Origin of the sequence: Stenotrophomonas sp. STM01 (assembly GCF_014852135.1) — a bacterium.
GTDB classification, from domain to species: Bacteria; Pseudomonadota; Gammaproteobacteria; order Xanthomonadales; family Xanthomonadaceae; genus Stenotrophomonas; species Stenotrophomonas capsici.
The window spans coordinates 1-115,343 of record NZ_JACVBA010000001.1; the positions used below are offsets into that span (position 1 = coordinate 1).

The window sequence follows — 115,343 nt, forward strand, 5'->3', positions numbered from 1 at the left end:
GTGCGCAGGGCGTGGTGGAGCTGGCGGCCGGCAAGACGATCCACATCGCCACCGCCGGTGGTGCGAGCGTGACGATCGAGGGCGGCAACATCAGCTTCAACTGCCCGGGAAAGATCACCGTGCATGCGAGCAGGAAGCGGTTCGTGGGGCCGACGCACCTGTCCACCGAAATGAACAGCTGGCCCAACGCGCAGTTTGACGATCTCTATGTCGTGCGCCATCGCGCGACCGGGGAGCCCATGGCCAATACGCGCGTGGAGATCACCCGCAGTGACGGTGGGCGCAGCGAGCTGGTCACCGATGCGCAGGGACGCCTGCCGCGGCAACGTGGGCAGGGCATCGATGAAGTGGTCATCAAGATCCTGGGGAAGGCGTGACGCATGGATGAGAAAGGCGAAGTACTGCTGCCGACCGGCGACTGGGATGCCGACGGACGCCCGGTCGCGCGCGCACGCCTGACCGCGTTGAAGGACCAGCGCGAAAAAGTGGTCGAGGCCGACACCGATGCGGTGATCCCGGTGATCTTCGTGCCCGGCATCATGGGGACCAACCTGAAGTCCACGATCACCGGTGACCCGGTGTGGCGGCCGCCCAATACCGACGGCGTGGGCGCGATCCTGGGGGCGCTGGGGCAGATGGTCGTGTTCCTGTTCCGGGGCGCGGCTACCCGGCAACGCTTGTTGAACCCGTTGACGTCCGAGGTGGACGAGCGCGGTTCCCTGGACGCGGAGGGCACCATCCCCGAAGCGCTGGCGCGTGAACGCGGATGGGGCTCGCTGATGCGCTCGGCCTACAACCCGGTGATGGCCGAGATGCACCGCAAGCTCAACGACCTGATGTCCGCCGGCAAGCTGCAGCCGTGGTGGAGCGGCGATGGCGTACGCGCGCCGGCCGAGTACGGCGAGCAGAACGGGATGAGCGCGGCATTGACGCCGGAGCAGTGCAAGAAGGCCGCGCACTATCGCTTCGAGGTCTGGTCTGGCGGCTACAACTGGCTGCAGAGCAATCGCCTGTCTGCCCGCGACATGATTGCCCGCATCGACCAGGTGATCCTGCCGTACTACGCCAAGCGCGGCGTCCGTGCCAAGAAGGTGGTGCTGGTGACGCACTCGATGGGCGGGTTGGTATCGCGTGCGATTTCGCGGCTGGAGAACTACGGCAACCTGCTGGGGATCTCGCATGGCGTGATGCCGGCGACCGGCGCCGCCGCGACCTATCACCATTGCCGCGCGGGCTATACCGGCGTCTCCAGCATCATCCTGGGCCGCAATGCAGGGGAAGTGATCGCGATCCTGGCGCAGGCGCCGGGTGGCCTGGAACTGCTGCCGGCCGCCGACTACAACCAGGGCAAGCCATGGTTGCAGCTGGGCGACAACGGGGCGCGGATCCCGTTCAACGGTGACCCGTACAAGGAGATCTACCTCAACACGAAATGGTACGGGCTGGTCCCGGAGGGCAATACCGAGCTGCTCGACCCTTCCGCGCCGACCGCGGAAGCGGCGTCGGCACGCGAGGAGGAGGATGGCCCGACGTTGTCGGCGCGCACCTCGTTCCAGATCAACATCGAAGGCGTGCAGTTCTTCCACAAGGACATCAGCCGCAAGTACCACGCGCCCAGTTACGTGCACTACGGCGACGATGCAAAGCAGCTGAGCTGGGGGGAGTTGCATTGGAGCGGGGGCAGCATGATGAGTGCCGACGGCATGGAGACGGTGTCGGACAACCGCAACGGGAAGGTCAAGCTCAAGGGTCCAGGCGGCCAGATCAAACTGGAGATCGCCGACCCGGCGGACCCCGGTGACGGCACGGTGCCGGCCTGTTCAGGTGCCGCCCCGAAAATCGATGTGCTGGCGTGTTTCCGGCAAGGCAGTCTCGGTACCGGCGAGTACGCGAAAAAGGGAAAGAAGGGCTATGACCACCAAGGCAGCTACAACGATGAACGCACGCGATGGGCAACCCTGTACGCCGCGGTGCGATTGGCGCAGGGCGCGGACTGGGCCTGAGCGGGTGACGATGGCCTCGGGATGGCCGGCACTGCGCGCCCTGCTGGCGTTGACGGTATTGGCCCTTGGCGCCGCGGGTGTTGCCTGTGCGGCGCCGCTACAACGGGAAAGCGATATGAAGACATTGTGCATTGGACGATTCCTGCTGGATGTCCCGGCCGGTACCACGGTCAACCCTGGCTACGTGTATGCGAAGAAGAAGGTGGAGACCGCCACCGGCGTTTCGACCGAACGGTTCCGGCAGCAGGTTGCCGCGCGCGAGGCCGCGTTGGCGGCCGCGTCGCATCGGCTGGGCGGCAGCATGTCGGTGAGCCAGACCCGCATCGACGAGGATGCGGTGCTGCTGACCTCCTGGGTGAGCGACACCAGCAAGGCCGGCCATCGGCAGGAACTGTATGTGCTGGACCGTGCGCATGGCGTGCGCTACCTGGTCAGCGGCGAGACCGATGCGGCCAAACTGCCGGCCGCCATCGAGAACTATCGCGCCCTGCGCCCGCGCATCAGTTACCGCGATCCCGCCACCATCCCGACCGCCGCCGGGTTCTGCATCGACTCGGGCTTCATCGCGGGCAACCGCATCAACAGCGAGGAGATGACCATCGGCCTGCGTCCACGCGCTTATCCGGGCGCCCGGATGACGCTGATGTCGTACGTGACCGGGCGGCCGGACCGCCCGCTGTTGCAGCGTAGTAGCGACCTGCCACCCGAGTACGCCGCCGCCCAGGCGAAGATGCGCAACCTGCGCCGCGGTGAGCGCGACGTGGGGCCGATCCAAGGGCAGGAGATCCTTGCCCATGCCGAGGAGGGCGGCAAACGCATGTACGCGTTCCTGTGGGAATCGCAGGGGCGCGCGGAGTCGTTGCAGTTCCCGTTCCTCTCGCTGCAGTTGTTGACCGAGGAGCAGGCTGCGCCGGCCGCCGCCTTTGGCAACGATGCCGAGGCACTGGCGGCCTGGGACCAGGTGCTGGGCAGCCTGCGGTTGCGCCCGGGCGCGATCTGACGTGCCTGCCGCGACCGGGCTGCATCGCCGCCATCTGTCCTATCGATTGATGGCGTCGATCATGCAGGCGCTACAGGCTTCTCCCTTGCAATGGCGGCGGGTGTTCGTGGGGGAGCACGCCCCCTGATTTGTGATCTGCGTGGACAGTTCTCTTCACATTCCGTTTGCTAGATTTGCCTCGGGGAAACCAGCAAGATCACGGGATGTTCAAGTACGCGGTACGAGTGGATGCCAGCCAGGGAAAAGTGAAGGTGGCGCTGGTTGACTGGCCGGAAGTTTCCGTTGCCGCCCGCCGTGATCCGCTCATCGAGCTCAAGGGTGCGCTGTTGGCGGAGATCGCCCGCTGCGTGCGCTCCAAGCTGCCCATCCGTGTTCCCAAGGCCCGGCCTTCGCCTTCCTTCTTCGTGCGGCTCTCGCCCGGCGAGGCCCTCAAGGTGATGGTCATCAACGAGATGTTTGCCAGCGGGCGCGATTTCAGGGCGGCGGCCGCCAGCCTGGACCTGCCCGAACGCGTCATCAAGCAGGCATTGGACTTGGGCCAGCCCACGGATGTCGAACTGCTCAACCGCATCCTGGCCGTGGTGGGCAAGCGCCTGCTGGCCTATACCGTCGCCTGCTGAGGTATTGCCATCGCCGTTGCGTGTGATCGAAATAGAGCATGCGCGACGGTTTGCGATCATCCGTGAGTGAAGCCCGTTCCCCTGCGCTCCTAGACTCCGCCCCAATCGCTTGCGCGGCCGGCCTGCCGGCGTGCGAGCGGGTCACCATGGAGTCGAAAAGGATCAAGCGATGGCTGGAAACGTGAAGCTGGACAAGTTGAGCGAGTTGGAGGGTTTTGTGGGTGCTGCGCTGGTGGACAGCGGCAGCGGCATGGCCCTGGGCCTGCTCGGGGGCGGTTCGTTGAACATGGAGATCGCCGCTGCCGGCAACGCCGAAGTGGTGCGCGCCAAGCGTCGTGCCGCTGCTTCGCTGGGGCTGACCGACACCATTGACGATGTCCTGATCACCCTGGCCAAGCAGTACCACCTGCTGCGCCCGCTGGAGAGCAACCAGGACCTGTTCCTGTACGTGGTACTGGACCGCTCCCGCGCCAACCTGGCGCTGGCACGCCACGCACTGAAGTCGTTCGAACAGACGCTCGACTTCAAGTAAGCAAAGCGTGTCACCGACCGCTTTGGGCGGTCACCACTGCAGCGCTCGTCCTGGGGACTGCTGCAGACCACGCCAGGCAGCGGCTTGCTGCCTGGCGACCGCCACGGCCCGGTTCCCCGGGCCGTTTTCGTCAGGGCAGGCGCCGGGACGGAGTAAGCCACCCGGGGGCTGTTCGCAGGATCCGCTCACACTGCTCGATGGCCCCGACATGGCTTTGGACCCGGTGGAGCAGGGCATCAACCGATGCGGCCACCGCCCCCGCATCGGGCAACCCGTCGGCGGCCGACAGCACCCGGCCGGCCAGCAGGCCGACCCGCTGAAGGTGGAAAGACCGCTCGGCGTGTGACATGCCATAGGCATGGGCGATCAGCTCGGAGGCCGAGTCCTCAAGCGCTGCGCGCAGCTCTGCAAATCCCATCACAGCCCCCTGAATCTGCAACGGATGTCACGGTTTTGGCCAGTATGCGCCTGACGGCAGGCCGAGCGTCAAGGGGCTTTTGCGGCCAGTTGCCGGAGGCCTGGCGGACGTGGCGTCGATGGGGCGCCGGCCAGGCCCGGGGCTGAAACGGCCCTTCCCCCATGGAGGTGAATGGCGGGTGTATCGTAATGACGGTTTGCCCAAGGGAGAGGGCATGCCGACATTGCGAGGGTGCATGAGAAAACGATCGGTAATGTTCAGCGCAGTGCTTCTGGCAATCACCGCAGGCATGCTCCCCCTGCTTGGCGTGTCGAAGCTGCTGCAGGCGCAGTCACTGAGGGCGCAGGAACAATACGTTGGCAATGCAGCTGCCTGGACCGCATCACGCGTGGAACGCACGCTGGATGATGCCAGGCAGGCGTTGTCGCGTGCGCAGCGCATCGACCGGACCGACTGTTCGCTCGCGCACCGCAAGATGATGGGGCAGGTGGCCGCGGACTCGCGCAGCATCGAGGACGTGGGCTTCTTCAGGAACTCGGAACTGGTCTGCTCGCGGCTGGGCAGCATTGATCCGCCGGTGCCGGCGCATCCGTCCGACCTTGATATCGGCGGTGGCAACTGGCTGTCCTACGCCGAGCGTCCGGTCCTGTTCAAGGGCAGCCCGCGCGTCGAGATCCGGCGCGGGGACTATGGCGTGCTCATCACGCCGGGGCGGCTCACCGACCTGGTCGCGGACAAGGGCACGGTGTACGGGGTGGCCAGCCGCCAGGGGCGCGTGCTGGAATCCTCCACGCAGGTTGACCCGCAGCTCGTGCAGGCGCTGCTGGTCGGAGGCCATTCGCCGCGCGCCGACCAGTTCGTCTTTGCCGCGCGCCCGGTTTCGGGCCTGGTCGCGTTCGCGCTTGTCGAGAAGGGTGCGCACGAAGCATCGCTGCTGCTGGACTGGCGCTACACCGTGCTCATCGGTGGCGTCATCTCAGCCATGCTGCTGGGCCTGATCCTGTGCGTGTGGCGGCAGCAGCCCTCGCCGGAAAAAGCCCTGAAGCGGGCGATCAGGAACCGCGAACTGGTGGTGCATTACCAGCCGATCATGGATCTTACGACCGGCCGTTGCCGGGGGGCCGAGGCGCTCGTGCGCTGGCCGCAGCCGGATGGCCGGATCGCCTTGCCCGGCGAGTTCCTGCCCCTGGCCGAAGCCAAGGGCCTGACTTCGGCGCTGACGGAACTGGTGATCGAAACCGCGCTGGAGGAAATGGGGGCCTTCTTCCGTGCACATGGCGAGCTGCATGTCAGCCTCAACATCCCCGCCGATGACATGGAGACGGCGTGCTTCCTGCCCCGGCTTTCCCAGGCGGTGAGCCGGGCAGGCGTGGACCCATCGCAGGTCTGGCTGGAGATCACCGAGCACGGTTTCATGAATGCCTCCGCTGCCGCGGTGGCGATCCGGAAGGTGCGCGCCGCGGGCCACCGCGTGGTGATCGACGATTTCGGTACCGGCTATTCAAGCCTGTCGCTGCTTGAGGGGCTGTCGCTGGATGCGCTGAAGATCGACAAGTCCTTCGTCAAGGCTATCGACCAGGAGGCCGCCCAGAGCATCGTGGTCAACCACATCATCAGCATGGCACACCAGTTGAATCTGGCGATGGTGGCCGAAGGCGTGGAGACCGAGGCGCAGGCGCGTTACCTCATGGAAGCCGGCGTCCAATACGCGCAGGGCTGGTTGTATGCCAAGGCGTTGCCTGCCGATGCCTTCAAGGCCTTCGTCCAGGGCCGGCAGGGTGGAACGGTGGATGGGTAACGCAGCGGCGGCGCAACGATGCGGTGATCAATCGCGGCAGGTGTGCCGGTTGCCGAGGTAATGGCGCGCGGTGCGCTCGCGGATGTTCTCGCACTGCTCCACGGCGTTGACCATGCTGTTGGCGCGGTGGATGGTGCCGTCCAGCGCGCACAGGATCTTGACCTCATCGGCCCGTCCCTGCACCAGCTGGGCAATCTGGCCGGCGATCAGGCAGAGCTCGCGCATCATATGCTTGCGTTCGCCATCGCGCAGGGCGAAGGCGTAGACGACGATTTCCTGGGCCAGGCTGTCAAAACTGGCCTGTAGGTTTTCGTAACTCATAAAGCATCCAACGCCGTGGCTGCCTGTCAGAAGTTAGGAATGTTCCCGTCGGGATGGCCCTTACACAATGCGGGTTAGGCCCGACGCCCTGTAAGTTTATTCCTACAGATGCTGCAGTCTGGTTTCCGGCAGATGGCGTTGATGGGGCCATGGACAGTGGCGCGCGTGAGGTGAATGGGCGCGGGGAGACCGCTTGCCGGCGACGTGCCTGTCAGGTTTTGTAATCCGTTATTGGCAGTTGAATGCCTTTGGTGTACATATGTACACCATGTCAGAATTGTCCTCCCAACGTGCAGCGGTACTGGCCTTCCTGCGCGAGCGGGTGGGCCAGGGCGCGCCGCCCAGCCTGGCCGAGATCGCGGCCCATTGCGGGTTTGCCTCGCGCACTGCCGCGCAGAAGCATGTGCAGGCGCTGGCCGAGGCCGGGCTGATCGAGCTGCGCAGCGGGCAGAAGCGGGGCATCCGCATCCCCGGGGCCGAGCCGCAGGCCGTGCTGAACCTGCCGGTGCTGGGCCGGGTGGCGGCCGGCCAGCCGATCGGGCCGGACATCGGTCTGGAGCGGCAACTGCGGCTGGACCGTGGCCTGTTCGCGCGGCGCCCGGACTACCTGCTGCAGGTGCAGGGCGATTCGATGATCGACGACGGCATCCTGGACGGTGACCTGGTGGGGGTGCAGCGCAGCGGCGAGGCACGCAACGGCCAGATCGTGGTGGCGCGCCTGGACGATGAAATCACCATCAAGCGGCTGGAGCGGGGGGGCGATGGGATCCGCCTGTTGCCGCGCAACCCGGCACATGCGCCGATCGTGGTGGCGGCCGATGCCGACTTCGCCATCGAAGGCATCTACTGCGGCCTGATCAGGCAGGGTTGAACAATGGGCGAAGTACTGGCCCTGGACGAACTGATGGCGGCACGCACGGTATGGCGGGCCAGCCGTGGCAGTGCGCTCAACCATGAGGGCGAGGCCACCGGCCACGCCCCGCTGGACGCGGTGTTGCCCACCGGTGGCTGGCCGCGCAAGGCACTGACGGAACTGCTGCTGCCAGCCGATGGCATGGGCGAGATCGCGTTGCTGCTGCCGACGCTGGCGCGGATGACGCAGGCCGGCAACCGGGTGGTGCTGGTGGCGCCTCCATACATTCCCTATGCGCCGGCGTGGCAGTCCGGTGGCGTGGCGCTGGCCGGGCTGGAGGTGGTGGACGCCGAGCCGCGCGATGCGCTGTGGGCGTTCGAGCAATGCCTGCGCAGCGGTGCCTGTGCGGCGGTGCTGGGGTGGCCGAAGACCGCCGATGCGCGGGCGATGCGACGCCTGCAGGTGGCGGCCGACAGTGGCGATTGCTGTGGTTTTGCATTGCGTGATCGACGCCATGCGGTGAATGCCTCGCCGGCCGCGCTGCGGCTGGAATACCTGCCGGCGCAGGATGCCTGGCAGGTGCGCAAATGCCGCGGCGGACAGGTGCCGTCGCAGCCCCTGCGACTGGTGCAGTGAGCGCACGCCATGCTCTGGGCCTGCATTCTGCTGCCGCAACTGGCGCTGGACGCTGTCCTGCGCCGCCTGCCGGATCCGGAACTGCCGCTGGCGCTGGTGGATGGCCCGGCGCAGCTGCGTCGCCTGTACGCGGTCAACGACAGCGCCGCCCAGCATGGGCTGGCGCCGGGCATGCGGCTGTCGGCGGCGCATGCGTTGCTGGCCCAGGTACGCACGCTGGACTTCGATCCCAAGGCCGAGGCGCATTGGCATCGCTTCCTGGCGGCGTGGGCATACCGGCACAGTTCGCTGGTGAGCCAGCAGTGGTCGCACGCGATCGTGCTGGAGGTGAAGGCCAGCTTCCAGTTGTTCGGGCCGTGGCCGCGCTTCGAGCGGCGCCTGCGCAAGGAGCTGGATACCTTGGGCTTCCGTCACCGCATTGCGTTGGCACCCACCCCGCGTGCGGCGCGGGTATTGGTGGGCCTGCGCGATGGCATGGCGGTTACCCAGTTGGCTGCGTTGCAGGGCCTGCTGGACAAAGTGCCGGTGCGGCGTGCGGCCTTGCCCGGTGATGCCGGTGAGCGCCTGCATCGCATGGGCGTGCGTACCCTGGCCGCATTGCGCGGGCTGCCCAGCGAAGGCGTGCGTCGCCGCTTCGGTGGCGAGGTGCTGGAGCACCTGCGCCGCTTGTATGGCGAAGCCGATGACCCATTGAGCTGCTACGCGCCGCCGGACCATTTCGATTCACGCCTGGAACTGGGCTATGAGGTGGAAACGCATACAGCTCTGCTGTTCCCGCTGCGGCGGTTGATCGGCGACCTGTGTACCTATCTGTCCATCCGCGACGGCGGCGTGCAGCGCTTCCTGTTGCGGCTGGAGCACGAGGAAGGTCATACCGACGTGGAGGTCGGCCTGCTGGCCGCCGAGCGTTCGCCGTCGATGCTGTTCGAGCTGTCGCGCAACCGCCTGGAGCGGGTGGAGATCCCGCGCCCGGTGGTGGGCATGCGCTTGTTGGCGCGACAGCTGCCGCCGTTCATCCCGGCCGCGCGTGACCTGTTCGATACCCGCCCGCAGCAGGCGATGGATTGGCCGCACCTGCGCGAGCGGTTGCGGGCGCGCCTGGGGGACGAGGCGGTGTATCGGCTGGCGGCCGGCGACGACCCGCGCCCGGAACGGGCGTGGAAAAAGGTCAGCGGTGATGCAGCGGTGGAGACGACCGCACCGCAGCGCCCACCGCGCCCGACCTGGTTGTTGCCCGAACCGGTGCCGCTGCGGGACGGGCGGGTGCGCATCCTGTCCGGGCCGGAGCGTCTGGAAAGTGGCTGGTGGGACGGTGACGATGCGCGCCGCGATTACTACGTGGTCGAGACCGTGCAGGGGCAGCGCGCCTGGGTCTTCGCCGCGCCGGGCGAACAGCAGGGCTGGATGCTGCAGGGCTGGTTCGCATGAGCCGGGATGACCTGCCGCCGGGTGTGCAGCCGGACACACCGGGCGCACGCGCGCCGCGCAACTGGCGTGTCAGCCAGCGTCTGGCCGCTGCCGCCAACGACGATGTGGCACATCACGCGGCCGATGGCAGCCCGGCCTATGCCGAGCTGCATTGCCTGTCCGACTTCTCGTTCCTGCGCGGCGCCTCCAGTGCCGAAAAGCTGTTCGAGCGGGCGCGGGAATGTGGCTACAGCGCGCTGGCCATCACCGACGAGTGTTCGTTGGCCGGCATCGTGCGGGGCTGGGAAGCGGCAAAAGCGACCGGCGTTCGCCTGATCGTCGGCAGTGAGTTCACGCTGGCCGATGGCCTGAAGCTGGTGCTGCTGGTGGAGAACGGGGCCGGTTACCGGCAGCTGTGCAGCCTGATCACGGATGGACGGCGTTCGGCAGGCAAGGGGGAGTACCGGCTCGGGCGGGCCGACGTGGAGCGCGTGCTGCAGGACCAGCCGCCCGGCTTGTTCGCGCTGTGGTTGCCGGCCGTCGAGCCCGAAGCGGACGAGGGCAGGTGGTTGAAAGCGGTGTTCGGTGCGCGTGCCTTCCTGGCGGTGGAGCTGCACCGCGAATGGAATGACGCCGAGCGGTTGGCCGCGTTGCTGGCGTTGGCCCGCTCGACCGGGTTGGTGCCGCTGGCCAGTGGCGATGTGCATATGGCGCGCCGTCGCGACCGCATCGTGCAGGACACGCTGACCGCCATCCGTCACAACGTTGTATTGGCCGAGGCCGGCGCGCACCTGTTCCGAAATGGCGAGCGCCACCTGCGCGCCCGGCGCACCTTGGGCAACATCTATCCGGCGGCGTTATTGCAGGCCACGGTGGCGCTGGTCGAGCGTTGCCAGTTTGAACTCAAGCGCGACACGCACTACCAGTACCCGGCCGAGCTGGTGCCGGCGGGGCATACGCCGGCCAGTTACCTGCGTGCGCTGACCGAAGAGGGCATCGCCGAGCGTTGGAACGAGACCAAGCCGCTGCCGCCGAAAGTGCGCGATGACATCGAGAAAGAACTGGAACTGATCGCCGAGCTCAAGTACGAGCCGTTCTTCCTGACCGTGCACGACATCGTTCGCTTCGCGCGCGACCGCAACATCCTGTGCCAGGGACGGGGTTCGTCGGCCAATTCGGCGGTCTGCTATGCGCTGGGCATCACCGCCGTGGATCCCAGCGAGAACCGGTTGTTGATCTCGCGCTTCCTGTCCAAGGCGCGCGACGAGCCGCCGGACATCGACGTGGACTTCGAGCACGAGCGGCGCGAGGAGGTGCTGCAGTATGTCTACCGCAAATATGGACGTGCCCGCGCCGCGTTGGCGGCCACGGTCATCAGCTACCGCGGCAAGAGCGCGGTGCGCGACGTGGCGCGCGTGTTCGGCCTGCCGCCGGACCAGATCAGCCTGCTCTCCAACTGCTATGGCTGGGGCAACGGCGAGACCCCGATGGAGCAGCGCATCACCGAGGCCGGCTTTGACCTGGAGAATCCGCTGATCGCCAAGGTGCTGCACGTGACCGAGATGCTGCGCGACCACCCGCGGCATCTGTCACAGCACGTGGGCGGCTTCGTGATCTCCGACAGTGCACTGTCCAGCGTGGTGCCGGTGGAGAACGCGGCCATGGCCGACCGCACCATCATCCAGTGGGACAAGGACGACCTGGAGAGCATGGCCCTGCTCAAGGTCGACTGCCTGGCGCTGGGCATGCTGACTTGCCTGCGCAAGACGCTGGACCTGGTGCGCGAACACCGGGGGCGCGACTTCGACCTGGCCAGCATTCCCGCCGAAGACCCGGCCACCTACGCGATGATCCAGCGCGCCGACACCATCGGTGTGTTCCAGATCGAATCGCGCGCGCAGATGGCGATGCTGCCGCGGCTGAAGCCCAGGACCTTCTACGACCTGGTGATCGAAGTGGCGATCGTGCGCCCGGGGCCGATCCAAGGCGACATGGTCCACCCCTACCTGCGCCGGCGGCAGGGCCTGGAGCCGGTGACGTATCCATCCGAAGGGGTGAAGGACATCCTCGGCAAGACGCTGGGCATCCCGTTGTTCCAGGAGCAGGTGATGGAACTGGTGATGCATGCCGGCTACTCCGCCGACGAAGCCGATGGGCTGCGCCGTTCGATGGCGGCCTGGCGACGCGGCGGTGACATGGAGCCGCATCGCAAACGCATCCGTGAGCTGATGGAGGACAAGGGTTACTCATCAGCGTTCATCGACCAGATCTTCGAGCAGATCAAGGGCTTTGGTTCCTACGGCTTCCCGCAGAGCCACGCTGCGTCGTTCGCCAAGCTGGTGTACGCCAGTTGCTGGCTCAAGCGGCACGAGCCGGCCGCGTTCGCCTGCGGGCTGCTGAATTCGCAGCCGATGGGGTTCTATTCGGCCAGCCAGATCGTGCAGGACGCCCGTCGTGGCAACGCCGCGCGCGAAGGCATTCAGGTGCTGCCGGTGGACGTGATGTGCAGCGACTGGGACAACCTGCTGCAGGGCGGACGAGCGTGGCGCAGCGATGCCGATCCGGGCGCCCAGCCGGCGTTGCGGCTGGGCCTGCGCCAGGTGGCCGGGTTGTCCGAGGCCGCCGCGCGGGCGCTGATGGAGGCACGGCGGCAACGGCCGTTCAACAGCGTGGCTGATCTGTGCCAGCGTGCCGGGTTGGATGGAAAGGCGCGCGAGGCGCTGGCCGAGGCCGGTGCGCTGCAGTCGCTGGTGGGCAACCGCAATGCGGCGCGCTGGGCGGTGGCCGGCATCGAGCGCAGCCGGCCGCTGCTGCCGGGCAGTCCGGAGGAGCGGCCGGTGGAACTGCATGCACCGGAAACCGGCGAGGAGATCCTGTCCGACTACAACAGCACCGGCCTGACCCTGCGCCAACACCCGATGGCGTTGTTGCGTGCGGAGATGACGCGGCGGCGCATCGCCGGGCTGGATGCGCTGCGCCAGCGCTCGCATGGCAGCGGTGTGCATGTGGCGGGGCTGGTGACGCAGCGGCAGCGCCCGGGCACGGCCAAGGGCACCATCTTCGTCACGCTGGAAGATGAGTGCGGGATGATCAATGTGATCGTCTGGCCGCATGTAGCGTTGCGCCGGCGCCGCGCGTTGCTGGAGTCACGCCTGATGGCGGTGCGTGGGCGCTGGGAAAAGGTGGATGGCGTGGAACACCTGATTGCCGGTGACCTGTACGACCTGAGCGAACTGCTCGGGGAGCTGCAGGTGGAATCGCGGGACTTCCATTGAGCAGGCGCGGCCTTGGTCGCTCCTGTTGGGCTGGTTATTTGTGATGCGTGACTTTAAGGTGCGCGGGTCGCTGGAGAAATGAAGCAATGCAGGACGAGAACACCCCACAAGCCGATGCCCCGCGCAAGCGTGGCCGTCCCAAGATCTACAGCGAACCGCTGACCCAGGCCGAACGTGCCCGTCGTTATCGGGCCAAGCGCGCCAACGATTTCAGCCCGCCGGCGGAGATGCGTGATGCCACGTTGATCGATGCGGTGCGCTGGGGCATTAACCAGAAGCATGCGTCGCTGGACCTGTACCTGGAGGAGTTGGTGCGCCGCTTCCACAGCAAGGGTGCCGACGCCCTGAAGTAGGTGCCGCCGCACCATGGGCGCGCCGGGTCAGTCCGGCGGGGATCCCTGCGATGCCTGCTGGATGCGCGCCAGGTTCACCTCGAACCAGTCGGCCAGGGCCGCCACATGCGTGGCCACTTCCTCGCCCAATCCGGTAAGGCTGTACTCCACCCGCGGCGGGACCACGGCATGGGCGGTCCTGCGCACGAAACCATCTGCTTCCAGGCGCTTGAGCGTCTGCACCAGCATCTTCTCGCTGATGCCATTGGTCATGCGGCGCAGCTCTGCGTAGCGCTGCGTGCCCTCGCGCAGGGCAATAAGGCACAGTACGCCCCACAGGCTGGTGACATGCGCGAAAGCTTCGCGTGATTGGCAATTGTCCTGGCCCGTGAACAGGTCACCGCGACGCACGCGGTCGGACAGTGTCGGTGCCGGATCGGGTTGAGGTTGCTGACTGCTCATTGCACTTACCGAACGGTGCGTACTTCCAACCGGGACAGGCACTCAATATTCTCCCGGGCCTTCCGATCGTCAAGTCATCCAACCGGATGCACGACGGCGCACTTCCTGGAGAACATGCAATGACCATCCTTGTCACCGGCAGCACCGGTCACACCGGGCGTGAAGTGGTACGGCTGCTGGCCGGGCGCGGCGCCGACGTGCGGGCGCTGACCCGCTCTCCCGCCGCAGCGGGGTTCCCGCCGGGCGTTGCCGCGGTGCAGGGGGAGCTGGCCGATGTGGCGGGCATGCGCACCGCGCTGGCCGGCATCTCCACGCTGTTCCTGCTGGCGCCCAATGTTGGTGATGAGCTGCAGCAGACGCTGACGGTGCTGAACCTCGCACGGGAGGCAGGCGTGCGCGGCGTGGTCTACCTGTCGGTCTACCAGTGCGAGCTGCATCCGCAGGTGCCTCACTTCGCCTGCAAGGTGGCGGCGGAACGGATGATCGAGGCCACCGGCATGGCGGCGAGCATTCTGCGTCCGGCCTTCTTCATGCAGAACGACCTGTCGTTGAAGGATGCACTGGAGGCGGGGTGCTATCCGCATCCGGTCGGGCACCGAGGCATGGCATACGTGGACACCCGTGACATCGCCCAGGTCGCCGCCGATGAACTGCTGCGCCGCGAGCATGCAGCGGGTGCACTGCCGTTGGTCCGTCATGACCTGGTCGGGCCGGACAACCTCACCGCCAGCGACCTCTGCGCCGGATGGGGCAGGGCACTGGGCCACGACATCGCCTATGCGGGTGATGACCTGGTGGGCTTCGAGCGGGAGCTGGCAGGCCACGTGCCGGCCGGCTTTGCGCATGACCTGCGGATGATGTTCCAGGGGTTCCAGCAGCAGGGTTCGCCGGCCACCCCGCAGACCGTCGCCCGGATGACGGCGCTGTTGGGCAGGCCGCCGCGCAGCCATGCCGCTTTCGCCGCCGAGGCGGCGGCGCGCTGGCGCCCGGCCAATTGAATCCGTCGCCGGCGGCGGGCAGCGACAGGGCAGGAAGGAGGCGTGGAAGCCGATGCTTCCGGGCATCCCCAGCCCACAGGCGGTGAACAGGGCTATGCCAAGGTGACGTGCACTGGCACCGATTTGTAGGAAGGTGTTCCACTCGTCGGGTCAATGTAGTTCAGCGGGATCAGGCAGTTCCCTTCAGGGTAGTAGGTCGCCACGGAGCCCCTGGAGATCCTGTAACTGATGGCGATCACGTTCTCCAGGACCCGGTCCCCCTCGTTGTCCAGTGCCGTCCGCACCCGGACCTGGTCGCCCTGCTGGATGCCGCGGTCATGCATGTCTTCTTCGTTCATGAAGACCACGTCACGCCGGCCAAAGACACCACGGTAGCGATCATCCAGGCCGTAGATCGTGGTGTTGTACTGGTCGTGGCTACGCAGGGTGGCCAGCTTCAGGACTGCCTCGTCCGACGCCACGGGGTCCTCGGCCACGCCGGAGAACCGGAGAAACTCCGCCTTGCCGGAGGCCGTGGGCCAGATGCGCTCAGTGGGGGGCAGCGGTAGGCGGAAGCCGCCGGGAATCCGGATCCTGGCGTTGTAGTCCGAGAAATCCGGGAACACCGCTTCGATGGCGTCACGTATCAGGTCGTAATCGGCCACCAGGTCCATCCACTGCACACGGCTTGACGGCAAGGTTGCAGCGGCCATGCACGCAACAATCGCAGGCTCGGAGCGGAGCTCTTCGGAGGCCGGTTTCAGCTTTCCACGTGACGCATGCACCATCGACATGGAGTCTTCCACCGTGACGGCCTGGGGCCCCGTGTCCTGAATGTCCTGCTCGGTTCGACCCAGGCAGGGCAGGATGAAGGCATGCTTGCCCACCAGCAGGTGACTGCGGTTGAGCTTCGTGGCGATGTGGACGGACAGCTCCAGCTTGCGCATGCCCGCGAAGCAGGCCTCCGCGTCGGGCAGTGCCACCCCCAGATTGCCGCCGAGGCAGATGAGCACGCGCGAGCGGCCATCAATGATGGCCTGCATGGCGGCAACGGCATCATGGCCATGCGCGCCGGGAGCACGGAACCCGAACCGTCGTTCGATCCGGTCGATCATCTCGGCGCTGGGTTTCTCGGTGATGCCGACGCTGCGATCTCCCTGGACATTCGAGTGGCCGCGCAACGGGCAGATGCCCGCGCCGGGCTTTCCGATATTGCCCCGGAGGAGTAGAAGGTTGGCAATCTGCTGGACGTTGCCGGTGCCGGTGCTGTGCTGGGTGACGCCCATGCCATAGGTGACGATGGTCGCGTTGGACTTGGCGTAGGCTTGCGCGACCTTGCGCAGGTCCTCCTCGGACAAGCCGGATTCAGACACGATGCCCTGCCAGGAGGTCGCACGCAGATCCTCGGAAAAAGCATCGAAGCCATTGGTATGGCGTTGGATGAATTCACGGTCCAGGATGCCGGCCGCTTTCCCTTGTTCGGCCTCCATCTCGAGCAGCGCCTTCATGATGCCCTTCAGGGCGGCGGCGTCCCCGCCAATCCGTGGCTGCAGGTAGGACGAAGCAATTTCCGTCGCACCAAAGGTCGCCATCTCCAGCGCGTCCTGTGGATCGGCGAAACGCTCGAGCGCACGTTCGCGCAGGGGGTTGAGGACGATGATGGGGGCGCCGCGCCGTGCGACTTCGTGAAGCGTTCCCATCATGCGGGGATGATTGGTTCCGGGGTTGTGGCCGATCGCGATGATGAGCTCGCACGTGTCGAAGTCATCCAGCGAGACGGTTCCCTTGCCAATCCCGATCGACTTCGGCAGGCCGACGCTCGTTGCCTCGTGGCACATGTTGGAGCAATCGGGGAAATTGTTCGTCCCGTACTCCCGGGCGAAGATCTGGTAGAGGAACGCGGCCTCGTTGGAGGCCCGACCGGAGGTATAGAACTCGACCATGTTGGGGTCGGGCTGCTCACGCAGGATCTGCCCGATGCGGTTGAACGCCTCGTCCCAGCCGATGGCTTCGTAGATGTCTTTCTCGGCGTTGTAGGCCATCGGGCTGGTCAGGCGGCCCTGGTCTTCCAGCTGGTAATCCGACCATTCCAGCAACGCCGAAACAGTGTTGGATGCGAAGAAGTCCGGCGTGACCCGTTTCCGGGTCGCTTCCCAGGTGACGGCCTTTGCGCCGTTCTCGCAGAACTGGAAGGTTGAGGTGTGCTTGCGGTCCGGCCACGCGCATCCCGGGCAATCGAATCCCTCGGGCTTGTTGGTCCGGTACAGCGTGGCTGCAGCCTCCGGGGCTGCCATCTGCTCACTGATCGCTTTGGCAGTTGCCCTGAGTGCTCCCCAGCCACCTGCCGGCGCATCGTACTTGCGGATGCCGGGGATGTCCTTCTCGGTCATGACGATGCCTCACTTGTCCAGGTACATCGAAGGAGGGTTGGCCGGGTGGAACGGCTGGTGGTGGCGCCTTCAGCTGGCATGATCCGCCCGGCGCAACTGCAGCGGCGACCGGATTGCGTTGCTGCCCAGACGCCTGCCGAGACCAGCGCCCGGGGCCATCAAAAAGGAACGACCCCATCCAGTGGCGTGCGGCCCCCTCGGCATGGCGGCAACATTGAACGCCGGATTGTTGATTCCATGTGAGTTTCCGCACGGGGGCATCCGGTCCTTTCCCCCCGGGGCTCGGCGCCCACAATGCCGACGTCAGGCCCGATGGCGCGTTCGCCAATGTTCAGCAAAGGGGAGTGTCCGTCTCGAAGCCGAGCAGTCTTTCGGGGTGTGCGTACACATTGAATCCGTCCTGACGGGCAAAGCCGACCAGGCAGATGCCTGCTGCCTTGGCCAGATCGATGGCAAGGGCTGTCGGCGCAGAAACGGCAGCGACAATGGCCATCCCTGCGTGCGCCGCCTTGCTCACCATTTCATAGCTGGCCCGGCTGGAGATCAGAACAAGGCCCGCCTCTGTCGAGAGGGACTGGCGGTGCATCGCGCCGGCGAGCTTGTCCAGCGCGTTGTGTCGTCCGACATCCTCGCGAACAAGGACGATTCGACCGTTGCGATCCACCCATGCCGCGGCATGGGTCGAGCCGGCCAGCGTGTTCAGGGGTTGCATCCTGCCAAGCGAAGCCAAGGCGAATCGCAGGGAGGCGACCGGGTATGTCGCGGGACTTTCCAGCGGCGGGGGCATGCGCATCACATCCTCCAGCTGTCGGGCCCCGCATAGCCCGCAGCCACTGCGCCCCGGCAATCCCCGTGCCGCGGCAGGCGGCAGCGAGGTGACCGGTGCAGTGTGCGATACTCGCATGTACAGCTCGATGCCCTCGATGCAGGGCCTGACTTCCACGCCGAGTAATTCCGAGGCGTGTTGAATCAGGCCTTCGCTCATCGAAAAGCCCAGCGCAAAGTCTTCCAGGTCCGCGGGCGTGGCCATCATGACCGAGAACGCAACGCCGTTGTAGCGCATTGCAACCGGGACTTCCTCGGCAATACGGTCAATCACCGTGCTTCGTTCGCCAGCACGCCAGCGGAGCGTCGGCCGACCCACGATTCCCGGGAGCAGGTCATCAGCAGGAGCGGGGTCGGATTCGGACATCGGGGCAGCGACCTGGCGGATTGGCTAAACGCTGTGGAGACCGGGCAGTGGCTCGTTGGCCGGAGGATAGCTCAGAAATCTGGCCGGTCCGTATGGTGGGGCTGTCAATTCCGGAGGCGGTGGGGCAGGCCGATGTCGCTGCGGGTGGACAGCCGATGGACAGGCATCTCTGTCGGCGGCGGTCTCGAGCCGGGGCTCCATGGCATTGCCATATCCGGCGACTGTGCCAGCATCGGTGGCCAGGCCATGTTCACGCCGTTCTGCCTGGCGACGACGGAATCGTGGCTGCATGCCATTGAAGTTGACGCTGCCGGTGTTCAGGCGCAAGCTCGCCGCACATGCATTGGTTCCATCCAGCAGGAGGACTCATGACTGTCGCAAGCCCGCTGCCGGCGTCGGGCGGCCATCCATCCCCTTCGCCACTGGGCCGTGTGTTCTGGCTGTTGGGCGTGATTCCAAGCAACCTGCTGTGGGCAGTGGCCCTGTGGGCCCTGGCCCAGGGAATGACCCCGTTGATGCTGGGCATCTTTGGGGTGCTGCTGGTGTACACCGGCTGGATCATCCCGACCGTTTGGCGTGCCGCTCCTTCCGCGCACAACCCCAGCTATGGCGTGGCCGCACGCGGCCTGACCGTGGCCTGGGGGCTGAACACCGTGCTGGTGATCTTCTTCCTGACCCTGCAGCAGGTTGCTCAGTAGAACTGGACCGGGTTGCCGTCGCGGTCGAAGGCCGCGAACCGGCTGATCTGGCCGTCATTGATGGCATTGACCATCAGCTGTAACGGTTGACTGGCTTCATCACTGGAAGGAGGGATGCCTGCGCGCCCGTCCAGTGCGGCGACGAAGACCAGGTCCCATGCGATGCCGGTCGTATTGGATTCGGTTGCCAGGGCCGCGAAGGACGTCAGTTCATGCGGGGCCTTGTCCACGCACAGTACCGGGGACAGGGTTCCGCCTTCACCGTTGCCGTGCCGCTGGTGCTGGTCCGAGGTGGGTGATTCGGGCAAGTCCGCGCGCACGAAGACGAACAACAGACGCTGGGGTTGCTGCTGCTGGGCCGCCGCGTGCAGCAGGCCATCAAAGTCGTTGAGCATCATGGTTGTGCCAGGTGGCATGGGGCAGTGCCGGCATGCTGCCACAGCGCAGGACAGTCCGGCAGGGCAGGGATTGATTTAAGTCATGTCACCGGCGGGTTGTCCCCCGTAGGCTGGCAGCCAGTTGATGCGATGAGGGCGCACCGGGTTGCCGGGTGAACAAGCGTGGAGTCACGAGGTGGAACAGCCATGAGCCAACTCACCGATGGCTTCGGTCGCAGTTTTCCCTATCTGCGCCTGTCGCTTACCGAGGCCTGCAACTTTCGTTGCAGCTATTGCCTGCCTGACGGGTACCAGGCTGATGGCCGGCCGCAGTTCCTGGCGGTGGAGGAGATCGGGCGGCTGGTCCGGGCGTTTGCCGCGCTGGGCATGTACAAGATCCGACTGACCGGTGGCGAACCCAGCCTGCGCAAGGACCTGGAGCAGGTGATCCAGACCGTCGCGCGCGTGCCGGGCATCGACAAGGTGGCCATCACCACCAATGGTTGCCTGCTGCCGCGCCGCCTGCCCGGCTGGCATCGCGCCGGCCTGACGGCCCTGAATGTCAGCATGGACAGCCTGCGCCGCGAGCGGTTCCATGCCATCACCGGCCATGACCGCCTCCCGGAGGTACTGGAGGGCATCGCGTTGGCCCAGCAGCTGGGGCTGCAGTCGATCAAGCTCAACGCCGTGCTGTTGCGGGGACGCAACGACGACGAACTGCCGCAATGGATGGAATTCCTGCGTGAGCGGCCGGTGAGCGTGCGATTCATCGAACTGATGCGTACCGGCGACAACCGGGCGTACTTCGAACGCCACCATCTGGATGCCGATGTGGTCATCGAACAGCTGCACGCGGCCGGCTGGCAGCAGCGTCCACGCGCGGCCGATGCCGGCCCGGCGCGCGAGTTCACCCATCCTGATTACCGCGGCAGCTTCGGCATCATCGCCCCGTACTCGCGCGACTTCTGCAAGGGTTGCAACCGCCTGCGGGTCACCGCGCGCGGTGACCTTCGCTTGTGCTTGTTTGGTGATTTCGGCATTGCGTTGCGACCTTTGCTGCAGTCCGACGATGACCACGACGCACTGCTTGCACGCATTACCACCCAGCTCGGCCTGAAGGCCGCCGGGCATGGGTTGCACCAGGGCCTGACCGGGCTCACCCCGCACCTGGCTTCCATTGGAGGATGAACAACACGATGAGTGGCGCGATGAATGCAGCCTTCCATATGGCCGATGTCCGCGACAAGCGCATCACCCGGCGCCGGGCCGTGGCGGTGGGGGAGTTGTTTGCCGGCCCGGTGGCGTACCCCTTGATCGTCGAACGCCGCTTGCCCAAGGGGGACGCGCTGATGATGGCGGAAATCGCCGGCCTGCAGGGCGCAAAGATGGCATCGGCGTTGATGCCGTTGTGCCATCCGCTGCCGCTTGAGCTGGTGCACGTGTACTGCGCGGCGGTGCCGGAGCGGCAGGCGATCCGCGTGTGGTGCGAATGCGCCAGCGAGGCCCGTACCGGTGTGGAAATGGAAGCGCTGGCGGGCGTGAATGCCGCGCTGCTCACCCTGTATGACCTGAGCAAGCCGGTGGAGCCGGCGTTGGAGATCGGCAGCATCCGCCTCCTGTTCAAGGAGGGCGGGAAGCGCGGGTTGTGGTTGCATCCGCAGGGCATGGATGACGAGGAGCGTGAACGCTTCAAGCCGCGCCCGCCGCGCGGCTTGCAGGGGGCACGCTGCGCGGTGCTCACCTTGAGCGACCGCGCCAGCCAGGGCACGTACGCCGACCAGTCTGGCCCCTTGCTGGTCGAAGGGTTGAAGGCGATGGGCGGCGTGGTCGACGCGGCGCAGGTGCTTGCTGATGGCATCGAGCCGCTTGCAGGCACCTTGCAGGCCCTGGCCGATTCGGGCGTGCGGGTTTGCCTGTGCACCGGCGGCACCGGATTGGGGCCGCGCGATCTCACACCGGAGGCCTTGCAGGCGGTGGGTGGGCGGCGCGTGGAAGGCCTGGCGGAAATGGTGCGCAGCCTGAGCGCGCAGCACACGCCGTTGGCCTGGCTCAGCCGGGCCGATGTGGTGCAGGTCGGCGGCATGCTGGTGTTCGCACTGCCCGGCAGCCCGCGTGCGGTCGGCCAGTGCCTGGAGATCATCCGCCCGGTGCTGGGGCATGCGCTGGCGATGATGGACGGCCTCGGCCACGGCCAGCATCGCGAGGCGGACGCATGATCAGTTACGCCGACGCCTTGCAGCACTTGATGGACGCCGCCTGGCCGATGCCGGTCGAACGTGTCGACGTGGCGCATGCCGAAGGACGGGTGCTGGCCGAGGCGGTGGGCAGCGTGCAGGATCTCCCCCCCTTCGACAACTCCGCCATGGACGGCTTTGCGTTGCATGCCGATGGCGTGGAGATCGCCGCCGGCAGCAGCTTCACGGTTCAGGGATGGCAGGCCGCCGGTGATGCTGCGGTACAGGGAGGCAAGGGCGCCTGGGAGATCATGACCGGCGCGCACATGCCGGCCGGGTTGGACAGCGTGGTGCCGGTGGAGCAGGTGGAGGTGCTGGAAGCGCATCTGGACGGGCCGTTGCGCATCCGCTTGCGCGAGGCGGTCAGGCCGGGCCAGCACGTTCGCCTGAGAGGCCAGGACGTTGCACAGGGCGAGGTGGTGCTGCCGCAAGGCACGACGCTGGACGTCAATGCGGTCACCTTGCTGCATGCGCTTGGCATCACCACCGTGCAGGTCCACCGCCGCCCGCCGGTGGCGGTGATCACCACCGGCAAGGAACTGGTCAGTGATGGGGCACAGGCCCTGGAGCCAGGGCAGATCCGCGACAGCAATCGCCCTTATCTGGTCAGGCGCCTGCAGCAGGCCGGCGCGGATGTCGTGTGGCAGGGCGCGGTGGGGGACGAACCCGCTACGTTCCTGCAGGCCCTGGACCAGGCGACGGCCGCCGGTGCCCGCGTGCTGATCAGCACCGGCGCGGTGTCGCAGGGCAGGTATGACTTCATTCCCGATGCACTGCGTGGCCGTGGCGCGCGCATCGTCTTCCACAAGGTCGCCATACGGCCGGGCAAACCGTTGCTGTTCGCGCGGCTTGCCGATGGCGCGTTGTACTTCGGCCTGCCAGGCAACCCGATTTCCGCTGCGGTGGGGCAGCGCTTCTTCGTGGAGCCGGTGCTGCGGCGCATGCTCGCGATGGTGGACGAGCAGGCGTTGCAGCTGCCCCTGCAGGCGGACCTGCGCAAGCCGCCGGGGTTGCGGGTGCATCTGCGCGCCCAGATCGTGGCTGATGCCACGGGGAGCCTGTCGGTCAGGGTGCTTGCCGGGCAGGAATCCTTTCGTTTGAAAACCCAGCTCCACGCCAACGCCTGGGCGATCGTCGATGGCGCGGACGACGTTGTCCGCGCTGGGACACGCGTGAAGGTGCGGGGCCTGGGGCACCGCGATCCGGTGTGGTTGTCGATGCAGGAGATGTCATGAAGCAGATACAGGTGCAGTTGTTCGGCGCGTTCTCGGAACTGGACCCGAGCCGCGAGATCGTCGTACAGACTGAAGGCGAGCGGGTGGGCGACCTGCGCCGGGCGCTGCGTGCGTTGCTGGCCCGGCAATGGCCGCAGTTCAAGGCCGGGTTGCTCGACTATTCGGCGTTCGCCGATGAGCGCCAGGTGCTGCGGGACGGCGATCGCCTGCCCGAGGACGGGCGCGTGGCGATCCTGCCGCCAGTGAGCGGAGGCTGACATGGGCGGTCAACACGCGTGGAAGGTGGTGGACCGCACGGTCGCGGCCATCGACCCGGCCGAGGCCATCGCCGCGGTATCCGACGTGGGTTTCGGGGGCATCGACGTGTTCATCGGCAAGGTGCGCGACCTCAACCAGGGGCGTGCAGTGCAGGGCATTACCTACGACCTGTTCGAGCCCTTGGTGATGCAGGAGATCGGGCGGTTGGTCGCCGAAGTGGAGGCGCAGTTCGGCCCTCGCGTCACGCTGTATGTCGCCCACGCCAAGGGGCGGTTGGCGGTGGGCGAGGTTGCGGTGGTGGTCGCGGCGGGAACGCCGCACCGGGATGCGGCGTTCCGCGCGTGCCGCCAACTGATCGAGTCGGTCAAGCACCGCCTGCCGATCTGGAAGCAGGAGCACTACGAAGATGGCGACAGCGCCTGGAGCGAAGGCTGCAGCCTGTGCCAGGACACAGCCGAAGTGGATGGCCATGCACACGCCCACGGCCAGCCAACCCACTGCTGAAGCCGGGGCGATCGCCGGTATCGTGCTGGCCGGTGGCCTGTCCTCGCGGATGGGCCGCGACAAGGCCCTGCTGCCATGGCAGGGCGTGCCGTTGCTGGTGCACATGCAGGCGTTGCTGCAACAGGCCGGTGCAGATCCGGTCCGGGTCAGCGGGGACTATCCGGCGTGGAACGGCATCGTTGATTGCGTGCCGCGCTGCGGCCCGCTGGGTGGGCTATACAGCGCGGTACGTACGCTGGTCGATGGACCCGTCTGGGTGGTGCCGGTGGACATGCCACGACTGGATGCCCGCCTGTTGATGCAATTGCGTGACGCGCCCCACAGCCGCTGTGCGCGGTTCGTCGGGCAACCGCTGCCAATGCGGTTGAACATTGATGCCGCTTGTCGCAATCTTCTGGCGTCCATGCTCCAGGACCCGGACGGGCCCCGTTCGCTGCAGGCGCTGCAGCGGGAACTGGGCGTATTGGAGCTGCCGCTCGACGCGACTGATGCGGCACACCTGGTCAACTGCAATACCCCCGCGCAATGGGAGGACGTTGCATCATGAAGATCCAGCTGCAGCAGCAATCGGTCCGCCTGCGAATCGACGAGGCGGAGCTTGCGCATCTGCTCGACGCTGATGTGCTTCGCAGCGTTACGTCCTTCGGTCCTGCCGGCGGTTTCTCGCTGGCGCTGAAACTGCAGGACGACAGCCATCCCGCACTGATGGCCGAGGGCGAAGGGTATCTGCTGAAGCTGCCACGCGAAGGGGTCCTCGCACTGGCTGCGCGCCTGCCCAGCCGTGATGGCGTCGCGTGGGACGTGCCTGCTGGCATGCAGGTGCTGCACGTGGAGTTCGACGTGGATGTACGTGACAGCATTCGCCAGCGAGGCGTCGCGCGCCGCGCCTGAGCATCGCATCGGCACTGCGTTTGACATTTGTCAGAGATACCCACCGAAAGCGCATTCGATTGATCTAGATCAACCCCGCCATCCGGCGCGCTCGGCCTAATGACGCCACGACGACGGGGAACACGCAGACACAGCAGCTCGTCGTCATTCCATAGCCCGGAGCCATGTATGACCGTCGATAGCGAACGTGCAACACGCAAGGACACCGCCGGACGCGTCATCACCGACTGGCGCCCGGAGGACCCTGCCTACTGGGAGCGGAAAGGGCAGCGGGTGGCAACGCGCAACCTGGTCATCTCGATCCCCGCGCTGCTGCTGGCGTTCTCGGTCTGGGTGATGTTCTCCGCCGTCTCGATCAGCCTGCCGCGCATCGGCTTCGATTTCACCACCGACCAGTTGTTCTGGCTGGTGGCCTTGCCCAGCCTGTCCGGTGCGACGCTGCGCATCTTCTATTCGTTCGTCATCCCGATCTTCGGCGGCCGGCGCTGGACCGCGCTCTCCACTGCATCGTTGTTGCTGCCCACGCTGTGGCTGGGCTTCGCGGTGCAGAACCCGGCCACGCCGTTCTGGGTGTTCGTCTGCATCGCCATCCTGTGCGGCTTCGGCGGGGCCAACTTCTCCTCGTCGATGTCCAACATCTCCTTCTTTTACCCGAAGCAGCGACAGGGCATGGCGCTGGGCCTGAACGCCGGGCTGGGCAACGTCGGGGTGTCGGTCTCGCAGCTGGTCATCCCGCTGGTGATCACGGTCGGCGTGTTTGGTGCGCTCGGAGGAAAGCCGCAGCCGCTGGTTGATGGCAGCGGGCAGATGTTCCTGCAGAACGCCGGCTTCATCTGGGTGCCGGCGATCGCGATTGCCGCGGTGGCGGCCTGGTTCGGCATGAACGATCTGACCAGTGCGCGCTCGTCCTTCTCCGAGCAGGCGGTGATCTTCCGCCGCAAGCACAACTGGTTGATGTGTTGGCTGTACATCGGCACGTTCGGTTCCTACATCGGCTTCTCGGCCGGGTTCCCGATGCTGGTCAAGAGCCAGTTCCCGGACGTCAACCCGATGACCTACGCCTTCATCGGACCGTTGCTCGGGGCGCTGATGCGCTCGGTCGGCGGCAGCATGGCTGACCGCTGGGGCGGCGCGCGCCTGACGTTCTGGGTGTTCGCGCTGATGATCGCGGCAGTGTTCGGTGTGCTGCAGTTCCTGCCAAACCACGGTGTGGGCGGCAGCTTCCCGGGATTCCTGGTGTCGTTCATGGCCCTGTTCGTGCTCAGCGGCATCGGCAACGGCACCACGTTCCGGATGATCCCGGTGATCTTCCGCACGCTGCACGAACGCCTGTCGGCCGGCGCCGATGCCGATGGAAAGAAGGCTGCCGCGCACCAGGCCAGCATCGAGTCCGCCGCGGTGGTGGGGTTCTCCGGGGCCATTGGCGCCTACGGTGGGTTCTTCATCCCGAAGAGTTACGGCTCGTCGATCACCCTGACCGGTGGTCCCGACATGGCGCTGTACGGATTCATTGCGTTCTACATCACCTGCCTGGCCGTTACCTGGTGGTGGTACTACCGGCGCGGGGCCGAGACCCCCTGCTGACAACGCAGTGCACCGCAGCCAGATCACACACATAGCCACGATGCAGAAGTCCGCGAAGGGAGATTCACCATGAGCTATTTCCTGGATCGCTTGCAGTTTTTCAAGCGTGACCCACAACCCTTTGCCGATGGCCACGGGTTCAGCAAGAGCGAGAGCCGTGACTGGGAGAACAGTTACCGCGCCCGCTGGCAGTACGACAAGATCGTGCGTTCCACCCACGGCGTGAACTGCACCGGCTCGTGCAGCTGGAAGATCTACGTCAAGAACGGGCTGGTCACCTGGGAAACCCAGCAGACCGATTACCCGCGCACGCGCCCGGACCTGCCCAACCACGAGCCGCGCGGGTGCCCGCGTGGCGCCAGCTACTCCTGGTACCTGTACAGTGCCAACCGCCTGAAGTACCCGCTGATCCGCGGCACGCTGCTGCGCATGTGGCGCCAGGCGCGCAAGACGATGTCGCCGGTGGAGGCATGGGCCAGCATCGTCGCCAGCCCGGAGAAGTCGCGCGAGTACAAGCGCCGGCGTGGCATGGGCGGCTTCGTGCGGCTGTCGTGGGACGAGGCCAACGAGATCATCGCCGCCTCCAACCTGCACACGGTGAAGGAGTACGGCCCGGATCGCGTGGTTGGCTTCTCGCCGATCCCGGCGATGTCGATGGTGTCCTATGCCGCCGGTGCCCGTTACCTGTCGTTGCTGGGTGGCGCCTGCCTGTCGTTCTACGACTGGTACTGCGACCTGCCGCCGGCGTCGCCGCAGATCTGGGGCGAGCAGACCGACGTGCCTGAATCGGCCGACTGGTACAACAGCCGCTACATCATCGCCTGGGGCTCGAACGTGCCGCAGACGCGCACGCCCGACGCGCACTTCTTCACCGAGGCACGCTACAACGGCACCAAGACCGTGGCGGTGTGCCCGGACTACTCCGAGCTGGCCAAGCTCACCGATCATTGGCTGCATCCCAAGCAGGGCACCGACGCGGCATTGGCGTTCGCCTTCGGCCACGTGATCCTGCGCGAGTTCCATGTCGACCGGCCTTCGCAGTACTTCCAGGACTACTGCCGGCAGTACTCGGACATGCCGATGCTGGTGCACATCGAGCAGCGCGCCGACGGCCGTCAGGTGCCAGGGCGCTTCCTGCGCGCCAGTGAACTGGGCGGGCTGGGGGAGACCAACAATCCGGAATGGAAGACGCTCGCCTTCGACGAGAACAGCGGTGACCTCACTGTTCCGAACGGCTCGATCGGGTTCCGCTGGGGCGAGAAGGGCAAGTGGAACATCGAGGAGAAGGCCAGTGATGGCCACCCGACACGCCTGCGCCTGAGCCTTGCAGACGCACATGAAGGCATCGAAGCAGTGAGCTTCCCGTACTTCGGTGGCGTGGAGAGTGACGGCTGGACCGCAGCGCCGTTCGAGGACGTGCTGGAACGGAACATCCCCGTGCGTCGCCTGCAGTTGGCCGATGGCAGCAGCGCCCTGGTGGCGACCGTCTACGACCTGCTGCTGGCCCAATACGGCGTGGATCGTGGCTTCGGCGGTGGCAATGTCGCGCGCAGTTTCGACGAGAACGTGCCGGGCACGCCGGCGTGGCAGGAGCGCATCACCGGTGTGCCCCGCGCCGAGGTAATCGAGATCGCCCGCGAGTTCGCACGCACCGCGGACAAGACGCATGGCCGCAGCATGATCATCGTCGGCGCCGGCATGAACCACTGGTTCCACAACGACATGAACTATCGCGGCCTGATCAACATGCTGGTCATGTGCGGCTGCGTGGGGCAGACCGGTGGCGGCTGGGCGCACTATGTGGGCCAGGAGAAGCTGCGTCCCCAGACCGGTTGGCAACCGCTGGCCTTCGGCCTGGACTGGAGCCGCCCGCCGCGGCAGATGAACGGTACCTCGTTCTTCTACTTCAATACCGGGCAATGGCGCTACGAGAAGCTGCAGGTGGACGAGCTGCTGTCGCCGCTGGCCGATGCCAGCAAGTACAGCGGCAGCCTGGCCGATCTCAACCTGCGCGCGGTGCGCATGGGCTGGCTGCCGTGCGCGCCGCAGCTTGATCGCAACCCGCTGGCGCTGGTGCGCGAGGCCGAGCAGGCCGGCGTCGCCCCGGCCGACTACGCGCTGGGCAAGTTCAAGGACGGTTCGCTGGACTTCGCCTTCGCCGACCCGGATGCCGCACAGAACCACCCGCGCATGATGTTCATCTGGCGCTCCAACCTGCTGGGCTCCTCGGGCAAGGGCCACGAGTACATGCTGCGCCACCTGCTCGGCACCCGCCATGGCCTGCAGGGCAAGGACCTGGGCGAGATGGGGGCGATCAAGCCGGAGGAAGTGAAATGGCGTGACGAGGCACCGGAGGGCAAGCTCGACCTGCTGGTCACGCTCGACTTCCGCATGTGCACCACCGCGCTTTACTCGGACATCGTGTTGCCCACCGCCACCTGGTACGAGAAGGACGACCTCAACACCTCGGACATGCACCCATTCATCCATCCGCTGTCCAAGGCGGTGGACCCGGCCTGGGAATCGCGTAGCGACTGGGAGATCTTCAAGGGCGTGGCCCGATCGGTGAGCGAGATGGCGCCGGGCGTGCTCGGCGTGGAGAAGGACCTGGTGCTGGTCCCGACCCTGCATGACAGCCCGAACGAGCTGGGCATGCCATTTGGCGTCACCGACTGGAAGAAGGGCCAATGCGAGGCTGTCCCGGGCAAGACCATGCCGAACATGGCGGTGGTCGAGCGCGACTATCCCAACCTGTACCGCAAGTTCACCTCGCTGGGCCCGCTGCTGGACAAACTCGGCAACGGTGGCAAGGGCATGAGCTGGGATACAAGGCACGAGGTGGAATTCCTCGGCAAGCTCAACCACACCGTGCGCGACGCCGGCGTCAGCCAGGGCCGCCCGGCCATCGACACGGCCATCGACGCGGCCGAGGTGATCCTGCACCTGGCCCCGGAAACCAACGGCCATGTCGCGGTCAAGGCGTGGGAATCGCTGGGCACATTCACCGGCCGTGAGCACACGCATCTTGCCGTGGGCAAGGAGCATGAGGCGATCCGCTTCCGTGACATCCAGGCGCAACCGCGCAAGATCATCTCCTCGCCGATCTGGTCCGGACTGGAAGACGACAACGTTAGCTACAACGCCGGCTACACCAACGTGCACGAACTGATTCCGTGGCGCACGCTCACCGGGCGCCAGCAGTTCTACCAGGACCACGAATGGATGATCGACTTCGGTGAAGCGTTGATGGGCTACCGTCCGCCGGTCAATACGCGCACGGTGGAACCGCTGCTCAACCAGCGTCCGAACGGCAACAAGGAGATCGTGCTGAACTGGATCACGCCGCACCAGAAGTGGGGCATCCACAGCACCTACAGCGACAACCTGATCATGCAGACGCTGTCACGCGGTGGCCCGATCGTATGGCTCAGCGAGGATGATGCGCGCAGCGCCGGCATCGAGGACAACGACTGGATCGAGTTGTTCAACGTCAATGGCGCCATCGCCGCCCGTGCGGTGGTCAGCCAGCGCGTGATGCCCGGCATGGCGATGATGTACCACGCGCAGGAACGCATCATCAACGTTCCCGGCTCGGAGATCACCGGCACCCGCGGCGGCATCCACAACTCGGTGACCCGCATCGTGCTCAAGCCCACCCACATGATCGGCGGCTACGCCCAGCTGGCGTGGGGGTTCAATTACTACGGCACGTGCGGCACCAACCGCGATGAGTTCGTGATCGTGCGCAAGATGGAAAAGGTCGATTGGCTGGACGGCGAAGACGCCGTGGTGGCAGCACGGGAGGTGGTGTGATGAAAGTACGTGCACAGATCGCGATGGTGCTGAACCTGGACAAGTGCATCGGCTGCCATACCTGCTCGATCACCTGCAAGAACGTATGGACCTCGCGCGAGGGCGTGGAGTACGCCTGGTTCAACAACGTGGAGACCAAGCCGGGCATCGGCTACCCGAAGGAATGGGAGAACCAGGACAAGTGGAACGGGGGGTGGGTACGCACGCGTGCCGGCAAACTGGTACCGCGCGCCGGTGGCCGCTGGCGGATGCTGGCCAAGATCTTCTCCAACCCGGACCTGCCGCAGATCGACGACTACTACGAGCCGTTCGATTTCGACTACCAGCACCTGCATGACGCGCCGGAGGTCAAGCATCAGCCTACCGCGCGGCCGCGCTCGCTGATCAGCGGGCAGCGCATGGAGAAGATCGAATGGGGCCCCAACTGGGAGGAAATCCTGGGGACGGAGTTCTCCAAGCGCGCCCGCGACTACAACTTCGACAAGGTGCAGAAGGAGATCTACGGCGCCTTCGAGAAGACCTTCATGATGTACCTGCCGCGCCTGTGCGAGCACTGCCTGAATCCGGCCTGCGTCTCGGCCTGTCCGTCCGGTGCGATCTACAAGCGCGAGGAGGATGGCATCGTGCTGATCGACCAGGACAAGTGCCGTGGTTGGCGCATGTGCGTGTCGGCCTGCCCGTACAAGAAGATCTACTACAACTGGAAGAGCGGCAAGTCCGAGAAGTGCATCTTCTGCTACCCGCGCATCGAGATGGGCGAGCCCACCGTGTGCTCGGAGACCTGCGTGGGTCGCATCCGCTACCTGGGTGTGATGCTGTACGACGCCGACCGCATTGCCGAGGCCGCATCGGTGGCCGCCGAGAAGGACCTGTACCAGGCGCACCTGGATATCTTCCTGGACCCGAACGATCCGGCCGTCATCGCGGCCGCGCGCAACGAGGGAATCCCCGACAACTGGCTGGAGGCAGCCCGGCAATCGCCGGTATACAAGCTGGCCATCGACTGGAAGCTGGCATTGCCGCTGCATCCGGAATACCGCACCTTGCCGATGGTGTGGTACGTGCCGCCGCTGTCCCCCATCCAGTCGGCCGCCGAGCGGGGTCATGTGGGCATGAATGGTGAGTTGCCGGACGTTGCCTCGCTGCGGATCCCGGTCCGCTACCTGGCCAACATGCTTTCGGCCGGTGACGAAGCGCCGGTGGTGCGTGCGCTGGAGCGCCTGATGGCCATGCGCGCCTGGCGCAGGGCGATGAACGTGGATGGGGTGGAGGACCTGCGTGCGCTGGAGCAGACCGGCCTGACGGTCGCCCAGGCCGAGGACATGTACCGCTACCTGGCCATCGCCAACTACGAGGATCGCTTCGTGATTCCCAGTGGGCACCGCGAGTACGCCAACGACGCCTTCGGCGAGCGGGGCGGCTGTGGCTTCACGTTTGGAAACGGCTGCAACGGCGACAGCCCTGCCGACCTGTTCAGCCAACGCAAGAGCACCACCTATGAGGTGCACCCCAACCGCCAGCACCGCCATGAGGTGATCAAATGAGCCTGCTCAAGCTGATCGGGGTGTTGCTGGACTATCCGCGCGATGAACTGTGGCAGCACGGGGAGGAACTGCGCCAGGCCTGCGACGAACCCGCGCTGTCGCCGGCCCGCCGCGCGCAGTTGCGGGCGTTCGTGGACCAGCTGCTGGGCAGCGACACACTGGATGCGCAGTCGGCGTGGCTGGCCACCTTCGACCGGGGCAGGGCAATGAGCCTGCTGCTGTTCGAACACATCCACGGCGAATCCCGCGACCGCGGGCAGGCGATGGTGGACCTGGTGGATGCCTACCGCCGCAACGGCTTCGCGCTCAGCGCCAAGGAGCTGCCGGACTACCTGCCACTGCTGCTGGAATACCTCTCGCATCGCCCACAGGCCGAAGCTAAGGATTGGCTGCACCACATCGGCCACATCGCCGGCATGCTCGCCGCCCGCGCGGCCGAGCGCGAACTGCCGCATGCGGTGCTGCTGGAAATCCTGGTCGAGGCCGGCGAGGGCAGGGTGGACCTGGCCCTGCTGCGCCAGCGCGCCAGCGAGGAAGTGCGCGACGACACCGCCGAAGCCATGGATGCGCTCTGGGAGGAGGAAGCCGTGCGCTTCGGCAGTGAGGCCCCGTCCGAAGACTGCAAACCGCCACATCGTTCACCGGCACGCGCCGTGCACCGGGAGATCCAGCCATGATGAGCTACTACCTGCACCAGTTCGCCTTCCAGTACTACCCCTACATCGCCGTCGCGGTGCTGCTGATCGGCAGCTGGGCACGCTATGACAGGGCCATGTACACCTGGCGCACCGGTTCGAGCCAGTTGTTGTCCGACCGTGGCATGCGCATCGGCAGCAATTGTTTCCACATTGGCATCCTGGCCATCCTCGGCGGTCACCTGGTCGGCCTGCTGACCCCGCATGCGCTGTACGAGCACTTCATCACCTCCTCGCAGAAGCAGCTGTTGGCGATGGTGGTAGGCGGCTTCTTCGGTGCGCTGTGCTTCGTCGGCATCAGCATCCTGCTGGTGCGGCGCCTGACCAACGCGCGCGTGCGTGCCACCGGCAACATCGGTGACACCCTGGTGCTGGTGCTGCTGTTCGCGCAGCTGTGCCTGGGGCTGTACAGCATCAAGGCCTCGGCCGGGCACATGGACGGCGGCGTGATGGTGATGCTGGCCGAGTGGGCGCAGCACATCGTGACCTTCCGTGCCGGCGCCGCGGACTTCATCACCGACGTCAACTGGGTCTACAAGGCCCACATCTTCCTGGGACTGACCCTGTTCCTGATTGCCCCGTTCACCCGGCTGGTGCATGTGTGGAGCATTCCTGTCAGCTATCTGTGGCGCCCGTACCAGGTGGTACGCCGCCGCCAGACCACGCTGCGTTACGGGCCGAGGGAGTAAGCCATGGGCACGCTGCCGAAGATCCTGCCGATCACGATCATCGATTCGGCCCAGCCGGTGCCCGCCGAAGCGGGCCACCACCACGACGACACGGGACAAGGCCCACGCTCGCTGGGGCAGCCGGCGCCTTGCCACCTGTTCGTTGATGGCCTGGCCATCAGTGAAGCCGACATCGCCCGCGAGATGCAGTTCCACCGGGCCATGCGCCCGGAGCAGGCACGCGCCGACGCCGCCCGTGCGTTGGTGGTGCGCGAGCTGCTGCGGCGCGAGGCTCAGCGCCTCGGGCTGGAAGAGGGGCAGGGCGATGGCCACCCGACCGACGAGGAAACACGCATCCAGCGCCTGATCGAACAGGTATTGGAGGATCGTGTTCCCAGCGAGGAAGATTGCCGACGCTATTTCAGCCAGAACCTGGAGCGCTTCCGCTCGCCGGACCGCATCCGGGTTCGGCACATCCTGCTGGCGGCGCCGGCCGATGATGTCGCCGGGCGCTTCAAGGCGCGTACCGAAGCCGAGAAAATGATCGCCGAGTTGCAGGCACAACCGCATCTGTTCGCCGATCTGGCGGCCCGTCATTCGCAGTGCCCATCAAGCACCGAGGGCGGGGAGCTGGGCTGGCTGCAGCGTGGCCAGACTACCCCCGAGTTCGACCGCCAGGTATTCCGGCTGCGCCAGGGCCTTGCAGGGTTTCCGGTGGAGTCGCGATGGGGATACCACGTGGTGAACGTGGACGCGCACGAAGCCGGGGTGGCATTGGGCTTCGAGCAGGTGTTGCCGCAGATCCGCGATTACCTGGAGCTGCAGGTGCGCCAGCGTGATGTGCAGCAGTTCCTGCTGGAACTGCGCGAGCGCTACCCGGTCAGCGGGCTGGACGAAATCGAGGCCCAGGCCGAGTAAGTTGTTTTCCTGAAGGAGTGGCGATGAGCCAGAATCTGCAATCGGTCCCCCACGGCCAGCAGCAGCGTGCCCTGTGGTTGAGTACCTTCGCGTTCACCGTGTGTTTCGCGGTATGGATGATCTTCTCGATCATCGGCATCCAGATCAGCCAGCAGCTGGGGCTGAACGACACCCAATTCGGCTTGTTGATCGCCACGCCGGTGCTGACCGGCTCGCTGAGCCGGGTGTTCCTCGGCATCTGGGCCGACCAGTTCGGTGGGCGCAAGGTGCTGGTGCTGGTGATGCTGTGTGGCGCGGTAGCGACCTGGATGCTCACCTATGCGCACACCTACCCGCAGTTCCTGTTCGCGGCGCTGTGCGTCGGCATCGCCGGCGGCAGCTTTTCGGTGGGCGTGGCCTATGTTTCCAAGTGGTTCCCGGCCAGCAAGCAGGGCACCGCGCTGGGCATCTTCGGTGCCGGCAACATCGGCTCGGCGGTCACCAAGCTGCTGGCGCCGATGGTGATGGTGGCCGCCGGCTGGACCATGGTGGCCAAGGTCTGGGCGGTCGGTCTGGCGGTGGCGGCGGTACTGTTCTTTCTTTTCAGCAAGGAAGACCCGCAACTGGAGCAGCGCCGGCGCGATGGCGTCAAGCCGATGCCGTTCGCCGAGCAGATGGCACCGCTGAGGAACCTGCAGGTCTGGCGTTTCTCGCTGTACTACTTCTTCGTGTTTGGGGGCTTCGTGGCGTTGGCGTTGTGGCTGCCGCACTACCTGGTAGGGGCCTATGGCATGGAGGTGGGAACTGCCGGCATGCTCGCGGCGTGCTATTCGATCCCGGCAAGCCTGTTCCGCGTGGTGGGGGGCTGGCTGTCCGACCGCATCGGCGCACGGCGGGTGATGTACTGGACGTTTGGGGTCTCGGCGTTGTGCACCTTCCTGCTGGCCTATCCGGACACGGTCTACGTGGTGAAGGGCATCCACGGCGAGCTGCGCTTCCACCTGGCCATCGGCGTGACCCTGTTCACCGTGCTGGTGTTCGTGCTGGGCTTCTTCATGTCGCTGGGCAAGGCGGCGGTCTACAAGCACATCCCGGTGTATTACCCGCAGCACGTGGGTGCGGTGGGTGGCGTGGTGGGCATGATCGGCGGGCTGGGGGGCTTCATCCTGCCCATCGTGTTCGGCGCCCTGAACGATGCCATCGGCATCTGGAGCAGCTGCTTCATGCTGTTGTTCGTGGTGGTCGCCGCCGCGCTTGCGTGGATGCACCATGCGATCCGCCGCATGGAACGCAGGAACTTCCCGCAGCTGGACACGCAGACCGATCTGCCCGAGGCGATCGAGGCCGCGCGGGTGGCTTCATCCTCGCGCGCTTGATCCAGATCAGGGAAATCCCCGGACAGGCACGCAAGGATGTACGCCACGTCATTCGAGGCTCCCATGGTGGAACGCACCCTGTCACTCAGCAGCGTGTTGCATCAGCCGGTCCATGTGCTGTATCCGTCGCCTGACCAGTTCAGCACCGGTTTTGGCGACGCCGGCTGGCGGACGGCGATCAGGGCCAGCAACGAACACCTGATCCCACGGGGGCTGACCCTGGCATTCCAGGCGCCCCGGCGGCAACCGGCCGGGGATGCGCAGGCATACATGCAGGCCATGCTGGCCAGCCTGAAGCTGCACCGCGCAGCGCTGGCCGAGGACCGGGAGGTGGTGGCGGTCGTCCTGCGACGCGGACTGGCGGAGTTGCTGACGTCGGCCTTGCTGGGCCACCTGCTGGACGCGGTGCCGCAGCACCTGCGGACCGTGGCGAGGCCGCAGGTCGAGGTACGGTTGGATGCCGGCAGCGGCATCGCGCCGGATGCGCTGCGCCAGGTTGGCTGCACCCGCCTGAACATCCTTGATAGCGCCGATGCGGACGGGCCGGCGTTGCTGCGTCGAGCCCAGCAGGCCCGCTTCACCGCCTGCTACTACCAGTTGTCGGTACCGTCGCAGGACGACCGGGCATTCCTGCCGCGCCTGCACGCAGTGCTGGCGTTGGCCCCCGAACGTATCCTGCTGCCATCCCCGCGTCATCTTCCGCCAGCCCCCGCGGTGGACGGCTGGTGGCGCGCCTGGCAGGACGTGTTGGCGGCCGGCTACCTGCCAATGGGCGCAGACCACTACCAGCGCGCGGACTGCGCGCATCCGGAGCGTCGCGGTGACGGGATCCGGCACTGCGACATGGCCGGGGTGCCGCGCCGCGATCGCAGTGATTTCATCGGCATCGGACTGGGCGCCTGCAGCCAGATCGGCGACGTGCTGTGCCGCCAGGAGCGGGACCTGGGGCGCTGGCTGGCCAGGCTGGATTCCGGGCACCCGGGCATTGTGTCGGGGTTGATCCTCTCCGAGGACGAGCGACTGGCCGACGAGGCAGTACAGAGCATCGCCTGTGACCACGCGCTGGACGTGGCCGCCTTCGAGTGGCGCAACGGCCTGCGCGTGGGAGAGTGTTTCGGGGAGGCGCTCGCCAGCCTGTCACCTTTCGTCGAGCAGGGGTGGCTGCGGCATGACGGACGCATGCTGCGCCTTCAACATGAAGGCCAACTGCTGTGGCGTATGATCGCCGCGTGCTTTCGCCCATCCGCCGAAACCACCTGAATGCAAAAGATGTCACCGATCCAGCCACCGCGCGGTGCAAGCGCCGCAAAGACGCCAAACCCGGCCGCCGCCAGTGACGGCGATGCCCTGCATTTCTGCAGCACCTGTGCGTTCTCCGATGCCTGCATGTCGCAAGGCTACGACAAGGCCGCGTTGTCCGAACTGCATGTCCTGGTCGATCACGTCGGCCCTTACCAGGCCGGTGATTACATCTTCCGCGCCGGCGAGCCCTTCGATTCGATCGCGGCCGTGCGTGCCGGCATGGTCAAGACCTTCGTCGATGACAGCCTGGGCAACGAGCAGGTGCTCGGCTTCAGCCTTCCCGGCGAGGTGATCGGGCTCAACGCCATCCATGGCTCGCGCTACCCATGCAACGCCGTGGCGCTGGATACCGTGCACCTGTGCCGCATCTCGTTTCCCAAGATCAGCTCGCTGGCCGCGCGCATGCCGGGGCTGCAGGCCAAGCTGTTCAGCCTGCTAAGCGCGGAAATCGGCAAGGCCGCGCTGTTGGCGGCCAATTACCGGACCGAGGAGCGCATGGCCGCGTTCCTGCTGGACACCTCGGCGCGCTATGCCCGGCGAGGCTTTTCCGCAACCCGGTTCAATCTCACGATGAGTCGCACCGAGATCGCCAACTACCTGCGCATGGCACCGGAGACCGCCAGCCGCGTGCTGCGGCGGCTCAGCGACGACGGCGTCATCGCGGTCAAACAACGCGAAATCATTTTGCTGCAGCCCGAACGTCTGGCACAAATGGCGGCAAGCGACGACCCCCACACCTGATCCCTGACGGAACCGCACATGATCCGCACCTGGCTTGCCTGCCTGCTGTTGTTCACCAGCGCCACCGCGTCGGCCGAGGACCTGACCGTATCGGCGGCATCCAGCCTGACCGAGAGCTTCCGCGAGATCGCGGTGGCCTACGAGAAGGCCCACCCCGGCACCAGGGTGGACCTGAACTTCGCTGCCTCCGGCGTGTTGTTGCAGCAGATCGCACGTGGCGCGCCGGTGGATGTGTTCGCCTCGGCGGACCAGGCCACGATGGACCAGGCGGCGACCCAGGGGCTGCTGGAGCCGGGTACCCGCCAGGTGTTCGCGCACAACAGCCTGTGGGTGGTGGTGCCGCCGCAGGCCCGGCAGCGGCCCGCCAACCTGGCGGCGTTGGCGGGCGCCGGCTTCGAGCGCATCGCCATCGGCAATCCGGACAGCGTCCCGGTGGGACGCTACGCACGCGGCGCGCTGCAACAGGCCGGGCTGTGGTCGGCACTGCAGGCCAAGGTGATCACCACCCAGAATGTGCGCCAGTCGCTGGACTACGTGGCGCGTGGGGAGGTTGACGCCGGGTTTGTGTACGCCACCGACGCGCAGGCGATGCCCGACCGGGTGCAACGCGCTTTCCAGGTGCCTGTCGATGGCGACATCAGCTATCCCCTGGCGCAGGTGAAGGGAAGCAGCAAGGCCGCGCAGGCCCAGCGCTTCATTGCCTACGTGCGTTCGGCGGCAGGGCAGGCGATCCTGCAGCGCCATGGCTTCGGCAGCCCTTGATCGATGGACCTGGACTGGAGCGCGCTGTGGCTGTCATTGAAGGTGGCCGGATGGGCCACGGCGATCAACCTGGTCGTCGGCGTCGCATTGGGGGCCTTGCTGGCACGCCGGCGATTTCCCGGGCGTGAACTGCTGGACACGCTGCTGACGCTGCCGATGGTACTGCCGCCCACGGTGCTCGGGTACTACCTGCTGGTGCTGGTGGGCCGGAACGGTCCCCTCGGCGCCTGGCTGCAGGAGGTATTCGGCATCAACCTGGTGTTCACCTGGCAGGGCGCGGTGATCGCCGCGGCCATCGCTTCGCTGCCACTGGTATTCAAACCTGCGCGGGCGGCGTTTGAGGGCGTCGACCCGCAACTGGAGCAGGCTGGTCGCACGCTGGGTGTTTCCGGGATTGCGTTGTTCCTGCGGGTGACGTTGCCATTGGCGTGGCGCGGCATCCTGGCCGGGCTGCTGCTGGCGTTCGCGCGTGCGATGGGCGAGTTCGGCGCGACCATCATGGTGGCCGGCAGCATCCCCGGCCGTACCCAGACGTTGTCCATCGCCATCTACGAAGCCGTACAGGCGGGCAATGACGGACGGGCCAATGCCTTGGTGCTGCTGACCTCGGTGGTCTGCATCGTGGTCCTGCTGCTTGCCGCACGCCTGGCGCGCGGCCGTCAGGGAGGGCTGCGTGATGTGGCTTGACCTGGATATCGGGCAGCGGTTTGGTTCGGGCACATCCGCGTTCGCATTGCAGGTGGCGCTGCGTTGCTCCCAGCAGCGGGTGGTGCTGTTTGGCCCGTCCGGCGCTGGCAAGAGCCTCACGCTCAAGGCCGTGGCCGGCCTGTTGCGGCCGGAGCGGGGGCATGTGCGGGTGCACGGGAAGACATTGTTCGACGCCGCCGGTCACACGCATGTGCCGCCGCAACGGCGGGGGCTGGGCTATGTCTTTCAGGACTACGCGTTGTTCCCGCACCTGAGCGTGCGCCAGAACGTGGCCTTCGGCCTGCACGCGGGCTGGCTCAATCCACGCCGTGGCGCGCGCGATCCGAGGGTTGAACAGTGGCTGCAGGCGTTTCGCATCGACCATCTGGGCGACCAGTACCCGGACCAGATCTCGGGTGGGCAACGCCAGCGCACCGCGCTGGCGCGGGCCTTGGTCACGGGCCCGGGTGCACTGCTGCTCGACGAGCCGTTCGCCGCGTTGGATCACACCCTGCGCAGCCATCTGCGCCGGGAGCTGGAAGCGGTGCTGGACCGCACCGGCATTCCCATGCTCCTGATCAGCCATGACCCGGAGGACATGGAGGTGTTCGGCCAGCAGGTCGTGCAGTTGTCCGAAGGCCGGGTGCTGGACTGAGCCGGGCAGGGTCAGCATTGCGTCCAGGCGCCGGCGCAGTCAGGTAACGCCGACGCGCTCAGTCCAATCCGGCGAGGGCCCGGGCAAAGCGCATCGCACTGCCTTCGGCCAACGGAAAGGACAACGACGGTTCGAGGATCTCCAGTTCCAGCAGCTGTGGCTGGCCGTCGTCGGCATGGATCAGGTCGACCCGGGCATACAGCAACGGCGCATCGAGGCCGAGGGTGCGGCTTGCTGCCTGCAGCGCGGCACTGGCCAGTGCGCGTTCGGTCGCGGTCGCCTCGCATGCGGAAAGGAATCCCAGGGTCGGGGCGTTGGTGGTGCCGTCGCGGGCCAGCAGCGCGGCCTTGCGGATCGCGTGGCTATAGATGCCGTTGATGTAGACCAGGTCGGTCTCGCCCTGCCGTTCGATCGATGCCAGATACGGCTGCAGGATGACGCTGTGGCCCGCACCCAGCAGGGTCTCTGCGTGCTGCAGTGCCTGCATCGCACCGGCGCGCAGGAACCGCCGCACATTGCGCGAGGATGCACCGACCGTTGGCTTGACGACGAGTTCATCCAGGCCGGGGTGCGCCTGCAGGAACGCGTCGAGCATCGTCTGCGCCGATGCCTTCGATTCGATGAAGGTGCTGGGAATCACTGCCACGCCGGCCCTGGCCAGGTCTGCCAGGTAATGCTTGTCCAGCGACCAGCGCACGGCCGGCAGCGGGTTCACCAGCCGGCTGACCTTGCTGACGTGCGCGCACCAGCCCAGGAAGGCGTCGGGACGGCGGGTGTAGTCCCAGGGAGAGCGCAGCACGATATGGCTGAAGCGGGACCAGTCCTGGTCCGGGTCATCCCAGTTGCAGATGCGGACATCCAGCGCCAGGGCCTGGCAGGCATCGCGCAGTGGCGGCATGTCGTAGTCGTCGTCGAGGCTGGTGGCGTCGGTAATCAGGGCAAGGGTGGTCACGGAGGGCATCAAACAGGCATGTAGAGGAAGGGCCGTCCGCACCGACGTTGAGTGAGGGCCGGCACGGATGCAAAGGGTCAATGCAGGATATATGGCGGGCAGCCTTACGGGCAGGGCGGTAGCAAGCCGTGGTTGCGTGCCCGTGTTTGCATGAAAAGAACGGTTGTGCTTTTATTTGTCGCATGGTCAGGCAGACGACAGTAGGCAAAGGTGCGGCGACCCGGGAGGTGATCCTGGGCACGGCGTGCGCCCTGGCGCGGGTCAACGGGTTGGATGGGCTCACCATCGGCGTGTTGGCCGATGCGGTTGGCATGTCCAAGAGCGGCGTGTTCGCCCATTTCGGCTCCCGCGAGGACCTGCAACTGGCGGTGCTGGACACCACCGCGCAGCGGTTCGTGCAGCAGGTGATCGAGCCGGCGGCGCTGCAGCCGGCGGGGTTGCCGCAGCTGCGTGCCATCGTTGATCGCTGGTTCGACTGGATCCGCCATGAGCGCACTGGCGGCGGCTGCCTGTTCACCGCGGCAGCCAGCGAATTCGATGACCAGCCGGGGCCGGTCCGCGCGCACCTGGCACGCCAGCAGGCGAGATGGCGCGGCTACCTGTCGCGGGTGATCGACCAGGCCGTGTCCGCGGGCGAACTCGCCGTCGATACCGACCCGGCGCAACTGGCGTTCGAGATCACCGGCTTTGCGATGGTGCTGCACCACGACTCCGGCCTGTTCGACTACACCGAGGCGCGCATGCGCGGGCTACGTGCCTTCGAGCGCCTGATCACTCCCTTCATTCCCCCCCGCAACGCCCGCTGAGGCTCGAGGAGTAGCGCCATGGATTCCGTGCACGACAAAAATAGTACGGTCGTTCGTAAATCACCACGTCGGCGTGCCGACGCAGACTGGCGGTTGGCGGCGATGCGCGCGTGCATGCGTCTGGCGGGATGGGTGAGCCCGGCGCTGGCGGCGCGGCTGATGGCGCGGTTGTGGTTCACCGCCCCGCAGACCCGGCCCAAGCCCGCCGCGCTGGCCCGCCTGGAGGCCGGCCAGCGGCATGATGTCGACGTGGACGGAAACCGCGTGGCGGTATGGTCGTGGGGCAGCGGCCCAGCGGTCTTGCTGATGCATGGCTGGGGCGGCAACGCCGGACAGATGCATGCCTTCGTCGCACCGCTGTGCGCGGCCGGTCTGCGAGTGCTCGCGTTTGACGCGCCGGCGCATGGCAGCTCCGGGCCGAGCCACTGGGGTGGGCGACGGGTCAGCTTCGTCGAAATCGCCGCCGCCATTGGAAAGGTCACCGCTGGGGTGGACCCGCTGGTTGGCCTCGTCGCGCACTCCGGTGGATGCACTGCCGCGACCCTGGCACTGCGCGAAGGGCTCGGCATGCCGGCGCGGCTGGCGTTCATTGCTCCCTTTGCCCGGCCGCAGGAAGCCATCGCGCCGTTCGCGCGTGCCTTGGGTGCGGATGCACGGGCCCTGGCGCGGTTCGAGGCCGATGTACAACAACGGCTGGGACGCCGCTGGCCCGCGTTCGACGTGACCGGCTTGCCGCAGGTGACGCCGGTGGGCCGCCTGTTGGTGGTGCATGACCGCGACGACCGTGAGGTGGCGCATGCCGAGGGCGCTGCCATCGCCGCGACCTGGCCGGGGGCGCGGCTGCATACCACGCAGGGACTGGGCCATCGGCGCTTGCTCGAGGATCCGGAGGTTGTAACCCAGGTCGTGGCGTTCATCGCGGCGGATGAACGCGGGACGGTTTGACGTCCCGTTCAATATGTAACAACATAAGTTACATGAAGCGAGACAGCCGCCTTTCCTCCGTTCTGCATGCCCTATTGCACATGGCCGAGCAGGCAACCCCCATGACGTCCGAAGCGCTGGGGCAGTGCCTGCGCACCAACCCGGTGGTGGTCCGCCGCACCATGGGGCTGCTGCGTGACGCCGGGTTGGTTGCCGCCGAACGCGGTCATGCCGGCGGCTGGCGGATCACCGCGGACCTGCGAAAGGTCAGCCTGCGCGAGTTGCACGATGCGCTGGGCGAGCCTGCGCTGTTCGCCATCGGCAACCGCAGCGAGCACCCTGAGTGCCTGGTGGAACAGGCGGTCAATGCAGCCCTGGACACCGCGTTCGCGGATGCCGAAGCACTGCTGCTGGAGCGATTCGCGGCGGTTTCGCTGGCCGACCTGGCCGAGGATTTCGCGCGCCGGCATGCCGCATACAAGGGAGCAAGGCAATGAAGCAGTACGACGTCATCATCGTGGGTGGCAGTTACGCCGGCATGGCCGCGGCACTGCAACTGGTACGCGCACGGCGCAGCGTGTTGGTCATCGATGCCGGCCAGCGTCGCAACCGCATGGCGTCGCATTCGCATGGTTTCCTGGCGCAGGACGGCGCCGATCCGGCCGAGATCGCCCGTATCGCCCGCGCACAGTTGCAGGCGTACCCGAGCCTGTCCTGGTGCGAGGACGAGGCTGTCGATGCCGCCGGCACGCATGACGCGTTCGTGGTCAGCACCGCGCGCTCGGGCCAGTTCGGCGCGCGGCGCCTCGTGCTGGCCACGGGCGTTTCCGATGCCTTGCCCGAGATCGAGGGCCTGCAGGCGCGCTGGGGACGCAGCGTTTTCCATTGCCCGTACTGCCACGGCTACGAGCTGGCGATGGGCCGCATCGGGGTGATCGCGGTCAACCCGATGTCGTTGCACCAGGCGCAGCTGCTGCCGGAGTGGGGCGAGGTGACGCTGTTGTTGAACAACGCCGTGGAACCCGATGCCGCGGCGCGGGAAGCGCTGCAGCAACGCGGTGTACGGATCGAGTCGACGCCGGTCGCCCGCATCGAGAGTGAGGCCGACGTGGTGCTGGTGGATGGCCGCCGGCTGACGTTCGCGGGCCTGTTCACGGCACCGTTGAACGCGCCATCCACCCCGCTGGCCGAGCGGCTGGGCTGCCCGCTGGCCAGTACGCCGATGGGCACGCAGATCCAGGTCGATGAGACCAAGCAGACCGGACTTCCCGGTGTATTCGCCTGCGGTGATACCGCCCGTGTGCCGCATTCGGTGTCGTTGGCGGTCGGGGATGGGGCATGGGCCGGCGCGCAGGTGCACCGCTCACTGGTGTTTCCCGCGGCCTGAGCAGCAGTCCAGCCGCGGGTGCCGGGTGGAGGGTTCGCATCCGCGCAACGCCTCCGCTGCCGCTGCAAGGAAGGCCGGAAACGGTAGGATATGCGGCCTCCCTGGAGCCTCCTGTTCGTGCGCATTCGACCCCTGCAACATGATGACCTCCCGGCCTTGCTCGTGATCTGGGAGCAGTCCGTGCGCGCCACGCATGCGTTCCTGTCCGAGCAGGATATCCAGGCACTGCTGCCGATCGTGCGCGATCAGGCGCTGCCCCACCTGGAAGTCTGGGTCGCCAGCGATGACGCTGACGCACCCATCGGCTTCATGGGCCTGGATGGCAACAAGGTCGAAGCCCTGTTCGTGTCGCCCACCCGCTTCCGCCAGGGCGGCGGCAGGCAGTTGCTCGCGCACGCACGCGCGTTGAAAGGGGCACTGGAACTGGACGTCAACGAGCAGAACCCGCGCGCCATCGCCTTCTATCTCGCCAATGGCTTCGTCGTGTCGGGGCGTTCGCCGTTGGACGGGCAGGGCAATCCGTTCCCGCTGCTGCACCTGAAGGAAGCCTGATCCCCACGGATATCCGTGCACGCCGTCGCCGTCGGCAGAATGTGGCGATACCTGCGCGTACAGCGCCCAGGCGTGTGAGGTGAAAGGGTGTGCACAAAGGTTTCATCCGCGTTTAGCGCGATGGCGCCTAGGGTGCGCCTATCAACGGCCCGGAGAAGCCCATGGCCAGGACTGCGCCCCGCGTGCATACCGCGCAGCTGGAAATCGAACATCTGAAGGCGTTGCAGCTGGCACTGGACGCGGAGCTGGTCGTTGCGTTGCGGATGAAGGATGGCCGGGTAATCACCGGCACGGTGACCGAGCGTCCTGCGGTCCAGCAGTTCCGCGGACCGCAGGAAGAAGAGGGGACGAACGGACAGGTGCCGATCGACGTGCCAGGCGAAGGCGTGCAACTGCTCTGGCTGGACGAGATCGAGGACTTCACCCGGCTCGGCAGCAACTGAGACCGTATCCGTGGCAGGACCATGTCCACATCGCGTGTCCTGATTCGCCGATGACGAGGGGGCTTGCCGGGTGGATGGCCGGCGTGGTTCTGTTGCCGTGACCATTCCACGGAGTTCCCCGATGTCCGATGAGCACACTCCCTTCCACGTACTGGCGTTTGCCGGAAGCCTGCGCCGGCACAGTTACAACCGCCGCCTGCTGGACGCAGCGGCAGCCGCTGCGCCGGCCGGCATTCGCCTGACCGTCTACGACACCATCGCGGAGGTGCCGTTGTTCGACGAGGACCTGGAAGCCGAGACCCACGGCGGGCCGGACGGGGTGAAGCAGTTGCGCGCGGCGATCGTCGCGGCCGATGGCGTGCTGATCTCGACCCCGGAGTACAACCAGTCGTTGCCGGGCGTCCTCAAGAACACGCTGGACTGGCTTTCGCGCAAGGACGCCGAGTACGGCGAAGTGTTGTCCGGCAAGCCGGCGGCGATCATGGGCGCGACGCCCGGCCGGTGGGGGACGCGGGTCGCCCAGTCGCAGCTCCGCCATGCCCTTGCGGCGATGGGGGCGCTCACGATGACGGCGCCGCAGCTGTACGTTGCCGAGGCGGCCAAGGCCAGCGACGCGGAAACCGGTGCATTCGACGCTGCGACCCAGAAGCGCCTGGGCACATTCCTGGAGGGCTTCCAGGCCTGGATGCAGGTATTGAACGCCGGGCCACGCAACCGCTGAAGCGCGTTGCCCCGCAGCGCCGGCCGGTAGCACCGTCCGGTTGCCTGGCAACCGCACGGATGATCACTCCGCTCCTGCCGCAGATGCCGAGGTGATGACGCCGGTGGCGGTATCGAAGCTGCCGCCCAGCGCCAGGTACAGGTCGACGCGGCGGGTCAGGCGGTCACTCTGCAGCGCGATCAACGCGACGTCGGCGGCATGCAGGGCCAGCTGGCGCTGGTTCACCGCGCGCAGGTCGGATTTGCCGACGCGGTAGGCCGACTGCTCCAACTGCAACGCTTCCTGGGTCGCCGCCCGGGTGGCCTTGAGGGTGCTTTCGCGCTCGCCGAGGATGCGCTCTGCGCTGAGCGCGTCCTCCACCTCGCCCAGTGCCGCCAATGCCTTGCGGGAATAGTCGGCGACGGCCTGCTTCTGTTCGGCGGTGCGCAGCGTCACCTGCCCGCTGAGCGCGCCGCCGGCATACACCGGCACCGTGGTGGTGCCGGTCACGCTGGACAGGGTCTGCTCAAGGCCACTGCGGGTTTCCAGCACCTCGTTGCTGAGCCGGCCGTAGCCGGCCGACAGCGAGAGTGAGGGCAGCATCGAGGCCTTGGCCTCACCGACCCTGTCGAAGGCGGCCGCGACCCGTCGCTCCGCGGCCTGCACGTCGAGCCGCCGGTTGAGCACATCCATCGGGATGCCGGACGGAACCGGTCCCGGGAACGTGGGAAGTCCGGTGCCCGAGGCCAGGTTGGCTCCCGGGTAGCGTCCCAGCAGCAGCTCCAGCGCACGCCGCGATTGGAGATGGGCCAGCTCGACCTGTTGCCGGGCGTTCTCGTAGTCGCTCAGGCTTGCGCGCGCGGCGATGACGTCGCTTTCGTCACCGGCGCCAATGCGCCGCCGCTGCTCGGCCAGCTCCAGCAGCGCCTGCGCCGAGGTCACCATCCGGTCGGCGAGCGCCTTCTGCTGCCCGGTTTCGCAGGCCACGAACCAGGCCCGCGCCACGCCGGCGGCCAGCGATTGCTGCGCGAACTGATAGTCCGCACTGCTTGCATCGCGGGCGGCCATTGCCGCGTTGCGCCCGTAGCGGAGGCGGCCCCACAGGTCGATCTCCCATGACAGCCGCAGCATGGCGCCGCTGAACAGCGGCACCAGGTCCGATACCGGCTTGGTGCCGGCGCGGCCCAGCACGCCGATGCCGGGCTTGAGCTGGGCCTGGGCGATCTCCAGCTGGGCGTTGGACTGCTCCAGGCGTGCCGCGGCAATCTGCAGGTCCGGGTTGTTCGCCAGTGCTTCCTGCACCAGCTGCGTCAATGCCGGGTCGTTGAAGCTGGCCAGCCAGCCGTCGATCACCTCCGCCGACGCGGCGGACGATGCCCACGCGTCGGGAATGTCGACATGGCCCAACGCCTCGGACTGGACCTGGCTGGGGGTGGGCTCGGGCAGCACGGCGCAACCGGAGAGGGCGGCAAGCAGGCAGGCCACCGCCACGTGCGAGGCGCGGGTGAGGGGGGAGCGGGAAATGTCGGTCATGTGAGGGCTCAATGCAGTTTGAGGACCAGCCAGTCAAGCTTCGAGCTGACCCGGATCATCACCTTGCGGACCATGTGCAGCAGCTTGCCGTGTTCGGTGTAGATGGCGCCCTGTCCCTGCGCGCCCATGGCCAGCAGCAGGTCCGTGTCCTTGCCGGCCGGCCGCAACCGCACGGCGATGCGCCCGGTGGGAATGGGCTGGTCACCCGGCTGCGGGATCATCCCGCTGATCGGCATCTGGCCGGTGCCCGATGCCCAGACCACCGAGTCGACCTTGCACTTGATGATGCGGTTGGGCTGGGTCTTCAGTGCGATCTCGGCCTCGTTGCCGGGGGCGATGTTGCCCAGCTCGTTCTGGGCATACATCGCCAGCACCCACTGCTCCTGCTCGACGAAGCTCATCACCGGGGTCAGCGGCAGGTTGGCTGCATACGAGCCTTCGCGCAGCTGGAGGTTGACCACCGAACCATCAGACGGTGCCCGCACGATGGTCTGGTCCAGCTGCCAACGTGCCTGCACGATCTGCGCGTCCAACTGCTGCAGGGCGGCGCGTGCCTGCGCCACCTCGGAAAGCTCACCGTCACTGGTCCGCGCGGACAGCTTCTGCTGCACCTGGGCCATCTGCGCGGAGGTGGAGGTCAGCTCGGCGCGCAGGCTGGCCGCTTCGGCCTGTGCCTGCTCGTGATCGAACTTCGGGCCCGCGCCGATCCGGGCCAGCTCCGCGGTCTGGCCTTCGCGCAACTCGGCCAGCTTCAACCGCGATGCCACCGCGGCCTGCGCCGAACGCGCCGACTTCAACTGTTCGTCGAGCTCGCGCTGGTAGGCCTGCGCGGTGTCCAGCTTGGCCGACAGCTCGGGGACCTTCGCCTCCAGCGCGGAGAGCTCCTGCTGGAAAGGCACCGGGTCGATGCGGAACAGCACGTCGCCCTTCTTCACCGGGCGATTGGCTTCGACCGGGACCTCGATGACCCGACCGGCCACGCGCGGCACGATCTGGACGACATAGTTGACCACGCGGATGTCCGAGGAGGACGGCGCGACGACGTTCAGGATCAGGATCATCGCCGTCAGCGCGAACACCGGCAACGACACCACGATGATCTGCGAAACGAAGTTCCACGCCAGCCACTTGAACTTGAAGAAGATCAGCCAGACGAAGAACGAGTAGATCAGGAGCAGGATGATTTCCACGGTGTCACTCTCCAGTAGTGGCTTGGTCGCCCGCACGGGCCGTGCTGGCGGCCAGCGCCGCTTCCAGCGTGCGGATGCGGCCGCGAAGCGCGTCCAGATCCTCGCCAGGGTCGTCCTGCGTTGCGTCGGCGGCGCGCGCGTGATGGTGTTCGATGCCGGCGTCATGCAGCGGGGTGAGCGCTTGCCCATGGTCGGGGTGGTCGGCGACGTCGGTGCCGTAGGCGAACTTGTGGAACACCGGCTTGGTGTACGCCCACAGCCAGGCCAGCGGCCACAGCAGCCCGCCGAAGAAAAGCGAGAGCAGGCACAGCACCTTGATCGCCGCAAGCTGGGGGTGGCGGCGTTGTTCGGCGATCTTCTCGGGCAGGATATGCACGAGCCAGAACACCGTGACCAGGACCACCGGGACGATCACCAGCGCGAACCAGGAAATGACGTTGGCCGCGCTGTCGAGCGCATCGCCGCTGAGGAACGAGGCATGTGCCTGGGGTGGCAGCAGGGCGGCGACGGCAAGCAATGGCATGGCCATCGTCCGCAGGCCGCATGATGGCCGCCGGTGCCGGCAGGGGGAATTCTTCATTGAAAGGGCTTCCGTGGGTTAAACGTGGGAGCGGTTCTGGATTGCCGCGACAACGGCATCGATCAATGTCTCGTCGTTCACCGGTTTGACCAGGAACGCCGAGGCACCATTGGCACGGGCGCGTTGCCGGTTCCCCGCCGTGTCATCGCCGGTCAATACGACGACCGGCAGCGCGGGCCGGCGGTTGGCCAGTGAACGCAGCACCTCGAAGCCGCTCTGTCCCGGCATGTGCAGGTCCAGGACCAGGCAGTCCGGGACGGCATCGGCCACCTGGCCGAGGAATTCACCGCCCGAGCCATACGACTGCACCCCGAACCCGGCCGAGCGCAGCAGGCGCCGGAGGGCGACCCGTATGCCATCGTCGTCGTCGACGATGGCGATCAGCAGGGGAAGGGCGCTGGAGTGCATGGGGCGGGATGGTAGGTAGCACCTCGTCGCCCGGACAATTGGCCCTTGGGCCTACGCCGGTGCCGGGACGGGAACGTGAATGCGTCCTTCCATGCGTGTTCCGGAGGCCGGCCAAGGGCAGTTCGTTCACTGCCCGATGTGTTAAAAACACCGCGGACGAAGAACGGACCGGCGCGCAATGAACTGGATGGAACTCGCCTGGCCCATGCTCGCGAGTGCGAGCCTGATCGTCGCCCTGGCACATGCGGTGATATGGATCGCGCGTCCCGGCCAGCGGGTGCACCTGGCGTTGTCGTTCGCTGCGGCGTCCGTCGCCGCCCTGGCCCTGCTCGAACTCGCTTCCTATGCCGCGCGGCTGCCGGCGGAGATCGCGACCTATCTGCGCTGGATGCACCTGCCCATCACCGTGATGGTGGTTTCCCTGCTGTACATCCTGCACCGCTGGTTCGGCCTTGGCTCGGTGCGCATCGCCTATGGCGCGGCTGCGCTGCGCCTGCTGGCGCTGGCGGTGAACTTCCTGGTCGGCGACAACCTGAACTTCCTGACCGTGACGGACGTGGGCCGGTCGGTATGGTTCGGCGTCCCGGTGTCCCACCCGATTGGCGTGACCAACCCGGCAGTGGCGCTGGGACAACTCAGCAATGTGCTGGTGCTGGTCTACATCGGCCAGACCATCCTGCACGCGGTCCGGCAGCCCAGGCCCGACCGCCGTGCCGCGCTGATCGTCGCCGGGAGCTGGTTCGTGCTGATGGGCATCATGGTGGCGTCGGCCGTGCTGATGGTCTTCGGGCTGCCGCGTCCACCGTTGGTGGCGGCAAGCGGCTTCCTGCTGGTGGTGGTGACCACCAGCTATTGCCTGGTGAGCGAGCTGATCCGCTCGCAGCGGATGGTGATGGAACTGCAGGAGAGCGAGTTGCGGCGGCTTCGGTCCGAGCAGGAGGTGGCCACCGAGCGCGCCTGCCTGGCGCATATGTCGCGGGTGACCACGCTGGGGGAACTGTCCGGCTCGCTGGTGCATGAGCTCAACCAGCCGCTGGCCGCGATCCTGAGCAACGCGCAGGCTGCCCAACGGCTGCTGCGTCGCGATGCGGTGGACGTGCCCGAGATCCAGGAGATCGTGGCCGACATCATCGACAACGACCGCCGTGCGAGCGAGGTGATCGGCCGCATGCGCGGCTTCCTGCGCAAGGAGACCTATGCGCATGCGCCGGTGGCGGTGAATGAGATCGTCTCGGACTGCGTGCGGATGATGCGAAGCGAGCTGCATGACCAGCGCGTCACGCTGGAGCTGGACCTGGCCGAGGATGTGCCCGCGTGCATGGGCGACCGCGTCCAGCTGCAGCAGGTACTGGTGAACCTGATCATGAACGGCTGTGACGCCATGCAGTCCTCCACCGAGGCGGCCGTGCTGGGCATCCGCACGCGGCCATGGCAGGGCGGGGCACGCGTGGAAGTGACCGACGCCGGTAGCGGAATCCCGGAAGGCAGGCAGGAGCAGATCTTCTCGCCGTTCGAAACGACCAAGGCCAGCGGCCTTGGGATGGGCCTGGCGGTCTGCCGCACCATCATCCGCGCGCATGGCGGCACCATCGAGGCGGAGAATGTCCTGCCAAAGGGGGCGCGCGTGTCCTTCAATCTCCCGCCACAAGGCTGAGCCATGGAATCCCTCGTGTATGTGGTGGATGACGATCCGGATGTCTGCAAGGCGCTGGCCCGCCTGCTGGGCAGTGAAGGCTTCCGGGTGGCGATCAGCCACTCCACGCAGGCGTTCCTTGCCAGCCACGACCCCGGCATTCCCGCCTGCATCGTGCTGGACCTGGCCATGCCGGGGATGACCGGCCTGGAGCTGCAGGCATGCCTGCAGGAGAACGGGGTGCGGTGCCCGGTGATCTTCCTTACCGGCCACGGCGATATCCAGAGCAGCGTGCGCGCGATGAAGGCCGGCGCGATGGACTTCCTGACCAAACCGGTGGATGCGGAGGCATTGCTGCAGGCGGTGCGCCAGGCCCTGGACGTGGACGAGGCGGCGCATCGCAACGCCCGCCAGCACCAGGACGCCAGGGCCCTGTTCGAGACGCTCACGCCGCGCGAGAAGGAACTGGTGCCCTACCTGCTGACCGGCCGGCTCAACAAGCAGATTGCCGGGGACCTGGGCATTGCCGAGAAGACCATCAAGGTGCACCGCTCGCGGGTGATGCACAAACTCGGGGTGCGCACGCCGGTGGAGTTGCTTGCGTTCCTTGAACGGAGCGGGCTGCGCGGGGACTGACGCGCTGCCCGGTGATCGGGCGCAGGGTTCCCGCCAGAAAGGCCGTCTTGCGGGCGTCACCAACGCCGGCGGGGCTGGTAGATTGTCCGGCCTTGCCCGTCCCGCGGGCGCTACATACGACCTCCAGCAGGAACGCTCATGTTGACCGGTGTGGGAATCACGATCATTGCGTGCCTTGCGGCGTGCACGGCCCTGGTGGTGTGCGAGTACCGGGGATGGCGGCCGGGCCGGGCGATCTCCAAGATCACCGCCAGCACCGCATTCGTCGCGCTGGCCCTGCAGCTCGATGCGGTGCATTCGGCCTATGGGCGCGTGATCCTCGCCGCGCTGGTGCTCAGCTGGGTGGGCGACGTGTTCCTGCTGTCACACCGGAACCGGCTTTTCCTGCTCGGCATCACCAGCTTCCTGCTGGCCCACGTGGCGTTTTCGGTGGCGTTCTCGTTGGTCGGGGTCCCGTTGCCGGCGCTGCTGGTCGGGCTGGCGGCCATGGCGGTGATCGGTGCCAGCGTGCTTGCCTGGCTATGGAAGCATCTGGATGGGTTCTACCGCGTTGCCGTCGGTGCCTATGTGCTGGCCATCGTCGCGATGTGCGCCTTTGCGATCGCCGCGAGCGCGGCGTCCGGCAACTGGCTGCTCGCGGTCGGGGCCATCGCGTTCGCCGTGTCGGACATTTCCGTGGCGCGCGACCGCTTCGTGGCGCATCGTTTCATCAATCGCCTCTGGGGCTTGCCGCTCTATTACGTGGCCCAGGTCATCCTGGCGCTGTCGATCCAGCACGTGGCCGCCGCGGCGGCCTGAACGGCGGCCGGTCGTGGTGCCCCATTCCCCTGAGATGCACGGGAGAACACCGATGGACGTGGAACAGGTCAAGCAGCACTGCAGTGCCTACTCGGGCGCGACCGTCAAACTGCATGGGCCGCCGGGCAACGTGCTGGCGTTCCAGGTGGGGGGCCGCCAGTTCGCCTACTTCAAGACCAGCGCGCCGGAGCGATGGCGCTTCAGCCTCCGTACCACCTCCGAACGGTTCCTGGAGCTGACCGATGTGCCCGGCATCAAGCCGGCCCGCTACATGGCCAGGTTCCACTGGGTGACCATCGTCGACGTCGCTACGGTGCCCGCCGGTTATCTGCAGGAACTGATCGGCTGGTCGTACGCCAAAGCACTGTCGGGGTTGTCCCGGCGGCAGCAGTCGGTCATCACCGGGCAGCTGCCCGCGAAAGTCCAATGACGGGAGGCGTGCGCGTGCCGGGAGCACGATCGCGCTGAAGCCGGGTTGTCGCCAAACCGTCATCAACGGCTGACAAGCTCTTGACCCAACCAAAGGGTGCCGGCCCCTGACGAAGTGTGGACGCATGCGATCTGGATGGCGTGAGCGGGAATGGATCGATACCCCCGCCGATGGGCAGGGGCGGGGCGGTCGGCGCGCGCTTGCGCGGCCGTGACCTGATCGTCGCCGCGTTGCTGGTCATGTCGCTTGCCCATGCCATCGTCGATGAAGCCTGCGCGCAACCTGGCAATGGCAGTGTCGAGGCACGCGCCGAAACGCATCCGGTGTTCGACCTGCCGGCGCTGCCACTGGACGAAGCCTTGAACCGCTACGCCGAGATCACCGGCTACCCGGCGATCTTCCCCAGCGATCTGCTGGTGGGGCGTAGATCCAGCGCGGTGCAGGGGGCGTTCGCGCCGGAGAGCGCGCTGCAGATGCTGCTGCAGGGTACCGGGCTCCATGCGGTCCGGCGAGGTTCGGGACGCGGCAGCACCTTCGTGTTGAAAGCGGTTGCAGGGCCGGGCAATGGCACCGGCAGCATCGGGACGCCGCTGTTTGCCGGCAATGCCTACGCCGGCGCGGCGCAGGCCAGCATCTGGCGCAGCCTGTGCGGCGATCCGTTGACCCGGCCGGGCAGTTACACGGCGCTGCTGCGGTTCCGCATCGATGGGGACGGTCGGGTGAGTGACGCGGCGTTGCTGGACGGCACCGGCCATCCGGCCCGCGATGCCGCGCTGGTGCGCCGCCTCATGGGCGTGCGGGTGCCTGGCACCGCGCCTGCACGGCTGCAGCGCGAGGCTTTGACCATGGTGGTGCTGCCCAGTGACCCGGGTGGCCCGCAATGTGACGTTGGACAGGGGGAACGCTGATGGAAGACGTACAGGGTACCGGCAGCCTGCTGGACTACTTTGGGCAGAACTACACCGCGCTCAAGCAACGCCTGGTGCGCCGGCTCGGCAACCGGGAGCTGGCCGGCGACGCACTGCATGACACCTGGCTGCGCCTCAACGGTGCCTGCGATATCGATGCCGTGCGTGACCCGGCGTCCTACCTGACGCGGATGGCGGTGAACATCGCCATCGACGTGCAGCGCCGCAACAGCCGCATGTTGTCCGGGGCCGAGATCGATGCCCTGCTGGACGGGGTGGCCGACCCGGCACCGGAGCCGGCACGCGCCTTCGAGGTGCATTCGGACCTGGCCGGGCTGATGGAACTGCTGGACCGCATGCCGGCGCGGCGGCGGGCGGTGGCCCTGCTGGTGCATGCCGAAGGGCTGACCCAGAAGGCGGCGGCACAGCGCCTGGGTGTGTCGCTGCGGACGGTGGAATATGAACTGCAGAAGGCGCACCAGCGCCTGGCGGCCTACGCCGCGGCGCACGATGGAAAGAAATGATGCGGGTTTCCGGTGGCGCCGTTCGTCTCTCGTCATGAGGGACCCGGGGCGCACGCGCAGGCATCCAGTTTGACCCTGCGTCCAGCCGAGTTTGTCCGTAGGATATGACGCGATGAAGACACCACCGCCCGAGCAGGGGGCGCCGCATTCCGGTGATGATCTGGAGGCACAGGCATGGCAGTGGCTGCGCCTGCTGCATTCCGGTGATGCACGCGAAATCGATGGCGCGCGCTTCAAGCGCTGGGTGCAGTCCAGCGCGGCGCATCGTCGTGCCTACCTGGCGGCCAAGCAGCGGTGGGACCTGCTCCAGGCTCCGGCCCGCGAGTTGCTGCGGCAGCACCCCGACGCCGTGCCGGCCCCCCCTCGGCCGGTACCGCTCTACCACCGGCGTGCGTTCCTGGGCGCGGCGGCCAGTGTCGCGGTGGTGGCCACGGTCGCTGCGGTGCGGCCACCACTGGGCATGTGGCCGGGGATCCAGGAATGGGGCGCCGATGAGCGCACTGGCGCCGGCCAGCAGCGCACGGTCGCGGTCGGCGACGGCGTGGAGGTGACCCTCAACACCCGTACCAGCATCCGTCGACAGGCCGGCAACGACCCCGCCGTCGAACTGATCAATGGTGAAGCCTCGGTGCATGTCGGCGCCGGGCAGGGCGTGACCGTGCTGGCCGGTAGCGGCCGCAGCCGCGCCCACAATGGCCGCTTCGACGTGCGCAACCTCGATGGCAAGGTCTGCGTGACCTGCGTGGCCGGTGCCGTGACCGTGGAGCACCCGGGCGGGACGCGCGGGCTCATGGCCGGCCAGCAGGTGCAGTACGAGGCCGATGCCATCGGCAATACCGCCGCGGTCAGCCTGGAAGCCGCCACGGCGTGGCGCAGCGGCAAGCTGGTGTTCGACCACGCGCGCCTGTCCGAGGTGATCGACGAGATCAACCGCTATCGCAACGGCCGCGTGCTGCTGATGAACGAGGCTGCCGGCGAGCGGCCGGTAAGTGGCCGCTTCGAGATCGCCTCGCTGGACCTGGCACTGCTGCAGCTGCAGGAATCGTTCGAGCTCAAGGCCCGGTCCCTGCCGGCGGGGCTGTTGATCCTGTCCTGAGCACGGGTGCCTCCGCATCGTCGGCCGATGCGGTTTCATGAAACCGAAACGCCCATGACGTGACATGGACGCCGCCGGCGCGGGCGGTGTCCTGGGGTGGAGAAATCTTGCGGTATCCGGGCAGCGCCGTTCGTCAGCCGTACAGAGGGGGCTTCCCGCCGCAGCGTGAGCGTGCCGGCGCAGGGCCTCCCCCCACGGCTCACTCATTCGGCAGACCACACCCATGATCATCCGCGCGCGCAACGACAAGCCTACGGCGAGCAGTTCCACCCCCACCGGCAGGTTCAGGATCGCACCCATCGCCCACGCCATCGCGCTGACCCTGGCTGCGGGCGGATTGATCGGCAGCGCCAGCGCCCAGCAGGCATTCAGCCCGCAATGGTTCAACCAGAAGGGCGCCACCCAGGGCACCGCCGCCAGCACCGGGCTGTTGCCGGATGGGCGACCGGCCAACCTGCTGACCGGCCCGCAGCCGCAATCGCAGGCGGCACGCGAGCGCTTGCAGATGTCGATCGACAACCTCAACACCGCCGCGCAGGCTATTGCCCTGCAGCAGGCACTGCAGCGCGAAGCGCGCAACGCCGCGCTGGTGCGTGCATCCAGCATTCCCGACGGACTGGGCCAGGGCGGGCTGCAGATCGACGATGACGCACTGACCCGCGGCTGGCACAACGCCAACGGGCCGGTGCAGTCGGAGAAGGATGGCCGCGTGGTCGTGGACATCAAGCAGACCGCCGACAAGGCCATCCTCAACTGGGAGACGTTCAACGTCGGCCGCAATACCACGCTGAACTTCGACCAGCAGGCCAACTGGGCGGTGCTGAACCGGGTCAACGACCCGACCGCGCGCCCGAGCGAGATCCAGGGCCAGATCAATGCCCCCGGCACGGTGCTCATCCTCAACCGCAACGGCATCCTGTTCGGTGGCAGCTCGCAGGTGAACGTACGCAACCTGGTCGCGGCCGCCGCGACCATGAGCGATGGCCAGTTCAACGGCAATGGCCTGTACTCGGCGCTGACCGGCAGCACCTACGCACCCAACTTCAGCGGGGCGCAGGGCGGGGTGGACGTGCAGGCCGGCGCCCTGATCCAGACCCACGCGCCGCAATCGGTGACCCAGGGCGGCGGTTACGTGCTGCTGCTCGGCCAGGAAGTGAACAACGCCGGCCAGATCACCACCCGCAAGGGCCAGACAACGCTGGCCGCGGGCGACGACTTCATCATCCGCAAGGGCGTGGCCACCGATGGCAATACCGCCTCGACGACGCGCGGCAATGAAGTGGCGGCCGTGCGTCGCCCCGGCAGCAGCACCAGCGGGCAGGCAAGCAACAGCGGCCTGATCGTGGCGCGAGAGGGCGACGTCACGTTGGCCGGGCACACGGTCCAGCAGCAGGGCGTGGCCATCGCCACCACCACGGTCAACAACCGCGGCACCGTGCACCTGCTCAATGCACGCAGTGATGTAGGCGGCAGCGTCACCCTGGGCGAGGGCAGCACCACCGCCATCCTGATCGAGGACGACGGCGAACTGGCCCGGACGTTGGGCGTGAGTGACAAGGATGCAGCGGCATCGGCACTGGACAGCCAGCGCGATGCGCTGATCGCCGCATCGACCAGGCAGGACGCGCTGCGCCTGACCAGCAGTGCCGGCGCCTTCGACAATCTTTCGCGGTTGTCGGACCGGGGCGACCAGTCGCGGGTGGAAATCGTCTCCGGCGGCAACGTGCATTTCGAAGGCGACAGCCTGACCCTGGCCACCGGCGGCCAGGTCGCGGTGGAAGCCAACGCCCGCACCTTCGTGGCCGAAGGCGCTCGCCTGGACGTCTCCGGTGCGGTGGGCGTGAACGTGGCGATGGAGTCCAACACGGTCATCGTCAACGTGCAGGGCAACGAGTTGCGCGACTCGCCGGCCAACCGCGACAGCGGCAAGCTGGCCAACAGCAACATCGCCGTGGACCGCCGCGACCTGATTCTGGTGCCGGCCGGCACCGGCGGCTACGACGCCGATCGCTGGTATCTGCCCGGCGGCCTGCTGGAAGTGGGCGGTTACGTTTCCAACCAGAGCCATGGCATCGGCGAATGGGCGGCGCAGGGCGGCACCATCACGCTGGGCGGCAACGAGGTCATCACCCAGCGCGGCTCGCAGGTCAACCTTGCCGGCGGAACCTTGGACGTGGCCACCGGCCAGGTCGCGCAGACCTGGCTGCGCGGTGCCGACGGCAAGATCTACAACGCAAAGGATGCGCCGGCCTGGATGGCCTTCAATGGCCTGTACACCGGCTATCACCTGGACCACAGTCGCTGGGGCGTCACCGAGAACTTCTACAACCCGCTCGTCGCGCCGCAGTCGCGGCTGGAGAGCGGCTACACCGTGGGCCGGGACGCGGGCACGTTGATCGTCAGTGCGCCGACCGCGGTACTGGAAGGCGACATCAACGCCAGCGTGTTCAACGGCAGCGGGCAGAACCGCGGCCGGGATGCGGTGGGCGATGGCTACAAGCAGGCGCAGACCGCGGTGGCCCGTGCCGGCGGCCTGGTGGTGGGCCGTGCGGCCACCGTCGGCTTCGATCTCCCGTTTGCCAGCCGGACCGAGATCGGGGGCTTCACCCCGATCAGTGGCGGGATGACCGCGCCCAGCCAGGCGCTGGCGGCCGGACGCGCCGGGACCGTGTTGCTGGACGCGGACTGGCTCAACGCCCAGCAGCTTGGACGGTTGGACTTGTCCACGCGCGACACGTTGGCGATCACGCGCGATGTGACCCTGGCCGACGGCGGTGCGGTATCGCTGGCCGCGGCGGACATCCGCGTGGATGCAACGCTCACCGCGCATGGCGGCACGTTCACCGCGGGCAACCTGGTCAATGCCACGCCGGGCGCACCGACGCCGGTGTTGCAGGCGCTGCTGCGCAATGGCAGTGCACGGTTCGAGCTCACGGAAAACGGTGTCCTGGATCTCAGCGGTCGCTGGTACAACGGCGAGGAAGCCCTGTCCACGTTGGCCTACCTGGATGGCGGCAAGGTTGGCATCGAGTTCAGTGGCGACGTGGGTATCGCCGGGGGCAGCCGGATCGATGTGTCCTCCGGTGGCGCGGTACTCCCGAAGCTGGACACCCGTGGCGGCAAGGGCGGTGATGTCAGCCTGGTCGCCGGTTCGGAGAAGGTCAGCGCCCGCCCGGGGCGGTTGCGCCTGGACGGCGATGTCCGCGCCTATGGCGTCCAGGGTGGCGGCACGCTGTCGCTGGTCACCGCCGGCAAGGTGATGATCGGCGATGCCACGGCCGGGGCCTCCGATGCGTTGACGTTGGCAACCTCGCGTTTCCAGAGCGGCTTCTCCGCGTATGACATCAATGGCCAGGACGGCGTCACCGTGGCTGACGGCACCACGCTCGATGTGCTGCAGCCCGTCTACCGCTTCAACGAAGCCAGCCTGACCACGCCAACCGGCACGCCGGCGTCGATGACGCTGGAGCTGTGGACGCCGCCGTTGCATCAAGCGCTGCCGCAGAGCCGCCGTCTGGTGCAGCGCGGGGGCGCCGACCTGACCTTGCGCTCACAACGGTTGGCGCAGGGCGGTGCCGTGGAGATCGGAAAGGACGCGACCGTGTCGGTCGATCCGGGGGCGACCATCCGCCTGGCCAGCCCGATGCAGATGACCGTGGAGGGACGGCTCAATGCATGGGGAGGTGCGATCGTGCTTGACGAAGTCCGCGCCAACACGGCGCTGTATGCGCCGCAGGCACACAATCGCTCGATCTGGATCGGCGACAACGCGGTGCTGGACGTGGCCGGGCGTGCCTACAGCGCGCTGGATGCACAGGGACAACGCTACGGGCTTGCCCAGGCCGGCGGCGCCATCCAACTGGGCGGAGCGTTGGATTGGGAGAACGGCATGCCGGTACAACGGCGTCCCGCCGACATGCACCTGGTGGTCCGTGCCGGTGCCGTGCTCGATGCCTCCGGCAGCAGCGTCGTGCTGGACCAGCCGTCGCCGGAGAACGGTCGCCCGTCCAACGCGCTGACCGTGGCCAGCAATGGCGGCAGCATCGTGCTGGGTTCGGCCAACAGCCTGTTCCTGGACGGCACGCTGAAGGCGCACGCCGGCGGCAAGGGCGCGGCGGGCGGCACGCTGGCGCTGACCTACAACGGCGGCATCTACAACCGCAGCCAGGCCAGTGCCGAAGTGCTGACGCCGCGCATGCTGGTGCTCACCCAGGACAAGGACGGCGACAGCCTGGCCGACGGCACCCGCCCGGGCGATGCACTGGCCTACGGCAAGGCCACGCTGGCGGTGGAGCAGATCCAGGCCGGCGGTTTCGACAATCTGTCGATCTACGCGGCGATGCGTACCCCCGGCGACCTGAGTCTCAGGATGGGGCAGAGCCTGCGGTTGTGGGGCCCGCTCGGCGTGTTTCCCGACGCCGAGCCCGGCCGGACGGTGCAGCTGTCGGCCCCCCACCTCACCCTCGGCATGACCCAGTACGCCGCCAACGGCAGCACCGAAGTCGCCTATGCCGGCACCCTGCCGGCATTGACCGGACGCAGCGACCGCCTGCGCGTGGACGGCGCGCACATCGACGTGTTCGGCCGCAACGAGTTCCTTGGCTTCAACGATGTGGCGATCAGCAGCCGTGGCGACCTGCGCCTGCTGTCCACGCCGAACACGGTGCTTTCCGGACGCACCACGCTGTTCGCACCGGGCCGGATGACCATCACCGCCGCGCAGATCTACGCCGCCAGCGGTGCCGATGGCTACCTGGGCGTGGGCGACACCAATGGTGGCGTGCAGGTGGCCTCCACCCCGGACAACACGTTGACCCTGCGCTCATGGGGCGGGCCCACGCCAGCGGTGCCGTATTCGGTGGGCGGCCGGCTGCATGTGAACGCGGGCGTGATCGAGCAGGGCGGGGTACTGCGCGCACCATTGGGCATGATCGAGATCGGTGATGCCTACCGCAACCCTGAGGTGCATTTCCTGGCCGGCAGCCTGACCTCGGTCAGTGGTGCAGGCCTGATGATGCCGTATGGCGGCACCGTGGACGGCATCAAGTACGTGTTGAACGGCGAGGAGATGAAGCCGCCGAGCATCGGCGGTGGGAGCGCTGGCGACGAGCGCGAACTGCGGATTGCCGGTGAGCGCATCGTGGTGGACGCCGGGGCCGTATTGGACATGTCCGGCGGCGGCGACCTGAAGGGTGCCGGCTTCGTCAGCGGGCGCGGCGGTTCGGTGGACATCCTCAACGCCGCGCTGGCCGATGCCAATCCGGCCTTCACCTTCAGCCAGTCCGGCAACCCGGTCTACGCGCTGGTGCCCGGTTACACGGGAAGCCATGCGCCGACCGGCGGCAGCCAGGGGCAGGGCGCACCGGCGGTGGGGCGGCAGGTCACCCTTGGCGACGGTGTTCCCGGTTTGCCGGCGGGCACCTACACGCTGATGCCAGCGTCCTATGCGTTGCTGCCCGGAGCCTTCCGCGTGGAGATCGGCGCGACGTCGCCGGCAATGCCCCCGGGCGTCAGCGCCACCGGCAACGGTTCCTACGTGGCAGCCGGCTACCTGGGGACGGCCAACACCGACATCCGCGCCGCGCTGGCCAACCAGATCATCCTCACCCCGGCCGATGTGGTGCGCCGGCACAGTAGTTACAACGAAACCAGCTACAACGAATTCATCATCGCCGACGCCGCGCGCCGCAATGCGCCACGCGGGATGCTGACCGATGACGCGCGTCGACTGGCGCTCACCTTCAGCAGTGGCGCCGGCTTGGGCAGCCAACCGGCGCTGACCTTCGACGGCACCGCGTTGTTCGGCCCGACCAAGGACAGCAAGGGCTTTGGCGGCATCCTCAGTGTCAGCACGCAGGGCGCCGGCGCCTCGAACCTGCAGATCCTGGCCGATGGCCAGGCACCGCTGGCCAACCTCAGCGGCGCGGCGATCCAGGCCAGCCAGCTCAACGCCTTCAACGCCAACCGCCTGGTCATCGGCGGCAACATGGCCAGCGCCTCCGCCGGGCAGGCGGAAGTGGGGATCACCGGCAGCGCGCAGGGCGTCATCGTGCGCGATGGGGCAAGGCTGCGGGCACCGGAAGTGGTGCTCACCGCCGCCAGTGGTGGCATCGGCGTGCTGGTGGAACAGGGCGCGACCATCGATACGGTCGGCATGGGCAAGCCGGGGTTCTCCTCCGACGACGGTTACTACTTCCGCACCTCGAACAGCGCGCTGGTGGTGTCCAACGGATGGATCAACCTGCTGCCGTCCAACGGTGAGACGAAGCCGACCATCGACATCGGCGGCTGCACGACCGGCAGCACCTGCGGCGGTGATACGCGCATCCTCACCGAAGGCACCTTCGGCGTGGCCACCAACGGTGCGTTCACCCTGCGTGATTCGGTCCGCTACGGCGCGCGCGATCTGGTGCTGGCGGTTTCCGCAGTGAACCTTGGTAGTGCTCAAGCGCTGGCGCAGGCCGGCGCCGCGGGACAGCTGCCGCCGGGCATGGCCCTGAACCAGGACCTGCTATCGAGCCTGCTCGACGGTAACACCGCGCAAGGCACGCCGGTGCTGCAATCGCTGGTGTTGAACGTGCGCGACAGCTTCAACGTCTACGGTTCGGTCACCCTGGACACGCTGGACATCAACGGCAAGTCGCGGCTGGACCGCCTGGTGTTCGGTGCACCGGCCATCTACGGCTACGGCACCGCTGGCGATACCACCACGATCCGGACCGGCGAGTTCATCTGGGCCGGCACCGGCCCGAGCAACCCGAACACCACGTCGCGACCCGGTGAGGCCGTCGCCGTGCCACCGGGCGCGGCGATCCTGGACCGCTTGGGCGGCGGCACGCTGGACATCGTCGCCGACACCATCCGCTTCGGTTATGCGCCGAACGCGCAGCCGGTCCGGTTGGTACCCTCCGACCGCATCGCCTTGGGTTTCGATACGGTCAACCTGACCGCCGGCAAGCTGATCTCCACCGACGCTGACAACGGCTCGCTGCATGTCTACCGTGAGCAGAACGGTTACGTCGCAGGCGAGGGCTGGCGTTACTCGGGCGGCGCGCTGAACATCACCACGCCATTGTTGAGCGGTGGCTCGGCCGGCAAACTGGCCGTGCACGCAGGTGGTGACATCACCATCAGCGGTGGCACGGGCGGCGCGGCAGCCGCCAGCGATAAGCTGGGGGCGGAACTGCGCTTCAGCGGCCGCAACATCCATCTCGACACCGCCGTGGTGCTGCCCAGCGGCAAGCTGGTGCTCGACGCCGCGCAGGACGTGACGCTCGGCGATGACGCCAGGATCGACCTGGCCGGGCGCGAGATCACCCTGTTCGACGTCAAGCGCTACAGCTGGGGCGGCGACCTGCAGATCAACAGTCGCGAGGGCAACGTGCATGCCGCCGCCGACTCGCTCATCGACGTCTCGGCCGCCTACAACCGCGGCGGCAGCATCGATGTGACTGCGTTGGGGGCGAGCGCAGGACACGTCGACCTGCTCGGCCGCCTGCGCGGCACCGCCAGTGGCCTGTACGACGCGGGCGGCACGCTGGTGCCCTACGATGCGGGCCGGTTCGGCGTGCGTGCGCAGGTGCTCGAGGACTTCGCCGGCCTCAACCAACGCCTCAACGAGGGGGGCGTGTTCGGCGCCCGCCACTTCCAGATCAAGCAGGGCGACCTGGTCATCGGCGACGAGCTGAAGGCACGCGACGTGCAGATCGCGCTGGACGGTGGTGCGCTGACCGTGAACGGCCGGATCGACGCCAGTGGTGTACAGGTGGGCAGCATCCGACTGGCCGCCAAGGGTGACCTCACCGTCCATGGCACGCTGGACGCGCATGCCACCGGCATCCGGCGTGACAGTTACGGCAAGCCCATCGACGCCCCGAACCGGGCCAGCGTATCGCTGGCGACCGGCGAAGGCGCGCTGGTGCTGGGCAGCGGTGCGGTGGTGGACCTGCGTGCCGGCACCGAGTCGGTGTTCGCCGACCACGTGGCGCGCGGGACGTTGGAGCTCGTGGCCCCTCGCGTGGGCAACGACGATGTGGCCGTGGATGTGCGCGGCAGCGTTGACGTGCGTGGTGCGAAAACCCTCGCGGTCTACGGCATGCGCCGCTATGACGATGCCCCGCTGGCGGCGCTGCCGGATGTGTCCGGCTCGCGTCCGCAGTTGGTCACCCAGGCCTGGCTGGACGGCGTCGACGCCGATAGCCGCACCTTCATGGACGCGGCGCTGGGCAATGCCGCGCTGGCGGCGCGGCTTTCGGGCCTGGGGGCGTATCGCCTGCGTCCCGGCGTGGAAGTCATCAGCAACGCGCTCACCAACCCGGACGGCAACCTGACCGTGGCCGGTGACATCGACCTGTCCGGCTATCGCTATGGCCCGGATGCGAACCGCCTGGATCCGGCCCGCCGGGGTTTCGGCGAGCCCGGCATGTTGGTGCTGCGTGCGGCCGGCGACGTGAACATCCATGGCAGCATCAACGACGGCTTCGCCCCGCCGGCCGACACCCCGGACGACAAGGGCTGGTTGCTGACCGAGGGCCGCGAGAGCTACTACTTCAATGGCTACACCCCGTTCGGTGGCGACATCGTGGTGCCGATCGATGGCGTCGTACTGGACACCGGCACGGTGTTCCCGGCCGGCGCGGTGTTGAACTACGAGATCACCGTGAAACCGGTGACCCTGCCGGCCGGTGCGACCGTGCCGGTCGAGGTGTCGCTGACCGGGCCGATGACGCTGCCGGCCGGGCAGGTGCTGTCCGCCGACGTGCGCAGCGCCGACGGCACCCTGTATCGCGCCGGCACGGTATTGGCCGACGCGCTGGTGCTGGGGCAGGGCGCGCGCCTGGCGGCCGGCTTCCTGCTGCGTGATGCGGTGGGGGTGGGGTCGTTCACCCTGCCCAAGGGCGCGAAGCTGCCGGTTGCGCTGACCACCAGCCAACACACCACGCTGGCGCGCGGCGCGTTCATTCCCTCGATGACCAAGGTCGAGCTGGTGGGCGACCAGCCGGTCAACCTGCGCCCGGCTGACAGCGAAGGGCGCCAGGGCCGCAACTGGGCACTGGCACCGATGTTGCCCGAGGGCACCACCAGCTGGGACCTGACGCTGGTGGCCGGCGCCGACCTGGGCTCGGCCGACGTGCGCATGCGCAATGCGCTGGGCAGCGGTGACATCGTGCTGGCCGATACCCACTACGGTTCCATCGGCAAGGTGAGCATTCGTTTCGAGGGAGGCAATAGCGGTGGCGGTGGCATCGTCCTGACGGCCGACGGTGCCATGGCAGCCCTGGGCGATGCGGCCTATGCCGACCTCAACGCTGAGCAACTGAATGCACGACTGATGGCGGACATGGGGATCTCCTTCGAGGACTTCTGGGGCATGTCGCTGGCCGACTACTGCGCCATGGCGCCCGATGGCTGCGTGACCAAGGCACCTGGTGACGGAAAGAGCTGGTCCTTCAACGAGGAAGGCGCGCTGGCCTACTTCGGCGAGGCGTCGCTGGCGGGCAAGACGCAGCAGGAGATCGACACCTGGATGCAGGAGAACTGGGGCATGTCCTGGGACTATGCGTTCAATGGCGAATCGATGGCCAACGTCTGCAAGAGCAGCGGCAACGAGCCGTACTGCACCGGTACGTTCGACAACCCCACGCTCAACATGGACGGCGCGATGGGCTGGATCGGCGAGGCGCGCTTCGTCGGCCTGACCGCGGCAGCATTGGACGCCGCGTTGATGGAGGCCTACTCGGCCACCTTCGCCGACATGACCGGGATGACGCTGCCCGATTTCTGCGCAGCCAACCCCAGCCAATGCCAACCGGCCGGGTTCGAACCACCGAAGGAAATCCGCGAGTACTCCTACGCGTTCGGTACGCCGGCCTACAGCGTGCTGCGCACCGGGACCGGTGACCTCAACCTCGTCGCCGGGCGCGACGTCGCCATGCGCTCGCTCTATGGCGTCTATACCGCCGGCACACAGCGCAGCATCGAGGGCATCGACAACAGCCGCTTCAACCAGCCGCGCGGTGGTGAGAACGGCAAGGTGCTGGGCGACATCCAGGCCGGTGGCGCCTACGACGCAGCGCTGTCCGCCTGGCAGGCCTGGTACCCCGACCACGGCGGCAACCTGCTGGTGTCGGCAGGCCGCAACATCCTGGGCGACAGCATGGGCCCGGTGGCAGGCTCGGCCAAACCCGAGGACCGCTACACCGCGCTGGTGTCCAGCAGTGGCGCCGGCAACTGGCTGTGGCGGCAGGGCACCGGCAGCGCGACCGGCGTGGACCCGCTCGACACCAGCTGGTGGATCAACTTCGGCGCCTACGTGGTGGCCTCGACCACGGACAAGTCGGCACGCATGGTCGGGTTCACCGGGTTTGGCGCGCTGGGGGGCGGCAATGTGGCGATCCAGGCCGGCGGCGACGCGGGCATCGTCGACGGCCGGGGCGAGGGCATGCGCCGCACCACGCAGCGCGCCGAACGTTCGCAGGGGCTGGTGGTGGCGGTGGGCTCCACGGGTCGCGTGGTCGGCAACGAGTTGGTACTGACCGGTGGTGGCGACGTGGACATCCGCCTGGGCGGACGCCTCAATCCCAATGCGCTGGCCAGCCAGCAAGCCAGCGCCAGCGATATCGGTGGCGCCACCCAGGACAACCTGGACCTCAACGGCGTGTTGACCAACCTGCGCGGCACGCTGACGTTCAGCGCGGCCGGCATGGGTGGCATGACCCCCACCTTCGGTGACGGCGGCGGGCTGCGCCCGGGCAATCCGTTCGCGATGGGCAACGCCTACACCATCGCCGGGCCGGTACTGATGCTGGGCGACGCGACCGCATGGCTGGATACACGCGGTGACCTGGTGCTGTCCGGCGCAGGCAATCCGGGCCTGGTTGACCAGTTCGGCACGATTGCCCACGCGTTCGGCTCGGATGCATTGGAAGGCAAGGGACAGAGCAGCTTCTCGTTGTGGACCGATGGCACCGCGATCAACCTTTTCTCGGCCGGCGGCGACCTGGCGCCGGCGTCGTTCGGTGCCGGCAACGTCTTGGGCAGCAACCTGTTGGCGTCGCAGATCCACACGTCCGTGGGCCCGCGCTATTTCCACACCTACCCGTCGATCCTGCGTGCGGTGGCGCCGGGAGGTGACATCCGCATCAGTGAGTCGCCGATCGTCTACGGCCAGCGCTACGACGCCACGCTGCTGTTGGCGCCGTCGCCTTACGGCGCGTTGGAGCTGCTTGCCGGCGGGTCGATCCATTCTTCCACGATCAGCTATGCGTTCAGCATGTCCGGCGCGTCGCAGGAGGTGCTGTCCACGCCGTTCCGTCCAGCCTTCGTGTTCAACAACTGGCGCGGCGAGCTTCAGTTCTCCAACCGGGCCAACGACGGGCTGGACAACCTGTTCGCCTTCGGGCCGAACACCGTGACCAGTGCCTTGCACCGTGACGATGCCCAACCGATGCGCTTCTACGCGGTGAACGGCGATATCACCCGCTTGCAGGTGGGCAGCACGCTGACCGGCTTCACCGGACCCGGGCTGGACGGCAGGCCGCGCAGGATCGATGCGGTCTGGTACGACATGGCCAAGGCCGTGCAGCTGCGCGCCGGCACCGACGTGCTGGGCGTCGACGTGACCGCAATGAACAACCACGTGACCGATGTGTCGCTGCTGCAGGCCGGTCGTGACATCGTGCAGAGCAATGTCACCCTCGCCGGGCCGGGCAACCTGGACCTGATCGCCGGTGGACAGATCCGCCAGGACGACATGGCCAGCCTCCGCTCGATCGGCCCGGTGGTTCCCGGCGACACGCGTGCCGGTGCCAGCGTGGCGCTGATGGCCGGCATGACCGACGTGGACTGGGACGTGGTGCGCACGCGCTACCTCGACCCGCGGAACCTGGCCGACCCGGCCCGCCCGCTGGCCGATCCGCAGAACCAGGGCAAGGTAGTCAAGGTCTACGACAAGGAACTGGGCGACTGGCTGGGCGAGCGCTTCGGCTTCAGTGGTACCGGCGAACAGGCACTGGCCTACTTCGACGCACTGGCGCCGGAGCAACAGCGGATCTTCCTGCGCTCGGTCTACTACGCCGAGCTGCGCGAGGGTGGCCGCGAGTACAACGATGCCGATGGCCCCCGCTTCGGCTCCTACCTGCGGGGGCGACAGATGATCGCCGCGTTGTTCCCGGACCAGGACGCGGACGGCGACACCATCACCCGTACCGGCGACATCGTGATGTTCGGCGGCGCCGGAGTGCGCACCGATTTCGGCGGCGACATCCAGATGCTGGCACCGGGTGGCCAGATCGTGGTGGGCGTGCAGGGTGAAGTGCCGCCGGCCTCTGCGGGCGTGATGACGCAGGGCGCCGGCGATATCGCCCTGTTCTCCGAGCAGTCGCTGTCGCTGGGCCTGTCGCGCATCATGACCACCTTCGGCGGCTCGATCCTGGGTTGGTCGGAGCAGGGCGACATCAACGCCGGTCGCGGTGCCAAGACCACCGTGCTGTTCACCCCGCCGCGCCGCACCTATGACCAGTGGGGCAATGCCATGCTGGCCCCGCAGGTGCCGTCCTCCGGTGCCGGCATCGCCACCCTCAACCCGATCCCGGAAGTGCCACCGGGCGACGTGGACCTGATCGCGCCGTTGGGCACCATCGACGCGGGCGAGGCCGGTATCCGTGTCTCGGGCAACGTCAACCTGGCCGCGCTGCAGGTGCTCAACGCCGACAACATCCAGGTGCAGGGCGAGTCGGTGGGCCTGCCGGCGATCGCCTCGGTCAACATCAGTGCGTTGACCTCGGCCAGTGCCGCGGCCAACAGCGCGGTGCAGGCGGCGCAGGACATGGTCAAGCGCCAGACGCAGCAGGTGCGCCCGTCGGTCATCAGCGTGGAAGTGCTTGGCTTCGGCTCGCCGTCGGCCAGCACCGGCACGCGCGGCGGCACGTCCGGTGGCCAGTTCGTGCGCATGCCCTACGACCCGGCCAATCCGGTGCAGTTCGTTGGCGTGGGCGGCGAGCTCGACCCCACCGTGGTTTCGCGGTTGACCCCCGAGCAACGCCAGTTGCTGAGGCAGGAGTAAGGCCATGGGCGAATCTCCGCGCAGGTGGAAGAAGCGGTGGGAGGCTTGGGCACGCGCACTGCGTGCACGGCTGTCGCGGCCGCGAGGGCTGGCGGGCACCGTGCTCGTTGCCGGACTGGCGGTGATGCCGGTGCAGGCCCAGGAAGTGGCGCCTGAGCATTGGGTGGCGTACGCGCGCCAGGCCGGGACAACGCTGCAGGCGCGCCTGAGTGAAGACGCCGGCGAACTGGTTACGCGTCTGCACGCGCACCTGGCCCAACGGGCCGACCACCCGGTGCCGGGACCGGTGATGGTGCAGGTATGGATCTCCGGGCAGGGCAGGGTGGAGCGCAGCGCGTTCGACTCGCTGGGCAGTACGCAGGCCGATGCGGACCTGCGTGCGCTGCTGGCATCCAGACCGCTGCCGCCGCCACCGGCGGACATGCGCCAGCCGCTGGTGCTGCGCCTGCGCTTGCAGCCCAATCCCGACTTCGTTCCTGCGCCCGCCGCGACGCAGGAACCATGACGATGGGGGCCTGGCCCGCCTGCGGTTTGCTGGCGATGGTGCTCGCGGGCACCGCGGTGGCCCAGGAGAGAGGACCACCGATGGCCTGCGTGGACGTGGAAGTCGACGGCCAGCGCGTGGAGGACTATGCCTGCCTGTCGCGGATGCTGACCCCGGCAACGACACCCGCGGCCCCGCTGCCGCAGTTGGAAGCCGACGCGGTGGGCCGGCGCGCCCCGACGGCCCTGGGCCTGGCGCATCGCGAGGCCACCCACCAACGCATGGGCAACACCTTTGGCAAGTCCACCTTGCCGCAGCGCCCAGCGCCCCCCGTGACGTCATTGCCGCCGGCGTTGCACAAACCCTGATCCGGCACCCGGACGTCATGCACGTGACCGGTGCGTGTGGCCGCAGCTGTCACCGGTCTGTCACACCCGGCGATGTCGACGATGCGCTTCATCGCGTCGCGCAAAAAACTTTGCGGTATTCCGCGCACGACATTCGTCCTACGGATAGACGCTGCGCAATCGGCTTGTCGCTTTGCGTACAGATCATTGTCATATCGCCATCCGAGACCCCATCCGATGTCCCCAATCAAAACCAGGCCAGCCTGCCTCGCGCAGGCCACCGGCCTGATGCTCGCGGTGTGCTGCGCCGTGGCTTCGGCGCAGGAGCCGGTGGCGGCCACCGCGTCCACCCGCAAGGTCAACGTCAACGAGTACATCGTGCGCGGCAACAGCGTGCTGGATGCCCGTTCGATCGAACGCGCGATCACGCCATACCTTGGCCCGGACCGGACCATGGCCGACATCGAAGCGGCCCGCGCGGCGTTGCAGGAGGCCTACCAGTCCGGCGGCTACCAATCGGTGTACGTGGACCTGCCCGAGCAGCAGGTCAGCGGCGGCATCGTATTCCTGCAGGTCACCGAAACCCGCTTGGGCAATGTCACCGTGGAGGGTGCGCGGCACAACGATCCGCAGGCCCTGCGTGCCCGCGTGCCGGCGTTGCAGGAGGGCAGCGTGCCCGACTTCACGCAGGCCCAGGCCCAGCTCAGTGCGCTCGGCCGCAGCGGCAAGCGCCAGGTCATCCCGCTGGTACAGCAGGGCAGCGCGCCGGGCACCATGGACGTGCAGCTGAAGGTCGAGGACCAGTCGCCCTGGCGGTTCGGCGCCTCCCTCAACAACGACCACAGCGCCGACACCAGCGCATTGCGCTCGGTGCTGAGCGTGGGCCACGACAACCTGTGGGGCAGGGAACACTCGGCCTCGCTGACCTGGTTCTTCGCCCCGGAGGACCTGGGCGAAGCCAATGTCGTGTCCGGCTCCTATGCAATGCCGTTGGGCTCCCCGGACTGGACGCTGGAGTTGTCCGGCTACAGCTCCGACAGCAACGTGCTCACCGAGGGCAACACCAATGTCACCGGCAAGGGTCATGCGCTGGGCGTGAAGCTCAACCGGGTGCTGCCGATGAACGGCCTCTGGTGGCACCAGCTTTCGCTGGGCGTCACCTTCAACGACCGTGAGGAGCGCATCGGCATGCTGGGCCAGGATGTCCAGTACGTGCCGCTGAAGTACGCACCCATCAGCCTGGGCTACAGCGGCTTCCGCCAGGGCGAGAAGCACCAGCTCTCCACCGAGGCGCAGGTGGTGTTCGGCACCCGCAGCCTGTTCGGTTACGGCAGTACCGAGGCCGAGTTCGACTGGGCGCGCTTCAAGGCCGATCCCAGCTTCGTGCTGGTCAAGGGTGACATCAGCGACACGTTCAACTTCGACGGCGGCGAGCAGCTTCACGGGCGGTTGTCGGTGCAGGCCACCGACCAGCCGCTGGTATCGGGTGAGCAGATGGCCGCCGGTGGCATGTACACGGTGCGCGGCTACCGCTCGGCCGAAGCCATCGGCGACTACGGCGCGTTGGCGTCGCTGGAATGGCGCACCCGGCCGTTGGGCATCTGGGGTTTGCAGGGCTGGCGCATCTACACCTACCTCGATGGCGCGTGGCTGCGCCTGCGCAGTCCCATGCCCGAACAGGAGGACGCGTTCACGCTCGGCGCCATCGGCCTGGGCAGCAGCTTCCGCCTGTTCGACTACCTCAGCTTCCGCTTCGACTACGGCTACCCGCTCCGCGATGGCCCGACCACCACACAAGGCGCGCATCGACTGCATCTGAGCATCGGTACGAGCTTCTGATTCCCGTCCTTCCTTTCCGCCAGATCCGGAGATCCACGTCCATGCAACGCGTCCTTACCCTGCTGCTGCTCCTGCTGGGCATTGCCATGTCCGGCGCGTCCAGCGCCCAAGAGTCGTCCTGGTGGCAGGCCGACTGGAAGTACCGCAAACCGATCACCCTGGACCTGGCCGCCGCCAAACTGTCCAGCGACGCAGGCCGTGCCACGGTGCTGGTGCGCCTGCACAGCGCCAACTTCGCCTTCGACGGCGTTGCCCCCGACGGCGCCGACCTGCGTTTCATCGGCAGCGATGGCAGGACCGTGCTGAACCACCAGATCGAACAGTTCGACGCCGCGCTGGGCATGGCGACGATCTGGGTGGACGTGCCGGCGCTGCGCACCGGCGCTGCGCAATCCATCTGGCTGTATTACGGCAATGCCAATGCCCCGGCACCGGCCAGCGCGCAGTTGGCGTTCGATCCGGACTACGTGGCGGTGTTCCACTTCGCCGACGCCGACGGGGCACCGCGTGACACCACCGCTTACGCCAACCACGCGCGCAATGCCGTCGCATTGGTGGACGACGGCGTGATCGGCCGGGCCGCCAGTCTGCAGGGCGAGGCACTGGCCATCCCGGCGTCGCCGTCGTTGGCGGTGGCACAGGGCGGGGCGCTGACGTTCTCGGCCTGGATCCGCCCCGACCAGCTCGGCGCCAACCAGGCAGTCTATGCACGACGCGACGGCGGGGGCGCCCTGGTCGCCGGCCTGGATGCCGGTGTCCCGTTCGTCACCGTCAACGGTGTGCGCGCCAGTGGCAGCGCCGCAGTCACCGCCGGCCAGCGGACGCACTTCGCATTGTCGGCCGGCAGCGGTCAGGTCGTGCTGTACATCAACGGCAGCGAGGCCGCGCGTCTGGAGGCCGCGTTGCCGGCCCTCGACGGCGACGTCCTGGTCGGTGGCGACGCATTGCCGGCCGGCGCGGCGCCGCTGGCGGCCGATGCGGCGCCGGTCCAGCCTGCCAATGCCTTCACCGGCATGATCGATGAAGTGCGCCTGTCCAAGGTCGCACGCAGCGCCGGCCTGATCCAGGCCGACGTTGCCGGGCAGATGGCCGATGCCAAGCTGGTGGCATTCGGCGCGGACGAACAGTCCGAGGGCGTGAGCCATTTCGGCTTCATCCTCAAGGCGATGCCCGTTGATGCGTGGGTGGTGGTGGCGGTGCTGTCGCTGATGCTGCTGGCCTCGTGGGCCATCATGCTGGGCAAGGGCCGCTACTTCGGCGCGGTGGAAAAGGCCAATGCATCCTTCACCGACCACTACCGCAGCGCCGCCGGCCAGCCGATCACGCACCTGACCGATCTTGCCGCATCCGGCCAGGTCACCCGCGACGTGCAGGACAACTCGACGCTATGGCGCCTGTACCGCATCGCGTTGAACGAGGTGAAGGGCCGCCAGGCCCATACCGGTACCGCCCGCCTGTCCGATTCGGCCATCGGTGCCATCCGTGCCACGCTGGATGCCGAAGTCACCCGCCAGTCCGAGCGCATGGCCAAGCGCATGAACTGGCTGTCCACCACCATCGAGGGCGCACCATACGTGGGCCTGTTCGGCACGGTGATCGGCATCATGCTGGTGTTCGCGGTGGCGGCCATGGCCGGTGCGGTGGACATCAACTCGGTGGCACCGGGCATGGCCGCGGCGCTGCTGTGTACCGCCGCCGGCCTGGGCGTCGCGATTCCCGCCTTGTTTGGCTACAACTGGCTGGCGGCGCGTGCCGAAGCGATTGGCGCCGACATGTCGATCTTCGTCGACGAGTTCAGCGCCCGCCTGGCCGAAGAGTCCGAAGACGGCAAGCTGGCCCTGGCCACCGCCGCGCGCGGCTGAGGAGGACGTCATGGCCAAGCGGGCATTCGGCATCAAGAAGCGGGAGAAGGGCATCAATGTCACGCCGTTCGTGGACGTGCTGCTGGTGGTGCTGGTGATCTTCATCCTGACCAGCAACGCGACCATCCCGGGACTGGAGGTGAACCTGCCCAAGGCCAGCTCCAGCATCCCGCTGGAAAAGCCGCAGACCAAGGCGATCACCATCGATACCGCCGGGCAGGTGTTCCTGGATGCCTACCCGGTGACGCTGCCGGAACTGGAACAGCGGCTGCGCCAGGAAAAGGCGGTCAACGCGGACTTCCCGGTGATCGTGCGCGGCGACGCGCAGGTGCAGTACGCGCGCGTGGTCGAGGTCCTGGACCTGCTGCGCCGGATCGAGCTGCGTCAGGTCGGCCTGGTGACCGGCAAGCCACAGGGGTGATGGCCAGTGAACACCCATTCCCAGAAACCCGATGGACGGCGAGGGGTATTGCCGGCGTGGTTGCCGGCGGCGCTGGGCAGCGTCGTGGTGGTTGCCGTACTTGCGGGCTTGGTCTGGTACCTGCTGTTCAAGGAACCGGCGACCACCCGCCGGGCGGTGCCGGACACGCAGATGCTGATGCTTCCGCCGCCTCCGCCCCCCCCGCCGGAACCCGAGCCTGCACCCGAGCCCGAGGAAGAGCCGCTGCCGGAACCGGAGCCACTCGACGAAGCGCCGACACCGGCCGAAGACGAGGCCCCGGAACCGGACACGTCCGACCCGGTGACCATGGACGCCGACGCGCAAGCAGGCACCGACAACTTCGGCATCCAGAAGGGCGCCGGCGGCGGCATGTCCGGGACCGGTGCCGGTGGCGCGGGCAATGCCAGCTACGGCCGCTACCTGGGCTATGTGCTGCAGCAGGCGATCTCGCGCAATGAGCGCGTCCGCCGCGAGGCCTTCCAGATGCACCTGGATGTCTGGGTGGAGCGCGACGGCACGATCAGCCGTGCCGAGCTGGTGCGCAGCAGTGGCAACAGCGAGGCCGACCAGGCCGTGCTCGAAGCCGTGCGCAGCCATGGCCGGCTCGACACGCAGCCACCGGCGTCGCTGACCTTCCCGGCCCGCGTGCTGGTGCAGGGCAGGAGGCCAGCGGCATGACTCCGCCAATCCAAGAATTCCCCATCGCGAGAACCTTCATGACAACTGCAGCACAACGCAACACCGCCAGCGTGCTCCGGCGCACGGCGCTGCTGGGCGCGATCAGCCTGGCCCTGCTGGCCGGCAATGCGCAGGCACAACACGCCGGCGACAGCACCATGGTCAAGCTGATCCGCAGCCTGGTCGGGAGCGGAGCGCTCACCGCGGAGGCCGGCGACCTGCTGATCGAGGAGGCGCGTCGCGAGGCACAGCCGCCGGCGACCGCCGCCTCGACGCAGGCACAGCCGGGCGATGTGCGCGTTCCGTACATTCCCCAGACCGTGCGCGACGAGATCCGCGAAGAGGTCAAGGCCGAAGTCATGGCCCAGGCCAGGGACGAACGCTGGGCCGCGCCGGACGCTGTGCCGGAATGGACGCAGCGGATCCGGCTGGAGGGCGACGTACGCGTACGCAACGAGTCGCGCCTGTACTCCGACAGCAACAGCAACATCCAGGTCAACTGGGCGGCCATCAACGCCGGCAACGGCTATGACGTCAACCGCAACACCCACCTGCCGTATCCGCCGCTGCTCAATACCCGTCAGGACCGCAACAACTCCTGGCGCATACGCGCACGGCTGGGCCTGACCGCCGACCTGGGCGAGCACGTGCAGGGCGGTGTGCGCCTGGCTACCGGCAACGACGACGGCCCGGTCTCCACCACCCAGACCCTGGGGGGCGGGTTGGCCAAGAAGGACGCCTGGATCGACCAGGCCTGGATTGCATGGACGCCCATCGATGCCTTGCGCGTGGTGGGTGGCCGCTTCGAGAACCCGTACTGGTCCACCGAGGCCCTGTTCTCCAACGACCTGAACTTCGACGGCGTCTCGGTGCAGTACCAGGACCGCTTCGCCAGCGACGATCTGACGGTATTCGCCACGCTCGGCCTGACCCCGTTGGAATACTCCGGCGATAGCTTCCCGAGCACCAGCACCGAGAAGATGAAGAGCCGCGACAAGTGGCTCAACGGCTTGCAGGTGGGCGCGGAGTGGGCGTTCAACGAGGACCATCGCCTGCGCGGTGCACTGGCCTATTACGATTTCCGCCGCATCACCGGCCAGCTTTCCGAGCCGTGCGCGCTGTATGCCGGCGACACCTTCTGCAGCACCGACTGGACCCGCCCGCAGTTCATGCAGAAGGGCAACACGCTGATGCTGCTGCGGAACATCGCGCTGGACCCGGTGAACCCGGCCAACACGCCGCAGCCGCAGTACGTGGGGCTGGCCTCGGAGTTCGAGCTGGTGGACGTCAACCTGCGCTACACCTTGCCGGCGTTCAACGGTTACGGCCTGCAGCTGGACGGCAACTGGATCCGCAACCTTGCCTACGATCCGGGGGAAATGTGGGCGCGTGCCAACGGCGGCATCGTCACCAACCTGACCCTCCCGGCCAGTGGCATCGCCGGCCCGCGCGACATCGACAGCGGCGACACCGCATGGCAGCTGCAGGCGACCTTCGGGACCTTGGCGCTCAAGCAGCCGGGCAACTGGAACGCATGGCTCGGTTACCGCCGTGTCGAAGCCGATGCAGTGCCCGATGGCTACAACGACTCGGACTTCCACCTGGGCGGCACCAACGCCAAGGGCTATTACCTGGGTGCATCGTGGCTATTCGACAAGCGGGCCTGGCTGACCGGCAGCTGGTTCTCGGCCAAGGAAGTATCCGGGCCGCCGCTGGCCATCGATGTGTTCCAGCTGGAGGTCAATGCGAAGTTTTGACCGCCACACGCAAGCAGGCACGGCGCAAGCGGGCCTGCCTGCACGCACCCATGCACGGGCAGCCATCCGGGCAGGATGAGGATCCGCTACAGCACGGGTTGGGCTGTGCGGGGTGCGTGCAGGCAGGCAAGGGCAGGAACCCCGCACGGCGACATGTGCCGGATCACCTCGGGTGATCGCAGGGCAATGACATTGATGGGCAGGCGCCCGAACGCAAGGAATCCAGAGTCATGACGATTGAAGTCCAGGAACGCGAGCCCACCACGACCACCGCGGGCCCGCAACCACCCCACGCTGCGGCGTGGCCGTTGTTCTACCGCAAGCCGGAGCTGCTCAGTACCGACGTCCATGCGCAATGGCGGATCAAGCCCGCCGGCGTGGCCTTTGCCGCCGCATCGAATTCGGTGCCGTTGATGATCGGCGAATTCGACGCCGCCGCGCGCCACTATCCCATCGTCTTCGCCGGGCCGGAATACACCCCGGTGGCCGTGCTGGGATTGGAGCAGCGCAACCAGTTCGTCGATGGAGACGCCTGGCGGCAGGACACCTACGTGCCGGCCTACGTTCGCCGCTACCCGTTCGTGTTCGCCGAAGTGGGCGAGCCCGGCGGCTACGCACTTGCCATCGACGCCGAAGCGCCGATGGTGGTGACCGGGGGTGAGGAAGGGCAGCCACTGTTCGAAGGCAGCACGCCGACCGAGCTCACCACCCAGGCGCTGCGGTTCTGCGAAGCCTTCACCCGCGAGAGCGCGGCAACGCAGGCGTTCGTCGGCCAACTGGCGGCCGAAGGCCTGCTGATCGAGCGCACCGCCAACATCACCCTGCCGGAGGGTGGTCAATCGACGCTCACCGGCTTCTCGGTGGTCTCGCCCAAGGCGTTCGCCCAGCTGTCCGAGCAGACCGTGGTTGACTGGCACCGCAACGGCGCACTGGCCCGGGTGCATTCGCACCTGCTGTCGTTGGCGCGCTTCGCTGACCTGCGCGGCAACTGATACCGACATGGCCGGGCAAGCGCCTAGCCGGACCGCCACTCCCGAAGGAACCGACATCCCATGAATTCCATCACGCGCGTACTCCTGCTCGGCGTCGTGCTGCTCTCCTTGTCGCCGTTGGCCGGCCACGCCCAGACCGCCACCCCGCCGCTGGGCGGGCCGGTAGTGCAGGGCGTGTGCATGATCAGCCGTGAGGCCATCTTCGCCAACGCCAAGGCAGGCCTGAGCGCCACCGAGCAGCTGCAGCGCCTGACCACACGGGCGCAGGAACAGCTCGGCGCCGAGCAGGCAACGCTCACGACCGAACTGCAGGCATTGGGCCTGGCCGGTGCCCCGGTGCAGGAGTCGCAGTTGACCGCCACCCAGCGCGCCGGCCTGCAGAAGCATCAGGCCCTGCAGCAGAAGGCCGCCGAACAGGCGCGCCAGATCGAGCAGGCACGGGTGAAGGCACTGCAGCGCATCTCCGAGGAAGCGCAACCGCTCATCGCGCAGGTCTACGCCCGCCACAACTGCGGATTGCTGCTCGATCGCAACGTGGTGCTGGGTGGCAACATGGCCAACGACCTCACTGCCGAAGTGGTGCAGGCCCTGGACAGCAAGCTCACCACCGTGCCGGTGTCCATCGAGGCGGCGCCGGCGGGGCGTTGATGGCACCCGTAGCAACCGAAGGCAATACCTCGCGCGCCGGGTCACGCCGGCGCGCGGCGGCGGAAGGTACGACGACCTTTTCGTGATTCGTCACAGAACTGCACCCGGCAGCCGTGTCCGCCGACACGGGCGTTCTGATCCAACGTTGAGCGGGTAGGGCGTTTTCCCGCCCGACGCGAACCCCCGCATGTGAACGCCGGCCATTCCGCAGGCCCCACGCACGCTACCGCTTCGGGGCTGTCCGGACGTACTCCTGCTGCCGGTCCATGAGCTCGGCAATCTCCGCAGCGTAAAGTTCAACGATCGGGGCATCCAGACGTTGTACTTCGCCATCCATGACCAGTACCGAGCCGCCATCGCGGTCCACGCCCCAGATCCGATCGTGGTCCCCCAGCACCTTGAAGACCGGGGCAACGCCTTTCACCTCGAGGTCGCGCAGCGCCGCCGCCGCCGTGGTGAGGCTGGCCCACTCGGGCAGGTCCCCGGTATCAAAGCCGAACAGCATGACGCCGCGCCAGAACTTCCAGGCAGGGCCGACCGAGTAGAGCTCCGGCTCCGGCCAGAGCTCGGTCCGGGCAACGACGAGCAAACCATTGCTCTTCCGCGAGAAGGCGACGAATTCGGGCGGGAGCGGGGCGTCGAGCACAGCCTCAACCGCTTGTACTTCCGCATCACTTGGCGGCTGCGCGGCAATCGCCTCGAAGGCAGCCTCGTCCACCGGGTCGAGGGCGGCCCATATCTGTTTGTGGAACTGTTCGATTGGAGTCATCGTGATTCTGGTGCTTCTCGCCGGGTACGGCCGGGCCGCGGGAAGCCCTTGTTCTATCACGCCAATGCTTCGAGAAGGAACGTAGTGGCCACGACATTCTGCCAGCATCGAAGGGGTTCGATCGAAGACGCGAACTTGAACCCAGCTGACAATGGCGCGGACCCGGAGGCCAGGCCCGCGGGTCTTTCGTAGGCCATCAGTCATGGCAGTCGCGGCCGTTCGCAATGATTCGGCACGGCTACACTGCGCTCTTTATGAATGGGATATGTGGATGCCGCGCGCCATCTTGTCGCTCTCCCTGAAAGAAAGCCGATCCTTTCGGCGGGCCATTCTTGTGGCAGCAGGCTTCCTTGCAGCACTGCTCGTTGTTTCCGGACCGGCCAGGGCAGAGGCAGGTCCCGCCGAGCTGAAACAGTTGGTGGACAGCTACGCAGCGAACCGTGACTTCAATGGCGTGGTTCTTGTCGCCCAGCATGGGCGCATCCTGTATCGCGGCGCCCATGGACTGGCCAACCGGGAATGGCAGGTGCCCAATGTGGGCGAAGGCGTGTTCCGCATTGGCTCGTTGACCAAACCAATCACCGCCATCCTGGTGATGCAGTTGGTGGAGGAGAACAGATTGCGGCTGGAGGGAACGCTGGGCGACTACCTGCCGGTGCTCTACGCCAACACCCCCGCTGCTTCGGTCACGGTGGCACAACTGTTGAACCATACCTCCGGCGTCGCGGATCTGCCGCGTAGCTACGAGGACCCGTGGTGGAATACGCAGGCGCGGGTGTCGTTCGAGCCAGAAGACTTCGCGAAGGCGTGGATACCCGGAACCCTGGTCAGCGCGCCGGGGGCGGAATGGCGATACAACAACAACGGCTACTTCCTGCTCGGCCTGGTCATCGAGAAGGTGACTGGCGTCAGCTATGAGGCGAATGTGCGTAGCCGGATCCTGGACAGGGCAGGCATGAAGGACAGCGGGCTGTATCACGCCAGTGACCTCATTCCACGGTTGGCGACGGGGTATCAAACCCGGCCCGACCTCAGCCTGGCACGGCCCATGCCGATCGACCCGAGCGTCTCGTTCGCCGCAGCCGGCCTTTACTCCACGGTTGACGACCTGCTTCGCCTGGACCGAGCCCTCCAGGGTGATCTGCTCCTGGCAGAACACTCCCGGCAGGCCATGTGGACAGACCACCGCTCGAACTATGGGTACGGCTGGGAGGTGGAGAACTGGACCTTGCCGGCGGGTGGCGCCTACAAGGTGGAATCACATACGGGCAGCGTTCCCGGCTATCAGAGCTACTGGCTCCGCGCCGAGCATGACCGGTCGGTGGTGATCATCCTGGACAATTACTGGCAGGGTGAGACGGTAGCGACCTTGGGCAAGGAATTGATGGCAGTGCTCCACGGCGAGCCGATTGCGCTGGCCAGGAAAAGCCTGGGCAACCTGCTGATACCACTGGCCACGTCGCAGGGCGTAGCGGGCATGACCCGGGCCTATGAAGGGCTGGGTGCGGCCGCCAGCGAATACGATACTTCCGAGAAAGCACTGAATTCGCTGGGCTATCGCCTATTGAGAATGAAGCGCGTGCCGGAGGCCGTGGCGGTTTTCCAGTGGAACGCCAACGCGCACCCGGAATCGGCGAATGTCTACGACAGCCTTGGCGAGGCTCATCGTGCCAACGGAGATCGCGACCAAGCGATACGCAGTTACAAAAAGGCCGCCGAGCTTGCGCCGAGTGATACGCGCATCCCCGGGATTCTGAAAGCGCTTGAAAATCGCTGAGTGCATGCGTGTTGGAACTGTCAGTTTTCCGGGACTGGTACCGAGCCATAGCGACCATTGTGCCGCGCCCGCGCCTAGCGCTTGGTCCGGTTATACGCCGGCTTGTTAGCCGGACCCAGCCGCCCTAAGATCGAGCCGTACCAAGGGAAAGCCCGCCATACGGTGCTTTGTGGATAGGTTGTATAACCGGACCCACGGGTCTGTCTATTAGGTAGTTTGGCCCCGTACTGAGCTTTAACGCGTCTGGAGCATCCATGAAGAACGCAACAACTGCAGTGCTAGCTGTCCTCATCGTCTGGCTATCGCTTCAAGTGATTCGGCTCGAGAACTATCACTACGCTAGTTATCTTGGCATGTGTTCGGGCCAGGATCTGAAGGATCCAGTTGCTTCAGTCAAGAGAGACAAGTGCCTCAATGAAATGGAAACTCGCACCAGTAGCCTGTGGCATTTGTGGTATGGCCTTGTTGACCTTTACTAGGCTCCGGAGCGTAGCAACGGAGCCTAACAACTCATTCAAACCGAAGCCGCTTCGCGGCTCGGCTTAATTCAGGCGTTAGGCGAAATGGGGAAAATGATCGCACGGCCAATAATGCGGACCATCGTCGGTCTTGGCTTATTAGTCGCAGGCACGGAAGCCGTGCTTTTCTACCAAACCGGGTTGGAAGCAGAGCGACTCTCTCTTGCGTGGTCGGTCGTCTTTAGTCTACTTGTCGGGACTTGGATTGAGGCAGACAGTCGCGGAGACGCCCGCGTGTATCGTCCATATGAGTTTGGCTTTCTGGCCTACCTGATTTGGCCGTTGTACCTGCCGTACTACCTTATCCGCACTCGCGGAGCATTGGGTTTCGCATGGCTTGTTGGGCTGGCTATCCTCTATCTTCTTGGGTGGGTGTTCAAGACGGCTATTTGGCTTGTCGCCTAACAATTAATTCAAGCCGAACCCACTACGCGGGCCGGCTTAATTCCAGAGTTAGGCTTCGAGAAGTACTCCCGCACCGGACAGGACATGTTTCGCGATGAAGAAGCCACCGTTGGTGCCGTTGATCGCTGAGATTCCACCGTCGCGATTCACGTCGCCGGATGGAATAGAACCAAAGATCGGCGATGTCGTGCAGCTCGATCAGGGATTCACTTTCCCTGATGGAGAACCAGGTTGTCTTGTGTACTTTGTGCGAGAGAACGGCCAGATTGGCTACGAAGCGATGGCTTACGAGTCGGAAATCGGGCCTGACATTGAGGCCTAACAGTTCATTCAAGCCGAACCCGCTCAGCGAGTCGGATCAATTCCAGAGTCAGACCTCATGAGACAGATTGCGATTGGGCTGGCATTCCTGGCTTCGTTTCCTGTCGCGGGACAGGTAGAGAATCAAACCCTCTTGTCTTGGTACGACGGCTGGGGTACCCATACCGTTTGGGGTGGTGGCAAAGTTACAGGTAGCTATAACGTGGCTGAGGTCAAATGCGGCAGTGTCCTTGTTCCGGTACGGCCCATACTTGACACACACGAGAGTGACGGTAACCCGCTGACGCCAACCCGGACAGTCGAGTATGCCAAGTCGTTTAATGTCCCCCTATTGCGCACACTTGATTCTCGTGGCGATAAATGCGTCTTTCAAATAGAGGCCACAGATGAGGCCTAGCCGTTCATTCAGGCCGACGCCGCTACGCGGCACGGCTTAATTCCGGGTTTAGCCGGCAGATGAAGATATTCTCGAATCTGACACTCGCCCTACTTCTGGCCAGTTCCAGCATCGTGGCCTACGCTCACGAAGAAGCGGACGAATTCTGCTCGGAGCTTGAGAGCTTCTTGACATCTGTGAAACCGGAGGAGACTCGCGGCCTCACCTTGCGCACGTTCTGGGGTGCACGGGTAGAAGGTGACAACATCGTAATGGGCTTGAAGACCTGTGAGCACGACGATTATGAGCCCGGCAAGAAGTTGTGCAGTTACCTGATGGAGCACAGCTCTACTGAGTTCGCTGGTTACAACGCCAAACGTATCCTTAACTGCCTAGCTCCTGCGCCAGGAACAGGCCAAAACGTAGACATCCATAGTGGATCCTTCTCAACTACATTTGGCTCGCCAGATCGTGGGGCATTGGTAGATCTCGATTTTCTACCGGACAAAGAGGCTGGAGAGATGGTTCTTCGTTTGCAGGCAGACGGCTACTGAGCCGCTGCCCAACAACTCATACGAGCCTCACCCGCTTCACGGGTCGGCCTAATTCCCGCGCTGGGTCGCCTGAAATCGACGTACCGAATCGGTCGCATTCGAAACCAACGGGCTGCAAGTACGTAGTTCCCCCGAAGGCGTTCGTTCGCAGCACTGATGGCTGCGGTACAAGCGGGTCTGCAGGGTCAGTAGGGTGATTGCCGGGGGCGCCACGCCCATGACTTCCAGCATGGGACCATGGTGTTATACATCACTACATTACCAACACGATTCGACGCAGAGTCGTTAGGCAACCCGCGCCGAGGCAGGCGCGCGCCTTTCATCCAAGGGTGGTTGCGTGCCCAGGCACGGAGGAGTCGAGTGATGAGCAAGGTCGTGAAGACGTGGGTGATGGCCGCCCTGATCGCCGTAGCGGGGGCTGCACAGGCGGACGGTGTTTCTGTCGAGCGGGGCGCGTATACGCTCAAGGCGGAGCAGGCTGGGACAGGCCCGGTCGTCGTCTTCGAGTCTGGCTTCGGGCAAGGCCCTGACGTGTGGAAGGACGTGATTGCTGCGCTGGGGAGCGGTTATCGCAGCATCACCTATGCGCGCGCGGGGCAGGGCGGATCGGGCAGCGATGGGCAGGCCAAGACCATCGACGCGCATCTCAGTGATCTTGGTGCCGTGATCAACAACCTCGTTCCCGCAGACAAGGTCATTCTGGTGGGGCACTCGTACGGCGGCCTGCTCGCCACCGAGTTCGCACGCCGTCACCCGGAGCGCCTGCAGGGCTTGGTGTTGGTCGATCCGACGACGATGGGGCAGCGGCATGCCCTCAAACAGGCCGACAGCGCACGGGTCCAGGCGGACGATGCCAAGCTACTGGGGATATTGCCGCCCACATTGGCCGCCGACTATCAAACGCTGGTTGCACAGTTGGACGCGCCCGATGCGGCCACGCCGCGCACGATGCCGGATGTACCGGTCGCGCTGCTCACCTCCACTCAAGTTGCGGCCAAACCTTTCGTCCTTGAAGAAACGGTGCAAGGCAAAGCCGTCTGGAAAGCCCAGCATGCAATGCTGTTCGCGGGTTTCGCACGCGGCTCCCACCGCTACTTCGCGACCGGCCACAACATCCATCGCGAAGATCCTGCTGCAATCGTGGACGCCATTCACGCCGTTACAGACAGCGCCGCGTCTGCCGTGCACTGATTGGACGTATGCCGAGTGACGCGCTGGCTCGAGACCTGGTGAACAAATCTGGGCTTCCGGCTGCATCCGGAGCGCCCATTGTTGGGGTAGGGCAGAACTCCACCCAAAAGCGGACATCCGCCCCCCTACCGGTGCGAGCTTGCGGTGGTCTTGATGCCGCATCCTTCCGACAGGGGATGCTCCGGACGGTGATGTTGGCTGCTTACTCGGACAGATTGTACTTAGCCTGAAGCTCTAGTTGTCTGGCCGCACTGGCACTGAGCGTTGCGCGCTCCTTGTTCAAATATTCATGAATGCTCTTGAGGCGGGACATTTTGTTTTCAATATCCGCCATCTTCCTGGAGATGATTGCGACGCCTGCAGCGCAATCGATCGCCTTGCTGCGTCGAGCACTCAGGATTTCGCCGATTTCTCCAAGGGAAAAGCCCATGCCCTGCGCATGCTGGATGAACTCCAGATCCTGCAGCGTCTGCGCCGTGTAGACACGGTAGTTGTTGGTTCGCCGTGACGGCGAGATCAGGCCGATCTTCTCGTAGTAGCGCAGGGTATGGCGGCTGGCGCCACTACGGGTCTCGAGCTCGCCGATTCTCATGAGGAAGTGCTTGACTGTAGAGTTAGGTCGACAGTTTACACTCGATTTTTCACCCTACCAAGGAATGAGGAAGTGAGCGTCGAGTGTTTTGTCACGGGGGGAACCGGCTTCATCGGGCAGCATTTGATTGCATGCCTGAGTTCAAAAGGTCATACAGTCCGGGTGCTGATGCGTCGCCCGGAGCGCCTGGCCGCGTTGCGCGAGCAAGTCGACCAGTTGGGAGGGGTTGCAACCAAGGTTTTTGCCATGGCCGGCGACCTTGCTCAGGAGAACATTGGGCTGAGCCATGCGGACCGGGAAGTGCTAAGGCAATCCAGGGTCGTGTTTCACCTGGGCGCCCATTTCGCCTGGGGGCTTTCAATGGAACACGCCCGTGCAGTCAACGTGGAAGGCTCAAGGCGCGTGGCACTACTGGCCGCAGAGCAGGATAGCCGCTTGGTCATGTTCGGTGGCTTCATGCTGAAAAATGCTGGACACCTTCAACGCATCGGAATCGACATCGCCCATCCAGAGCTGACCAACTGGTCCGCGGTCTATCGTCGTGTGGGTGCTTACGAAGGAAGCAAGCTGGAGGCGCATTTCTCGACCTTGGGAGTGATGTCGGCCGTGGGAGGGGAGATGGCCGTTATCCATCCGGCTACCGTTTGCGGCCACAGTCGCACCGGGCATATTCTCGACGGCCAGCCGCTGGCCGAATTGATTCGCAATCTTGTGCTGGGCAAGCTGACGGCTGTACCCGGCACTGCCGACCATTGGCTGCCGCTGGTCACGGTGGATGATCTGGTTGAGCTGGCGGCGGCATGCGCATTTGATCCTGCCATGGCTGGAAAGGAGTTGCTGGCGCTTGACGGCCAAAGCCCCGGCTTGCGAGAACTCCTGACGGAGGTGGCAACACAGCTTGGCGCAAAACCACCAAAACACCACGTTCCCCTCCGGCTGTTGAAACTCCTGCTGGGCATTCGTCCCATTGCGCGCTATTTGAATGCGAGTGCCGAATCCTTGGACTTCATACAGACTGTGCGTTTCAACACGGCGGAGGTGGAGCGATTCCGCCATAAGCATGGGATAGCCAAGCCGGATATGCGTCAGTCCCTCCGTAACACTGCAGTATTCGTTGAATCAAACTACATCACTGGAGGCCAGGGCATTTCATGAATACTCCGCCTCTGTAAAGGCAGAGCGGTCGGCGCGGCACCACGGCAGGATTGCCGCCCCGGATGAAGTCCCTTGTCGGGAGCTGCATTCAAGCAGGTCGGAGACTATGGTTGTTTATCGGGGCAGGGGAGAGCCCCTTTCTGCCCCGTTTCCGTCGTCCGAGATTCAATGACCAATGCCTGCAATGTGGCGCATACCGGCTGGATGCGTGTAACCGGGTATCTGCATAGAACCTGGTGCAGTACGTCCCGCGCACATCATTCAATGCGGTAAAGGCTGTCAACGCCTCCCGTTTGTGCGGGCATGCCCTCGGAGCCGCCCGGCATTGGCAGGCCCTGTGCCCATCCGGCGGCCAAGAGCTGCATATCGCGCGCAGGATTGGAGGCCTTGGCCCGTTCGTTGCGGATATGGCAGGACTCAGGATCGGTGGCGAACAATCCGCGTGCGAAGCCCCGGCCTTGTTCGGCCAGCCTTGCGGCCTTGGGGGCACGGATTCTCGAAAACGCCTGGAAGACGTCGTCCAAGCCACCACCTGCACTGTCCAGGCACCGAACCAGGTGCCACGCATCTTCCAGCGCCTGGCACGCACCTTGTCCCGAAGTCGGCAACGGCGCATGGGCGGCATCACCCACCAACAGCACGTTCGCCCGACCCCATGTCTGCAGCGGCTCCAGGTCATGCACCGCGATCAAGCGGATGGCATTCGCGGGCGTGGCCCGGATGATATCCGCGACAGGCTCAGGCCATCCCGCGAACAAGTCCTCGATGTCCCCACGCATATCTGCGCTCGGTATAGCCTGAGATACGGGGCGAGCCTGCGCCGCGGCCCAGTACACCAGGTCGGGGCGAATCGGTACGCAACCGAAGCGCTCACCCGTGCCCCAGTAGTCCAGAATCGCACCATCGTCCACCAATGCATGCTGGCTTTGCGCCACGCCGATCCAGTTCACGAAGCCCTGGTAGATAGGGGCGTTGTCACCTGCGACAAACTTGCGCGCTACCGAATTCATGCGGCCATCGGCGCCAATGAGCAGATCCGGACGGATGCACGTACCGTTGTGGAACTGCGCCACGGCCCTGCCATGCGCATCCAGTTCGATGGCAACCGCCTGGTGCCCGAACTCCACCGGAATCCGCGCCCGCGCCGCGTGGTCCAGCAACACCTCCTGCAAATGCCTGCGCAGCACCGTGTGAGTCGGGTATCCCATGGTCCGGTCAAGCAAACCGATATCGAGGCCTCCCAACGCATTTCCGGCATCATCCTGGCGGCGCATTGTCAGCGGCCGACCGCCGATGGCCGCGATGTCCTGCAGCAGTCCAAGTTCTTCCAGCACAAAGCTGGCATTGGGCCAGAGCGTCACGCCGGCCCCCATGGTTGCCGGCGCCGCGCGACGCTCATAGACCCGAGGGCTATAGCCCTGCTTGCGCAATGCCAGTGCCACGCTCAGGCCCGCAATGCCACCGCCAAGTATTCCAATTTCCACGCTGAAGCCCTCCTGTTCAAACGGTGCCCGGTGAACATTCCACCGCGTCACATCCGCCGGAAGGGCATGCTAGATTCCGCCGCTTGGGCGAACTAGCATGCAAAAATTGGATGCTTTCATATCGGAAACGGGACAGTAAATGCGCGATGCACTCGATCTGAACGCTGTCCGTGTCTATGCGGCGGTTGTTGATGAGCAGAGCTTTGCCGGCGCGGCGCGTCTACTCGCCATGCCTTCGTCCAACGTCAGCCGCCACGTCGCCGCGTTGGAGCGCAAACTCGGCACACGGCTGCTGGAGCGAAGCACCCGCCATCTGCGCATGACCGAAGCCGGCCGGCCGCTCTACGAACGCACCAAACCTTTGCTCGACACTTTGCTCTCAACGCAGGAGGAGCTGGGTGCAGTACAGCGCGAACTACGCGGCCCCCTGAAGGTGTGCATGCCGGGCGAAGCGCCAAGGCTGCTGGGTCCCATCCTCGCTGAATTCTGCAGCCTCCATCCGGGGATCGAGCTCGAGTGCGATACCCGGATGACCGGACTGGAAGTGCTTCGCGAGGATGTTGATCTTTCCTTCGTCTTCCACCGGGGACATCAGGAAGACAGCGCGTTCATCACTCGGGAACTTGCCGTTCTACCCAGTATCGTGGTTGCCGCCCCCTCGCTGCTGGCCAAGACCGGCATTCCGCGCCATGTGCGCGAGCTCAAGTCTCTGCCCTGCATCACCACCCTCAGTGCGTTGAAGGGCCAACCGTGGCAGTTCCAGGATGCAGCGGGTGACATCGTCAAGGTGCCGGTTCGCAGCCGCTACCGCGTCAACAGCGGGGAACTGGCCGTCGCCGGCGCACGGCAAGGCATCGGCTTCGCGATTGTGGCGGCCTATCCCTGCCAGGAAGACCTTGTTGCGGGTCGACTGCAGGAAGTGCCACTGGACCTTCGTCCTGCCCCGCTGCAATTGCTGGGGGCATACAGCCATCGGCATTCCGTGACCGCACGTGTCCGGGCGCTGCTGGAACTGATACAGGTGCGGCTGGCCGGATTGGCGGCCCCTCCGATGGCCCCCCGCCTGCGTGGGACGGTCAAGGGTCGAAGTGAAGCATTGGGCTCGAAGCGGAATCGTTCGTAGCCCAGGCGGTCTCTCGGCATGATTTCTTTGATGCCTGTAACTGGCCGAGAGGGAAGTTTTAGCAGGGAAGGGGATTAGGGATGTTTATCGGGGGTAGGGAAGGGATGGGCTGCATTCGACCCGAGGTGGTCATTCAGGATCGTTTCGCAGTTTGGGCGGTAATCGTCTGCGAATGGCAAGCGGGAGCGCGACGTGACACTCTAGGCGAAGACCCAAACAAAGGGGCAGCAGTATTTTTTTGTGGGTGCCGAACATTGTCCTGTCGGTTAAGATCGAGCCGGCGGCGGCCGAGAACGTCCCGCGCATAGCTAGGATAGGGAAATCCTGACCAGGGGGGGCATATTGAAATTCATCCATTCTGCTGACTGGCAACTCGGCAAACCGTATCGGTACTTCGAGCCCGAAGTCCGGGCCGGCCTCAGCGAGGCGCGGTTCGACGCAATCGACACACTTGGGCGCGCGGCGGTCGAACACGGGGCACAGCACGTCGTCGTTGCCGGCGACATCTTCGACACCGAAGGTCCGGAGGACAGGACGATTGTCCAAGCTATATCCCGGATGAGCCGTCATAGCTGTCGCTGGTGGCTGCTTCCAGGCAACCATGATTTCGCGCGCAATGGCGGATTATGGGATCGCGTCCGTCAACGGGCGAGCGAAAACATCGCCATCTTGTCGAAGCCCGAGCCGATCGAGATGAACCCCGGCGTCTGGCTGCTGCCCGCGCCGCTTGAGCATCGCCACAATCTCGAAGATCCAACCGCCCGCTTCGACTCCATGGAGACGCCCGGCGCGACCCTCCGTATCGGTCTCGCACACGGTTCGATCCGTGACTTCGGCTCGCAGGGCGAAACGAGGAACCAGATCGCGCCCGATCGCGCACGCCGATCGAACCTCGATTATCTGGCACTCGGTGACTGGCACGGGGCACTCCGCGTCGATGGCCGTACTTGGTATGCCGGTACGCCCGAAGTCGACCGCTTCCTGCGGGACGATCCCGGACAGGCCCTTGTCGTCGAGCTGTCGAGCGGTATGGAGCCGTCCGTCACGCCGATCCGCACGGGCCGCTTCCAATGGCTTTTGCGGGACTGGATGGTCAGTGACCGGGCAGCGTTCGATGCCGAGTGCGAATTGCTCCTCGGCGCGATCGACGCGCCCACAACGCTTTTGCGCCTTACGCTGGCTGGTATCACCAGTCTCGGCGACCGGATTGACATGCTGGGTCAGCTCGAAAACGATCTTAGCCATCAGCTGCGGTATCTCGACGTGCGCGCGGATGATCTGGTGGGTCGGCCGAGCGAAGAAGACATTGCGAACTTGGCCGTCGAGGGCATGCTCGGGGCGGCGGCGGCGATGCTTAATACCAGGATCGAAAGTGGCGGCGAAGATGCGGCGGTTGCGAAGCGGGCCCTTGAGCGCCTTTTCGTCGAATATAGCCGGGAGGAGTCGGCATGAGCTTCGCCATTCGTCGCATCGTGGTGAAGAATTTCCGGAAATTCCGCGCACCCGTAGTGATTGAGGGCCTTACCGACGGCCTCAACGTCGTCATCGAGCCGAATGAGACGGGCAAGTCGACGCTTCTCGAGGCTTTGCGCGCGGCCTTCTTCGTCCGCTTCAACACGCGCAATCAGCTGGCCCAATCCTTCGCCCCACACGGCGATGCGGTCAGTCCTGAGGTCGAGGTCGCTTTCGATGTCGATGGCACGTCTTGGTCGGTGACCAAGCATTTCTTGCGCAGCCCCTCGGTCGAGGTCTCTGGGCCTCAGGGCCGTGCGCAGGGGGAGGAGGCCGAGGCGCGCTTGAATGCGCTGCTCGGCTCGGTCCGCGACACGAGCCGAGGCGGCGATGTCGCGACCTATGGCGCGCTCGGTTTACTTTGGGTCGCCCAGACCGAGGCCTTGTCCGTGACCGCGCCCGGCCAGATCGTGCGCGACAGCATCACATCCACGCTCGAGGCGGAAGTCGGATCGATCATGGGCGGCGCTGCCTATCGCCGCGTCAGGGATCGGGTCGAGGCTCAATATGAGCTCTACTGGACACCGACCGGCCAGATGCGTGGCCGGCAAACCGACGCGCGTGAGCGGCTCGAGGCCGCCGAGACCACCGCGCGCGAAACCGCGGATCGATTGGCCACGTTGGAGCGCAGCTTCTCAGATGTCGAGGCGGCTCGCGCCCGCCTGAAGATCATCCAGCGCGAGATGTCGGACAACACAGACGCGCAGACGCGTAGCGGCCTGGTTGCTTCGCTCGATATCGCACGAGCGGCGGCCCAGATCCTCACCACCCGTCGTGCCGAGCAGGAAGCGGTCAATGGCAAGGTGAAGGCGCTTGCGGACCTTCAGCAGCGCCACGACGACGCGACGCAGGCGCGGTTGAATGCCAACGCCGCGCTGACCCAGGCAACCGAACAGCGTCTCGGGGTCATCGACACATTGTCGGCGGCGAAGCAGAAGGTGGTGGATGCGCGCTCCGCACTCGATTCCGCACGCACGGACCGCCAGGCCGCACGAACAGCCTTGGCTGAAGGCGAAGAGCGGATCCGACAAAGCCGTCGTGGTGCCGCGATCCATGCCGCGCGTCGGCGGCATGCCGACCTCCTGAAGCTTGAGGAACAAAACAGCACCGCGAAGGCGCTCTCCGACAGGGCGATCGCCCCGAAAGTGCTGACGTCGCTCGAAGCGCATGATCGCGCCGTTGCGGAAGCGCAAGCGGTGGTAAACGCCGGCGCAACCCGGATTGCATTGTCCGGCTCAGCGGACGGAATTACGATTGATGACGAGCCAATGGCAATCGGCGCGCGCATCGTTGATCGCGAAGTTCATATCCGCTTCGGCGCCGCCGAGCTTCAGATCACGCCGCCGGCGTCTGCCACCAGCGCCGCGGAGGTTTTGGCGTCTGCGCTTCGTAAGCGGAAAACGGCGCTCGACGATCTCGGCGTCGTCGATCTTGCTGCCGCGAGAGCCTGCAACGAGATTGCCAGGGATGCCGCAGCGGAACTGCGAATCCTGGAGGCGCGCATCGAAGCGGCAACTCCCGCCGATGATGTCCTTCAGCTTGCCGCTGGATCCGCCGCGCTCAAGCTGCTCATCGCCGAGCTCGGCACGGGAAATGCCATAGGGGAGGGGGAACTTCCCGATATCGCGGCGCTCACGAAGGCGATGGATACGGCCGATAGCGCCGCAGCCCGTGCCGAAGGGGTCCAGGATAGCGCCATCGAGGCCCTGCGTCGCGCCGAGCAGGAGGAAGCGCCGCTTGCGACGGCAGAAGCCAGGGCCTCGAGCGATGTTGCCAACGCCGTCAGCGCGCTTGAGGCGATCGAGCGGCGACCTGAATGGACGACGCTTACCGAAAATCTGGCCAAGGCGCGCGAGCAAGCCGCCGAGGCTTCGGTCAAGGTTGAAGACGCGCTCCGCGATGCTTCTGCGCACGACGTTGCGGCAATCGAGCGTAAGATTGAATTGATCGATGCAAGGGTGCGCACGGCCGTAGAAACCCGAACTCGGCTGGAGACCGATATCGCGCGTCTTGAAGGGACTATCGAGAGCGAGGGCGGGCTCGGCCTCGCCGATCGAACAGCTGCCGCCTCCGAGGAAGTTGAGGTGGCTCGTCTTGCTCTTCAGCGCATCACCGATGAAGCTCAAACGCTGAAGGTGCTACGAAGCACGCTCGATGCCGCCCGTAACGAGACGTCGGCCAAATTTGTCGGTCCGGTGGCGGCGCGAGCGAAGCGTCATATCGAGCGTCTCCTGCCTGGATGCGAGCTCACCTTTTCGGAGGATCTCGGTCTCGAAAGCGTGATCCGTGCGGGCATGGAGGAAAGCTGCGCGAGCCTGTCGCGCGGTACGCAAGAGCAGCTTGCTGTCCTTACGCGCATTGCATTCGCCGATATGCTGTTGGAGCAGGGAAAGCCCGTATCGTTGATACTAGACGATCCGCTGGTCTACTCCGACGATGCCCGTCTCGACACGATGATCGAGATTCTGTCGGAGGCAGCAACCCGCATGCAGGTCGTCCTTCTCACCTGCCGTGATCGCGCCTTCCGACATGTCGCTGGAAATCGGATCGCATTGTGACAATGAAATCATCAATCGCCGATATGCAATCATCGAGAAACGGGAGAAGCCGAAAATGGGGATTTCGATGATGAACGAATGCGGACGCGATGTCCGCGCGGCAGATCACCGCAGGGGGTAATGGTGGCCGATCGGAGCGCAGTTTCGACAATTTCTGGCTATTTCTATCAATTCGATCGCTCGATCCTCAGCATCCTGGGACTATCCAGTGCGAATGATTCGGTATCGATCGAATGCATCGAGGATATCGACATCCACACGGCTACGGAAACGACTGCCGTCCAGTGCAAATATTACGAGAAATCCGAATATAATCATTCAGTTATCAAGCCCGCCATCATGTTCATGCTCACGCATTATAAAGCGGGCCTCACCGCCGGTCGGCCAACGATCCAGTACCAGCTCAGCGGCCATTTTGCGTCCGGGCAAGATAAGTTGGCGCTCCCATTCGACATCAGCTTCCTCAAAACAAATTTTCTCACAACTGCATCAAAAGATAAGACAGTTAAAAAACACGAAGAGCTTGACGTCAGTGACACGGAGCTTGAAGAATTCCTGAAAGTTCTCTCAATCGACGTAAATGCCGCGAAATTCAAGGATCAGTTTCAGGCGATCATCGATAGTCTTGCCAAACAGTTCGGATGCTCACCGTTCGTGGCAGAATTTTTCTATTATAACAACGCCCTGCGGGTGATCAAGGAACTGGCGATCGAGCCGGACGAGGCTCTGCGCGCCACAACAAGGGCAGCCTTCATAAAGCGAATAGATACATCTTCTTACATTTTTGATGAGTGGTTCATCGCCAAGCTCGGTACGGCCAAATATTATGGCGAACTACGCAACAAGTTTTTCGCGGCGGGCGTCAATGTCTCCCCGGCCGACCGGCTTTTCATCATCCACCCGGCTGGCGAAACATACAGCCGGAACGTGGTCAAGACGCTTCTGAAGACTATCTCCCGGAAATACTCCAAGCTCTCCAGGCGAGATGCAAAGCCATTTTCGCCCTACGTGCTGCTCGTGGGCATCGATGATAGTGAACTTGCCGGTCTCAAGCAGGAGCTGCACAACGAAGACGTTCGCTTCGTTGACGGCTACGATTTCAAGGGTGCCAAGTTCGATGCCCGGTCGATCTCCCGACCGGCATCCGCACAAGCCGGTCCGGCCCTGAGGCTGTTCTGCGATCTTGCGGAGGCGAGGCAGACCTTTCTATCGTTCCAACGCTCGCGCGAGATCTACGAGTTCTATCGCAGTCAGCAGGTTGAAGAATTTGGTGATAGCGCTATAAGCCACATCCGGTTCCAGATTCCAAATTACGAAGATATCGACAAGATTATTTAGGGGGTAGCTATGAGTGAGGTAAAAGCAGAAGTCGTCGCTGTCTTTCCCAACAAGGTCAAGATCGTCGTCGATGACCTCGAGAATTTCAGGATTGCTGAGGAGTCTCTACGGGTCGGCTCATATTTGAAGATCGCCGACAATGAGAATTCGGTACTGGTCGCCATCATTGAGAACTTCCAGATTCAGGCGCGCGACGACGGCAGCCAGGACTATGTGATCGAGGCTTTCCCGCTCGGCATTCTGCGCGATAAGAAGTTTGAGCGCGGCGGAGACGCCCTCGCGATCCCGCCGAAGACGGTCCAGCCGGCGTCGATCGACGATATTCGCTTGATCTATGGCAGCTCGTTACCCGTGAAGGATCGCTTCTGCTTCTCGAGGCTCGCGACGAACAAAGAGGTTGAGGTTCCCGTCGACGGGAACAAATTCTTTAACAAGCATATCGCGGTGGTTGGTTCCACGGGCTCCGGCAAGTCCCACACGGTCGCAAAGATCGTTCAGAAGGCGGTCGGGTCTAAGGGCGACTATACGTTGAACAACTCGCACGTGATCATTTTCGATATCCACTCAGAATATCGCGCGGCGTTTCCGGAAGCGAATTTCATCGACAGCTCCAGTCTGGTACTTCCCTACTGGATGCTGAGTGGTGAGGAGTTGGAGGAGTTCTTCCTCGACACCGAGGCGAATGATCACAATCAGCGCAACGTCTTTAAGGATGCCGTGATCCAGAGCCGTAAGGCGCACTTTACTGGAGCGGATGACGACAAGAACCGGATCCACCTGGACACACCGCTCCTGTTCGATATTCGCGATGTTCTGGATCACGCCAACCATCGCAACACGGAGATGGTCGATACCGGAGAGGTATATGCTTCGAGCAATAAGGAAAAGGCAGGGCAGCCTAAGCTCACGCAGGGCAGCCTTTATGGGCGACTGACCAACTTCGTGAACCGCCTCGAGAGCAAGATCAACGACCGGCGCCTCGACTTCTTCCTAGGCGAGAAATCCAAGTCGATCTCTTTCGAGGAGACGCTACGGTCCATTCTCGGCTACAGCACGGGCAAGCTGCACAATGTGACCGTTATCGATTTGAGCGGCGTCCCGTTCGAAGTTTTGAGCATCACAGTCTCGCTGATCTCGCGCCTGATTTTCGAGCATGGCTACTTCTACAAGCGCCTGCGTTGCGCCGCCGATCCGCGGGAAAAGATCAACAACGATGCACCGATTCTTCTCGTTTACGAAGAGGCGCACAAGTATGTTCCGAATAGTGAACTATCGAAGTTCCGCGCCTCGAAGATGTCGATCGAGCGCATCGCCAAGGAGGGCCGCAAATATGGCGTTACATTACTTCTCGCGAGTCAGCGGCCCTCGGAGATCTCCGAGACGATTTTTTCACAGTGCAACAATTTTATCGCAATGCGTCTGACCAATCCGGTCGACCAAGGCTACGTTCGTAAGTTGCTGCCGGACTCGCTGGGGACGCTCATCGATAAGATGCCGGCTTTCAAGCAGGGGGAGGCGCTGCTGGTCGGAGAATCGATCGCGCTGCCGTCTGTAGTCCAGATCGAGGCATGCACCGTGGCTCCAGCGTCGACTGATATTCCCTATTGGGATCTCTGGCAGGAGCAATGGAAGGATCTAGCGATCGATAAGATCCGCGACGAGTGGCTGCGCCGCTAACTAGGCGAAGGCGGCGACAGATGGCAAGATGTTTATGGTCGGTCTGGGGCAGCGATCTGCGGATTGGCCAGTGTCGGTCGGGCTCAAATTACTTCAGTAGTCGAGCGGCAGGGTTGTCTTCTGCTGCTCCGGCCTGGAAGTAACCAATCACGCTCGCCACGGAACGGTGCTCAGTCATGGCCATGACTGCAGGCAATGGCGCGCCTTGCTTACCGGCCTCAGTGACAAACCCGGACCGAAGGCTGTGCGCCCCAAAGTCCCCCTCTAATCCTGCCAACCTCGCCCGACGCTTCACGATCGAGGCCACTGAGCCAGGCAGAAGGGCGGGGCCAACCCGTGCTTTCCAGATCCGACGGAAGATCGCTCCCTCTTGTATGTCTGCCGCCTCTAGCCAAGCCGCCAGCGCCTCGGCGCTGCGGCCCAGGATTGGCTTGTCAGGAGTCGAATCCACCTTCACCCCCGCCTGCTGGGTCTTGGAGTACTCCAGCCGGTAGATGTAGCCGTCCTCGCCCACCTTGCGCAGGTCCCACATGGCCGCGGCTGCGATCTCGCTACGCCGGCGCCCACCACTGGCAAAGCCAAAGCAGAGTAGGGCGCGATCACGGAGGCCTTCCAAGCTGTCATCGCAGGTCGCGAGCATGGCTTCGAGCTCGGTCCGGGTGATGGCGGTCTTCTTGGTCGGCCGCTCACCGCGTTTGACTGAGGCTCGGCGGGCGCGGCTCAACAGCGTCCTGACACTGGGCAGCTCGCACGGGTTGGGCAAGCGCTTGAGCTTGTGCGCCGTGGACAGCACGGCCACGCGCTGGACCACGGTCGAGAGCTTGAGTGGCCCAATTCTGGCCTTGAGGCCGGCCGCAACCAACGCCCGATCCAACGCCGGCGGCAGCTCGCTAACCAGGCCCGTTTTGTTCTTGCGCAGGATGTGGTCGACCAGGAACTGGATCACCACGGCCTCATTGACCGGCAGGCTCAGGTCGAGGCCATAGCGGCCCTGGTACCAGCCGGCCCAGTAGCGCAGGGCTGTGGCGTAGCTGCGCGTTGTGTTGGCCGCCGCGGCCTCTGCAAGCAACTCACGCACCGCATCGGCGGCCTTTTGGGCAAGTTGCTCTGGCAATACCAAGCTGCTGACCGTCACCGGCAGACTTGATGGAATAGAATTTATCTTCATAGTATGTAATGCACACTACGAAATAGGGACCATACTGGCGATAATCATCACTTATCGCGAGTACGCGATCAATAGAGTAGGGCGCCGATACAGGAGACGTCAGCATGGCCCGCGGCATCACCGAATCCGATGTTCATACCGCCGCCGACGAGCTGGTCGCCAGCGGCGAGCGCCCGACGGTAGAACGCATCCGCGCCCACCTGGGCACGGGCTCACCCAACACCGTGACGCGCTGGCTCGAGACCTGGTGGAAAAATCTGGGCCTCCGACTGCAGCCGAAACGACCAGATTTGAAGGACGTGCCGACGGTCTTGGCCGAGTTGGCCGGGCAGTGGTGGGCACTGGCGCTGGAACATGCCCGCGAGTCGATTCTGGAGGAGCTCGCCGATACCAGACAGGCTCTTGCAGCCGAGTACGATGAGCTGCGGGTGCAACAACAGAACTTTGCAGATGAAGGTTCCGCGCTCCATGCCAAAGCGATCGCCTCAGTCCAATCAGAGCGTCTGGCACTGACCCAAGTGGCGGAGCTCCGGCAACTTGTGGAGCAGCTCCAGGCTCAGCTAGCAGAATCGACGCGACAACGCGCTTCTACGGATCAGCGCCTTGAACAAGCGGAGTCTGCAAGGCGGGTTGTGGAAGCCCGTTCACAGGAGCTGCAGGAACTGGCCAGATCTGAGCGGGAGAGCCTGATGGAGCATGCCAGCTCTGTTGAAGATCGTGCAGCACGGGAGATCGACCAGGCTCGTCAGCAGGCCAAAGATCTACAGAGCAAGTTGGCTTCTGCAGAAAAGCTCCACGCTGCAACCGAACAATCACTTCGGAAAGCATTGAATGCTGCCCAGGATGCAGTGCTCGCGGCGGTCAAAGAGGCCGACAGGCAACACGCAAGATCCGAGGTTTTGGAGGAACAACTGACCCGGATTCCTTCAGTGATCGAGGAGGCCTTCCGCGCGCGAGACAGACCGAGGTCAGCCAAATCAGGGAAAAAGATTCCGAAGGGCTAACCGTGACACATTCTGTCGGCACTACTGGGACTTCTTGTCCTGTTCATCGTCATGCGACTTCATCGACTTTCGGTTGGTGTGATCCACCCACCAGCCCAATGCACCCAGGACGAGCGCCATTCCAAGTACCCCCAAAGAACCAAGCATGGAACTTCTCCTCTTCAAGCCGTCTTGCTCAGAATAGCGCCAAGACTTTGTCAGGTGGTGAGCAAAGGCATCGGTTTGCCAGTACATGGCTGCAACGACGGTGGAACATGGGGGCAGCTTTTGCTCAGTTTTGCCAAAAGCGGGGCAACTTATCCGAGGCTCCGCCAAATCCGGGGCAGGTTTCCTCAGTAGATGGGGCGGATGTCCGCTGCAGAGGGGGCATTTCCTCCGCATCAATCACCTTGCGGGGTTTGCGCTGAGGCAGGCAAGAGGTGATCCACAGCCAAATCCATCCAATGCGCCGTGCCACTTTTTCGCATAATGTATATTATGTAAAAACAACTCAACCAAGAGCCCGTAGCGAAACCCGGAACCTCCCGCATCACATCCATCTTCCCAGCCCCATGCTCCGCTCCGCCTTACAATCCGCCCAGGATGAAATCCAGGTGGGTTCATGGAACGACAACGGCCGGATTACTTGCCACCGCTCAAGCCTCGGCGTTGGAGCTTTCCGTGGCTGCTTTTCATCGCCGCCGTCCTGCTCGCGCTGGCTGCTTTCGGGATCAAGCAGCACATCGATACGCAGATTGCGTGGAATACGCGGTTCGAGCGCGCTGGAAACGCCCGGATTTCACCGGCACCCCCGGCGTTGCCCGTTGACGTCTCAGCCGACGATCCGGTTGAACACCTGCGGGATGTCCAGAACGCGCGCCAACGCGTCGAACAGGACGCCAGGGAGCGCGCTTCGTGGCGTTGCATCGATGGCATACCGTTCCGGAAGATCCCGGGCGGCTGGGAGAACGTGCCTGGCGAACGCTGCTGATTTGGATATTTAGTGACGAGTCACGTTAATTGCCGGCAGCCGGCTAACGACCAACTTCCTCGTCATCGGCCAATCATTACCGCCCTCTATGGATCAATTTAAGTGACGAATCACTTAAATTATCACTGGGCCGGCCTGATCGTGCCAAAATGCGATCAGTCATCGCAGGCAGCTCAGCTGCTTTCCCGCACGATCAGTTCGAATCCCAGATCCAGCATGGGCGCGTAGACCATCTTGCCGTGGATCAGGTCGAGCAACCGTTCGCCCGCATGCTGCTGCTGCCACTGGTGGTCTGAGCCCTTGCCCTGCCCGGCACCCGGGGACGCATTGCGGCAAATAACGTGACGCGTCACGAATAAGCACTCAATCCCCCTGCCCCGGTGCCGTGCCCAGGTTCCCGCAGGCCAGCGCGAGGTCGACCGAAGCCGCGCGGGCGGCGCCATCGGCATCGGCCAGGGAGATGCGGGCCTGCAGCAGCTGGCGGTCCGCGGCAAGCACTTCGCTCAGGCTGCCGACGCCTCGTTGGTAGGCCGCGCTGGCGGCGTCATGGGCCAGTTGTGATGCCTCCAGCAGCGCCTGCGCCGCGTTTGTCGCCTGCAGGCGTGTACGCAGCCGCGAGTGTGCGGCAACGATCTCGGCAACGGCATCCAGCTTCACCCGGTCCAGGCTGTCCGCCGCCATTGCGGCGCGGTTGCGTGCCTGTGAGACCCGCGCGTTTCGTTCACCACCGCTGTACAACGGCACGCTCACGCCGAGCAGCAGGCTGCTGCTCCAACGGTGGCTGGAGAGGTTGACCGTCGGGGCCTGCTCGCCCACCGACGGCACGGCGGAGATGTCCATGTCGCCATTGCTGCGCGAGCCGGAGGCCGAAACGAACAACCGCGGCAGGAAGTCGGCGCGGGCCGCGCGAACGCCGGCACCGGCCGCCTGCTGCGCCGCGACGGCGGCCAACACGTCCGGCCGTCGTTGCAGCGCGCTGCGCACCACGTCATCAAGCAGCGCCTCGTCCACGTGCGACACCGGACGGGCGGGCGCATCGGTGATCTCCAGCGTGGCCAACGGCGAAATACCGATGGTGGCCAACAACTGCTGATACGCCTCTTCCTGCTCGCCCTGCGCCGCGACCTGTGCCAAGGCGGCCTGCGCGACCTGCTGCCGTGCCTGCGCTACGTCCATCACCGTGCCCTGCCCATGCTGCAGGCGCGCCTGTGCGGCGACCAGCAGGCCCTTGGCATCGGCTTGCGAAGCCGTCGTCGCATCCACCTGTGTGCGGGCGGTGGCATGACGAAGGAACGCCAGGCTTACCGCATGGATCAGCCGCTGGTGGGCCTGGGTGAACTGGATGTTGGCAATCACCGTGTGCTGGTCGGCCATCGTCAACAGCGCCTCACGCTGGCCGAAATCGAACAGCAGCCATTGCAGGGAGAGCACCGCCAACGAGCCATTGGCGCGATTGCGCGGGTCGATCGACTGTCCAAGTGCGGCACTGCCGCCATGCTCGGATTGCGCGCCGGCCAGTACGCTTGCGGTGAGACGTGGCAGGTAGGCACTGCGTGCAATGCCGGCGGCCAGGGCGGCATCACGGGCCTGATTCCAGGCAATGCGGGTCTCCGGGTTCAATTCCTGAGCCAGATCGATCAGGTCGGCCAATGCATAGCGTTTACCTGTCACCGGTGTTGCACCCCCAGGCAGGTCGACCGAGGGATTGGCCGGCAAGGTAAAGCCGTGCTGCTGCACGACAGCGTCGGCCGACCGTACCGACAGGCCCCCATCTGCATCCGTGTGCGGCACCCACGGGCGATCCGGTTGCAACGGTGCACGGTCGATCCCCGTACTGGCACACGCGGACAGCAACAACGGCAGGAGGCAGGCCTCAATTCGCATGACGCGCGGCTCCCGGCGTATCGACGGCGTCGCCGGAGGGCGAGTGATTCAGCGTGTCAGCCAACTGCTGCAGCTGTTGGACGCACGTCTCCGCAACGGCCGGTTCGAGCAGCAGGTGCTGTTCGGCTGCGGCGGCTTCCCGCAACACCTGCTCGTGTTTCGTGAACCATGCTGAGGGCTTGCGCAGCCGGCGAGGTTCAAGCCCCGCCACCTCCAGCTGGTGCGCAATGGCCTGCGCCTGCGCGCGCACAGCGGCCAGTGCTTTCAGTCGCGCGGTACCGGCAGGCAGCCGCACCAACTGCCGCAGCAGTGCCGCGCTGGCGGAATCAATGGCGCCGGCGATGCTGACCGGCCAGACGTGGGCGAACATCAGGTAGATCACCGCATTGCCGATCAGGATGCCGACGATGCGATCGCGCGCCACCGCCAGGTCGAACGCGGGCGCGGTGCCCTGGATCACGCACAGGAAGACGGCAAAACTGAACTGGAAGCCGATGTAGCCGACCCGCGGCCCACTGGCGACGATCCAGCCACCGATGAAGGCCGCGCCTGCAACCAGCGCCAGCAACCCACCGATGTCATCCAGCTCGGGCAGTACCCAGACGATCAACGCCAGGCCGACGACCGCACCGGCCACGGCGCCGGTGATGCGCAGCAGCAGCTTCTCGGTGGTTTCCGCGGTGCTGTCCAACGCGACCATGTAGCAGGTGATCAGGCTGGTATGGATGCCCTGCCACTCCGTGGCCGAATAGAACAGGTAGCACAGCATCGCCGCGGCGGTCACCTTCAGGGCGTGGCGTACATGCGCGGGGTTGGTCCACGCATCGGCGGCGAGGAAGCCGGGCGATGCTGCGGGTGGTGCGTTGGCGCCGTGCGATGCATCGGTCGCGAACTGTACGAGCAAGGCATTGAAGTCCTGCAACAGCGCCACCGGCATGTTGGCGCACTGCGCATCGAAGGCAACCGCGGTGATGTCGACGGGATGGCTGCCGGCAGCGAGGATCGCGGCCATCCCGTCGAGCCTTTCGGCGGCGCCGTGTTTCCAGGCATCGGGAACACCCTTACTTGCATCGATGGCCAGGCCCAGCATCAGCAGGGCCTCGGTCGTGCCGGCCGCGGCGCGCAAGGCCGCCAGTGTGCCAAGCGGGGCCTCCTTGCCCAGGCCGGCAACATGCAGCAACGCCAGCACCGCCGCGGAGCCCTGGTCACGCTGAGCCTGCAGACGCGCTCGGGTGTCGGGGTCGGGTTGGCGCAACAGCTTTGCGGTATCGCGTAGCACCACCGCCATCCCTTGCCGGGCCAGCGGCACCGGCGCCGGCCCGATCAACAGGTTGACCACCAGGGTCACCGCACTGGGCAGTGCGATCAGCAACCAGGCGTAGAGCAAGGCACGCGTCGCCAGCTCCGCGCCGGGCAAGTGGCCGATGGCATCCAAGGCGTAGACCAGGATCATCGCGATGATCGGTGCCAGCGGCTTGAGCCGGCTGGCCGAGGCCAGGAACAGCAGCGCCACCGAGAACCCGGCCATCGCCAGCAGCCGCAATGGCGGCCAATCCAGCACCTGCCCGGCGACCAGGATCAAGGTGCCGATCAGTACGTTGGTCAGCAACAGGAACAGCGTCGCGGCCAGCACACTGCGGGTGCGGTCCGCGTTGTTCATGAAGAACACGACATAGGCGGCCAAAGCGATCTCCGGGATGCCATTGATCTCGCCGACCAGCACGGTCAACGTACAGATCAGCGCGATGCGCACGGCGAATGCAGTACGGCCGGGCCGGGGCGCGACGATGTCGCGCAGCCGTGGCAGGAAGCGACCACGCACCGGTTCAGCGGCAGGCATTGCCATGGCCGATCTCGATGACGGCGCTGGCTCCCAGCCGCATCAGCCCTGCCGGTGGGTCCTGCAGCGCTATCCGCACCGGAAAGCGCTGGGCGACCCGCACCCAGTTCAGGGAGCGCTCCACGTACGGCACATTGCGCGGAACATCCACCTTGGCGCTGTCCAGTACCCCCGCGCCGATCCCGACCACCCTGCCCCGCAACGGGCGTGACCGGTCGATCATGGAGTACACCGTCGCACATGCGCCCAGCGGGATGCGCTGCAGCTCGGTCTCACGAAAATTGCCGTTGGCAAACCACTGCTCGCTGCTGATCAGGGTGAACACGGGTTGCGAGGGCGCAAGCACTTCGCCAGTCGTCACGTCCAGACCGGCCACGTGTCCGGCGTGCGGTGCACGTACGGTGGTCAGTCGCAACGCCCGCTCGGCCTCGGCCAGGGCGGCGCGCCGCGCCTCCACGGCCGCCTGCGCGGCGGCGGTGGTATCCACCGCCTGTTGCAACGACGTCTGCTGCCGGCGCGCCTGCTCCAGCGTCCGCTGCGCGTCGCTGGCGGTCAGTTCCGCCTGATCGAGTTGCTGCCACGGCACGTACCCATCGCGTGCCAACGGGCGCAGCCGTTCCACCGTGCGCCGCGCCAGGCCGGTGCCGGTCTGCGCCTTGCGGGCCTGCACCGCGGCAATCGCGGCGGTGGCGCCTTGGCTGGCGACCACGCGCTGCTGGGTCGCCAGATTGGCTTCGGCCAGTGCCAGTTCGGCGCGGGCGGCGCCAACGGCATGAACGAACGGGGCCGGATCGATCCGGAACAGCACCTCGTCGCGTACCACCGTGCTGTTCTCCTGCACGCGCAACTCGACCAGGCGCCCACCGACTTCCGGTGCGATGTGCACCACCTCGGCATCGAGGCTTGCCGCGTCGGTGGAAGGAAGGCGGTACGCGCGATACAACAGCCCGAGCAGCAGCACGAGCGCCACCGCGATCAACAGCAGCGCGACGCGACGTGTCCACGGAGAGGGAGCGATGGCTTCGGCGGCGCGCATCAGGGCCCCACCCCCCATGCGAGCAGGCACGCTGCAATCAACCCGATGGCCGCGAACGTCCACAACGGAAACGGCACGCGCCCCGGCCCGAGCGCACGCAGGACCAGCGCCCTGGCCAGCACGCCCAGCACGATGGCCGTGGCGGCCAACACCAGCCAGCCGGGGAAGTAGGCGCCGAAGATCGCCAGGCTCGGGCTGCCCTCAGCATGGCAACCGGCCAGCACGGGGACCAGCAGCAACGGGCCGCCCTGCTTCATCGCGTTGCGACGCACACGGGCCTGCCGACGCAGCATCATGCCGATCCGGCCGCATCGTCAGCAAGCGCAGCTGACAGCCGCACATACACGTCCATGGCGCTTCACCAGGTCCAGGGTCCAGCACTTTTTTACTCCCGGCCGCGCCGAAACAGCAGGACGAAATCCGCATGCATCGATAGCGGATTCATCTGGCCGGTCCAGCGCGGCGTGGAAGCGCCGCGCGCCCTCACTGAGACGGCTTTGGCTCCTCGTCACCGGCAGTAGGTCCACGGGATCGCCGCACCCGGCGTGGGCACCGATGGCCCGGCGCGATGGGCGCTGCCCTGGAGGTCATCGTCGCCGCTGCCCGGGCCCTGCATGGCAGCGGCGGCTATGGCTCAGGCGCGTAGATCCCCCGCGCCCTGTCTCAATCCAGCGACGACAACGCCTGCCGCAGTGCCGCTACCTGCGTCGCGTCGCTCTGCAGCCAGTCGCGCTCCAAACCGACCAGCGCCGGGTTGTGATGGTGCATCGCCGAGCGTCGCACGGCCTTGGCCGACGCGTGCAGTTCCCGGCACCCGCTTTCGCGCGCGACCGCACCGATGTTCGCAGCCGTCAGGCCGGCACCTGCCATGACCGACAGCCGCGTACCGGCCTGGCGCACCAACGCCGCCAGCATGGCCACGCCGGCCTGCGCACCGGCTTGTCCGCCGGAACTGAGCACACGCTCGCAGCCCAGGCCGACCACCTGCTCCAGGGCGGCGGGCAAGTCACGCGCCGCGTCGAAGGCACGATGGAACGTGACCCCCATCGGTCCGGCCGCGTTGACCAGCTCCCGGCACAGCGGCAGGTCGATGCCGCCATCGGCGTCCAGCGCACCGATCACGACACCATCGCAACCAAGCTGCCGGCACGCGGCGATGTCACGCAGCATGATCTCCGCTTCCAGCGGCCCGTAATGGAAATCCCCCGGCCGTGGGCGTACCAGCACGTAGAGCGGAATCTGCAGGCGGTCGCGCGCGACGGCGAGTGTGCCGTACGACGGCGTGGTACCGCCCTGTTCCAGGTTCTCGAACAGTTCGACGCGGTCCGCCCCGCCCTGCTGCGCCGCCAGCGCCGAGGCGGCCGAATTGCAGGCGATCTCCAGCAGGCGCGATGGGCTCACGCCTGCGTGCTCGTGTAGACCGCGTCCGAGTCCAGCAGTGCATCCTGGCGCTTGGCGTCGCAGACCGCGTAGACGAAGCCGCGGTGCAGCGCGTAGGCACCGACTTCACCATTGCGGTTGAGCGCCAGGAAGCAGACCTGCAGGGTGCGGCTGGCCTCCGGGCGCTTGCGCACCACGCGCGCGATCGCTTCACGGCACGCCTCGGCCGGCGACAACCCCTGGCGCATCAGCTCCACCACCAGGAACGAGGCCGCGTTGCGGATCATCTCCTCGCCCATGCCCGAGGCGGTTGCTGCACCGACTTCATTGTCGACATACAACCCTGCACCGATGATCGGGCTGTCGCCGACCCGGCCGTGCATCTTGAAGGCCATGCCACTGGTGGTGCAGGCACCGGCCATCTGTCCGTTGGCATCGATGGCCAGCATGCCCAGCGTGTCGTGGTTGTTCTTGTCACCGGGCAGGCCGCGGCGCTCGGCGTTGATCTGCGGGGCGTAGTGCTCGGTCTTGAGCCACTCGCGCCACGCCCGTTCGGCCTCGGCGGTGAGCAGGTTCTGCTTCGGGAAACCCTGCTGCACGGCGAACTGCTGCGCCCCCTCGCCCACCAGCATCACGTGCGGCGTCTTCTCCATCACCGCGCGGGCGACCGAGATCGGGTGGCCGATATCGGCCAGCGCGGCCACCGAACCACAGCGGCCATCACCGTTCATGATGCTGGCGTCCAGGGTCAGCACGCCATCGCGGTCGGGGTTGCCGCACCGCCCGACCGTGGGGTTGCACAGGTCGCTCTCGGCCCAGCGTGCCCCGGCTTCCACGGCGTCCAGCGCGCTGCCACCGGCGGCCAGCACCTTCCACGCCGCCTGGTTGGCACCCACGCCGAAATCCCAGGTCGATACCACCCGTGCACCGGTCGCGGCGGGCGCATTGGCCAGCAACCCCGGTGCCGCACCGGCGGCCCCCAACAGCAGTGATGTCTGCAGGAACTGCCTGCGTGTACTCATGCCCGGAACTCCCTCGTTGTTGCGGATCTCAGATGCGCGCGTGCTGCTCGGCGTGCCAGGACAACGCTCCCAGCACGCCCAGTTCACCGTGCTCCACGCGCCATACCGGCGTATGCGCGAGCGCGGGCGACAGCCCTCCCTTGGCACGGAAGCGACGTTCGAACGTGCCGCCATGCAGTTCCGCGGCCAGGTGGCCAGCCACGCCACCGGTCAGGTAGACCGAACGCGCGGCAAAGGTCAGGGCCAGGTCGCCGGCAAGGCTGCCCAGCCAGCCACAGAAGGTGTCCACGCATTCGGCGGCCAGGGCATCACCGTTGCGGCTGGCCTGGACCAGTGCATCGGGGGCCTGCCAGCGCACCGGCTGCCCGCGCAGTTCGCACAGGCAGTCGTACAGCGTCATCAGGCCGGGCCCGGACAGCACGCGCTCGCTGTCCACGTAGGCGTAGCGCTGCGACAACAGGCGCAGCACGTCCTGCTCAAGCGGCGTGGCGGCCGCAAGCGCCGCGTGGCCGCCCTCGCTCGCCAGCACCGAGGGCCGTCCGCCGACCAGGCGCACGGCAACGCCGAGTCCCGTACCCGGGCCCAGCACCAGGGCCGGCCCGCGCGCATCGGCGCTGGCGTCGCCGCACACCAGGTGCAGGCTGTCGCGCTCGGCGGGCGGCATCGCCTGCGCCACCGCGACGAAGTCATTGATCAGTTCAAGGCTGGCCAGCCCCGCGTCCTGGCGCGTCTGCGCGATCGAGACCGGCCACGGCAGGTTGACGTTGAGCAGGGCATCGCCATCGACGATGCCGGCGATCGCCACCACCGCGTGGTCCAGCGCCGGCGCGCCGGGTGACTGCCGCACCTGCTGCAGGTAGTCACGCAGGATCGCGGCCAGGCTGGGATGTTCGGCGCAGGCGTACTTGCGGAAGTCGCGGATCCGCGGCGGCGTCCCCGGGCGGAGTTCAGCCCAGGCCAGGCGGGCATAGGTCCCGCCCACATCGGCACCGATGACACAGGAAGAAGTCGGGGGAAACGCGGGCGATTCCGCGGGGGGCCGTTCGGCGGGCTCTACCTCAGGCCTGCTCATTCCTGTTCCTGCTTGTACAGCATGTCATTCAGATGCTCTGGCAATCGATGCGGAATGATGCGTCATGCTTTCCCGGTTTGGAAAGCGGCCTCAAGTCAGGTTGCGCAAGGCCCGCCACGACCACCAGCCCAGCGCCGTCATCGACAGCGAGCCGCCCAGGTGCACGCCGATGGTCGCCAGCGCCCAGCCCAGGTGTCCGCGCTGCAGCTGGTCCACCACTTCGGCGGAGAACGTGGAAAAGGTGGTCAGGCCGCCCAACATCCCGGTGACCACGAACAGCCGCCACGCCGGCGCCAGTTCAGGCCGCGAGCTGAAGAACGCCAGCGCCAGCCCGATGACGTAGCCGCCGATCAGGTTGGCCGCCAGCGTGCCCATCGGCAGGTTCTGGTGCATCGGGTTCAACCACACGCTCAGGCCGAACCGCAGCCACGCCCCGATGGCCGCCCCGAGGCCGATGGCCAGGAAAGAAAGCCACATCCGCCTAGTCCTCCCCTGCATGTCCGGCCACCGCACCGCTCATCGATCAGCGCCTGGCTTGCGCTGGGCACGGGCCTGCTCGCGGGCCGCGCGCAGCCGGTCCAGCTTCTCCTTCAGCTTGATCTCCAGGCCACGTTCGGCCGGGGCGTAATAGACGCGTTCGCCCATCTCGTCCGGGAACGCGGTCTGGTCCAGCGCGATGCCGCCTTCGACGTCGTGGTCGTACTGGTAGCCCTGGCCGTAGCCCAAGGTCTTCATCAAGCGCGTCGGTGCGTTGCGCAGGTGCAGGGGCACCGGTTGCGTGCCCAGTTCGGCGATGTCGGCACGGGCCTTGTTCAAGGCCATGTAGCTGGCGTTCGACTTGGCGGTGCTGGCCAGGTAGATGGCCAGGTTGGACAGCGCGATGTCGCCTTCCGGTGGCCCGATCCGGTCGTAGGCGCTCCAGACATTGATCGCCATCTCCAGTGCCCGTGGGTCGGCCAGGCCAACGTCCTCCACTGCCATGATGGTCATCCTGCGCAGGATATAGGACGGGTCGCAACCGCCGTCGAGCATGCGCGCCAGCCAGTAAATGGCGCCGTCCGGGTTGGAACTGCGCACCGACTTGTGCAGGGCCGATATCTGGTCGTAGAACTGCTCGCCGCCCTTGTCGAAGCGGCGGGTGCGGTCGGCCAGCACCTGCAGCAGGGTTTCCGGGGTGATCTCGCCCTCTTCGCCGCTGGCCAGTTCGGCGGCGATCTCCAGCAGGGTCAGGGCGCGACGCACGTCACCGTCGGCGGCGCGGGCGATTTCCAGCAGGGACTCGCGCGTGACGCGGATGGCCTGTTCGCCCAACCCGCGCTCGCTGTCACCCAACGCCCGCTCCAGCGCCTCGACCACGTCCTCCGGCGATACCGACTCCAGCACGTGCACGCGGCAGCGCGACAGCAACGCCGAGTTCAGTTCGAAGGACGGGTTCTCGGTGGTGGCACCGACGAAAATGATGGTGCCGCGCTCGATATGCGGCAGGAACGCATCCTGCTGGGCCTTGTTGAAGCGATGCACCTCGTCGACGAACAGCACCGTGCGACGGCCGCCGGCGAAACGCTGGGCGGCCTCGGCCAGCACCTGGCGTACCTCGGGCAGGCCGGACAGCACGGCCGAGATCGCCTTGAACTCGGCGTCGGCATACTGCGCCAGCAGCAGCGCCAGGGTGGTCTTGCCGCAACCGGGCGGCCCCCACAGGATCATCGAATGGACGCGGCCGGACTCGACCGCGCGGCGCAGCGCCGTGTTCGGCGCCAGCAGGCGTTTCTGCCCCACCATCTCGTCAAGCGTGCGCGGACGCATGCGCTCGGCGAGCGGGCGCATGCTTTCGCGGTCCGCGCTCAGCAGGTCGGCGGGGGCGTCGTCTATGAAGATGTTTCGGGATCTGGCCACGCCCGCATTCTAACGCGGGCGCAACCCGGGCTCGCGGCCCGACGTGGTGATCAGCGCTCGCCGACCACGTCCACGTCCTTGCCCGGCACGAAGCGGAAGGTACCGGCGGCAAAGCCCGGATTCTTCTTCCAGTCGGTGAAATTGATGACCGTGCGCTGGCCGACCGCGTCCACCACCTCCATGCGCGCCAGCCCGCCATTGGCGAAGCCCAGCGAGGCGGACTGGAAGTTGGTCTCGGTCTCGCGCTTGGGCGTCAGCGACAGCCACTGCATCCCATCGCGCGGCGCGGCTTCTTCGCTGACGTCGTACTGGCGCTCGAGCTGGGCCGGGTTGATCAGCGCGACCAGCGGGCTGTTCTGTTCCTCGGCCCCCTGCGGGGTCACCGTGGCCTGCTCCAGGTCCGGCTCGTAGACCCACACCTTGCTCCCGTCGGCGATGATCAGCTGCGGGTGCGGACGGGTGTATTCCCAGCGGAACAGGCGCGGCGCCGACAGTGCGACGCGGCCGCTGGACGACTCCTTGACCCGGCCGCGCGAGTCGAACACCTGCTGGGCAAACTGCCCGTCCAGGCCACGCAGGCCGTTGGTGAAGGACCTCAGGTCGTCACGTGCCCCGGCCCAGGCCGAGGTGCTGGCAGCGCCGGCGAGCAGCAGCGCGGAGGTGATGACATGGCGGCGGAAATTCGTGTTCATGCGGGGAGTCTGCACCGGAAGTGATGAACCAGGGCGCAGTCTGCCCGCCCGATTCTGAATGGGGTGATAGCGCAATTATGCGCCTTCCCGCGTGCGCCGAGCGCGGGCAATCACCGGATGTCAACGAAATGTGAAAGCACTGACCACACTATCCGGGGTATGTTCTGCGCCGGTGCCTGGCCAGTCGGTCAGTACCGCGTCATCTGCCTTGCTGAACTACACGATCACAACGACGTTCTCCGTGTCATTGCAGGTCCGGACCGTCGTGCAAAGGAATGCCCATGATCATCAGTCCCCCGTTTCTTCCAGCCCGCGCCGACACTGACGACGACGCCCGCTTTCTAGATGCCGCGATGTCGACCGTGGAACACGGGCACTATCCGGTCAGCAACAAACTCTCCTGGCATGGTGGCTTGCACCTGCGCGCTCCCGCGCGCGGCAACGGCCGTGAGCCGGTCCGTGCCATTGCCGATGGCACCGTGGTGTATGTCCGGGCAGCGACCGCACGCCCCGGCACCCCGGCCGAAGTGGACGCTCATGCGCAGGGATATCTGGGGTGGTCCGACAACGGTTGCGTCGTCATCCGCCATGACACCGCCATTGGCGCCACGGGCAACCAGGAAACCCAGGTCCAGTTCTATTCGATCTACATGCACCTGACCCGCATCCGCACCGCCAACGTCGTGGTTGGCCGACGCATCTACCGCAAGGTGGAGATTGGCGATGCCGGTTCGATCGACGGCCAGGCTGACCTCATCCATTTTGAGATCATCTGCGACGACGCCAACATGGCTCGCCTGCTGGGACGGGCATCCGGCGACGTCAACGTCGCCAATCATGGCCGCACCGACGCCGTGTTCGGCGAGGTCTACTTCCACTTGCCGGCGGATACCCCGGTCTTCCCGAGCCGGCCGGCGCTCAATGCCACCAGTGGCACCGCAGGTACGGGCGCGGCGTTGGGGGCCGAACGCGTGGTCGGCATCCGCTACAGCGCTCCTGCCAATGCGCAGAGCGCCTATGGGGGCGACGCACAGGTAACGACCTACGACCTGGACGGCGCCCGCATCGGCACCCAACTGACCGAAGTTGACGCCGAGTACAACCTGTATGACACCGCAGGTGCCACGGTTACCGCGTACTCAAACGCCCGCGCAGCGGCGGTACCGAACAGGGCGGCGGTCTACGAGCTGCTGCGCTTTGGCCGCACCCTGGGCGGTCCGGATACCCTCACTCCGGCCGACACGCCGCATTGGCGCCAGATCTCCACGGGCCCCACTACGGGCTGGGTGAATCTCAACGCCGCCAATGTGCACAAGTTCAGCGACGCCGATGCACCGCGATGGGCACATTGGGCCATCGTGGAAGACTTCCAGGACAACGACAGCCGTTGCGATGCGGCTGCGGTACGGCGCCTGCTTGAGCGCGAAGGCGAACCTGCACCGACCGCCGAACAGGCCGAGCAGCGTCTGCGTGACGCCGCATTGCAGCCCAAGCTGCAGGGCTTGGTATGCAAGTTCCCGACTGAGTGGCAACGCAGCGGGATAGAAACGCGCTGGGGATGGCTGAAGATCGAGGGCCCTGGATCTGCACGCGGCAGCGCACCGACGATGGGGGCGAGCACCTACCTGTCCGCCTCGGACTTCCCGCAGTTCCAACGTCATGTCGAAGCGTTGGCGTTCTGGGAGGATGCCGCCATTCCCAACCTGAACGCGGCGCATTGGCACTTCCATCCCAAACGCTTCATCCAGCACTTCCGCAAGTGTGGGTGGCTCAGCCAGCGAGAAGCCACGCGGATGATCCGCCAGACTCTGCGCGAAGGCGGCAGGGAAGTCGTGACCGTGAGCTGGGCCGACGTCACCGCACGCCTCACAACCGCCTCCACCCGCCGCCCCGCTGGTTTACACGTCAACATGCAGAAGATGGCCCGCAAGTACGGCATCGCAGCCACGCGTGTGCGTACCGCGCACCTGTGGGGGCAGCTGACCGCCGAAACGGGCCGCTTGGAATTCATGGTCGAAGGGGGGGGCGACTCCTATTTCGACAAGTATGAACCGGGCACTGACCAAGGCCGCAAGCTGGGCAACACCGAGGTGGGGGACGGTGTGCGATTCAAGGGACGCGGCCTCATCCAGCTGACCGGGCGGAACAACTACCGGCAATATGGTGCTTACCGCGGGCTGACATTCACCGATGACCAGAACAGTCCGCTGCTGCAGAGCGATCCCTTCAACACCTGTGATGGCTCGGGCTACTATTGGGCCAGCAAGCAGCGCTACACCGAGAACAAGCAGAAGAAGCTTGTTCCTCTGGGCAAGCTAAGCATCAACTCCTGGGCTGATGGCGGCATCGCCGAGACCGCGCAGCGCAACGTCACCCGATCAATCAATCCGGCCCAGCTGCATTTTGATTTCCGCCAGCAGGGCTTCCAGCATGCGTACTACGTGCTCAATGACGCCACTCAGGTGCATGCCGAGTACAAGGAAATCCCGGAGACCTGAAATGATCCAACGCGTGGGAACCCTCCTGCTGTGCGGCGGCCTGTTGCTGACCACATTGGCCTGCCATGCCGCCGCCACCCGTGTTGATCGACCGGACTGCGGAGTATCGTTCCAAACCCCGACCGGACTGCGCCAGCTGGAGATCACCGACGCCGAACGCGAGGCCGGCACGCTGTGCATCATCGCTTTCGCCCGCGCCGGCAAGCCGACCCCCGCGACGGTGGGACAGGTCGAAGGCTGGCGTGAACTCGCCGACTATGTGCTTGAGGTCAAACAGGTGCCGCTGCGTGAGGCGGCCCGGGAACGCGGCCTGGTGGTGGATCCGGGCAGCCCGCCGCAGCTGCTGCCTGCCGCTCCCGATGCCAGCGTCGTGTTCACGCTGAAGCACGCTCAAATCCAGGCCCTGCCCCATGGCGAACTGGCACTGGCCGAAACCGAAGCCAGCAAGCGCCCTGCCTCGATGATCCGCAATGGCACCACCGGCCAGCTGATCCTGGTGGCGGGCAACGATGACCGCTCGGTGGCCTACGTGCACTGGCTGTCCACGCGGTCCCCGCACAGCAGCGAGGACGGCCAGGCCCTGGCGGCCCTGTTCAAGTCGATGGATTTCACCGCCGGCAATTGACACGCCGGCATGCAGGCCGCCCGCTGGCGGCCTGCCCTGCCCCGCCGACTTACTTCGGCGGCGGCGGTGCCAGCACGGTACGGTCGCCATTGTGCTCCGGCGGGGTGACCACGCCGGCGGCTTCCAGCGCCTCGATCAGGCGCGCGGCACGGTTGTAGCCGATCTTCAGGCGCCGCTGCACGCCGGAAATCGACGCACGACGGGTTTCGGTGACGATCCGCAACGCCTCGTCGTACAGCGGGTCGGACTCGTCGCCGGCCGCGCTGCTTTCCGGCAGGCCAGTGGCACCGACCACCACGCCGTCGCCCATGGTCTGCACCTCGTCCAGCACGCCCTCGATGTACTCGGCCGGACCGCTGGCCTTGAGGTGCTCGACCACGCGATGCACCTCCTCGTCGGAGACGAAGGCACCGTGCACGCGGTCCGGCATGGCGGTGCCGGGCGGCAGGTACAGCATGTCGCCGTTGCCCAGCAGGGCCTCGGCGCCGGACTGGTCCAGGATGGTGCGCGAGTCGATCTTCGAACTGACCTGGAAGGCGATGCGGGTCGGGATGTTGGCCTTGATCAAGCCAGTGATCACGTCCACCGACGGGCGCTGGGTGGCCAGGATCAGGTGGATGCCGGCCGCACGCGCCTTCTGCGCCAGGCGCGCGATCAGTTCTTCGACCTTTTTGCCGACGATCATCATCATGTCGGCGAATTCGTCGATGAAGATGACGATGAACGGCAGCGGCTCCAACGGACGCGGGGCCTCGCCCATTTCCGGGTTCGGCTGGAACAGCGGGTCCATCAACGGCTGGCCGGCGTCGATGGCGTCCTTGATCTTCTTGTTGAAGCCGGCCAGGTTGCGCACGCCCACCGCGCTCATCAACTTGTAGCGGCGCTCCATCTCGGCCACGCACCAACGCAGGCCGTTGGCGGCCTCCTTCATGTCGGTCACCACCGGCGCGAGCAGGTGCGGGATGCCCTGGTAGACGCTCAGTTCGAGCATCTTCGGGTCGATCATCAGCATGCGCAGGTCTTTCGGGCTGGCCTTGTAGAGCAGGCTCAGCACCATCGCGTTGACCGCCACCGACTTGCCCGAACCGGTGGTGCCGGCCACCAGCAGGTGCGGCATGCGTGCCAGGTCGGCCACGGTCGGGCGGCCGGCGATGTCCTTGCCCAGCGCCAGGGTCAGCACGCTGGCCGACTTGTCGTATTCCTTCGAGCGCAGCAGCTCGGACAGGAAGATCATCTCGCGGGTGACGTTGGGGATTTCCAGGCCGATCACCGACTTGCCCGGGATCACGTCGACGACACGCACCGACTTGACCGACAGGCCGCGGGCGATGTCCTTGTCCAGCGAGCTGATCTGGCTGACCTTGATGCCCGGTGCCGGCTCGATCTCGAAGCGGGTGATCACCGGGCCCGGATAGGCGCCCACCACCTGCGCGTCGATGCGGAAGTCCTTGAGCTTGAACTCGATCTGGCGCGACAGCGTTTCCAGCGTCTGCTCGTCGTAGCCCTTGGGCTGCGGCTTGGGGTCATCCAGCAGCGCCAGCGGCGGCAGGTCCGAACCATCGCCATTGACGCCCTGGAACATCGGGATCTGGGTCTCGCGCTTGGCACGGTCGCTCTTCTCGATGACCGGCGCCGGGCGCGGTTCGATCTTCACCGGCTCGCGCTTGGCGCGCACTTCGGCGTCGACCTTGCGCACTTCCTCGCGTTCCTCGCGCAGCGCACGGGTCTGTTGCCACTCGTTGGCCTGTTCCTTCTTCTTCTCGAACATCGGCCCCAGCGCCATCACCCACTTGCCGATCTTCTCCATCACCACGAACCAGGACAGCCCGGTCGCCAGCGTGATCGAGGTCAGCAGCAGCACCAGCAGGAACAGGTTGCTGCCAACCGGGCCAAAGCCGGTCTGCAGCGACTTGCCGACCAGCACGCCCAGGCCACCGCCGGCGCGGGCGACATCCCCCGGCGGCAGGCGCAGGTACAGGAAGCCGGTCGCGCCGATCAGGAAGCCGACGATGCCGACCAGCCGCAGCGCCGGGCCCAGGTCGTCCTGGCCGCGCTCCTCGCGGTTCAGGCCGAACATGGCGATCCACGCCACCGCCGCCAGCATCAGCGGGATCAGGTAGGCCACGTAGCCGAACAGCTGGCGCATCACGTCGGCGATGTACGCACCGACCCTGCCGCCCATGTTGTGCACGGGCGCGACCACCGAGCCGGACTGCGACCAGCCCGGGTCCGCGGGGGAATACGTGAACAGGCTTGCCAGCAGATACAGCAGCGCCGGGGCAATCGCGATCAGCGCAAGGTCACGCCATAATTTGTGTCGCCGCGGCTTGTCCGCCGCGGCGGCCGGCTTGCGCGCGGCATTGCCGGCGCTGGGGTTCTTGCCACGTTCCGGGACCTGTTTCGCCACCTTTGACCAGACCTTAGAAATGCACGGTTAGTGATTGATATTAAACGACGGACCGCTGTGTTTCACCCCGTCGACGATGCACACGTACGGAACGCGTCAGAAACCCGCCGCACAAGGGCAAGCCAACCGGGAGGAAGAAGGGAGACTGTATCCGACGGGCCGCGCCATTCCATTCACGTGCCTTGATTCACCGGGAGCCGACCGCCACTCTATGGGCTTGCCCGGACAGTTGCGGAAGCACGCCAACGGGCCGCCAATCCTGAACTTTCGCGAGTATACATGAGCACTTCCAGCCACCCGTCCCTGCCCTCCCGCCACGAGAAGCTGATCATCCTGGGCTCCGGCCCGGCCGGCTGGACCGCCGCCGTCTATGCCGCCCGCGCCAACCTCAAGCCGCTGGTGATCACCGGCCTGCAGCAGGGCGGCCAGCTGATGACCACCACTGAAGTGGACAACTGGCCGGGCGACGCGCATGGCCTGATGGGCCCGGACCTGATGGCGCGCATGCAGGCCCACGCCGAGCGTTTCGACACCGAGGTGGTGTTCGACCACATCCACACCGCCGACCTGTCCAAGCGTCCGTTCACCCTGACCGGTGACAACGCCCAGTACACCGCCGACGCGGTGATCATCGCCACCGGTGCCACCGCCAAATACCTGGGCATCCCGTCCGAGGAAGCCTTCAAAGGCCGCGGCGTCTCGGCCTGCGCCACCTGCGACGGCTTCTTCTACAAGGAGCAGGACGTGGTCGTGGTGGGCGGCGGCAACACCGCCGTGGAAGAGGCCCTGTACCTGTCCAACATCGCCCGCAAGGTCTACCTGGTGCACCGCCGCGACACCTTGAAGGCGGAGAAGATCATGCAGGACAAGCTGTTCGCCAAGGTGGCCGCCGGCAAGATCGAGACCGTCTGGCACCACCAGGTCGATGAAGTGCTCGGCAACGAGATGGGCGTGACCGGCGTGCGCGTGAAGTCCACCCAGGACGGCAGCACCCGCGACATCGACGCGCACGGTTTCTTCGTGGCCATTGGTCACCAGCCCAACACCGACCTGTTCAAGGGCCAGCTGGCGATGAACAACGGCTACCTTGAAATCCGCTCGGGCCTGGGCGGCAACGCCACCCAGACCTCCGTGGAAGGCGTGTTCGCCGCCGGCGACGTGGCCGACCAGCACTACCGCCAGGCCATCACCTCGGCCGGCTTCGGCTGCATGGCCGCACTGGACGCCGAACGCTTCCTGGACGCGCAGAGCCTCTGACCGCGGACCGCCACGGCTGCCGGCATGGACAAGGTGCTGATCAAGCAGCTGCTGTTTCACGGCAGCTGGCTGGTCTTCCCTGCCATTGCCTGGCTGTCGTGGCGCTGGCGTGGCGGCCGCCATCGCTGGCTGCTCGCGCTGTTGTTGCTGGGCTGCGGCGTGTTCACCTGGGCGCGCTTCATCGAACCGCAGATCATCCAGGTCGAGCAGACCACCCTGCCCGGCACCGGTGTCACCGCGCGGGTCGCGTTGATCAGTGACATCCATCTGGGCGTGTACAAGAACCGCGCCTTTCTGGAACGGGTGGTCGACCGGATCAATGCACTGCCCGTCGATGCGGTGGTCATCGCCGGCGACCTGACCTACGAACCCAAGGCCAGCGAACTGCAGGATCTGTTCGCGCCACTGGCCCGGCTGAAGCCACCGGCCTACGCCGTGCTGGGCAACCATGACCAGCAAGCCCCCGGTCCGGATATCGATCTGCCACTGCGCA

The 115,343-nt window shown here is 66.0% G+C and carries 100 protein-coding genes (1 of these 100 running past the window's edge); 73 read left to right on the top strand and 27 right to left on the bottom strand.

Annotated features, from left to right (window positions below):
- From IB227_RS00005 to IB227_RS00025, 5 genes are all read left to right on the top strand, one after another.
- A partial coding sequence (locus IB227_RS00005) for a DUF2345 domain-containing protein (RefSeq protein WP_192285594.1) occupies positions 1-377 on the top strand: 377 nt, incomplete at its 5' end.
- A 3-nt stretch (positions 378-380) separates the two neighbouring features.
- Positions 381-2,003, top strand: a complete 1,623-nt coding sequence (locus IB227_RS00010) for a hypothetical protein (RefSeq protein WP_192285596.1) — start codon at positions 381-383, stop codon at positions 2,001-2,003.
- A gap of 115 nt (positions 2,004-2,118) precedes the next feature.
- On the top strand, positions 2,119-3,003 hold the full coding sequence (locus IB227_RS00015) for a T6SS immunity protein Tli4 family protein (RefSeq protein WP_192285598.1): 885 nt from the start codon (positions 2,119-2,121) through the stop codon (positions 3,001-3,003).
- 203 nt (positions 3,004-3,206) lie between these two features.
- A complete protein-coding gene (locus tag IB227_RS00020) occupies positions 3,207-3,623 on the top strand; it encodes a hypothetical protein (protein ID WP_132865972.1) in 417 nt (138 codons plus the stop codon).
- A 169-nt stretch (positions 3,624-3,792) separates the two neighbouring features.
- A complete protein-coding gene (locus IB227_RS00025) occupies positions 3,793-4,155 on the top strand; it encodes a roadblock/LC7 domain-containing protein (RefSeq protein ID WP_132865973.1) in 363 nt (120 codons plus the stop codon).
- Positions 4,156-4,285: 130 nt separating this feature from the next.
- On the opposite strand, the gene IB227_RS00030 is transcribed toward IB227_RS00025, so the two are convergent.
- A complete protein-coding gene (locus IB227_RS00030; protein ID WP_192285600.1) occupies positions 4,286-4,594 on the bottom strand; it encodes a hypothetical protein in 309 nt (102 codons plus the stop codon).
- Between the two features lie 97 nt (positions 4,595-4,691).
- On the opposite strand from IB227_RS00030, the gene IB227_RS00035 reads away from it, so the two are divergent.
- On the top strand, positions 4,692-6,371 hold the full coding sequence (locus IB227_RS00035; protein ID WP_225591648.1) for an EAL domain-containing protein: 1,680 nt from the start codon (positions 4,692-4,694) through the stop codon (positions 6,369-6,371).
- 27 nt (positions 6,372-6,398) lie between these two features.
- Here the strand turns inward: IB227_RS00035 and IB227_RS00040 are convergent, their stop codons facing one another.
- The gene (locus IB227_RS00040) at positions 6,399-6,692 is read right to left on the bottom strand and encodes a hypothetical protein (protein WP_192285604.1); all 294 of its coding nucleotides are present in this window, start codon (positions 6,690-6,692) and stop codon (positions 6,399-6,401) included.
- A gap of 268 nt (positions 6,693-6,960) precedes the next feature.
- On the opposite strand from IB227_RS00040, the gene lexA reads away from it, so the two are divergent.
- The 5 genes from lexA to IB227_RS00065 all read left to right on the top strand — a co-directional run bounded on the left by lexA (position 6,961) and on the right by IB227_RS00065 (position 13,216).
- The gene (gene lexA, locus IB227_RS00045; protein WP_192285606.1) at positions 6,961-7,563 is read left to right on the top strand and encodes a transcriptional repressor LexA; all 603 of its coding nucleotides are present in this window, start codon (positions 6,961-6,963) and stop codon (positions 7,561-7,563) included.
- Positions 7,564-7,566: 3 nt separating this feature from the next.
- A complete protein-coding gene (gene imuA / locus IB227_RS00050) occupies positions 7,567-8,181 on the top strand; it encodes a translesion DNA synthesis-associated protein ImuA (RefSeq protein ID WP_192285608.1) in 615 nt (204 codons plus the stop codon).
- Between the two features lie 9 nt (positions 8,182-8,190).
- A complete protein-coding gene (locus IB227_RS00055) occupies positions 8,191-9,609 on the top strand; it encodes a DNA polymerase Y family protein (RefSeq protein WP_192285610.1) in 1,419 nt (472 codons plus the stop codon).
- On the top strand, positions 9,606-12,863 hold the full coding sequence (locus IB227_RS00060) for an error-prone DNA polymerase (RefSeq protein ID WP_192285612.1): 3,258 nt from the start codon (positions 9,606-9,608) through the stop codon (positions 12,861-12,863). The genes IB227_RS00055 and IB227_RS00060 overlap by 4 nt, the downstream gene beginning before the upstream one ends.
- Before the next feature lie 86 nt (positions 12,864-12,949).
- Entirely contained in the window at positions 12,950-13,216 is a 267-nt protein-coding gene (locus IB227_RS00065; protein ID WP_132865979.1) for a hypothetical protein, read from the top strand.
- Positions 13,217-13,243: 27 nt separating this feature from the next.
- On the opposite strand, the gene IB227_RS00070 is transcribed toward IB227_RS00065, so the two are convergent.
- Entirely contained in the window at positions 13,244-13,657 is a 414-nt protein-coding gene (locus tag IB227_RS00070) for a helix-turn-helix domain-containing protein (protein WP_192285614.1), read from the bottom strand.
- Positions 13,658-13,776: 119 nt separating this feature from the next.
- On the opposite strand from IB227_RS00070, the gene IB227_RS00075 reads away from it, so the two are divergent.
- Positions 13,777-14,655, top strand: a complete 879-nt coding sequence (locus tag IB227_RS00075; RefSeq protein WP_192285616.1) for an NmrA family NAD(P)-binding protein — start codon at positions 13,777-13,779, stop codon at positions 14,653-14,655.
- Positions 14,656-14,747: 92 nt separating this feature from the next.
- On the opposite strand, the gene IB227_RS00080 is transcribed toward IB227_RS00075, so the two are convergent.
- Both IB227_RS00080 and fdhD read right to left on the bottom strand, forming a co-directional pair.
- The gene (locus IB227_RS00080) at positions 14,748-17,024 is read right to left on the bottom strand and encodes an FdhF/YdeP family oxidoreductase (RefSeq protein ID WP_192285618.1); all 2,277 of its coding nucleotides are present in this window, start codon (positions 17,022-17,024) and stop codon (positions 14,748-14,750) included.
- Positions 17,025-17,355: 331 nt separating this feature from the next.
- Positions 17,356-18,216: a formate dehydrogenase accessory sulfurtransferase FdhD gene (fdhD, locus tag IB227_RS00085; protein WP_192285620.1), complete on the bottom strand. Its 861-nt coding sequence runs from the start codon at positions 18,214-18,216 to the stop codon at positions 17,356-17,358.
- Positions 18,217-18,348: 132 nt separating this feature from the next.
- On the opposite strand from fdhD, the gene IB227_RS00090 reads away from it, so the two are divergent.
- Entirely contained in the window at positions 18,349-18,588 is a 240-nt protein-coding gene (locus IB227_RS00090) for a hypothetical protein (RefSeq protein ID WP_192285622.1), read from the top strand.
- Entirely contained in the window at positions 18,585-18,914 is a 330-nt protein-coding gene (locus tag IB227_RS00095) for a hypothetical protein (RefSeq protein WP_192285624.1), read from the top strand. Before IB227_RS00090 ends, IB227_RS00095 begins: the two co-directional genes overlap by 4 nt.
- Here IB227_RS00095 and IB227_RS00100 read toward each other — a convergent pair.
- A complete protein-coding gene (locus tag IB227_RS00100; RefSeq protein ID WP_192285626.1) occupies positions 18,908-19,312 on the bottom strand; it encodes a ribonucleotide reductase subunit alpha in 405 nt (134 codons plus the stop codon). The genes IB227_RS00095 and IB227_RS00100 overlap by 7 nt on opposite strands.
- Before the next feature lie 186 nt (positions 19,313-19,498).
- On the opposite strand from IB227_RS00100, the gene moaA reads away from it, so the two are divergent.
- The 19 genes from moaA to IB227_RS00195 all read left to right on the top strand — a co-directional run bounded on the left by moaA (position 19,499) and on the right by IB227_RS00195 (position 39,137).
- Positions 19,499-20,479 (top strand): GTP 3',8-cyclase MoaA, encoded by a 981-nt coding sequence (gene moaA, locus IB227_RS00105; protein ID WP_192285628.1) that lies wholly within the window; start codon positions 19,499-19,501, stop codon positions 20,477-20,479.
- Between the two features lie 8 nt (positions 20,480-20,487).
- Positions 20,488-21,507: a bifunctional molybdenum cofactor biosynthesis protein MoaC/MoaB gene (moaCB, locus tag IB227_RS00110; RefSeq protein ID WP_192287224.1), complete on the top strand. Its 1,020-nt coding sequence runs from the start codon at positions 20,488-20,490 to the stop codon at positions 21,505-21,507.
- Positions 21,504-22,760 (top strand): gephyrin-like molybdotransferase Glp, encoded by a 1,257-nt coding sequence (glp, locus tag IB227_RS00115; RefSeq protein ID WP_192285630.1) that lies wholly within the window; start codon positions 21,504-21,506, stop codon positions 22,758-22,760. The genes moaCB and glp overlap by 4 nt, the downstream gene beginning before the upstream one ends.
- Positions 22,757-23,017 carry a MoaD/ThiS family protein gene (locus tag IB227_RS00120; protein ID WP_192285632.1) on the top strand — a complete coding sequence of 87 codons (261 nt, stop codon included), beginning with the start codon at positions 22,757-22,759 and terminating at the stop codon, positions 23,015-23,017. The genes glp and IB227_RS00120 overlap by 4 nt, the downstream gene beginning before the upstream one ends.
- Before the next feature lies 1 nt (position 23,018).
- Positions 23,019-23,522, top strand: coding sequence for a molybdenum cofactor biosynthesis protein MoaE (locus IB227_RS00125; protein WP_192285634.1), 504 nt, complete (start codon positions 23,019-23,021; stop codon positions 23,520-23,522).
- The gene (locus tag IB227_RS00130) at positions 23,488-24,069 is read left to right on the top strand and encodes a molybdenum cofactor guanylyltransferase (RefSeq protein WP_225591541.1); all 582 of its coding nucleotides are present in this window, start codon (positions 23,488-23,490) and stop codon (positions 24,067-24,069) included. Before IB227_RS00125 ends, IB227_RS00130 begins: the two co-directional genes overlap by 35 nt.
- Positions 24,066-24,413, top strand: a complete 348-nt coding sequence (locus IB227_RS00135) for a hypothetical protein (protein WP_192285639.1) — start codon at positions 24,066-24,068, stop codon at positions 24,411-24,413. The genes IB227_RS00130 and IB227_RS00135 overlap by 4 nt, the downstream gene beginning before the upstream one ends.
- Positions 24,414-24,581: 168 nt before the next feature.
- Positions 24,582-25,997: a NarK family nitrate/nitrite MFS transporter gene (locus IB227_RS00140; protein ID WP_192285641.1), complete on the top strand. Its 1,416-nt coding sequence runs from the start codon at positions 24,582-24,584 to the stop codon at positions 25,995-25,997.
- A gap of 69 nt (positions 25,998-26,066) precedes the next feature.
- Entirely contained in the window at positions 26,067-29,810 is a 3,744-nt protein-coding gene (locus IB227_RS00145; protein WP_192285643.1) for a nitrate reductase subunit alpha, read from the top strand.
- Complete coding sequence (gene narH, locus IB227_RS00150; RefSeq protein WP_192285645.1) at positions 29,810-31,354, top strand: nitrate reductase subunit beta; 1,545 nt, start codon at positions 29,810-29,812, stop codon at positions 31,352-31,354. The genes IB227_RS00145 and narH overlap by 1 nt, the downstream gene beginning before the upstream one ends.
- A complete protein-coding gene (gene narJ, locus IB227_RS00155) occupies positions 31,351-32,031 on the top strand; it encodes a nitrate reductase molybdenum cofactor assembly chaperone (RefSeq protein WP_192285647.1) in 681 nt (226 codons plus the stop codon). Before narH ends, narJ begins: the two co-directional genes overlap by 4 nt.
- Entirely contained in the window at positions 32,031-32,738 is a 708-nt protein-coding gene (gene narI, locus IB227_RS00160; RefSeq protein WP_192285649.1) for a respiratory nitrate reductase subunit gamma, read from the top strand. Before narJ ends, narI begins: the two co-directional genes overlap by 1 nt.
- Before the next feature lie 3 nt (positions 32,739-32,741).
- The gene (locus IB227_RS00165; RefSeq protein WP_192285650.1) at positions 32,742-33,635 is read left to right on the top strand and encodes a peptidylprolyl isomerase; all 894 of its coding nucleotides are present in this window, start codon (positions 32,742-32,744) and stop codon (positions 33,633-33,635) included.
- A gap of 23 nt (positions 33,636-33,658) precedes the next feature.
- Positions 33,659-34,990 carry a nitrate/nitrite transporter gene (locus IB227_RS00170; protein WP_192285652.1) on the top strand — a complete coding sequence of 444 codons (1,332 nt, stop codon included), beginning with the start codon at positions 33,659-33,661 and terminating at the stop codon, positions 34,988-34,990.
- 63 nt (positions 34,991-35,053) lie between these two features.
- A complete protein-coding gene (locus IB227_RS00175) occupies positions 35,054-36,250 on the top strand; it encodes a coproporphyrinogen III oxidase (protein ID WP_192285654.1) in 1,197 nt (398 codons plus the stop codon).
- A gap of 9 nt (positions 36,251-36,259) precedes the next feature.
- Entirely contained in the window at positions 36,260-37,033 is a 774-nt protein-coding gene (locus IB227_RS00180; protein ID WP_192287225.1) for a helix-turn-helix domain-containing protein, read from the top strand.
- Positions 37,034-37,051: 18 nt separating this feature from the next.
- The gene (gene modA / locus IB227_RS00185) at positions 37,052-37,795 is read left to right on the top strand and encodes a molybdate ABC transporter substrate-binding protein (protein WP_192285656.1); all 744 of its coding nucleotides are present in this window, start codon (positions 37,052-37,054) and stop codon (positions 37,793-37,795) included.
- Positions 37,796-37,798: 3 nt separating this feature from the next.
- Positions 37,799-38,482 carry a molybdate ABC transporter permease subunit gene (gene modB, locus IB227_RS00190; protein WP_192285664.1) on the top strand — a complete coding sequence of 228 codons (684 nt, stop codon included), beginning with the start codon at positions 37,799-37,801 and terminating at the stop codon, positions 38,480-38,482.
- Complete coding sequence (locus tag IB227_RS00195; protein WP_192287226.1) at positions 38,472-39,137, top strand: ATP-binding cassette domain-containing protein; 666 nt, start codon at positions 38,472-38,474, stop codon at positions 39,135-39,137. Before modB ends, IB227_RS00195 begins: the two co-directional genes overlap by 11 nt.
- Positions 39,138-39,195: 58 nt before the next feature.
- Here IB227_RS00195 and IB227_RS00200 read toward each other — a convergent pair whose 3' ends face one another.
- Positions 39,196-40,089, bottom strand: a complete 894-nt coding sequence (locus IB227_RS00200; protein ID WP_192285666.1) for a hypothetical protein — start codon at positions 40,087-40,089, stop codon at positions 39,196-39,198.
- Positions 40,090-40,316: 227 nt separating this feature from the next.
- On the opposite strand from IB227_RS00200, the gene IB227_RS00205 reads away from it, so the two are divergent.
- The 7 genes from IB227_RS00205 (at position 40,317) to IB227_RS00235 (ending at position 44,922) form a co-directional block, all read left to right on the top strand.
- The gene (locus tag IB227_RS00205; protein ID WP_318639515.1) at positions 40,317-40,895 is read left to right on the top strand and encodes a TetR/AcrR family transcriptional regulator; all 579 of its coding nucleotides are present in this window, start codon (positions 40,317-40,319) and stop codon (positions 40,893-40,895) included.
- 18 nt (positions 40,896-40,913) lie between these two features.
- Complete coding sequence (locus tag IB227_RS00210; RefSeq protein WP_192285670.1) at positions 40,914-41,840, top strand: alpha/beta fold hydrolase; 927 nt, start codon at positions 40,914-40,916, stop codon at positions 41,838-41,840.
- A 32-nt stretch (positions 41,841-41,872) separates the two neighbouring features.
- Complete coding sequence (locus IB227_RS00215) at positions 41,873-42,316, top strand: Rrf2 family transcriptional regulator (RefSeq protein WP_192285673.1); 444 nt, start codon at positions 41,873-41,875, stop codon at positions 42,314-42,316.
- Complete coding sequence (locus IB227_RS00220) at positions 42,313-43,206, top strand: NAD(P)/FAD-dependent oxidoreductase (protein ID WP_192285675.1); 894 nt, start codon at positions 42,313-42,315, stop codon at positions 43,204-43,206. Before IB227_RS00215 ends, IB227_RS00220 begins: the two co-directional genes overlap by 4 nt.
- A gap of 90 nt (positions 43,207-43,296) precedes the next feature.
- Complete coding sequence (locus tag IB227_RS00225) at positions 43,297-43,758, top strand: acetyltransferase (RefSeq protein WP_192285677.1); 462 nt, start codon at positions 43,297-43,299, stop codon at positions 43,756-43,758.
- Between the two features lie 161 nt (positions 43,759-43,919).
- Positions 43,920-44,201, top strand: coding sequence for a DUF3247 family protein (locus IB227_RS00230; RefSeq protein WP_192285679.1), 282 nt, complete (start codon positions 43,920-43,922; stop codon positions 44,199-44,201).
- Between the two features lie 121 nt (positions 44,202-44,322).
- A complete protein-coding gene (locus IB227_RS00235; RefSeq protein WP_192285681.1) occupies positions 44,323-44,922 on the top strand; it encodes an NADPH-dependent FMN reductase in 600 nt (199 codons plus the stop codon).
- Between the two features lie 63 nt (positions 44,923-44,985).
- Here the strand turns inward: IB227_RS00235 and IB227_RS00240 are convergent, their stop codons facing one another.
- From IB227_RS00240 to IB227_RS00255, 4 genes are all read right to left on the bottom strand, one after another.
- Positions 44,986-46,434: an efflux transporter outer membrane subunit gene (locus IB227_RS00240; protein WP_192285683.1), complete on the bottom strand. Its 1,449-nt coding sequence runs from the start codon at positions 46,432-46,434 to the stop codon at positions 44,986-44,988.
- 8 nt (positions 46,435-46,442) lie between these two features.
- Positions 46,443-47,624, bottom strand: coding sequence for an HlyD family secretion protein (locus tag IB227_RS00245; protein ID WP_192285685.1), 1,182 nt, complete (start codon positions 47,622-47,624; stop codon positions 46,443-46,445).
- A 4-nt stretch (positions 47,625-47,628) separates the two neighbouring features.
- Positions 47,629-48,147 carry a DUF3302 domain-containing protein gene (locus IB227_RS00250; RefSeq protein WP_225591542.1) on the bottom strand — a complete coding sequence of 173 codons (519 nt, stop codon included), beginning with the start codon at positions 48,145-48,147 and terminating at the stop codon, positions 47,629-47,631.
- 75 nt (positions 48,148-48,222) lie between these two features.
- Positions 48,223-48,612 carry a response regulator gene (locus tag IB227_RS00255; protein ID WP_192285687.1) on the bottom strand — a complete coding sequence of 130 codons (390 nt, stop codon included), beginning with the start codon at positions 48,610-48,612 and terminating at the stop codon, positions 48,223-48,225.
- A gap of 205 nt (positions 48,613-48,817) precedes the next feature.
- Between IB227_RS00255 and IB227_RS00260 the strand changes: the two genes are divergently transcribed.
- The 17 genes from IB227_RS00260 to IB227_RS00340 all read left to right on the top strand — a co-directional run bounded on the left by IB227_RS00260 (position 48,818) and on the right by IB227_RS00340 (position 76,749).
- The gene (locus tag IB227_RS00260) at positions 48,818-50,266 is read left to right on the top strand and encodes an ATP-binding protein (protein WP_192285689.1); all 1,449 of its coding nucleotides are present in this window, start codon (positions 48,818-48,820) and stop codon (positions 50,264-50,266) included.
- Between the two features lie 3 nt (positions 50,267-50,269).
- Complete coding sequence (locus IB227_RS00265) at positions 50,270-50,881, top strand: response regulator (RefSeq protein WP_192285691.1); 612 nt, start codon at positions 50,270-50,272, stop codon at positions 50,879-50,881.
- A gap of 138 nt (positions 50,882-51,019) precedes the next feature.
- The gene (locus tag IB227_RS00270; RefSeq protein ID WP_192285693.1) at positions 51,020-51,679 is read left to right on the top strand and encodes a lysoplasmalogenase; all 660 of its coding nucleotides are present in this window, start codon (positions 51,020-51,022) and stop codon (positions 51,677-51,679) included.
- Between the two features lie 52 nt (positions 51,680-51,731).
- Positions 51,732-52,109: an MmcQ/YjbR family DNA-binding protein gene (locus IB227_RS00275; RefSeq protein WP_192285695.1), complete on the top strand. Its 378-nt coding sequence runs from the start codon at positions 51,732-51,734 to the stop codon at positions 52,107-52,109.
- A 170-nt stretch (positions 52,110-52,279) separates the two neighbouring features.
- Entirely contained in the window at positions 52,280-53,017 is a 738-nt protein-coding gene (locus IB227_RS00280; RefSeq protein WP_192285697.1) for a secretin and TonB N-terminal domain-containing protein, read from the top strand.
- The gene (locus tag IB227_RS00285) at positions 53,017-53,541 is read left to right on the top strand and encodes an RNA polymerase sigma factor (RefSeq protein ID WP_192285699.1); all 525 of its coding nucleotides are present in this window, start codon (positions 53,017-53,019) and stop codon (positions 53,539-53,541) included. The genes IB227_RS00280 and IB227_RS00285 overlap by 1 nt, the downstream gene beginning before the upstream one ends.
- A gap of 112 nt (positions 53,542-53,653) precedes the next feature.
- The gene (locus IB227_RS00290) at positions 53,654-54,637 is read left to right on the top strand and encodes a FecR domain-containing protein (RefSeq protein ID WP_192285701.1); all 984 of its coding nucleotides are present in this window, start codon (positions 53,654-53,656) and stop codon (positions 54,635-54,637) included.
- A 223-nt stretch (positions 54,638-54,860) separates the two neighbouring features.
- Complete coding sequence (locus IB227_RS00295; protein ID WP_192285703.1) at positions 54,861-67,700, top strand: filamentous haemagglutinin family protein; 12,840 nt, start codon at positions 54,861-54,863, stop codon at positions 67,698-67,700.
- A 4-nt stretch (positions 67,701-67,704) separates the two neighbouring features.
- Positions 67,705-68,205 carry a TonB C-terminal domain-containing protein gene (locus IB227_RS00300; RefSeq protein ID WP_192285705.1) on the top strand — a complete coding sequence of 167 codons (501 nt, stop codon included), beginning with the start codon at positions 67,705-67,707 and terminating at the stop codon, positions 68,203-68,205.
- Positions 68,206-68,207: 2 nt separating this feature from the next.
- The gene (locus IB227_RS00305) at positions 68,208-68,552 is read left to right on the top strand and encodes a hypothetical protein (RefSeq protein ID WP_192285707.1); all 345 of its coding nucleotides are present in this window, start codon (positions 68,208-68,210) and stop codon (positions 68,550-68,552) included.
- Positions 68,553-68,768: 216 nt separating this feature from the next.
- Positions 68,769-70,370, top strand: a complete 1,602-nt coding sequence (locus tag IB227_RS00310) for a ShlB/FhaC/HecB family hemolysin secretion/activation protein (RefSeq protein WP_192285709.1) — start codon at positions 68,769-68,771, stop codon at positions 70,368-70,370.
- Between the two features lie 41 nt (positions 70,371-70,411).
- Complete coding sequence (locus IB227_RS00315; protein ID WP_192285711.1) at positions 70,412-72,232, top strand: DUF2341 domain-containing protein; 1,821 nt, start codon at positions 70,412-70,414, stop codon at positions 72,230-72,232.
- 10 nt (positions 72,233-72,242) lie between these two features.
- Positions 72,243-72,653 (top strand): biopolymer transporter ExbD, encoded by a 411-nt coding sequence (locus IB227_RS00320; protein ID WP_192285713.1) that lies wholly within the window; start codon positions 72,243-72,245, stop codon positions 72,651-72,653.
- A gap of 6 nt (positions 72,654-72,659) precedes the next feature.
- Positions 72,660-73,352 (top strand): TonB family protein, encoded by a 693-nt coding sequence (locus tag IB227_RS00325; protein ID WP_318639516.1) that lies wholly within the window; start codon positions 72,660-72,662, stop codon positions 73,350-73,352.
- A gap of 38 nt (positions 73,353-73,390) precedes the next feature.
- Positions 73,391-75,109, top strand: a complete 1,719-nt coding sequence (locus IB227_RS00330) for a putative porin (RefSeq protein WP_192285715.1) — start codon at positions 73,391-73,393, stop codon at positions 75,107-75,109.
- A gap of 230 nt (positions 75,110-75,339) precedes the next feature.
- Entirely contained in the window at positions 75,340-76,101 is a 762-nt protein-coding gene (locus IB227_RS00335; RefSeq protein WP_192285717.1) for a SapC family protein, read from the top strand.
- A gap of 60 nt (positions 76,102-76,161) precedes the next feature.
- Positions 76,162-76,749 carry an OmpH family outer membrane protein gene (locus IB227_RS00340; protein WP_192285719.1) on the top strand — a complete coding sequence of 196 codons (588 nt, stop codon included), beginning with the start codon at positions 76,162-76,164 and terminating at the stop codon, positions 76,747-76,749.
- Between the two features lie 223 nt (positions 76,750-76,972).
- Here the strand turns inward: IB227_RS00340 and IB227_RS00345 are convergent, their stop codons facing one another.
- A complete protein-coding gene (locus tag IB227_RS00345) occupies positions 76,973-77,518 on the bottom strand; it encodes an SMI1/KNR4 family protein (protein ID WP_192285721.1) in 546 nt (181 codons plus the stop codon).
- Between the two features lie 271 nt (positions 77,519-77,789).
- Here IB227_RS00345 and IB227_RS00350 point away from each other — a divergent pair, with 271 nt between their 5' ends.
- The 4 genes from IB227_RS00350 to IB227_RS00365 all read left to right on the top strand — a co-directional run bounded on the left by IB227_RS00350 (position 77,790) and on the right by IB227_RS00365 (position 82,660).
- Entirely contained in the window at positions 77,790-79,295 is a 1,506-nt protein-coding gene (locus IB227_RS00350; protein WP_192285723.1) for a serine hydrolase domain-containing protein, read from the top strand.
- A gap of 1,017 nt (positions 79,296-80,312) precedes the next feature.
- A complete protein-coding gene (locus IB227_RS00355) occupies positions 80,313-80,540 on the top strand; it encodes a hypothetical protein (protein WP_192285725.1) in 228 nt (75 codons plus the stop codon).
- A gap of 455 nt (positions 80,541-80,995) precedes the next feature.
- A complete protein-coding gene (locus IB227_RS00360) occupies positions 80,996-81,469 on the top strand; it encodes a hypothetical protein (RefSeq protein ID WP_192285727.1) in 474 nt (157 codons plus the stop codon).
- Positions 81,470-81,832: 363 nt separating this feature from the next.
- Positions 81,833-82,660 carry an alpha/beta hydrolase gene (locus IB227_RS00365; RefSeq protein WP_192285729.1) on the top strand — a complete coding sequence of 276 codons (828 nt, stop codon included), beginning with the start codon at positions 81,833-81,835 and terminating at the stop codon, positions 82,658-82,660.
- A gap of 202 nt (positions 82,661-82,862) precedes the next feature.
- Here IB227_RS00365 and IB227_RS00370 read toward each other — a convergent pair whose 3' ends face one another.
- The gene (locus IB227_RS00370; RefSeq protein ID WP_192285731.1) at positions 82,863-83,252 is read right to left on the bottom strand and encodes a MerR family transcriptional regulator; all 390 of its coding nucleotides are present in this window, start codon (positions 83,250-83,252) and stop codon (positions 82,863-82,865) included.
- A gap of 72 nt (positions 83,253-83,324) precedes the next feature.
- Here IB227_RS00370 and IB227_RS00375 point away from each other — a divergent pair, with 72 nt between their 5' ends.
- Entirely contained in the window at positions 83,325-84,407 is a 1,083-nt protein-coding gene (locus tag IB227_RS00375) for an SDR family oxidoreductase (protein WP_192285733.1), read from the top strand.
- Positions 84,408-84,664: 257 nt separating this feature from the next.
- Here IB227_RS00375 and IB227_RS00380 read toward each other — a convergent pair whose 3' ends face one another.
- Positions 84,665-85,891 carry an FAD-dependent monooxygenase gene (locus tag IB227_RS00380; RefSeq protein ID WP_192285735.1) on the bottom strand — a complete coding sequence of 409 codons (1,227 nt, stop codon included), beginning with the start codon at positions 85,889-85,891 and terminating at the stop codon, positions 84,665-84,667.
- A gap of 139 nt (positions 85,892-86,030) precedes the next feature.
- Here IB227_RS00380 and IB227_RS00385 point away from each other — a divergent pair, with 139 nt between their 5' ends.
- The 5 genes from IB227_RS00385 (at position 86,031) to IB227_RS00405 (ending at position 94,099) form a co-directional block, all read left to right on the top strand.
- Positions 86,031-87,014: a LysR family transcriptional regulator gene (locus tag IB227_RS00385; protein ID WP_192285737.1), complete on the top strand. Its 984-nt coding sequence runs from the start codon at positions 86,031-86,033 to the stop codon at positions 87,012-87,014.
- 342 nt (positions 87,015-87,356) lie between these two features.
- Entirely contained in the window at positions 87,357-88,466 is a 1,110-nt protein-coding gene (locus tag IB227_RS00390) for a DNA repair exonuclease (RefSeq protein WP_192285739.1), read from the top strand.
- Complete coding sequence (locus tag IB227_RS00395) at positions 88,463-91,084, top strand: AAA family ATPase (RefSeq protein WP_192285741.1); 2,622 nt, start codon at positions 88,463-88,465, stop codon at positions 91,082-91,084. The genes IB227_RS00390 and IB227_RS00395 overlap by 4 nt, the downstream gene beginning before the upstream one ends.
- A gap of 120 nt (positions 91,085-91,204) precedes the next feature.
- Positions 91,205-92,422 (top strand): DUF4297 family anti-phage-associated protein, encoded by a 1,218-nt coding sequence (locus tag IB227_RS00400; protein WP_225591544.1) that lies wholly within the window; start codon positions 91,205-91,207, stop codon positions 92,420-92,422.
- Between the two features lie 9 nt (positions 92,423-92,431).
- On the top strand, positions 92,432-94,099 hold the full coding sequence (locus IB227_RS00405; RefSeq protein ID WP_192285745.1) for an ATP-binding protein: 1,668 nt from the start codon (positions 92,432-92,434) through the stop codon (positions 94,097-94,099).
- 88 nt (positions 94,100-94,187) lie between these two features.
- Here IB227_RS00405 and IB227_RS00410 read toward each other — a convergent pair whose 3' ends face one another.
- A complete protein-coding gene (locus IB227_RS00410; RefSeq protein WP_192285747.1) occupies positions 94,188-95,267 on the bottom strand; it encodes a site-specific integrase in 1,080 nt (359 codons plus the stop codon).
- A gap of 104 nt (positions 95,268-95,371) precedes the next feature.
- Between IB227_RS00410 and IB227_RS00415 the strand changes: the two genes are divergently transcribed.
- Complete coding sequence (locus IB227_RS00415) at positions 95,372-96,271, top strand: DNA-binding protein (protein ID WP_192285749.1); 900 nt, start codon at positions 95,372-95,374, stop codon at positions 96,269-96,271.
- 601 nt (positions 96,272-96,872) lie between these two features.
- Entirely contained in the window at positions 96,873-97,241 is a 369-nt protein-coding gene (locus tag IB227_RS00420; RefSeq protein WP_192285751.1) for a hypothetical protein, read from the top strand.
- Positions 97,242-97,414: 173 nt separating this feature from the next.
- Here the strand turns inward: IB227_RS00420 and IB227_RS00425 are convergent, their stop codons facing one another.
- The 11 genes from IB227_RS00425 to lolA all read right to left on the bottom strand — a co-directional run bounded on the left by IB227_RS00425 (position 97,415) and on the right by lolA (position 108,063).
- Entirely contained in the window at positions 97,415-97,594 is a 180-nt protein-coding gene (locus tag IB227_RS00425; RefSeq protein ID WP_192285753.1) for a hypothetical protein, read from the bottom strand.
- Between the two features lie 10 nt (positions 97,595-97,604).
- A complete protein-coding gene (locus IB227_RS00430) occupies positions 97,605-98,912 on the bottom strand; it encodes a TolC family protein (protein ID WP_192285755.1) in 1,308 nt (435 codons plus the stop codon).
- 202 nt (positions 98,913-99,114) lie between these two features.
- Positions 99,115-100,971, bottom strand: a complete 1,857-nt coding sequence (locus IB227_RS00435) for an FUSC family protein (RefSeq protein ID WP_192285757.1) — start codon at positions 100,969-100,971, stop codon at positions 99,115-99,117.
- Positions 100,952-102,001: a multidrug transporter subunit MdtN gene (mdtN, locus tag IB227_RS00440; protein WP_192285759.1), complete on the bottom strand. Its 1,050-nt coding sequence runs from the start codon at positions 101,999-102,001 to the stop codon at positions 100,952-100,954. The genes IB227_RS00435 and mdtN overlap by 20 nt, the downstream gene beginning before the upstream one ends.
- Positions 102,001-102,297, bottom strand: coding sequence for a hypothetical protein (locus IB227_RS00445; RefSeq protein ID WP_192285761.1), 297 nt, complete (start codon positions 102,295-102,297; stop codon positions 102,001-102,003). Before IB227_RS00445 ends, mdtN begins: the two co-directional genes overlap by 1 nt.
- A 367-nt stretch (positions 102,298-102,664) precedes the next feature.
- A complete protein-coding gene (locus tag IB227_RS00450; RefSeq protein WP_192285763.1) occupies positions 102,665-103,402 on the bottom strand; it encodes a copper homeostasis protein CutC in 738 nt (245 codons plus the stop codon).
- Positions 103,399-104,403, bottom strand: a complete 1,005-nt coding sequence (locus IB227_RS00455) for a N(4)-(beta-N-acetylglucosaminyl)-L-asparaginase (protein ID WP_132863540.1) — start codon at positions 104,401-104,403, stop codon at positions 103,399-103,401. Before IB227_RS00455 ends, IB227_RS00450 begins: the two co-directional genes overlap by 4 nt.
- A gap of 28 nt (positions 104,404-104,431) precedes the next feature.
- A complete protein-coding gene (locus IB227_RS00460; RefSeq protein WP_192285765.1) occupies positions 104,432-105,475 on the bottom strand; it encodes a glucokinase in 1,044 nt (347 codons plus the stop codon).
- Positions 105,476-105,565: 90 nt separating this feature from the next.
- Positions 105,566-105,952, bottom strand: a complete 387-nt coding sequence (crcB, locus tag IB227_RS00465) for a fluoride efflux transporter CrcB (protein ID WP_192285767.1) — start codon at positions 105,950-105,952, stop codon at positions 105,566-105,568.
- A gap of 39 nt (positions 105,953-105,991) precedes the next feature.
- Positions 105,992-107,302, bottom strand: coding sequence for a replication-associated recombination protein A (locus tag IB227_RS00470; protein WP_192287229.1), 1,311 nt, complete (start codon positions 107,300-107,302; stop codon positions 105,992-105,994).
- A gap of 119 nt (positions 107,303-107,421) precedes the next feature.
- Positions 107,422-108,063, bottom strand: coding sequence for an outer membrane lipoprotein chaperone LolA (gene lolA, locus IB227_RS00475; RefSeq protein WP_192285769.1), 642 nt, complete (start codon positions 108,061-108,063; stop codon positions 107,422-107,424).
- 281 nt (positions 108,064-108,344) lie between these two features.
- On the opposite strand from lolA, the gene IB227_RS00480 reads away from it, so the two are divergent.
- Positions 108,345-110,561, top strand: a complete 2,217-nt coding sequence (locus IB227_RS00480) for a M23 family metallopeptidase (protein WP_192285771.1) — start codon at positions 108,345-108,347, stop codon at positions 110,559-110,561.
- Between the two features lie 13 nt (positions 110,562-110,574).
- Positions 110,575-111,186 (top strand): hypothetical protein, encoded by a 612-nt coding sequence (locus IB227_RS00485; protein WP_192285773.1) that lies wholly within the window; start codon positions 110,575-110,577, stop codon positions 111,184-111,186.
- Between the two features lie 49 nt (positions 111,187-111,235).
- Here IB227_RS00485 and IB227_RS00490 read toward each other — a convergent pair whose 3' ends face one another.
- Positions 111,236-113,593 (bottom strand): DNA translocase FtsK, encoded by a 2,358-nt coding sequence (locus IB227_RS00490; protein ID WP_132863529.1) that lies wholly within the window; start codon positions 113,591-113,593, stop codon positions 111,236-111,238.
- 279 nt (positions 113,594-113,872) lie between these two features.
- Here IB227_RS00490 and trxB point away from each other — a divergent pair, with 279 nt between their 5' ends.
- Positions 113,873-114,850: a thioredoxin-disulfide reductase gene (gene trxB, locus IB227_RS00495; RefSeq protein WP_192285775.1), complete on the top strand. Its 978-nt coding sequence runs from the start codon at positions 113,873-113,875 to the stop codon at positions 114,848-114,850.
- Positions 114,851-114,874: 24 nt separating this feature from the next.
- Positions 114,875-115,343: the 5' portion of a metallophosphoesterase gene (locus IB227_RS00500; protein WP_192285777.1), read on the top strand. Its footprint extends 425 nt past the window's final position; the window shows 469 of its 894 coding nt (coding positions 1-469); the start codon lies at positions 114,875-114,877; the stop codon falls past the right edge of the window.

What these genes read in the sequence shown, in the direction of transcription:
- IB227_RS00010 (WP_192285596.1), top strand. Translation starts at nt 381, where the DNA reads ATGGATGAGAAAGGCGAAGTACTGCTGCCGACCGGCGACTGGGATGCC.
- IB227_RS00015 (WP_192285598.1), top strand. Translation starts at nt 2,119, where the DNA reads ATGAAGACATTGTGCATTGGACGATTCCTGCTGGATGTCCCGGCCGGT.
- IB227_RS00020 (WP_132865972.1), top strand. Translation starts at nt 3,207, where the DNA reads ATGTTCAAGTACGCGGTACGAGTGGATGCCAGCCAGGGAAAAGTGAAG.
- IB227_RS00025 (WP_132865973.1), top strand. Translation starts at nt 3,793, where the DNA reads ATGGCTGGAAACGTGAAGCTGGACAAGTTGAGCGAGTTGGAGGGTTTT.
- IB227_RS00035 (WP_225591648.1), top strand. Translation starts at nt 4,692, where the DNA reads ATGGGGCGCCGGCCAGGCCCGGGGCTGAAACGGCCCTTCCCCCATGGA.
- IB227_RS00040 (WP_192285604.1), bottom strand. Translation starts at nt 6,692, where the DNA reads ATGAGTTACGAAAACCTACAGGCCAGTTTTGACAGCCTGGCCCAGGAA.
- lexA (WP_192285606.1), top strand. Translation starts at nt 6,961, where the DNA reads ATGTCAGAATTGTCCTCCCAACGTGCAGCGGTACTGGCCTTCCTGCGC.
- imuA (WP_192285608.1), top strand. Translation starts at nt 7,567, where the DNA reads ATGGGCGAAGTACTGGCCCTGGACGAACTGATGGCGGCACGCACGGTA.
- IB227_RS00055 (WP_192285610.1), top strand. Translation starts at nt 8,191, where the DNA reads ATGCTCTGGGCCTGCATTCTGCTGCCGCAACTGGCGCTGGACGCTGTC.
- IB227_RS00060 (WP_192285612.1), top strand. Translation starts at nt 9,606, where the DNA reads ATGAGCCGGGATGACCTGCCGCCGGGTGTGCAGCCGGACACACCGGGC.
- IB227_RS00065 (WP_132865979.1), top strand. Translation starts at nt 12,950, where the DNA reads ATGCAGGACGAGAACACCCCACAAGCCGATGCCCCGCGCAAGCGTGGC.
- IB227_RS00070 (WP_192285614.1), bottom strand. Translation starts at nt 13,657, where the DNA reads ATGAGCAGTCAGCAACCTCAACCCGATCCGGCACCGACACTGTCCGAC.
- IB227_RS00075 (WP_192285616.1), top strand. Translation starts at nt 13,777, where the DNA reads ATGACCATCCTTGTCACCGGCAGCACCGGTCACACCGGGCGTGAAGTG.
- IB227_RS00080 (WP_192285618.1), bottom strand. Translation starts at nt 17,024, where the DNA reads ATGACCGAGAAGGACATCCCCGGCATCCGCAAGTACGATGCGCCGGCA.
- fdhD (WP_192285620.1), bottom strand. Translation starts at nt 18,216, where the DNA reads ATGTCCGAATCCGACCCCGCTCCTGCTGATGACCTGCTCCCGGGAATC.
- IB227_RS00090 (WP_192285622.1), top strand. Translation starts at nt 18,349, where the DNA reads ATGTCGCTGCGGGTGGACAGCCGATGGACAGGCATCTCTGTCGGCGGC.
- IB227_RS00095 (WP_192285624.1), top strand. Translation starts at nt 18,585, where the DNA reads ATGACTGTCGCAAGCCCGCTGCCGGCGTCGGGCGGCCATCCATCCCCT.
- IB227_RS00100 (WP_192285626.1), bottom strand. Translation starts at nt 19,312, where the DNA reads ATGATGCTCAACGACTTTGATGGCCTGCTGCACGCGGCGGCCCAGCAG.
- moaA (WP_192285628.1), top strand. Translation starts at nt 19,499, where the DNA reads ATGAGCCAACTCACCGATGGCTTCGGTCGCAGTTTTCCCTATCTGCGC.
- moaCB (WP_192287224.1), top strand. Translation starts at nt 20,488, where the DNA reads ATGAGTGGCGCGATGAATGCAGCCTTCCATATGGCCGATGTCCGCGAC.
- glp (WP_192285630.1), top strand. Translation starts at nt 21,504, where the DNA reads ATGATCAGTTACGCCGACGCCTTGCAGCACTTGATGGACGCCGCCTGG.
- IB227_RS00120 (WP_192285632.1), top strand. Translation starts at nt 22,757, where the DNA reads ATGAAGCAGATACAGGTGCAGTTGTTCGGCGCGTTCTCGGAACTGGAC.
- IB227_RS00125 (WP_192285634.1), top strand. Translation starts at nt 23,019, where the DNA reads ATGGGCGGTCAACACGCGTGGAAGGTGGTGGACCGCACGGTCGCGGCC.
- IB227_RS00130 (WP_225591541.1), top strand. Translation starts at nt 23,488, where the DNA reads ATGCACACGCCCACGGCCAGCCAACCCACTGCTGAAGCCGGGGCGATC.
- IB227_RS00135 (WP_192285639.1), top strand. Translation starts at nt 24,066, where the DNA reads ATGAAGATCCAGCTGCAGCAGCAATCGGTCCGCCTGCGAATCGACGAG.
- IB227_RS00140 (WP_192285641.1), top strand. Translation starts at nt 24,582, where the DNA reads ATGACCGTCGATAGCGAACGTGCAACACGCAAGGACACCGCCGGACGC.
- IB227_RS00145 (WP_192285643.1), top strand. Translation starts at nt 26,067, where the DNA reads ATGAGCTATTTCCTGGATCGCTTGCAGTTTTTCAAGCGTGACCCACAA.
- narH (WP_192285645.1), top strand. Translation starts at nt 29,810, where the DNA reads ATGAAAGTACGTGCACAGATCGCGATGGTGCTGAACCTGGACAAGTGC.
- narJ (WP_192285647.1), top strand. Translation starts at nt 31,351, where the DNA reads ATGAGCCTGCTCAAGCTGATCGGGGTGTTGCTGGACTATCCGCGCGAT.
- narI (WP_192285649.1), top strand. Translation starts at nt 32,031, where the DNA reads ATGAGCTACTACCTGCACCAGTTCGCCTTCCAGTACTACCCCTACATC.
- IB227_RS00165 (WP_192285650.1), top strand. Translation starts at nt 32,742, where the DNA reads ATGGGCACGCTGCCGAAGATCCTGCCGATCACGATCATCGATTCGGCC.
- IB227_RS00170 (WP_192285652.1), top strand. Translation starts at nt 33,659, where the DNA reads ATGAGCCAGAATCTGCAATCGGTCCCCCACGGCCAGCAGCAGCGTGCC.
- IB227_RS00175 (WP_192285654.1), top strand. Translation starts at nt 35,054, where the DNA reads ATGGTGGAACGCACCCTGTCACTCAGCAGCGTGTTGCATCAGCCGGTC.
- IB227_RS00180 (WP_192287225.1), top strand. Translation starts at nt 36,260, where the DNA reads ATGTCACCGATCCAGCCACCGCGCGGTGCAAGCGCCGCAAAGACGCCA.
- modA (WP_192285656.1), top strand. Translation starts at nt 37,052, where the DNA reads ATGATCCGCACCTGGCTTGCCTGCCTGCTGTTGTTCACCAGCGCCACC.
- modB (WP_192285664.1), top strand. Translation starts at nt 37,799, where the DNA reads ATGGACCTGGACTGGAGCGCGCTGTGGCTGTCATTGAAGGTGGCCGGA.
- IB227_RS00195 (WP_192287226.1), top strand. Translation starts at nt 38,472, where the DNA reads ATGTGGCTTGACCTGGATATCGGGCAGCGGTTTGGTTCGGGCACATCC.
- IB227_RS00210 (WP_192285670.1), top strand. Translation starts at nt 40,914, where the DNA reads ATGGATTCCGTGCACGACAAAAATAGTACGGTCGTTCGTAAATCACCA.
- IB227_RS00215 (WP_192285673.1), top strand. Translation starts at nt 41,873, where the DNA reads ATGAAGCGAGACAGCCGCCTTTCCTCCGTTCTGCATGCCCTATTGCAC.
- IB227_RS00220 (WP_192285675.1), top strand. Translation starts at nt 42,313, where the DNA reads ATGAAGCAGTACGACGTCATCATCGTGGGTGGCAGTTACGCCGGCATG.
- IB227_RS00225 (WP_192285677.1), top strand. Translation starts at nt 43,297, where the DNA reads ATGCGGCCTCCCTGGAGCCTCCTGTTCGTGCGCATTCGACCCCTGCAA.
- IB227_RS00230 (WP_192285679.1), top strand. Translation starts at nt 43,920, where the DNA reads ATGGCCAGGACTGCGCCCCGCGTGCATACCGCGCAGCTGGAAATCGAA.
- IB227_RS00235 (WP_192285681.1), top strand. Translation starts at nt 44,323, where the DNA reads ATGTCCGATGAGCACACTCCCTTCCACGTACTGGCGTTTGCCGGAAGC.
- IB227_RS00240 (WP_192285683.1), bottom strand. Translation starts at nt 46,434, where the DNA reads ATGACCGACATTTCCCGCTCCCCCCTCACCCGCGCCTCGCACGTGGCG.
- IB227_RS00250 (WP_225591542.1), bottom strand. Translation starts at nt 48,147, where the DNA reads ATGCCATTGCTTGCCGTCGCCGCCCTGCTGCCACCCCAGGCACATGCC.
- IB227_RS00255 (WP_192285687.1), bottom strand. Translation starts at nt 48,612, where the DNA reads ATGCACTCCAGCGCCCTTCCCCTGCTGATCGCCATCGTCGACGACGAC.
- IB227_RS00260 (WP_192285689.1), top strand. Translation starts at nt 48,818, where the DNA reads ATGCTCGCGAGTGCGAGCCTGATCGTCGCCCTGGCACATGCGGTGATA.
- IB227_RS00265 (WP_192285691.1), top strand. Translation starts at nt 50,270, where the DNA reads ATGGAATCCCTCGTGTATGTGGTGGATGACGATCCGGATGTCTGCAAG.
- IB227_RS00270 (WP_192285693.1), top strand. Translation starts at nt 51,020, where the DNA reads ATGTTGACCGGTGTGGGAATCACGATCATTGCGTGCCTTGCGGCGTGC.
- IB227_RS00275 (WP_192285695.1), top strand. Translation starts at nt 51,732, where the DNA reads ATGGACGTGGAACAGGTCAAGCAGCACTGCAGTGCCTACTCGGGCGCG.
- IB227_RS00280 (WP_192285697.1), top strand. Translation starts at nt 52,280, where the DNA reads ATGGGCAGGGGCGGGGCGGTCGGCGCGCGCTTGCGCGGCCGTGACCTG.
- IB227_RS00285 (WP_192285699.1), top strand. Translation starts at nt 53,017, where the DNA reads ATGGAAGACGTACAGGGTACCGGCAGCCTGCTGGACTACTTTGGGCAG.
- IB227_RS00290 (WP_192285701.1), top strand. Translation starts at nt 53,654, where the DNA reads ATGAAGACACCACCGCCCGAGCAGGGGGCGCCGCATTCCGGTGATGAT.
- IB227_RS00295 (WP_192285703.1), top strand. Translation starts at nt 54,861, where the DNA reads ATGATCATCCGCGCGCGCAACGACAAGCCTACGGCGAGCAGTTCCACC.
- IB227_RS00300 (WP_192285705.1), top strand. Translation starts at nt 67,705, where the DNA reads ATGGGCGAATCTCCGCGCAGGTGGAAGAAGCGGTGGGAGGCTTGGGCA.
- IB227_RS00305 (WP_192285707.1), top strand. Translation starts at nt 68,208, where the DNA reads ATGGGGGCCTGGCCCGCCTGCGGTTTGCTGGCGATGGTGCTCGCGGGC.
- IB227_RS00310 (WP_192285709.1), top strand. Translation starts at nt 68,769, where the DNA reads ATGTCCCCAATCAAAACCAGGCCAGCCTGCCTCGCGCAGGCCACCGGC.
- IB227_RS00315 (WP_192285711.1), top strand. Translation starts at nt 70,412, where the DNA reads ATGCAACGCGTCCTTACCCTGCTGCTGCTCCTGCTGGGCATTGCCATG.
- IB227_RS00320 (WP_192285713.1), top strand. Translation starts at nt 72,243, where the DNA reads ATGGCCAAGCGGGCATTCGGCATCAAGAAGCGGGAGAAGGGCATCAAT.
- IB227_RS00330 (WP_192285715.1), top strand. Translation starts at nt 73,391, where the DNA reads ATGACAACTGCAGCACAACGCAACACCGCCAGCGTGCTCCGGCGCACG.
- IB227_RS00335 (WP_192285717.1), top strand. Translation starts at nt 75,340, where the DNA reads ATGACGATTGAAGTCCAGGAACGCGAGCCCACCACGACCACCGCGGGC.
- IB227_RS00340 (WP_192285719.1), top strand. Translation starts at nt 76,162, where the DNA reads ATGAATTCCATCACGCGCGTACTCCTGCTCGGCGTCGTGCTGCTCTCC.
- IB227_RS00345 (WP_192285721.1), bottom strand. Translation starts at nt 77,518, where the DNA reads ATGACTCCAATCGAACAGTTCCACAAACAGATATGGGCCGCCCTCGAC.
- IB227_RS00350 (WP_192285723.1), top strand. Translation starts at nt 77,790, where the DNA reads ATGCCGCGCGCCATCTTGTCGCTCTCCCTGAAAGAAAGCCGATCCTTT.
- IB227_RS00355 (WP_192285725.1), top strand. Translation starts at nt 80,313, where the DNA reads ATGAAGAAGCCACCGTTGGTGCCGTTGATCGCTGAGATTCCACCGTCG.
- IB227_RS00360 (WP_192285727.1), top strand. Translation starts at nt 80,996, where the DNA reads ATGAAGATATTCTCGAATCTGACACTCGCCCTACTTCTGGCCAGTTCC.
- IB227_RS00365 (WP_192285729.1), top strand. Translation starts at nt 81,833, where the DNA reads ATGAGCAAGGTCGTGAAGACGTGGGTGATGGCCGCCCTGATCGCCGTA.
- IB227_RS00370 (WP_192285731.1), bottom strand. Translation starts at nt 83,252, where the DNA reads ATGAGAATCGGCGAGCTCGAGACCCGTAGTGGCGCCAGCCGCCATACC.
- IB227_RS00385 (WP_192285737.1), top strand. Translation starts at nt 86,031, where the DNA reads ATGCGCGATGCACTCGATCTGAACGCTGTCCGTGTCTATGCGGCGGTT.
- IB227_RS00395 (WP_192285741.1), top strand. Translation starts at nt 88,463, where the DNA reads ATGAGCTTCGCCATTCGTCGCATCGTGGTGAAGAATTTCCGGAAATTC.
- IB227_RS00400 (WP_225591544.1), top strand. Translation starts at nt 91,205, where the DNA reads ATGGTGGCCGATCGGAGCGCAGTTTCGACAATTTCTGGCTATTTCTAT.
- IB227_RS00405 (WP_192285745.1), top strand. Translation starts at nt 92,432, where the DNA reads ATGAGTGAGGTAAAAGCAGAAGTCGTCGCTGTCTTTCCCAACAAGGTC.
- IB227_RS00410 (WP_192285747.1), bottom strand. Translation starts at nt 95,267, where the DNA reads ATGAAGATAAATTCTATTCCATCAAGTCTGCCGGTGACGGTCAGCAGC.
- IB227_RS00415 (WP_192285749.1), top strand. Translation starts at nt 95,372, where the DNA reads ATGGCCCGCGGCATCACCGAATCCGATGTTCATACCGCCGCCGACGAG.
- IB227_RS00420 (WP_192285751.1), top strand. Translation starts at nt 96,873, where the DNA reads ATGGAACGACAACGGCCGGATTACTTGCCACCGCTCAAGCCTCGGCGT.
- IB227_RS00435 (WP_192285757.1), bottom strand. Translation starts at nt 100,971, where the DNA reads ATGGCAATGCCTGCCGCTGAACCGGTGCGTGGTCGCTTCCTGCCACGG.
- mdtN (WP_192285759.1), bottom strand. Translation starts at nt 102,001, where the DNA reads ATGCGCGCCGCCGAAGCCATCGCTCCCTCTCCGTGGACACGTCGCGTC.
- IB227_RS00445 (WP_192285761.1), bottom strand. Translation starts at nt 102,297, where the DNA reads ATGATGCTGCGTCGGCAGGCCCGTGTGCGTCGCAACGCGATGAAGCAG.
- IB227_RS00455 (WP_132863540.1), bottom strand. Translation starts at nt 104,403, where the DNA reads ATGAGTACACGCAGGCAGTTCCTGCAGACATCACTGCTGTTGGGGGCC.
- IB227_RS00460 (WP_192285765.1), bottom strand. Translation starts at nt 105,475, where the DNA reads ATGAGCAGGCCTGAGGTAGAGCCCGCCGAACGGCCCCCCGCGGAATCG.
- crcB (WP_192285767.1), bottom strand. Translation starts at nt 105,952, where the DNA reads ATGTGGCTTTCTTTCCTGGCCATCGGCCTCGGGGCGGCCATCGGGGCG.
- IB227_RS00470 (WP_192287229.1), bottom strand. Translation starts at nt 107,302, where the DNA reads ATGCGCCCGCTCGCCGAGCGCATGCGTCCGCGCACGCTTGACGAGATG.
- lolA (WP_192285769.1), bottom strand. Translation starts at nt 108,063, where the DNA reads ATGAACACGAATTTCCGCCGCCATGTCATCACCTCCGCGCTGCTGCTC.
- IB227_RS00480 (WP_192285771.1), top strand. Translation starts at nt 108,345, where the DNA reads ATGATCATCAGTCCCCCGTTTCTTCCAGCCCGCGCCGACACTGACGAC.
- trxB (WP_192285775.1), top strand. Translation starts at nt 113,873, where the DNA reads ATGAGCACTTCCAGCCACCCGTCCCTGCCCTCCCGCCACGAGAAGCTG.